97 protein-coding genes are annotated in these 109,778 nt (G+C 69.3%); 37 read left to right on the top strand and 60 right to left on the bottom strand.

Annotated features, from left to right (window positions below):
• Positions 1-296: 296 nt before the first annotated feature.
• The 6 genes from ACFV6V_RS14505 (at position 297) to ACFV6V_RS14480 (ending at position 7,587) form a co-directional block, all read left to right on the top strand.
• The gene (locus tag ACFV6V_RS14505; protein WP_385564000.1) at positions 297-977 is read left to right on the top strand and encodes a LuxR C-terminal-related transcriptional regulator; all 681 of its coding nucleotides are present in this window, start codon (positions 297-299) and stop codon (positions 975-977) included.
• 246 nt (positions 978-1,223) lie between these two features.
• Positions 1,224-3,224 carry a 2-oxoacid:acceptor oxidoreductase subunit alpha gene (locus ACFV6V_RS14500; protein WP_385563997.1) on the top strand — a complete coding sequence of 667 codons (2,001 nt, stop codon included), beginning with the start codon at positions 1,224-1,226 and terminating at the stop codon, positions 3,222-3,224.
• Complete coding sequence (locus ACFV6V_RS14495; RefSeq protein WP_385563994.1) at positions 3,217-4,278, top strand: 2-oxoacid:ferredoxin oxidoreductase subunit beta; 1,062 nt, start codon at positions 3,217-3,219, stop codon at positions 4,276-4,278. The genes ACFV6V_RS14500 and ACFV6V_RS14495 overlap by 8 nt, the downstream gene beginning before the upstream one ends.
• Before the next feature lie 249 nt (positions 4,279-4,527).
• Positions 4,528-5,520, top strand: a complete 993-nt coding sequence (gene rarD / locus ACFV6V_RS14490; protein WP_385564026.1) for an EamA family transporter RarD — start codon at positions 4,528-4,530, stop codon at positions 5,518-5,520.
• A gap of 33 nt (positions 5,521-5,553) precedes the next feature.
• On the top strand, positions 5,554-6,003 hold the full coding sequence (locus ACFV6V_RS14485) for a VOC family protein (RefSeq protein WP_385563991.1): 450 nt from the start codon (positions 5,554-5,556) through the stop codon (positions 6,001-6,003).
• Positions 6,004-6,231: 228 nt separating this feature from the next.
• Positions 6,232-7,587 (top strand): M28 family metallopeptidase, encoded by a 1,356-nt coding sequence (locus ACFV6V_RS14480; protein ID WP_385563988.1) that lies wholly within the window; start codon positions 6,232-6,234, stop codon positions 7,585-7,587.
• 122 nt (positions 7,588-7,709) lie between these two features.
• Here the strand turns inward: ACFV6V_RS14480 and ACFV6V_RS14475 are convergent, their stop codons facing one another.
• Complete coding sequence (locus ACFV6V_RS14475; RefSeq protein ID WP_385563985.1) at positions 7,710-8,987, bottom strand: outer membrane lipoprotein carrier protein LolA; 1,278 nt, start codon at positions 8,985-8,987, stop codon at positions 7,710-7,712.
• Between the two features lie 174 nt (positions 8,988-9,161).
• Entirely contained in the window at positions 9,162-10,172 is a 1,011-nt protein-coding gene (locus ACFV6V_RS14470) for a polyprenyl synthetase family protein (RefSeq protein ID WP_385563982.1), read from the bottom strand.
• A gap of 284 nt (positions 10,173-10,456) precedes the next feature.
• Here ACFV6V_RS14470 and fahA point away from each other — a divergent pair, with 284 nt between their 5' ends.
• Complete coding sequence (fahA, locus tag ACFV6V_RS14465) at positions 10,457-11,686, top strand: fumarylacetoacetase (protein ID WP_385563979.1); 1,230 nt, start codon at positions 10,457-10,459, stop codon at positions 11,684-11,686.
• Positions 11,687-11,750: 64 nt separating this feature from the next.
• Here the strand turns inward: fahA and ACFV6V_RS14460 are convergent, their stop codons facing one another.
• The gene (locus ACFV6V_RS14460; protein ID WP_385563976.1) at positions 11,751-12,080 is read right to left on the bottom strand and encodes a hypothetical protein; all 330 of its coding nucleotides are present in this window, start codon (positions 12,078-12,080) and stop codon (positions 11,751-11,753) included.
• 179 nt (positions 12,081-12,259) lie between these two features.
• On the opposite strand from ACFV6V_RS14460, the gene ACFV6V_RS14455 reads away from it, so the two are divergent.
• Positions 12,260-13,108, top strand: coding sequence for a DUF4190 domain-containing protein (locus ACFV6V_RS14455; RefSeq protein WP_385563973.1), 849 nt, complete (start codon positions 12,260-12,262; stop codon positions 13,106-13,108).
• Between the two features lie 146 nt (positions 13,109-13,254).
• Here the strand turns inward: ACFV6V_RS14455 and nuoN are convergent, their stop codons facing one another.
• Genes nuoN through ACFV6V_RS14385 form a run of 14 tightly spaced genes read right to left on the bottom strand, consistent with a single transcriptional unit; the run spans position 13,255 to position 29,457 of the window.
• Positions 13,255-14,904: an NADH-quinone oxidoreductase subunit NuoN gene (nuoN, locus tag ACFV6V_RS14450; RefSeq protein WP_385563970.1), complete on the bottom strand. Its 1,650-nt coding sequence runs from the start codon at positions 14,902-14,904 to the stop codon at positions 13,255-13,257.
• Positions 14,901-16,499 carry an NADH-quinone oxidoreductase subunit M gene (locus ACFV6V_RS14445; protein WP_385563967.1) on the bottom strand — a complete coding sequence of 533 codons (1,599 nt, stop codon included), beginning with the start codon at positions 16,497-16,499 and terminating at the stop codon, positions 14,901-14,903. Before ACFV6V_RS14445 ends, nuoN begins: the two co-directional genes overlap by 4 nt.
• A 5-nt stretch (positions 16,500-16,504) precedes the next feature.
• The gene (nuoL, locus tag ACFV6V_RS14440; RefSeq protein ID WP_385563964.1) at positions 16,505-18,409 is read right to left on the bottom strand and encodes an NADH-quinone oxidoreductase subunit L; all 1,905 of its coding nucleotides are present in this window, start codon (positions 18,407-18,409) and stop codon (positions 16,505-16,507) included.
• A gap of 14 nt (positions 18,410-18,423) precedes the next feature.
• Positions 18,424-18,723 (bottom strand): NADH-quinone oxidoreductase subunit NuoK, encoded by a 300-nt coding sequence (gene nuoK, locus ACFV6V_RS14435; RefSeq protein WP_361283475.1) that lies wholly within the window; start codon positions 18,721-18,723, stop codon positions 18,424-18,426.
• The gene (locus tag ACFV6V_RS14430) at positions 18,720-19,679 is read right to left on the bottom strand and encodes an NADH-quinone oxidoreductase subunit J (protein WP_385563961.1); all 960 of its coding nucleotides are present in this window, start codon (positions 19,677-19,679) and stop codon (positions 18,720-18,722) included. The genes nuoK and ACFV6V_RS14430 overlap by 4 nt, the downstream gene beginning before the upstream one ends.
• Positions 19,676-20,311, bottom strand: coding sequence for an NADH-quinone oxidoreductase subunit NuoI (gene nuoI / locus ACFV6V_RS14425; RefSeq protein WP_385563958.1), 636 nt, complete (start codon positions 20,309-20,311; stop codon positions 19,676-19,678). The genes ACFV6V_RS14430 and nuoI overlap by 4 nt, the downstream gene beginning before the upstream one ends.
• Positions 20,304-21,647, bottom strand: coding sequence for an NADH-quinone oxidoreductase subunit NuoH (gene nuoH, locus ACFV6V_RS14420; RefSeq protein ID WP_385564024.1), 1,344 nt, complete (start codon positions 21,645-21,647; stop codon positions 20,304-20,306). The genes nuoI and nuoH overlap by 8 nt, the downstream gene beginning before the upstream one ends.
• Positions 21,648-21,679: 32 nt before the next feature.
• On the bottom strand, positions 21,680-24,208 hold the full coding sequence (locus tag ACFV6V_RS14415) for an NADH-quinone oxidoreductase subunit G (RefSeq protein ID WP_385563955.1): 2,529 nt from the start codon (positions 24,206-24,208) through the stop codon (positions 21,680-21,682).
• Complete coding sequence (gene nuoF, locus ACFV6V_RS14410) at positions 24,205-25,569, bottom strand: NADH-quinone oxidoreductase subunit NuoF (RefSeq protein WP_385563952.1); 1,365 nt, start codon at positions 25,567-25,569, stop codon at positions 24,205-24,207. The genes ACFV6V_RS14415 and nuoF overlap by 4 nt, the downstream gene beginning before the upstream one ends.
• A complete protein-coding gene (gene nuoE / locus ACFV6V_RS14405) occupies positions 25,569-26,456 on the bottom strand; it encodes an NADH-quinone oxidoreductase subunit NuoE (protein WP_385564021.1) in 888 nt (295 codons plus the stop codon). Before nuoE ends, nuoF begins: the two co-directional genes overlap by 1 nt.
• A 17-nt stretch (positions 26,457-26,473) precedes the next feature.
• Positions 26,474-27,793, bottom strand: coding sequence for an NADH-quinone oxidoreductase subunit D (locus ACFV6V_RS14400; RefSeq protein WP_385563949.1), 1,320 nt, complete (start codon positions 27,791-27,793; stop codon positions 26,474-26,476).
• Entirely contained in the window at positions 27,790-28,527 is a 738-nt protein-coding gene (locus ACFV6V_RS14395) for an NADH-quinone oxidoreductase subunit C (RefSeq protein WP_385563946.1), read from the bottom strand. Before ACFV6V_RS14395 ends, ACFV6V_RS14400 begins: the two co-directional genes overlap by 4 nt.
• Positions 28,524-29,078 carry a NuoB/complex I 20 kDa subunit family protein gene (locus ACFV6V_RS14390; protein WP_385563943.1) on the bottom strand — a complete coding sequence of 185 codons (555 nt, stop codon included), beginning with the start codon at positions 29,076-29,078 and terminating at the stop codon, positions 28,524-28,526. Before ACFV6V_RS14390 ends, ACFV6V_RS14395 begins: the two co-directional genes overlap by 4 nt.
• Before the next feature lie 19 nt (positions 29,079-29,097).
• The gene (locus ACFV6V_RS14385) at positions 29,098-29,457 is read right to left on the bottom strand and encodes an NADH-quinone oxidoreductase subunit A (protein ID WP_017948722.1); all 360 of its coding nucleotides are present in this window, start codon (positions 29,455-29,457) and stop codon (positions 29,098-29,100) included.
• A gap of 733 nt (positions 29,458-30,190) precedes the next feature.
• Between ACFV6V_RS14385 and ACFV6V_RS14380 the strand changes: the two genes are divergently transcribed.
• Both ACFV6V_RS14380 and ACFV6V_RS14375 read left to right on the top strand, forming a co-directional pair.
• On the top strand, positions 30,191-30,991 hold the full coding sequence (locus tag ACFV6V_RS14380) for a C40 family peptidase (protein WP_385563938.1): 801 nt from the start codon (positions 30,191-30,193) through the stop codon (positions 30,989-30,991).
• A gap of 308 nt (positions 30,992-31,299) precedes the next feature.
• Positions 31,300-31,926, top strand: a complete 627-nt coding sequence (locus ACFV6V_RS14375; RefSeq protein WP_385563935.1) for a hypothetical protein — start codon at positions 31,300-31,302, stop codon at positions 31,924-31,926.
• Here ACFV6V_RS14375 and ACFV6V_RS14370 read toward each other — a convergent pair.
• Both ACFV6V_RS14370 and ACFV6V_RS14365 read right to left on the bottom strand, forming a co-directional pair.
• The gene (locus ACFV6V_RS14370) at positions 31,916-32,752 is read right to left on the bottom strand and encodes an SDR family NAD(P)-dependent oxidoreductase (RefSeq protein ID WP_385563932.1); all 837 of its coding nucleotides are present in this window, start codon (positions 32,750-32,752) and stop codon (positions 31,916-31,918) included. The genes ACFV6V_RS14375 and ACFV6V_RS14370 overlap by 11 nt on opposite strands.
• A gap of 86 nt (positions 32,753-32,838) precedes the next feature.
• Complete coding sequence (locus ACFV6V_RS14365) at positions 32,839-34,125, bottom strand: geranylgeranyl reductase family protein (RefSeq protein ID WP_361283497.1); 1,287 nt, start codon at positions 34,123-34,125, stop codon at positions 32,839-32,841.
• A gap of 96 nt (positions 34,126-34,221) precedes the next feature.
• On the opposite strand from ACFV6V_RS14365, the gene ACFV6V_RS14360 reads away from it, so the two are divergent.
• Positions 34,222-34,752: a GNAT family N-acetyltransferase gene (locus ACFV6V_RS14360; RefSeq protein WP_385563928.1), complete on the top strand. Its 531-nt coding sequence runs from the start codon at positions 34,222-34,224 to the stop codon at positions 34,750-34,752.
• Positions 34,753-34,868: 116 nt separating this feature from the next.
• On the opposite strand, the gene ACFV6V_RS14355 is transcribed toward ACFV6V_RS14360, so the two are convergent.
• The 5 genes from ACFV6V_RS14355 to ACFV6V_RS14335 all read right to left on the bottom strand — a co-directional run bounded on the left by ACFV6V_RS14355 (position 34,869) and on the right by ACFV6V_RS14335 (position 40,396).
• The gene (locus ACFV6V_RS14355; protein ID WP_385563925.1) at positions 34,869-35,813 is read right to left on the bottom strand and encodes a glutaminase; all 945 of its coding nucleotides are present in this window, start codon (positions 35,811-35,813) and stop codon (positions 34,869-34,871) included.
• A gap of 46 nt (positions 35,814-35,859) precedes the next feature.
• The gene (locus ACFV6V_RS14350) at positions 35,860-36,555 is read right to left on the bottom strand and encodes a demethylmenaquinone methyltransferase (protein WP_385563923.1); all 696 of its coding nucleotides are present in this window, start codon (positions 36,553-36,555) and stop codon (positions 35,860-35,862) included.
• Positions 36,556-36,622: 67 nt separating this feature from the next.
• On the bottom strand, positions 36,623-37,297 hold the full coding sequence (locus ACFV6V_RS14345) for a hypothetical protein (RefSeq protein ID WP_385563920.1): 675 nt from the start codon (positions 37,295-37,297) through the stop codon (positions 36,623-36,625).
• A gap of 28 nt (positions 37,298-37,325) precedes the next feature.
• Complete coding sequence (gene mqnC / locus ACFV6V_RS14340; RefSeq protein ID WP_385563917.1) at positions 37,326-38,525, bottom strand: cyclic dehypoxanthinyl futalosine synthase; 1,200 nt, start codon at positions 38,523-38,525, stop codon at positions 37,326-37,328.
• A gap of 170 nt (positions 38,526-38,695) precedes the next feature.
• A complete protein-coding gene (locus ACFV6V_RS14335) occupies positions 38,696-40,396 on the bottom strand; it encodes a serine/threonine-protein kinase (protein WP_385563914.1) in 1,701 nt (566 codons plus the stop codon).
• A 286-nt stretch (positions 40,397-40,682) separates the two neighbouring features.
• On the opposite strand from ACFV6V_RS14335, the gene ACFV6V_RS14330 reads away from it, so the two are divergent.
• Positions 40,683-41,741, top strand: a complete 1,059-nt coding sequence (locus ACFV6V_RS14330) for an alpha/beta hydrolase (protein ID WP_385563911.1) — start codon at positions 40,683-40,685, stop codon at positions 41,739-41,741.
• A 66-nt stretch (positions 41,742-41,807) separates the two neighbouring features.
• Here ACFV6V_RS14330 and ACFV6V_RS14325 read toward each other — a convergent pair whose 3' ends face one another.
• A complete protein-coding gene (locus ACFV6V_RS14325; protein ID WP_385563908.1) occupies positions 41,808-42,734 on the bottom strand; it encodes a menaquinone biosynthetic enzyme MqnA/MqnD family protein in 927 nt (308 codons plus the stop codon).
• Between the two features lie 270 nt (positions 42,735-43,004).
• Between ACFV6V_RS14325 and ACFV6V_RS14320 the strand changes: the two genes are divergently transcribed.
• Positions 43,005-43,208, top strand: coding sequence for a cold-shock protein (locus ACFV6V_RS14320; protein ID WP_017948713.1), 204 nt, complete (start codon positions 43,005-43,007; stop codon positions 43,206-43,208).
• A 166-nt stretch (positions 43,209-43,374) separates the two neighbouring features.
• The gene (locus ACFV6V_RS14315) at positions 43,375-43,788 is read left to right on the top strand and encodes a DUF1992 domain-containing protein (protein ID WP_385563905.1); all 414 of its coding nucleotides are present in this window, start codon (positions 43,375-43,377) and stop codon (positions 43,786-43,788) included.
• A 15-nt stretch (positions 43,789-43,803) separates the two neighbouring features.
• On the opposite strand, the gene ACFV6V_RS14310 is transcribed toward ACFV6V_RS14315, so the two are convergent.
• Together ACFV6V_RS14310 and ACFV6V_RS14305 are read right to left on the bottom strand one after the other, a co-directional pair.
• Complete coding sequence (locus tag ACFV6V_RS14310) at positions 43,804-44,439, bottom strand: TetR/AcrR family transcriptional regulator (protein ID WP_385564019.1); 636 nt, start codon at positions 44,437-44,439, stop codon at positions 43,804-43,806.
• Positions 44,440-44,600: 161 nt separating this feature from the next.
• Positions 44,601-44,675, bottom strand: a complete 75-nt coding sequence (locus ACFV6V_RS14305) for a 50S ribosomal protein bL37 (RefSeq protein WP_106430099.1) — start codon at positions 44,673-44,675, stop codon at positions 44,601-44,603.
• Between the two features lie 247 nt (positions 44,676-44,922).
• On the opposite strand from ACFV6V_RS14305, the gene ACFV6V_RS14300 reads away from it, so the two are divergent.
• From ACFV6V_RS14300 to ACFV6V_RS14290, 3 genes are all read left to right on the top strand, one after another.
• Positions 44,923-48,627: a LamG domain-containing protein gene (locus ACFV6V_RS14300; protein WP_385564015.1), complete on the top strand. Its 3,705-nt coding sequence runs from the start codon at positions 44,923-44,925 to the stop codon at positions 48,625-48,627.
• Positions 48,628-48,785: 158 nt separating this feature from the next.
• Positions 48,786-55,745 (top strand): polymorphic toxin-type HINT domain-containing protein, encoded by a 6,960-nt coding sequence (locus tag ACFV6V_RS14295; RefSeq protein WP_385563902.1) that lies wholly within the window; start codon positions 48,786-48,788, stop codon positions 55,743-55,745.
• Positions 55,746-56,553: 808 nt separating this feature from the next.
• Complete coding sequence (locus ACFV6V_RS14290; RefSeq protein ID WP_385563899.1) at positions 56,554-56,778, top strand: hypothetical protein; 225 nt, start codon at positions 56,554-56,556, stop codon at positions 56,776-56,778.
• A gap of 245 nt (positions 56,779-57,023) precedes the next feature.
• On the opposite strand, the gene ACFV6V_RS14285 is transcribed toward ACFV6V_RS14290, so the two are convergent.
• From ACFV6V_RS14285 to ACFV6V_RS14260, 6 genes are all read right to left on the bottom strand, one after another.
• Positions 57,024-58,220 (bottom strand): helix-turn-helix domain-containing protein, encoded by a 1,197-nt coding sequence (locus ACFV6V_RS14285; RefSeq protein ID WP_385563896.1) that lies wholly within the window; start codon positions 58,218-58,220, stop codon positions 57,024-57,026.
• A gap of 125 nt (positions 58,221-58,345) precedes the next feature.
• Positions 58,346-59,695: a dicarboxylate/amino acid:cation symporter gene (locus ACFV6V_RS14280; RefSeq protein WP_385563894.1), complete on the bottom strand. Its 1,350-nt coding sequence runs from the start codon at positions 59,693-59,695 to the stop codon at positions 58,346-58,348.
• Positions 59,696-60,049: 354 nt separating this feature from the next.
• On the bottom strand, positions 60,050-60,343 hold the full coding sequence (locus ACFV6V_RS14275) for a DUF4229 domain-containing protein (protein WP_385563891.1): 294 nt from the start codon (positions 60,341-60,343) through the stop codon (positions 60,050-60,052).
• Positions 60,344-60,379: 36 nt separating this feature from the next.
• Complete coding sequence (locus tag ACFV6V_RS14270) at positions 60,380-60,904, bottom strand: GNAT family N-acetyltransferase (protein ID WP_385563888.1); 525 nt, start codon at positions 60,902-60,904, stop codon at positions 60,380-60,382.
• 116 nt (positions 60,905-61,020) lie between these two features.
• Positions 61,021-62,184 carry an aminofutalosine synthase MqnE gene (gene mqnE, locus ACFV6V_RS14265; protein ID WP_385563885.1) on the bottom strand — a complete coding sequence of 388 codons (1,164 nt, stop codon included), beginning with the start codon at positions 62,182-62,184 and terminating at the stop codon, positions 61,021-61,023.
• Positions 62,185-62,291: 107 nt separating this feature from the next.
• Positions 62,292-62,747 (bottom strand): Lrp/AsnC family transcriptional regulator, encoded by a 456-nt coding sequence (locus ACFV6V_RS14260; RefSeq protein ID WP_385563882.1) that lies wholly within the window; start codon positions 62,745-62,747, stop codon positions 62,292-62,294.
• Positions 62,748-62,861: 114 nt separating this feature from the next.
• Here ACFV6V_RS14260 and ACFV6V_RS14255 point away from each other — a divergent pair, with 114 nt between their 5' ends.
• The gene (locus ACFV6V_RS14255) at positions 62,862-63,017 is read left to right on the top strand and encodes a hypothetical protein (protein WP_385563881.1); all 156 of its coding nucleotides are present in this window, start codon (positions 62,862-62,864) and stop codon (positions 63,015-63,017) included.
• 15 nt (positions 63,018-63,032) lie between these two features.
• Here the strand turns inward: ACFV6V_RS14255 and ACFV6V_RS14250 are convergent, their stop codons facing one another.
• A complete protein-coding gene (locus ACFV6V_RS14250) occupies positions 63,033-63,713 on the bottom strand; it encodes a UbiX family flavin prenyltransferase (RefSeq protein WP_385563879.1) in 681 nt (226 codons plus the stop codon).
• 174 nt (positions 63,714-63,887) lie between these two features.
• Here ACFV6V_RS14250 and ACFV6V_RS14245 point away from each other — a divergent pair, with 174 nt between their 5' ends.
• Complete coding sequence (locus tag ACFV6V_RS14245; protein WP_385564012.1) at positions 63,888-64,454, top strand: rhomboid family intramembrane serine protease; 567 nt, start codon at positions 63,888-63,890, stop codon at positions 64,452-64,454.
• Here ACFV6V_RS14245 and ACFV6V_RS14240 read toward each other — a convergent pair.
• The 3 genes from ACFV6V_RS14240 to ACFV6V_RS14230 are packed head-to-tail and all read right to left on the bottom strand — an operon-like array spanning position 64,444 to position 67,426.
• Positions 64,444-65,049: a Uma2 family endonuclease gene (locus ACFV6V_RS14240; protein WP_385563877.1), complete on the bottom strand. Its 606-nt coding sequence runs from the start codon at positions 65,047-65,049 to the stop codon at positions 64,444-64,446. The two genes, ACFV6V_RS14245 and ACFV6V_RS14240, sit on opposite strands and share 11 nt — an antisense overlap.
• Positions 65,050-65,075: 26 nt before the next feature.
• A complete protein-coding gene (gene mqnP / locus ACFV6V_RS14235; protein WP_385563874.1) occupies positions 65,076-65,978 on the bottom strand; it encodes a menaquinone biosynthesis prenyltransferase MqnP in 903 nt (300 codons plus the stop codon).
• On the bottom strand, positions 65,975-67,426 hold the full coding sequence (locus ACFV6V_RS14230) for a menaquinone biosynthesis decarboxylase (RefSeq protein ID WP_385563871.1): 1,452 nt from the start codon (positions 67,424-67,426) through the stop codon (positions 65,975-65,977). Before ACFV6V_RS14230 ends, mqnP begins: the two co-directional genes overlap by 4 nt.
• A gap of 86 nt (positions 67,427-67,512) precedes the next feature.
• On the opposite strand from ACFV6V_RS14230, the gene ACFV6V_RS14225 reads away from it, so the two are divergent.
• The 3 genes from ACFV6V_RS14225 (at position 67,513) to ACFV6V_RS14215 (ending at position 69,412) form a co-directional block, all read left to right on the top strand.
• Positions 67,513-67,920, top strand: coding sequence for a PLDc N-terminal domain-containing protein (locus ACFV6V_RS14225; RefSeq protein ID WP_385563868.1), 408 nt, complete (start codon positions 67,513-67,515; stop codon positions 67,918-67,920).
• Positions 67,921-68,018: 98 nt separating this feature from the next.
• Positions 68,019-68,474: a nucleoside deaminase gene (locus ACFV6V_RS14220; protein WP_385563865.1), complete on the top strand. Its 456-nt coding sequence runs from the start codon at positions 68,019-68,021 to the stop codon at positions 68,472-68,474.
• The gene (locus tag ACFV6V_RS14215) at positions 68,471-69,412 is read left to right on the top strand and encodes an isopenicillin N synthase family dioxygenase (RefSeq protein ID WP_385563862.1); all 942 of its coding nucleotides are present in this window, start codon (positions 68,471-68,473) and stop codon (positions 69,410-69,412) included. The genes ACFV6V_RS14220 and ACFV6V_RS14215 overlap by 4 nt, the downstream gene beginning before the upstream one ends.
• Here ACFV6V_RS14215 and ACFV6V_RS14210 read toward each other — a convergent pair.
• The 8 genes from ACFV6V_RS14210 to hemL form a co-directional block, all read right to left on the bottom strand.
• Positions 69,399-69,932 carry an SRPBCC domain-containing protein gene (locus ACFV6V_RS14210; protein ID WP_385563860.1) on the bottom strand — a complete coding sequence of 178 codons (534 nt, stop codon included), beginning with the start codon at positions 69,930-69,932 and terminating at the stop codon, positions 69,399-69,401. The two genes, ACFV6V_RS14215 and ACFV6V_RS14210, sit on opposite strands and share 14 nt — an antisense overlap.
• Before the next feature lie 127 nt (positions 69,933-70,059).
• Positions 70,060-71,142 carry a c-type cytochrome biogenesis protein CcsB gene (gene ccsB, locus ACFV6V_RS14205; protein ID WP_385563857.1) on the bottom strand — a complete coding sequence of 361 codons (1,083 nt, stop codon included), beginning with the start codon at positions 71,140-71,142 and terminating at the stop codon, positions 70,060-70,062.
• Entirely contained in the window at positions 71,139-73,046 is a 1,908-nt protein-coding gene (locus ACFV6V_RS14200) for a cytochrome c biogenesis protein ResB (protein ID WP_385563854.1), read from the bottom strand. The genes ccsB and ACFV6V_RS14200 overlap by 4 nt, the downstream gene beginning before the upstream one ends.
• Before the next feature lie 3 nt (positions 73,047-73,049).
• A complete protein-coding gene (locus ACFV6V_RS14195) occupies positions 73,050-73,787 on the bottom strand; it encodes a cytochrome c biogenesis CcdA family protein (protein WP_385563851.1) in 738 nt (245 codons plus the stop codon).
• Position 73,788: 1 nt separating this feature from the next.
• Entirely contained in the window at positions 73,789-74,397 is a 609-nt protein-coding gene (locus tag ACFV6V_RS14190; protein WP_385563848.1) for a TlpA family protein disulfide reductase, read from the bottom strand.
• 99 nt (positions 74,398-74,496) lie between these two features.
• Positions 74,497-75,759 carry a hypothetical protein gene (locus ACFV6V_RS14185; RefSeq protein WP_385563845.1) on the bottom strand — a complete coding sequence of 421 codons (1,263 nt, stop codon included), beginning with the start codon at positions 75,757-75,759 and terminating at the stop codon, positions 74,497-74,499.
• A 114-nt stretch (positions 75,760-75,873) separates the two neighbouring features.
• The gene (locus tag ACFV6V_RS14180) at positions 75,874-76,566 is read right to left on the bottom strand and encodes a histidine phosphatase family protein (RefSeq protein WP_385563842.1); all 693 of its coding nucleotides are present in this window, start codon (positions 76,564-76,566) and stop codon (positions 75,874-75,876) included.
• Entirely contained in the window at positions 76,563-77,870 is a 1,308-nt protein-coding gene (gene hemL, locus ACFV6V_RS14175) for a glutamate-1-semialdehyde 2,1-aminomutase (protein ID WP_385563840.1), read from the bottom strand. Before hemL ends, ACFV6V_RS14180 begins: the two co-directional genes overlap by 4 nt.
• Positions 77,871-77,997: 127 nt before the next feature.
• On the opposite strand from hemL, the gene ACFV6V_RS14170 reads away from it, so the two are divergent.
• Complete coding sequence (locus ACFV6V_RS14170) at positions 77,998-78,576, top strand: hypothetical protein (RefSeq protein WP_361283581.1); 579 nt, start codon at positions 77,998-78,000, stop codon at positions 78,574-78,576.
• A gap of 35 nt (positions 78,577-78,611) precedes the next feature.
• Here ACFV6V_RS14170 and ACFV6V_RS14165 read toward each other — a convergent pair whose 3' ends face one another.
• Positions 78,612-79,727: a magnesium and cobalt transport protein CorA gene (locus ACFV6V_RS14165; protein WP_385563838.1), complete on the bottom strand. Its 1,116-nt coding sequence runs from the start codon at positions 79,725-79,727 to the stop codon at positions 78,612-78,614.
• Between the two features lie 258 nt (positions 79,728-79,985).
• Between ACFV6V_RS14165 and ACFV6V_RS14160 the strand changes: the two genes are divergently transcribed.
• On the top strand, positions 79,986-80,282 hold the full coding sequence (locus ACFV6V_RS14160) for a hypothetical protein (protein WP_385563835.1): 297 nt from the start codon (positions 79,986-79,988) through the stop codon (positions 80,280-80,282).
• Here ACFV6V_RS14160 and ACFV6V_RS14155 read toward each other — a convergent pair.
• Complete coding sequence (locus ACFV6V_RS14155) at positions 80,245-80,838, bottom strand: TIGR03086 family metal-binding protein (RefSeq protein WP_385563832.1); 594 nt, start codon at positions 80,836-80,838, stop codon at positions 80,245-80,247. The genes ACFV6V_RS14160 and ACFV6V_RS14155 overlap by 38 nt on opposite strands.
• Positions 80,839-80,901: 63 nt before the next feature.
• On the opposite strand from ACFV6V_RS14155, the gene ACFV6V_RS14150 reads away from it, so the two are divergent.
• From ACFV6V_RS14150 to ACFV6V_RS14140, 3 genes are all read left to right on the top strand, one after another.
• Positions 80,902-81,927: a DUF6597 domain-containing transcriptional factor gene (locus tag ACFV6V_RS14150; RefSeq protein WP_385563830.1), complete on the top strand. Its 1,026-nt coding sequence runs from the start codon at positions 80,902-80,904 to the stop codon at positions 81,925-81,927.
• Between the two features lie 52 nt (positions 81,928-81,979).
• Positions 81,980-82,507: a GNAT family N-acetyltransferase gene (locus ACFV6V_RS14145; protein WP_385563827.1), complete on the top strand. Its 528-nt coding sequence runs from the start codon at positions 81,980-81,982 to the stop codon at positions 82,505-82,507.
• A gap of 72 nt (positions 82,508-82,579) precedes the next feature.
• Positions 82,580-83,314: a Mut7-C RNAse domain-containing protein gene (locus tag ACFV6V_RS14140; protein WP_385563824.1), complete on the top strand. Its 735-nt coding sequence runs from the start codon at positions 82,580-82,582 to the stop codon at positions 83,312-83,314.
• 54 nt (positions 83,315-83,368) lie between these two features.
• Here the strand turns inward: ACFV6V_RS14140 and ACFV6V_RS14135 are convergent, their stop codons facing one another.
• Positions 83,369-83,905 carry a hypothetical protein gene (locus ACFV6V_RS14135; protein ID WP_385563821.1) on the bottom strand — a complete coding sequence of 179 codons (537 nt, stop codon included), beginning with the start codon at positions 83,903-83,905 and terminating at the stop codon, positions 83,369-83,371.
• A 155-nt stretch (positions 83,906-84,060) separates the two neighbouring features.
• Here ACFV6V_RS14135 and ACFV6V_RS14130 point away from each other — a divergent pair, with 155 nt between their 5' ends.
• The gene (locus tag ACFV6V_RS14130) at positions 84,061-84,831 is read left to right on the top strand and encodes an SDR family NAD(P)-dependent oxidoreductase (protein ID WP_385563819.1); all 771 of its coding nucleotides are present in this window, start codon (positions 84,061-84,063) and stop codon (positions 84,829-84,831) included.
• A gap of 62 nt (positions 84,832-84,893) precedes the next feature.
• Here ACFV6V_RS14130 and ACFV6V_RS14125 read toward each other — a convergent pair whose 3' ends face one another.
• Positions 84,894-85,172 (bottom strand): WhiB family transcriptional regulator, encoded by a 279-nt coding sequence (locus tag ACFV6V_RS14125; protein WP_385564009.1) that lies wholly within the window; start codon positions 85,170-85,172, stop codon positions 84,894-84,896.
• Positions 85,173-85,355: 183 nt separating this feature from the next.
• The gene (locus tag ACFV6V_RS14120; protein WP_385563816.1) at positions 85,356-85,718 is read right to left on the bottom strand and encodes a hypothetical protein; all 363 of its coding nucleotides are present in this window, start codon (positions 85,716-85,718) and stop codon (positions 85,356-85,358) included.
• On the opposite strand from ACFV6V_RS14120, the gene ACFV6V_RS14115 reads away from it, so the two are divergent.
• A complete protein-coding gene (locus ACFV6V_RS14115; RefSeq protein WP_385563813.1) occupies positions 85,711-87,297 on the top strand; it encodes an alpha/beta hydrolase in 1,587 nt (528 codons plus the stop codon). The two genes, ACFV6V_RS14120 and ACFV6V_RS14115, sit on opposite strands and share 8 nt — an antisense overlap.
• A gap of 24 nt (positions 87,298-87,321) precedes the next feature.
• On the opposite strand, the gene ACFV6V_RS14110 is transcribed toward ACFV6V_RS14115, so the two are convergent.
• Positions 87,322-88,515, bottom strand: coding sequence for an RtcB family protein (locus ACFV6V_RS14110; protein ID WP_385563810.1), 1,194 nt, complete (start codon positions 88,513-88,515; stop codon positions 87,322-87,324).
• Positions 88,516-88,758: 243 nt separating this feature from the next.
• Between ACFV6V_RS14110 and ACFV6V_RS14105 the strand changes: the two genes are divergently transcribed.
• The 3 genes from ACFV6V_RS14105 to ACFV6V_RS14095 all read left to right on the top strand — a co-directional run bounded on the left by ACFV6V_RS14105 (position 88,759) and on the right by ACFV6V_RS14095 (position 92,068).
• A complete protein-coding gene (locus tag ACFV6V_RS14105; RefSeq protein ID WP_385564006.1) occupies positions 88,759-89,601 on the top strand; it encodes a DUF3558 domain-containing protein in 843 nt (280 codons plus the stop codon).
• A gap of 201 nt (positions 89,602-89,802) precedes the next feature.
• A complete protein-coding gene (locus tag ACFV6V_RS14100) occupies positions 89,803-90,537 on the top strand; it encodes a DUF3558 domain-containing protein (RefSeq protein ID WP_385563808.1) in 735 nt (244 codons plus the stop codon).
• 244 nt (positions 90,538-90,781) lie between these two features.
• Positions 90,782-92,068 carry a DUF2637 domain-containing protein gene (locus tag ACFV6V_RS14095; RefSeq protein WP_385563805.1) on the top strand — a complete coding sequence of 429 codons (1,287 nt, stop codon included), beginning with the start codon at positions 90,782-90,784 and terminating at the stop codon, positions 92,066-92,068.
• 121 nt (positions 92,069-92,189) lie between these two features.
• Here ACFV6V_RS14095 and lysS read toward each other — a convergent pair whose 3' ends face one another.
• Entirely contained in the window at positions 92,190-93,929 is a 1,740-nt protein-coding gene (gene lysS / locus ACFV6V_RS14090; protein ID WP_385563802.1) for a lysine--tRNA ligase, read from the bottom strand.
• 302 nt (positions 93,930-94,231) lie between these two features.
• Between lysS and argS the strand changes: the two genes are divergently transcribed.
• The gene (gene argS / locus ACFV6V_RS14085) at positions 94,232-96,001 is read left to right on the top strand and encodes an arginine--tRNA ligase (RefSeq protein ID WP_385563800.1); all 1,770 of its coding nucleotides are present in this window, start codon (positions 94,232-94,234) and stop codon (positions 95,999-96,001) included.
• A 79-nt stretch (positions 96,002-96,080) separates the two neighbouring features.
• Here argS and ACFV6V_RS14080 read toward each other — a convergent pair whose 3' ends face one another.
• Entirely contained in the window at positions 96,081-96,350 is a 270-nt protein-coding gene (locus ACFV6V_RS14080) for a DUF1876 domain-containing protein (protein ID WP_385563797.1), read from the bottom strand.
• Positions 96,351-96,420: 70 nt separating this feature from the next.
• A complete protein-coding gene (locus ACFV6V_RS14075) occupies positions 96,421-97,926 on the bottom strand; it encodes a helix-turn-helix domain-containing protein (protein ID WP_385563794.1) in 1,506 nt (501 codons plus the stop codon).
• 282 nt (positions 97,927-98,208) lie between these two features.
• Between ACFV6V_RS14075 and ACFV6V_RS14070 the strand changes: the two genes are divergently transcribed.
• Positions 98,209-98,934, top strand: a complete 726-nt coding sequence (locus tag ACFV6V_RS14070; RefSeq protein WP_385563792.1) for a DUF4232 domain-containing protein — start codon at positions 98,209-98,211, stop codon at positions 98,932-98,934.
• Between the two features lie 167 nt (positions 98,935-99,101).
• Here ACFV6V_RS14070 and hemB read toward each other — a convergent pair whose 3' ends face one another.
• From hemB to ACFV6V_RS14040, 6 genes are all read right to left on the bottom strand, one after another.
• The gene (hemB, locus tag ACFV6V_RS14065) at positions 99,102-100,100 is read right to left on the bottom strand and encodes a porphobilinogen synthase (RefSeq protein ID WP_385563790.1); all 999 of its coding nucleotides are present in this window, start codon (positions 100,098-100,100) and stop codon (positions 99,102-99,104) included.
• A 152-nt stretch (positions 100,101-100,252) separates the two neighbouring features.
• The gene (locus tag ACFV6V_RS14060) at positions 100,253-101,920 is read right to left on the bottom strand and encodes a uroporphyrinogen-III synthase (protein ID WP_385563788.1); all 1,668 of its coding nucleotides are present in this window, start codon (positions 101,918-101,920) and stop codon (positions 100,253-100,255) included.
• Complete coding sequence (hemC, locus tag ACFV6V_RS14055) at positions 101,917-102,894, bottom strand: hydroxymethylbilane synthase (protein ID WP_385563785.1); 978 nt, start codon at positions 102,892-102,894, stop codon at positions 101,917-101,919. Before hemC ends, ACFV6V_RS14060 begins: the two co-directional genes overlap by 4 nt.
• Positions 102,891-104,261: a glutamyl-tRNA reductase gene (locus tag ACFV6V_RS14050; RefSeq protein ID WP_385563782.1), complete on the bottom strand. Its 1,371-nt coding sequence runs from the start codon at positions 104,259-104,261 to the stop codon at positions 102,891-102,893. The genes hemC and ACFV6V_RS14050 overlap by 4 nt, the downstream gene beginning before the upstream one ends.
• Complete coding sequence (locus ACFV6V_RS14045) at positions 104,258-105,124, bottom strand: redox-sensing transcriptional repressor Rex (RefSeq protein ID WP_385563779.1); 867 nt, start codon at positions 105,122-105,124, stop codon at positions 104,258-104,260. The genes ACFV6V_RS14050 and ACFV6V_RS14045 overlap by 4 nt, the downstream gene beginning before the upstream one ends.
• A 274-nt stretch (positions 105,125-105,398) precedes the next feature.
• Positions 105,399-105,683, bottom strand: coding sequence for a glutaredoxin family protein (locus tag ACFV6V_RS14040; protein ID WP_385563776.1), 285 nt, complete (start codon positions 105,681-105,683; stop codon positions 105,399-105,401).
• A 185-nt stretch (positions 105,684-105,868) separates the two neighbouring features.
• Here ACFV6V_RS14040 and ACFV6V_RS14035 point away from each other — a divergent pair, with 185 nt between their 5' ends.
• The 3 genes from ACFV6V_RS14035 to ACFV6V_RS14025 all read left to right on the top strand — a co-directional run bounded on the left by ACFV6V_RS14035 (position 105,869) and on the right by ACFV6V_RS14025 (position 109,699).
• Positions 105,869-106,798: an HAD family hydrolase gene (locus ACFV6V_RS14035; RefSeq protein WP_385563773.1), complete on the top strand. Its 930-nt coding sequence runs from the start codon at positions 105,869-105,871 to the stop codon at positions 106,796-106,798.
• Positions 106,799-107,321: 523 nt separating this feature from the next.
• Entirely contained in the window at positions 107,322-108,155 is an 834-nt protein-coding gene (locus ACFV6V_RS14030) for an ECF subfamily RNA polymerase sigma factor, BldN family (protein ID WP_361283659.1), read from the top strand.
• Positions 108,156-108,472: 317 nt separating this feature from the next.
• Positions 108,473-109,699, top strand: coding sequence for a DUF5667 domain-containing protein (locus tag ACFV6V_RS14025; RefSeq protein WP_385563769.1), 1,227 nt, complete (start codon positions 108,473-108,475; stop codon positions 109,697-109,699).
• Positions 109,700-109,778: the final 79 nt, after the last annotated feature.

Raw genomic sequence — 109,778 nt, 5'->3', positions numbered from 1 at the left:
GCTCGCCGAGCGCCTGGACGCGGTGGACGGCGTGCTCGCCGTGGACTCCCCGCCCGGCGGCCCCACGGTCGTCACGGCCGAGCTGCCCTGGCGCGCATGACACGGTGCGTACACGACCGCGCACCCCACAACCCGCCCGGCGCGCTGCGGCGCGCCGGGTGGGTTTGTGTCGGCTATGGGCACCCGGGTCCGGATCCTGGAATGCTGGGGGCCGCGCCGACACCGGAACACGTCGGCACACGCGGCACACGTGATACACGCGGCACGCGAGATACGCGGCCAGGGGGAAGCGGGGGATGCAGGTCGTGGAGGACAGAGTGCGGATCGTGATCGCCGAGGATTCCGTGCTGCTGAGGGAGGGCCTGACCCGGCTGCTCACCGACCGGGGACACGAGGTGGTCGCCGGCGTCGGCGACGCGGACGCGCTGCTCAAGACCATCGACGAGCTCGCGGCGCAGGACGCGCTGCCCGATGTCGTCGTCGCCGACGTCCGGATGCCGCCGACCCACACGGACGAGGGGGTCCGCGCGGCCGTGCGGCTGCGCCGCGAGCATCCCGGGATCGGGGTGCTGGTGCTGTCGCAGTACGTCGAGGAGCAGTACGCCACCGAGCTGCTGGCCGGAAACAGCCGGGGCGTGGGCTATCTGCTCAAGGACCGGGTCGCCGAGGTCCGGGAATTCGTGGACGCCGTGGTCCGGGTCGCCGGAGGCGGCACCGCGCTGGACCCGGAGGTCGTGGCACAGCTCCTGGGCCGCAGCCGCCAGCAGGACGTGCTGGCGGGGCTGACCCCCCGGGAGCGTGAGGTCCTCGGGCTGATGGCCGAAGGGCGGACGAATTCGGCGATCGCCAGGCAGCTGGTGGTGAGTGACGGAGCCGTGGAGAAGCACGTGAGCAACATCTTCCAGAAGCTCGGGCTGTCCCCCAGCGACGGGGATCACCGGCGTGTACTGGCCGTGCTGACCTATCTCAACTCCTGAGAATCTGACACCCTATCAGATAACTAGCGGGCGCCCAGCGGGCAACCCCACCATCGACCGGGAGCGTCTGAAGGGAAGGATTCGGGGGGCGAGCAGCACTATGGCAAACCAGGACATCAGGTCGTCTCAAAAAGTCGTCCAGCATATGAGCGGTCCAGGGAAGGCCACCCTTACCGTCGTAGGGTTGGCCTTGGAGCGACCGGTGAGCCGGCCGCGGTCCAGCCGCCTCGAAGGAGGTCCAGTTCAGTGACCAGCCAGGTCAGTAGCCCAGCCGAGCACGCAGACGAGGCAGACGCGGCCGGAGAGACCGTCGTCGGGGGACAGCGCAGATCCCCCGGCGGCAAGGGCAACAGCGAGAGCAACGGCAACGCCGGCAGCAACAGCGACAACGGCAGCAAAGAGGTCCGCCGCCTGGACCGTGTGATCATCCGGTTCGCGGGCGACTCCGGTGACGGTATGCAGCTGACAGGTGACCGCTTCACGTCGGAGACGGCGTCGTTCGGCAATGACCTGTCCACGCTCCCGAACTTCCCGGCCGAGATCCGGGCACCCGCCGGCACCCTGCCGGGCGTCTCCTCGTTCCAGCTCCATTTCGCCGACCACGACATCCTCACCCCGGGCGACGCCCCGAACGTCCTGGTCGCGATGAACCCGGCCGCGCTCAAAGCGAACATCGGCGATGTGCCGCGCGGCGGCGAAATCATCGTCAACACGGATGAGTTCGCCAAGCGCGCCATGGCCAAGGTCGGGTACGAGACCAGCCCGCTCGAGGACGGCTCCCTCGACGCCTACAACGTCCACCCGGTCCCGCTGACGACACTCACCATCGAGGCACTCAAGGAGTTCGGCCTTTCCCGCAAGGAGGCCGAGCGCTCCAAGAACATGTTCGCGTTGGGCCTGCTGAGCTGGATGTACCACCGGCCCACCGAGGGCACCGAGAGGTTCCTGCGGAGCAAGTTCGCCAAGAAGCCCGAGATCGCCGAGGCGAATGTCGCGGCCTTCCGAGCCGGCTGGAACTTCGGCGAGACCACCGAGGACTTCGCCGTCTCCTACGAGGTCGCCCCGGCCACCCAGGCCTTCCCGGCGGGCACGTACCGCAACATCTCGGGCAACCTGGCACTGTCCTACGGACTGATCGCCGCGTCTCAGCAGGCGGACCTGCCGCTCTACCTGGGCTCATACCCCATCACCCCGGCATCGGACATCCTGCACGAGCTGTCCCGGCACAAGAACTTCGGCGTGCGGACCTTCCAGGCCGAGGACGAGATCGCGGGCATCGGCGCCGCGCTCGGCGCGGCCTTCGGCGGCTCGCTGGCCGTGACGACGACCTCGGGCCCCGGTGTGGCGCTGAAGTCCGAGACCATCGGGCTCGCCGTGTCACTGGAGCTACCGCTGCTGATCGTGGACATCCAGCGCGGCGGCCCGTCCACCGGTCTGCCCACGAAGACCGAGCAGGCCGACCTGCTCCAGGCGATGTACGGGCGCAACGGCGAGGCGCCGGTCCCGATCGTGGCCCCGAAGACCCCCGCGGACTGCTTCGACGCGGCGCTGGAGGCGGCCCGTATCGCACTGATGTACCGCACTCCGGTCTTCCTGCTGTCCGACGGCTACCTGGCCAACGGCAGTGAGCCCTGGCGGATCCCGGATCTGGACGAACTCCCCGATCTGCGGGTCCAGTTCGCCACCGGCCCCAACCACACCACCGATGACGGCACCGAGGTCTTCTGGCCGTACAAGCGCGACCCGCGCACACTGGCGCGCCCCTGGGCCGTCCCCGGCACCCCGGGCCTCGAACACCGGATCGGCGGCATCGAGAAGCAGGACGGCACGGGCAACATCTCGTACGACCCGGCCAACCACGACTTCATGGTCCGGATCCGGCAGTCCAAGGTCGACGGCATCGAGGTGCCGGATCTGGAGGTCGACGACCCGGACGGCGCCCGCACCCTGGTGCTCGGCTGGGGGTCGACGTACGGGCCCATCACCGCGGCCGTACGCAGGCTGCGCGGGGCGGGGCTGCCGATCGCACAGGCACATCTGCGCCACCTCAACCCGTTCCCGAGGAATCTGGGGGACACTCTGGCGCGTTACGAGAAGGTAGTGGTGCCGGAGATGAACCTCGGGCAGCTCGCCGGTCTGATCCGGGCGAGGTATCTGGTCGACGCGCACTCCTACAACCAGGTCAACGGCATGCCGTTCAAGGCCGAGCAGCTCGCTGCGGCTCTCAAGGAGGCCATCAATGACTGAGACAGCGTCCACTCTGCTGTCGCTGGTTCCGAAGGCCGAGGCCAAGCAGTCCATGAAGGACTTCAAGTCGGACCAGGAAGTCCGCTGGTGCCCCGGCTGCGGTGACTACGCGATCCTCGCGGCGGTGCAGGGCTTCATGCCCGAGCTCGGGCTCGCGAAGGAGAACATCGTCTTCGTCTCGGGCATCGGCTGCTCCTCCCGCTTCCCGTACTACATGAACACCTACGGGATGCACTCGATCCACGGCCGCGCCCCCGCCATCGCGACCGGGCTCGCCTCCTCACGACGCGACCTCAGCGTGTGGGTCGTCACCGGTGACGGCGACGCCCTGTCCATCGGCGGCAACCACCTGATCCACGCACTGCGCCGGAACGTCAACCTCAAGATCCTGCTCTTCAACAACCGGATCTACGGTCTGACCAAGGGCCAGTACAGCCCCACGTCCGAGGTCGGCAAGATCACCAAGTCGACCCCGATGGGCTCGCTCGACGCGCCCTTCAACCCGGTGTCGCTGGCGATCGGGGCCGAGGCGTCCTTCGTGGCCCGCACGGTCGACTCCGACCGCAGGCACCTCACCGAGGTGCTGCGCGCGGCGGCCGACCACCCGGGCACGGCGCTCGTCGAGATCTACCAGAACTGCAATATCTTCAACGACGGCGCCTTCGAGGTCCTGAAGGACAATCAGCAGGCCGAGGAAGCCGTGATCCGGCTCGTGCACGGGGAGCCCATCCGCTTCGGCAGCGGGCACGAGAAGGGCGTCGTACGGGACCCGGCGACCGGCGATCTCAAGGTCGTCACGGTCACCCCCGGCAACGAGGCCCAGATCCTGGTGCACGACGCGCACAGCGCCAGCCCGACCACGGCCTTCGCGCTGTCGCGGCTGGCCGATCCTGACACGTTGCACCACACCCCGATCGGCGTGTTCCGCAGCGTCGAGCGACCGGTGTACGACGTGCAGATGGCCGACCAGCTCGATGCCGCGATTGAGCAGAACGGCAAGGGTGACCTGGGCGCGCTGCTCGCAGGGAACGACACCTGGACGGTCGTCGGCTGACACCCACGCACGGTCACACGCACACACGCCAGGGGCGCCGGTCCGGGACCGGCGCCCCTGGCGTGTCATCCGGGCAGGCCCGAGACAGGAACGTCATGACCGTATGGCGATACGGACATGACACGCATCCCCCCTCGGCGCTACCTTCGAACGCGCGGGTGGCGCGGATGCACGGATTGCGCGGCGGGAGGTTCGGTGAAGGACGACGAGCAGCGGGCGGGTCTGCTGTACGGGATCGGTGCCTACGGAATGTGGGGCCTGGTCCCGCTCTTCTGGCCGCTACTGAAACCGGCCGGCGCCATCGAGATCCTCGCCCACCGTATGACCTGGTCGCTGGCGGTGGTCGTGATCGCGCTGCTGGCACTGCGGCGCGGGCGCTGGATACGGGGGCTGCTGGCCGATCCGCGCCGGCTCGGGCTGATCACCGTGGCCGCCACGGTGATCACCGTCAACTGGGGCGTCTACATCTGGGGCGTCAACAGCGGCCATGTGGTCGAGACATCGCTGGGCTACTTCATCAATCCACTGGTCACCATCGCGCTGGGCGTACTGCTGCTGAAGGAGCGGCTGCGGCCTGCGCAGTGGGCGGCCGTGGGTGTCGGACTCTCGGCGGTGGTCGTACTGGCCGTCGGTTACGGCCGCCCGCCGTGGATCTCGCTGGTGCTTGCGTTCTCGTTCGCCTGCTACGGGCTGCTGAAGAAGAAGGTCAACATCGGCGGCCTGGAGTCGCTGGCAGCGGAGACCGCCGTGCAGTTCCTGCCCGCGCTCGGCTATCTGGTGTGGCTCGGCTCGCAGGGCACGTCCACCTTCGGCACGGAAGGCACGGGCCACTCCGCACTGCTCGCGGCCACGGGGGTGGTCACAGCCGTGCCGCTGGTCTGCTTCGGGGCGGCGGCGATCCGGGTGCCGCTGTCGACGCTGGGACTGTTGCAGTATCTGGCGCCGCTGTTCCAGTTCCTGCTGGGGGTCGTCTACTTCCACGAGGAGATGCCCGCCGAACGATGGGCCGGCTTCACACTGGTCTGGCTGGCTCTGTCCATCCTCACCTGGGACGCCCTGCGTACGGCCCGCAGCACCAGGGCACGGCTCGCACGGGCCGAGCGACTCGCGGAGGCGGAGGGACTCGCCCAGGCAGGGTTCCTCCCGGGGCCGTCCGTGGCGGATGCCGCCGCGGCTGGAGACGCCGTGCCTGCCGCGGACGCCCCGCAGACTCAGGTGCGGCGCGAGACCACCACGGGCTGACCGGTCCGGGGGCGCGCCACTATAACTGGGTTCATGCCGCTGCACTGGAAACTCGTCATCGACGCGAACGACCCGCTCGCCCTGGCCGACTTCTGGGCCGAAGCCATGGGCTATCTGCCGGAGGACAACAGCGCGCTCATCGAGGGACTCCTCGCCTCGGGGGTGGTACCGCCCGAACTGACCGTCGAATGGCACGGCCATCACGCCTGGCGAGATCTGGCCGCCGTCCGGCATCCGGACGATCCGTGCGACGAGGTGAGCGGTGCCGGTCTCGGCCGGAGGCTGCTGTTCCAGCGGGTCCCCGAGACCAAGACGGCCAAGAACCGTCTCCACATCGACCTGCACTCCGAACCGGGACGACGGGACGAGGAGGTCGCCCGGCTGGAGGGCCTGGGGGCCACCATGGTGCACCACGTACGGGAGCAGGGCGGGGAGTGGTGCATCATGCGGGACCCTGAGGGCAACGAGTTCTGCGTGCAGTAGCGGACAGCAGAGATGCGGCAGCTGCGGCATCTCGCGTACGGGGCCGCCGCCAACCGTTCGCTGACCGAACCCGACTGACCGGTTTCCGCCCTTGACGGTCGGTCAGCATCTCACTGACCATTCCCCACAAACACCGCACCGAGTACAGCTCCAGCACCCTGCGACACCGCCGTCGCAGGGTGTCTCGCACGTTCCGTCCCATCCCCGTACGGAATCCGGAGCCCCCACATGATTCGCTCTGTGCACAGACGCCTCGCCGCAGGCACCGCCATAGCCATCGCCGGACTGCTCGCGGCGGCCGTGCCGACCGCAGCGGCCACCTCCAGCACCACCAGCAGCAGCTCCGGCAGCGCGGCCCCCGCACGCTCCCTCGCGGCCCTCGCCGCGCCGGACATCCCCGTCGCGAACGTCAAGGCGCACCTCAACGACCTCCAGTCGATCGCCACCGCCAACGGCGGAAACCGTGCACACGGCCGCACGGGCTACAAGGCGTCGATCGACTTCGTGAAGGCCAAGCTGGACGCGGCAGGATTCACCACCACCCTCCAGCAGTTCACCTCGTCGGGCTCCACGGGCTACAACCTGATAGCCGACTGGCCCGGCGGCGACGCCAACAAGGTGCTGATGGCCGGCTCCCACCTCGACTCGGTCAGCTCGGGTCCGGGCATCAACGACAACGGCTCCGGATCCGCCGCGATCCTGGAAACCGCGCTCGCCGTCTCCCGCGCCCAGTTCAGCCCGGACAAGCACCTGCGGTTCGCCTGGTGGGGCGCCGAGGAGCTGGGCCTGGTCGGGTCCAAGTACTACGTCAACAGCCTGTCGGCCACGGATCGTTCAAAGATCAGCGGCTATCTCAACTTCGACATGATCGGGTCGCCGAACCCGGGCTACTTCGTCTATGACGACGACCCGACGATCGAGCAGACCTTCAAGACGTACTTCACGGGCATCGGTGTCTCGACCGAGATCGAGACCGAGGGAGACGGCCGCTCCGACCACGCCTCCTTCAAGAACGTGGGCATCCCGGTCGGTGGGCTGTTCACGGGTGCCAGCCGCACCAAGTCCAGTGCGCAGGCCACGAAGTGGGGGGGCACTTCCGGTCAGGCGTTCGACCGCTGCTACCACTCCTCCTGCGACACCACCTCGAACATCAGCGAGACCGCACTCGACCGCAACAGCGACGCGATCGCCTACGCCATCTGGACCCTGTCCGCCGGGACGACCGTCCCGCCGACCGGTGACGTCTACGAGAACACCACCGATGTCGCCATCCCCGACTACGGGACCGCCGTCACCTCGTCCGTGGCGGTCTCCGGCCGCACCGGCAACGCCCCTGCCGCCCTCCAGGTCGGTGTGGACATCAAGCACACCTGGCGCGGTGACCTGGTCATCGACCTGGTGGCCCCGGACGGCAGCACGTACCGGCTGAAGAACTCCAGCGGCAGCGACTCCGCGGACGACGTCGTCGCGACATACACCGTGAACGCCTCCAGCGAGACCGCCAACGGCACCTGGCAGCTCAAGGTCCAGGACGTGGCCCGCTACGACACGGGCTACATCAACAGCTGGAAGCTCACCTTCTGACGGCAACGGCAAGGCAGCGCCGACGGCGGCTGACGCGGGGTGCCCCTCTCCCGGGGCACCCCGCACCCGTCCGCGCTACCTCACCCCGCTGCTCAGTTCCCGCTGCTTCACTTCGCGTTGCTTCACTTCGCGCTGTTCGCGGCCTCGACCAGTGCGTCCGGGGTGACCGCGCCGACAAACACCTTGCCGTCGTCCGTCATCAGGGCGTTGACCAGACGGGTCTTGAAGACCGTGCCGGTACCGAAGTCGCCCTTCACCTTGTCCCCCAGCGCGTCCAGGAACTTCGCGGCCTCCGGCGGCACATCGCCCGGGCCCTTGCCGCCCTTGGACGCGGAGAGGCCCTCGCCGCCGGGAGCCTTCAGCTCCGCGATGGAGGCCCAGCCCTCGCCTACGACATTCAGCCCGTTGAAGTCCTCCATGCCCTCGAACTCCTTGGAGAACTTCGGGGCCGCGGTCTCTCCGGGCTTTCCGGCCTTTCCGTGGTCGCTGAGCTCATCCGCCTCGGTGACCTTCGCACCCTTCGGCGGGGTGAAGTCGAAGGCCGACGCGTCCGGCTTGGAGAAGTCGACCTTGGTGAAGCCGGCGTCGACCGCAGCCTTGCCGCCGTCGCTCGGCAGCAGGGTGAACTTCAGCGGGACGCCGTTCTGCGCATCCACCGCGATCTTGATGGAGTCGATCGTCGAGCCGCTCTGCTTGGGCTTGATGACCAGCTGGTAGGCGTCACGGCCTGCGATACGCGCCGTGCCGTCGACGGTCACGGAGGTCGTGTCGCCCGCCGCCTTCAGCGCCTCTTCGGCGAGCTGCTTGGGCGTGGTCGGCAGCTCATCGGGGCCCTGGTGCCCCTTGCCGCCGTCCTTGCCCGAACCGGGCGCACCCGCCGTGGCGTCCTTGCCGTGCACGACCTCGTTGGCCGCGCCGTCGTACGTCCACACGTCGGCGCCGTTGTGCGTGACGCTGTACTCGTCGCCGCCGGACTCGAACGACATGCGCTGCCGGTCAGGGCCATCGGCGGCGATCTCCACCTTGTGCGTGCCCGAGGCCAGCTCCATCAGCTTGCTCGAGGCGTCCGGCGACGCCGAGGCACCGCCGCTCCCCGAGCCGGCTCCGGAAAGGAAGCCGCTCGCCAGACCGCCCAGGTCCGGAAGACCCAGATCGGTGGTGATCTTCACTGTGCCGGACATCTGCTGGGTGTCAGAAGCGGCGATCTTCTCGATCAGCTGCTGAGCGCTGATCTTCGGCAGATCCGGGTCGCCGACGGCAGCAAGCGCCGGGACGAGCCCGATGGTCGCCGCGGCAACGCCCGCCACCGCGACCGGGACGGCATACCGCGCCGCCTTCCGGCGGGCGGGGCTGACCTCCCCGGGCTGTTCGGTGACTGCTGCGTTCTCGTTCGGTGCCATGGTGTGCCCTACCTCCGTGATAGCGGCGTCGTCCGTCCACACCATCTGACCAAAACGCCGGGCCATAAGCGTCAGCCCCCGGAATCAACTCCGCGTACTGCTGCGGTATGACCCGGGGGCGTCAGAACTCAGCCGACCAGTAGGGGATGCATCAGGGGCCGGCGTCAGGACGCGTCAGCCGGCGCGGTGCACCACCGCGTCGCACAGGTCCTCCAGAGCGGCCCTGGCCGCGCCCTTGGGAAGCGGCGCCAGCATCGCCCGCGCCTCCTCCGCGTACCGCACCGTGTCCCGCCGCGCCTGCTCGAGGGCGGGGTGGACACGCAGCCTGGCCAGCGCCTCCGCATGCCGCGCGTCGTCCGTCAGATCCCCGTCCAGCAGCTGTACGAGCTCCAGGTCCTCGGGGCGCCGGTGCGCGGCGGCCTGCTCCCGCAGCCGGAGCACGGGCAGTGTGGGGATGCCCTCACGCAGATCGGTACCGGGCGTCTTGCCGGACTCGTGGGAGTCCGAGGCGATGTCGAGCACGTCGTCGGCGAGCTGGAAGGCGACACCGAGTCGCTCGCCGTACTGGGTGAGCGTGTCGACGAGGCGCTCGTCGGCGCCCGCCATCATCGCGCCGAGCCGCCCGGACACGGCGACCAGCGAGCCGGTCTTGCCGCCCAGCACGTCGAGGTAGTGCTCGACGGGGTCGCGGTCGTCGCGCGGACCGGCGGTCTCCAGGATCTGCCCCGTGACCAGCCGCTCGAACGCCTCGGCCTGGATCCGTATGGCGTCGGGACCCAGATCGGCCAGGATGTGCGAGGCACGGGCGAAGAGGAAGTCGCCGGTGAGGACGGCCAGCGAGTTGCCCCAACGGGCGTTGGCGCTGGCCACGCCGCGGCGCACATCGGCCTCGTCCATCACATCGTCGTGGTAGAGCGTCGCCAGGTGCGTCAGCTCGACGACCACGGCGGAGGGCACGACGCCCGGTGCGTCCGGATCACCGAACTGAGCGCCCAGCATCACCAGCAGCGGCCTGAATCGCTTGCCCCCGGCGCGCACGAGATGCTGCGCGGCCTCCGTGATGAAGGGCACCTCGCTCTTGGTGGCATCGAGCAGCCCGGCCTCGACTGCCGCCAATCCGGCCTGGACATCGGCCTCAAGAGCCTGGTCCCGCACGTTCAGCCCGAATGGCTCGACGACGGTCACGAGAGGTACTCCTGTCTGCTGACGATCACACGGATTGTCGATGTGTCGTTGTCATCACTCAAGTCAGCGTATCCGGTCCGGTTTCGATCACTGGCGGCGCCTTCCCGCCACCCCGGTATGTTACTGATCTGGTCATATGGCCGTAAACGATAGTTTTGCCCTAAACCATGTACGCGGGCGAGACACGGCCGCACTTTGCCCCGAGGGCCCCTTCGGACACTGACGCCAGGTGCACCGCCCACGTAACGTGTCCCCCACACACGTGGAAAGCGAGGCAAGCACCGATGCCCGAGCAGAGCCCGCTCGACCTGGCCGAGGGCGATCCCTTCGGCCCGCACAACCTCCCGTACGGGGTCTTCACCACCGCGGCAGAGCCCGACCGCCGCCGGCTCGGCGTCCGGATCGGCAACCACGTGCTCGACGCCGGGGCCGCCGCGCACACCCTCGGCTCCCCTTATGCCGCGTTGCTCGCCCAGCCGAGCCTGGGCCCGCTGCTCGCGGCGGGCCGCACGGCCTGGCGCGACGTACGGCGAGCGCTCACCGCCTGGGTGACCGTCCCCGCCCACCGCGAGGACATCGAACCGCTGCTCCACCCGCTCGCGGCGGTGACCCTGCACCTCCCCTACGAGGTCGCCGACTACGTCGACTTCTACGCCAGCGAGCACCACGCCACCAACGTCGGGCACATCTTCCGGCCGGACGGCGAGCCGCTGACCCCCAACTGGAAGCATCTGCCGATCGGCTACCACGGCCGCTCCGGCACCGTCGTCGTCTCCGGCACCGATGTCATCCGCCCCAGCGGCCAGCGCAAGACCCCCGCAGACCCGGCTCCGCTCTTCGGACCCTCCGTCAAACTGGACATCGAGGCGGAGGTCGGCTTCCTCGTCGGCACCCCCAGCGAGCACGGCCGACCCGTGCCTCTGTCCGGTTTCCGCGACCATGTCTTCGGGCTGCATCTCCTCAACGACTGGTCCGCACGCGACATCCAGGCCTGGGAGTACGTCCCGCTCGGCCCGTTCCTCGGCAAGTCCTTCGCCACCTCCGTGTCCGCCTGGGTCACCCCGCTGGAGGCGCTCGACGCCGCCCGGGTCGCCCCGCCCGCACGTGACTTCGACCTGCTGCCCTATCTGGACGACTCGGGCGACGAGGAGCCCGGCGGCTTCGAGCTGCACATCACGGTCGCGATCAACGGAGAGGTGGTCAGCGAGCCGCCGTTCGCGACGATGTACTGGACCGCAGCCCAGCAGCTCGCGCACATGACCGTCAACGGCGCCTCGCTGCGTACCGGTGATCTGTACGGTTCGGGCACGGTCAGCGGCCCCGAGGTGCACCAGCGCGGCTCGCTCCTCGAACTCACCTGGAACGGGCGGGATCCGCTGGACCTGCCGGACGGTAAGCGAACCTTCCTGGAGGACGGCGACGTGGTCACCATGACCGCGTGGGCACCCGGCCCTGACGGTGTGCGGGTCGGCCTCGGCGAGGTCACCGGACGCGTGGTCCCGGCCGTCCGGTAGACCGCGGCGGTGGCTCAGCACGGCGGGCCCGTGCCGGTATGGATCCGGCGCGGGCCCGCCGCCGTCACCACTGCTCGACCAGCCTGATCCCCACCAGCACCACAGCCGGCACCAGGCAGAACAGCACCCAGAACGCGACCAGCGGCCGGCGCCGGTGCGCCAAGTGCCCGACCGCGCCGGTGATCTCGACGGCGGCACCGATCGTGCCCAGCAGGCCGAACACCGCCCCGGTCCAGTAGGCCCAGGAGTGCTCCCCGAGATACCTCAGCAGCAGCATGGCGGGCAGCAGCAGCACCGTGGGCCAGGTGTCGGCGGAACTGGCGACCCGCTGCTGTGCGTCATTGGTCTGACGGTCCTGCCCGTCCTTTTCCGACTGGTCTGCCGGCGCGCTCATCCGCTCTTCCCCCGTGTTCGGTGTGCTCGGTGTCGTTGGGCGCACTCGGTGTGCTCGGTGTGCTCGATGTATCTCGATCAAGTCCCAGTGCCCTGAGAGTGGGACGCCGGACCCAGGGCGCGGGTTGTCATTGTCTGGCTATAAGTTCTGTCTCACCGTCTGTACAAGGAGCTTGCGCAGTGTCCATACCGCCACCACCGCCCTCGTCCCCGCCGCCCGGGCCCTACGGGTCGCCCGGTCAGCCCGGGCAGCCCGCCCCGTACGGAGCTCCCGGTCCGCCGGGAGCACCGGGGCCGTACGGACAGCCCGGCCCGTACGGACAGCCGGGCCCGTACGGCGGCGCGCCGGGCTGGCCGCCCGCGCCGTCGGAGAAGACGAACGCCCTGGCCATCGTGTCCTTCGTGATGTCGATCGTCTGCGGCATCCCGTTCGTCCCGCTGATCCTCGGAATCATCGCCCTCTCCCAGATCCGCAAGAACGGCGAGAAGGGCAAGGGCTTCGCGATCGCCGGTATCGCCATCCACGGCGCGGCGCTCCTGTTCATCGCGATCATGGTGGCCCTCGGGGCCTCCGGAGCGCTCGACGACAGCTCCTCCAAGCCGAAGCGAAGCACCAGTGGCCAGGTCACCGACCCGGGCTCCAGCGATGTCCAGGACATCCGCAAGGGGGACTGCTTCAACACCGAGGACGATCTGGCGGACTACGCGGAAGAGGAAGGCTCCCGGGCCGCGTACAAGGTGGACGTCGTCCCCTGCACCGAGCCCCATGAGGGAGAGGCGTACGCCGTCTTCCAGTTGGAGGCCGGCGCGTACCCCGGTACGGAGAAGGTCGCCTCGCAGGCCGAGGAGAAGTGCAGCGGCGACCTGCTCACCGACTACGTGGGCGACGCCGCCAAGCTCCCCAAGACGATGAGCTTCTACTACTACCACCCGCAGCAGGCCGGGTGGGCCTTCGGCGACCGCGAGGTCACCTGCTTCCTGGGCGACTCCAGCGGCTCCAGCACCGGCTCGCTCCGCAGCGGCTCCTGACCAACGGACCTTCCGGAACGGCGTAGCCCTTACGGAGCGGCCCTGCGCCGCCCGCAGACAGCGAGGCCGGAGGCCCGGCACCCTCTGGGGTGCCGGGCCTCCGGCTGGACGCCGCAACCGCGGCCGGGGCTCACCTGCCCGTCGCCCTACCGCACGAACACACTGGCCTGCCCGGCCAGATCCAGGAAGTACTGGGGCGCCACACCCAGCACCAGGGTCACCGCGACACCGACCGCGATGGTGGTCATCGTGAGCGGCGATGGCACGGCCACGGTCGGCCCCTCGGGCTTCGGCTCGCTGAAGAACATCAGCACGATCACCCGGATGTAGAAGAACGCGGCGATCGCGGAGGAGATCACACCCACCACGACCAACGCGCCCGCGCCACCCTGAGCCGCCGCGCTGAAAACCGCGAACTTCCCGGAGAAGCCGGAGGTCAGCGGGATTCCGGCGAAGGCCAGCAGGAACACCGCGAAGACCGCGGCGACCAGCGGCGAACGCCGTCCGAGCCCGGCCCACTTGGAGAGATGGGTGGCTTCGCCGCCCGCGTCCCGTACCAGCGTGACGACCGCGAAGGCGCCGATCGTCACGAAGGAGTAGGCCACGAGGTAGAAGAGCACGGACGAGACGCCCTCGGGCGTGAACGCGATGACGCCGGCGAGGATGAATCCCGCGTGCGCGATCGACGAGTAGGCCAGCAGCCTCTTGATGTCGGTCTGGGTGATCGCGATGATCGCGCCGCCCAGCATGGTGACGATGGCGACCGCCCACATGACCGGGCGCCAGTCCCAGCGCAGCCCCGGCAGCACCACGTAGAGCAGCCGCAGCAACGCTCCGAACGCCGCGACCTTGGTGGCCGCCGCCATGAAGCCGGTGACCGGGGTCGGTGCGCCCTGGTAGACGTCCGGGGTCCACATGTGGAACGGCACCGCGCCGACCTTGAACAGCAGCCCGACCAGGATCATCGCGCCGCCGATGAGCAACAGTGCGTCATTGCCCATGGTGGCGGCGAGCGCCGGGTCGATGGTCTTGACGGTGCCGTCGACCACGTCGGCGATCCTGGCGTACGACACGGAGCCCGCGTACCCGTACACGAGCGCCACCCCGAACAGCAGGAACGCCGACGAGAACGCCCCGAGCAGGAAGTACTTCATGGCCGCCTCCTGCGACAGGAGCCGCTTGCGGCGGGCCAGGGCGCACAGCAGGTAGAGGGGCAGCGAGAAGACCTCGAGCGCGACGAAAAGGGTCAGCAGGTCGTTCGCCGCAGGGAAGACGAGCATTCCGGAGATGGCGAACAGCGCCAGCGGGTAGACCTCGGTGGTGGTGAACCCGGCCTTGACCGCCGCCTTTTCGCTGTCGCTGCCCGGTACGGAAGCGGCCTGTGCGGCGAAGGAGTCGACATGGCTGCCGTGCGCCCCCGGGTCGAGGCGCCGCTCGGCGAAGGTGAAGATCGCGACGAGCGAGGCCAGCAGGATCGTGCCCTGGAGGAACAGCGCCGGCCCGTCGACCGCGATGGCGCCCATCGCGGCGAGATGCGCCTTGGTACTGCCGAACCCCCCGGCGGCGAGGCCCACCACCGCGGCGAACGCGGCGGCCAGCGCCACGACGGACAGGAACACCTGGGCGGGATAGCGGCCCTTGCGCGGGACGAAGGCCTCGATCAGCACACCCACGATCGCCGCGCCGACCACGATCAGGGTGGGCGCGAGCTGGGCGTACTCGATATGCGGGGCCGGGATCTTGTCCAGCGGCTGGGCTGCCGTCGTCCACAGGCTGTGGACAGCTGTTGGGCTCACTGGGCCGCCTCCACCTCGGGCTGGGGGTCCTTCTGCTGTACGTCGGACATGGTGTGCTCCACGGCCGGGTTGACGATCTTCGTGAGGGGCTGCGGGAAGAAGCCGAGGAAGATCAGCAGCGCGATCAGCGGTGCGACCACCGCCAGCTCACGCGGTCGCAGATCCGGCAGAGTGCGCACCTCCTCCTTCACCGGGCCCGTCATCGTCCGCTGGTAGAGCACCAGGGTGTAGAGCGCGGCGAGCACGATGCCGAAGGTCGCGATGATGCCGACCACCGGATAGCGGGCGAAGGTACCCACCAGGACCAGGAACTCACTGACGAACGGGGCGAGTCCGGGCAGCGACAGGGTGGCGAGACCGCCGATGAGGAAGGTGCCGGCGAGCACCGGTGCCACCTTCTGCACCCCCCCGTAGTCGGCGATGAGCCGGGAGCCGCGCCGCGAGATCAGGAAACCGGCCACCAGCATCAGCGCGGCCGTCGAGATCCCGTGGTTGACCATGTAGAGCGTGGCGCCCGACTGGCCCTGGCTCGTCATCGCGAAGATGCCCATGACGATGAAGCCGAAGTGCGAGATCGACGCATAGGCGACCAGCCGCTTGATGTCGCGCTGGCCCACCGCGAGCAGCGCCCCGTACACGATGCTGATCAGCGCCAGCACGAGGATCACCGGGGTGGCCCACTTCGACGCCTCAGGGAAGAGACCGAGGCAGAAGCGGAGCATCGCGAAGGTGCCGACCTTGTCGACGACCGCCGTGATCAGCACGGCCACCGGAGCGGTCGACTCCCCCATGGCGTTGGGCAGCCAGGTGTGCAGCGGCCACAGCGGCGCCTTCACCGCGAAGGCGAAGAAGAAGCCGAGGAACAGCAGCCGTTCGACGTTCGTGGACATCTCAAGATCCCCGCTGGCCCTCGCCGCGGCGATCTCCGTCAGCGAGAAGTTCCCCGCCACGACATAGAGCCCGATCACCGCGGCCAGCATGATCAGCCCGCCGACCAGGTTGTAGAGCAGGAACTTCACAGCGGCGTACGAGCGCTGCGCCGCCGCGTTCTCCTCGCTGCCCGCGTGGGCGCGGTCCCCGAAGCCGCCGATGAGGAAGTACATCGGGATGAGCATGGCTTCGAAGAGAATGTAGAAGAGGAAGACGTCGGTGGCCTCGAAGGAGAGGATCACCATCGCCTCGACCGCGAGGATCAGGGCGAAGAAGCCCTGAGTGGGCCGCCAGCGATAGTTCTTGGTCTCCACAGGAGTCTCCCCGCCGGAGGCAGGGGAAGGATCGGCGTCGTGCCAGCCGGCCAGGATGATGAACGGGATGAGCACCGCGGTCAGCGCGAGCAGCGCCACCGCGATCCCGTCCACCCCCAGCTCGTACCGCACCCCGAAGTCCGCGATCCAGGCGTGGGATTCGGTCAGCTGGTACCGGTCGCCGCCGGGCTCGAAGCGGGCGGTGATGATCCCCGCCAGGACGAGGGTGCCGAGCGAGACGAGCAGCGCCAGCCATTTGGCCGCGGTCCTGCGCCCGGCCGGGACGGCCGCGGTCGCGATCGCGCCGACTGCCGGCAGGGCCGCTGCTGCGGTAAGGAGCGGGAAGGACATGACAGTTACACCGACCTCATCAGCAGGGTCGCGGCGATCAGCACCGCCGTACCTCCGAACATCGAGACCGCGTAGGTGCGGGCGTAGCCGTTCTGCAGCTTGCGCAGACGGCCCGAGAGTCCTCCGAACGACGCCGCCGTGCCGTTGACCACCCCGTCGACGAGGGTGTGGTCCACGTACACCAGCGACCGGGTGAGGTGCTCCCCGCCGCGGACCAGGACCACATGGTTGAAGTCGTCCTGGAGGAGGTCCCGGCGGGCGGCCCGGGTGAGCAGTGAGCCGCGCGGGGCGGTCACCGGCACCGGACGCCGTCCGTACTGGGCGTACGCGAGCGCCACACCGATGACCATCACCACGACGGTGCAGATGGTCACCGTGCCGGCACTGATCGGCGGATGGCCGTGCTCGAAACTGGTCACCGGCTCAAGCCACTTGACGAACGACTCGTGGAAGGAGAAGAGCCCGCCCGCGAAGACCGACCCGAAGGCCAGCACGATCATGGGCGCGGTCATGGTGCGCGGCGACTCGTGCGGATGGGGGAGTTCGCCGTTCTCGTCGGGCTGCCAGCGCTTCTCGCCGAAGAAGGTCATCAGCATCACGCGCGTCATGTAGTACGCGGTGATCGCCGCGCCCAGCAGGGCCGCGCCGCCGAGGATCCAGCCCTCGGTGCCGCCCTTGGCGAAGGCCGCCTCGATGATCTTGTCCTTGGAGAAGAAGCCGGACAGACCCGGGAAGCCGATGATGGCGAGATAGCCGAGGCCGAAGGTGACGAAGGTGATCGGCATGTACTTCCGCAGGCCGCCGTACTTCCTCATGTCCACCTCGTCGTTCATGCCGTGCATGACCGAACCGGCGCCGAGGAACAGCCCCGCCTTGAAGAAGCCGTGGGTCACCAGGTGCATGATCGCGAAGGCGTAGCCGATCGGGCCGAGGCCTGCCGCGAGGATCATGTAGCCGATCTGCGACATCGTCGAACCGGCCAGGGCCTTCTTGATGTCGTCCTTCGCGCAACCGATGATCGCACCGAAGAGGAGCGTGACCGCGCCGACCGTCACCACCGCGAGCTGGGCGGTGGGTGCCGCGTTGAAGATGGCACCGGAGCGGGTGATCAGATAGACGCCGGCGGTGACCATCGTCGCCGCGTGGATCAGGGCCGAGACGGGGGTCGGGCCCTCCATCGCGTCCCCGAGCCAGGACTGGAGCGGCACCTGGGCGGACTTGCCGCAGGCGGCGAGCAGCAGGAGCAGCCCGAGTGCGGTCAGGACGCCTTCGGACGTCTTCCCCGTGGAGTCCAGCACCGGTCCGAAGGCGAAGCTCCCGAAGGTGGTGAACATCAGCATGATGGCGACGGACAGGCCCATGTCGCCGACCCTGTTGACCAGGAAGGCCTTCTTGGCCGCCGTCGCCGCGCTGGGCTTGTGCTGCCAGAAGCCGATCAGCAGGTACGAGGCGAGACCCACGCCCTCCCAGCCGACGTACAGCAGCAGGTAGTTGTCGGCGAGCACCAGCAGGAGCATCGCCGCGAGGAACAGGTTGAGATAGCCGAAGAACCGGCGGCGGCGCTCGTCGTGCTCCATGTACCCGACCGAGTACAGATGGATGAGCGAGCCGACTCCGGTGATCAGCAGGACGAAGGTCATCGACAGCTGGTCCAGCTGGAAGGCCACGTCCGCCTGGAAGCCCTCGACCGGGATCCAGGTGTACAGATACTGGGTCAGGGTGCGGTCGTCGCCGGGCCGGCCCAGCATGACGGCGAACAGCACCACGCCGATGACGAAGGAGGCGGCGGCGAGTGCCGTGCCGATCCAGTGGCCCGTGCGGTCGAGCCGGCGCCCGCCGAGCAGCAGCACCGCCCCGCCGAGCAGGGGCGCCGCGATCAGCAGCGCGATCAGGTTCTCTGCGTTGTCCACGAGTCTGCGACCCCTTACAGCTTCATCAGGCTGGCGTCGTCGACCGAGGCCGAGTGGCGGGAACGGAACAGCAACACGATGATCGCGAGCCCGACCACGACCTCGGCCGCGGCGACGACCATCGTGAAGAACGCGATGATCTGGCCGTCGAGATTGCCGTGCATCCGGGAGAAGGCGACGAACGTGAGATTGCAGGCGTTGAGCATCAGCTCCACGCACATGAAGACCACGATCGCGTTCCGCCTGATCAGCACGCCCGCGGCACCGATGGTGAACAACAGTGAGGCGAGATAGATGTAGTTGACCGGATTCACCGCTTGGCCTCCTCTCCGTCACGCTGGCTGTCGCGCTTTCCGTCGCGCTCGCCCCCGGGGCGCCGCACATCGCGGTCGTGCTCTTCCCGGTGCCGCTCGTCCAGGGAGCGGCCGAGCCGCTCCTCGGAGCGCTGCTCCAGCACCCTGAGGTCGTTCAGCGCCTCGCCGGACACGTCCCGGATCTGGCCGCGGGCGCGCAGGGTCTTGCTGACGGTCAGCTCGGACGGGGTGCCGTCCGGCAGCAGACCGGCGACGTCCACCGCGTTGTGCCGGGCGTAGACACCAGGGGCGGGCAGCGGCGTAGGAAGCTTCCAGCCGTAGGTCGTCGATGCGGGGTGGCGGTCGGGCGACGGAAGGGCGCTCGCCTCGCGGACCCGCTGCTCGGCCAGCTCCCGCTGGGTCCTGGCTCGTTCGGTGCGCTCGCGGTGGGTGAGCACCATCGCGCCGACCGCCGCCGAGATCAGCAGGGCACCGGTGATCTCGAAGGCGAACACGTACTTGGTGAAGATGAGGGCGGCGATGCCCTGGACATTGCCGCCCGCGTTGGCCTCACCGAGACCGATGAAGGAGTCGGGGCCCAGCGCGGCGTTGGCGATTCCGGCGATGAGCAGCACACCGAACCCGAGGCCGCAGGCCGCGGCCCACCAGCGCTGCCCCTTGATGGTCTCCTTCAGGGAGTCCGCCGCCGTCACACCGACGAGCATGACGACGAAGAGGAACAGCATCATGATCGCGCCGGTGTAGACCACGATCTGGACGATGCCGAGGAAGTACGCCCCGTTGGCGAGGTAGAAGACCGCCAGAATGATCATGGTCCCGGCGAGGCAGAGCGCGCTGTGGACGGCCTTCTTCATCAGGATGGTGCACAGCGCGCCGATCACGGCGACCGTGCCGAGCACCCAGAACTGCACGGCCTCCCCGGTGGAGGTGGCTGCGGCGAGAGTGGCGGCGTTCATACGTCGACCCCCTCTGGCTGCTGCTCGTTGTCCGCACCCTTCTCGCCGCTCTCGGCCTTCTCGCCCTTGGAGACGGCGACCTGGCGCTCGGTGCCGACAGCGGCACCGGTGATCAGGCCCCGGTAGTAGTCCTGCTCGTCGGTACCCGGATAGATCTCGTGCGGGGTCTCGACCATGCCCGGCTCAAGTCCCGCGAGAAGCTGCTCCTTGGTGTAGATGAGGTTCTCGCGGGAGCTGTCGGCGAGCTCGAACTCGTTGGTCATGGTGAGCGCCCGGGTCGGGCAGGCCTCGATGCACAGCCCGCACAGAATGCAGCGCGCGTAGTTGATCTGGTAGACCCTGCCGTACCGCTCGCCCGGTGAGTAGCGCTCCTCGTCCGTGTTGTCCGCGCCCTCCACATAGATGGCGTCGGCGGGACAGGCCCAGGCGCACAGCTCGCAGCCGACGCACTTCTCCAGCCCGTCCGGATGCCGGTTGAGCTGGTGCCGGCCGTGGAAGCGCGGCGCCGTCGTCTTCTGCTGCTCCGGATACTGCTCGGTCAGCCGCTTCTTGAACATGGCCTTGAAGGTCACGCCGAAGCCGGCGACCGGGTTCTGGAACGCGCTCTCGGAATCGTGGGATCGCTCAGACACCGTCAGCCTCCTTTCCGTCACGAGAACCGTCACTGTCAGTATTCGCGCCGCCACTGACAATCAACTCGCGGTCGCGGCGCGAGCGCCTGCGGGGCACCGGCGGCAACTCCTGCCCGGGCAGCGGAGGCACAGGGAATCCGCCCGCCATCGGGTCGAACGCGGTGGCGGCCGCGGCGGTCCCGGCCGTCTCCCGGTCGGACTGCTCCTTCTTGCCCCGGAAGAGGTCGACCACGAAGGACAGCAGCAGCACGGCCAGTACGGCCGCCCCCACGTACAGCACGATCTGCGAGAAGTCCCTGCCGTCGTTGCGCAGCGCACGTACGGTCGCGACGAGCATCAGCCAGACCACCGAGACCGGGATGAGCACCTTCCAGCCGAGCTTCATCAGCTGGTCGTAGCGGACGCGCGGGAGCGTGCCGCGCAGCCAGATGAAGAAGAACAACAGCAGCTGCACCTTGATGACGAACCAGAGCATCGGCCACCAGCCGTGGTTCGCGCCCTCCCAGAACGAGCTGATCGGGTACGGGGCCCGCCAGCCGCCGAGGAAGAGGGTGACCGAGACCGCCGAGACGGTGACCATGTTGACGTACTCGGCGAGCATGAACATCGCGAACTTGATGGACGAGTACTCGGTGTTGAAGCCGCCCACCAGGTCGCCCTCGGACTCCGGCATGTCGAACGGCGCCCGGTTGGTCTCGCCGATCATCGTCACGACGTAGATGAGGAACGAGACCGGCAGCAGCAGGATGTACCAGCGGTCCGTCTGCGACTCCACGATGGTCGAGGTGGACATCGACCCGGAGTAGAGGAAGACGGAGGCGAAGGCCGCACCCATGGCGATCTCGTACGAGATCATCTGCGCGCACGAGCGCAGCCCGCCGAGCAGCGGATACGTCGAGCCGGACGACCAGCCCGCCAGCACGATGCCGTAGATGCCGACCGAGGCCACGGCGAGGATGTACAGCATCGCGATCGGCAGATCGGTGAGCTGCATCGTGGTGCGCTGGCCGAAGATCGAGATCTCGTCGTTGGCGGGCCCGAAGGGGATCACCGCGATCGCCATGAACGCCGGGATGGCGGCGACGACCGGCGCGAGGACGTAGACGACCTTGTCCGCGCGCCGGACGATCAGGTCCTCCTTGAGCATCAGCTTGACGCCGTCCGCGAGGGACTGGAGGAGGCCCCAGGGGCCGTGCCGGTTGGGCCCGATGCGCAGCTGCATCCAGGCAACGACCTTGCGCTCCCAGACGATGGAGAAAAGGACCGTCAGCATCAGGAACGCGAAGCAGAAGACCGCCTTGATGACGACGAGCCACCAGGGGTCCCGTCCGAACATCGAGAGGTCCTCGACCGCGAGGAGGGTCGGGTTCACGCACGCACCTCCGGTACGTCGTCGCCTGCGGCGGCACCGTCCGTGGCGCCGGGGCCGATACGGACCAGCCGGCCGGGCGCCGCGCCCGTGTCACCGAGCACACCGCCGCCGGTCGAGTTGAGCGGGAGCCAGACCACCCGGTCGGGCATCGCGGTCACCTGGAGCGGCAGCCGTACGGACCCGGCGGGTCCGGTGACGGACAGCAGCTCGCCGTCCTTGACCCCGGTCTCGGCCGCGGTGGCGGCGGAGATCCGGGCCACCGCGGCGTGCCGGGTGCCCGCCAGGGCCTCGTCGCCCTGCTGGAGCAGTCCCTGGTCGAGCAGCAACCGGTGGCCGGCAAGGATCGCCTCCCCGTCGCCGGGGCGGGGCAGGGGCTCTGCCGACTCGACGGGCTCGGAGGCCCTGGGGCCGCTCCAGGCGCCGAGCCGGTCCATCTCCCGCCGCACCGAGCGCAGATCGGGCAGCCCGAGGTGCACATCGAGCGCGTCGGCGAGCATGTGAAGCACCCTGGTGTCCGTCGGCGGCAGCGCGCGGGTCATCTGCTCGGGCTTCAGAGCCGCCTCGAAGGGCCGGGCCCTGCCCTCCCAGTTGAGGAAGGTGCCGGACTTCTCCACGACGGCGGCGACCGGAAAGACCACATCGGCCCGCTCCGTCACCTCCGACGGCCGCAGCTCCAGCGAGACCAGGAAGCCCACCGCGTCGAGCGCCTCACGTGCCCGCGCCGGGTCGGGCAGATCCGCTGCCTCCACACCGGCGACGACCAGGGCGCCGAGTGCGCCCGTGGCCGCGGCCTCGATGATCTGGCCGGTATCGCGGCCGTAGCGGTGCGGGAGCTCGCGTACACCCCAGGCCGCCGCGGTCTCCTCACGGGCGCGCGGGTCGGTGGCGGGACGGCCGCCGGGCAGCAGCGAGGGGATCGCACCCGCCTCCACTGCGCCCCGCTCACCGGCCCGGCGCGGGATCCACACCAACTGGGCACCGGTGGCGGTGGCCGCCCTGAGCGCCGCGGTAAGCGCACCGGCCACCCCGGCGAGCCGCTCGCCCACGACGATCACGGCCCCTGGGGCGCGCAGTGCCTCGTGCGCCGCGGACCCCTCCGCGTCGAGACCGGTGCCGGACGCCAGGGCGTTCAGCCACTCGGTCTCGGTGCCGGGTGCGGCGGGGAGCAGTACACCGGACGCCTTCACCAGACCTCGGGTGGCGTGCGTGGCGAGGGCGTAGCTGCGCTGGCCGTGCTTGCGGGCGGCCTTGCGCAGCCGCAGGAAGACGCCGGGCGCCTCCTCCTCGGACTCGAAGCCCACGAGCAGTACCGCGGGCGCCTTCTCCAGGGACGTGTAGGTGACTCCCCTGCGGTCCAGGACCAGGTCCCGTCCCCGCCCGGCCACCGAGGAGGCCAGGAAGTCGGCCTCCTCGGACGAGTGGACCCGCGCCCGGAAGTCGATGTCGTTGGTGTCCAGGGCGACCCGGGCGAACTTGGCGTACGCGTAGGCGTCCTCGACGGTGAGCCGGCCTCCGGTCAGCACGCCAGCCCGTCCGCGTGCCGCCTCGAGCCCCGCGGCGGCGGCCTCCAGGGCCTCGGTCCAGCTCGCGGCCTCCAGCTCGCCGGTCTCCCTGTTGCGTACGAGGGGGGTGGTGAGCCGGTCGCGCTGCTGGGCGTAGCGGAAGGCGAACCGCCCCTTGTCGCAGATCCACTCCTCGTTGACCTCGGGGTCGTCGGCGGCGAGCCGCCGCATGACCTTGCCGCGCCGGTGGTCGGTGCGGGTGGCGCAGCCGCCCGCACAGTGCTCGCAGACCGACGGCGAGGACACCAGGTCGAAGGGCCGGGAGCGGAACCGGTACGCGGCCGAGGTCAGCGCGCCGACCGGGCAGATCTGGATGGTGTTTCCGGAGAAGTACGACTCAAAGGGATCGCCTTCGCCCGTGCCGACCTGCTGGAGCGCGCCGCGTTCGAGCAGTTCGATCATCGGGTCGCCGGCGACCTGGTTGGAGAACCGGGTGCAGCGTGCGCACAGCACACAGCGTTCGCGGTCGAGCAGCACCTGGGTGGAGATGTTGACCGGCTTCTCATAGGTGCGCTTCCTGCCCTCGAACCTGGACTCGGCCTGGCCGTGGGACATGGCCTGGTTCTGGAGAGGGCACTCCCCGCCCTTGTCGCAGACCGGGCAGTCCAGCGGGTGGTTGATCAGCAGCAGCTCCATCACGCCCTGCTGTGCCTTCTCGGCGACGGGCGAGGTGAGCTGGGTCCTGACGACCATGCCGTCGGTGCAGGTGATGGTGCACGAGGCCATCGGCTTGCGCTGGCCCTCGACCTCGACGATGCACTGCCGGCAGGCGCCGGCGGGGTCGAGGAGGGGGTGGTCGCAGAACCGGGGGATCTCGATTCCGAGCAGTTCGGCGGCGCGGATCACCAGGGTGCCCTTGGGCACGCTGATCTCGACACCGTCGATGGTCAGGCTGACCAGGTCCTCGGGCGGGGGTGCGGTGTTGCCGCCGCCTGCGGACGCGGCGGACGTGGTGACGGTCATGCGGGCACCTCCAGGTCCCTGTCGGCCCAGGCCGTGGACTTCGCGGGGTCGAAGGGGCAGCCCCTGCCGCGGATGTGCTGCTCGTACTCGTCGCGGAAGTACTTGAGCGACGAGAAGATCGGCGAGGCGGCGCCGTCGCCGAGCGCGCAGAACGACTTGCCGTTGATGTTGTCGGCGATGTCGGCGAGCTTGTCGATGTCGGCCATGGAGCCCTTGCCTGCCTCGATGTCGCGCAGCAGCTGGACGAGCCAGTACGTGCCCTCGCGGCAGGGCGTGCACTTGCCGCACGACTCATGGGCGTAGAACTCGGTCCAGCGGGTGACGGCACGTACGACACAGGTCGTCTCGTCGAAGCACTGGAGCGCCTTGGTGCCGAGCATCGATCCGGCGGCGCCCACGGCCTCGTAGTCGAGCGGGACGTCGAGGTGCTCGTCGGTGAACATCGGGGTGGACGAGCCGCCCGGGGTCCAGAACTTCAGCCGGTGGCCGGGGCGCATCCCGCCGCTCATGTCGAGCAGCTGGCGCAGGGTGATGCCGAGCGGCGCCTCGTACTGGCCGGGGGAGGCGACATGGCCGCTGAGGGAGTAGAGCGTGAAGCCGGGTGACCTCTCGCTGCCCATCGAACGGAACCAGTCCTTGCCCCTGTTCACGATCGCCGGAACCGACGCGATGGACTCGACGTTGTTCACCACGGTGGGGCACGCGTACAGACCGGCGACCGCGGGGAAGGGCGGACGCAGCCGGGGCTGGCCGCGCCTGCCTTCCAGGGAGTCGAGGAGCGCGGTCTCCTCGCCGCAGATGTAGGCGCCGGCGCCCGCGTGCACGGTGATGTCGAGGTCGAGCCCGCTGCCCAGGATGTTCCTGCCGAGGTAGCCCGCCTCATAGGCCTCGCGCACGGCCTCGTGCAGTCGGCGCAGTACGGGGACGACCTCGCCGCGCAGATAGATGAAGGCGTGTGTCGAGCGGATCGCGTAGCAGGCGATCACCATGCCTTCGATGAGGGAGTGCGGATTGGCGAAGAGCAGCGGGATGTCCTTGCAGGTGCCCGGCTCGGACTCGTCGGCGTTGACGACGAGGTAGTGCGGCTTGCCGTCGCCCTGCGGGATGAACTGCCACTTCATCCCCGTCGGGAAGCCCGCGCCGCCCCGGCCGCGCAGTCCGGAGTCCTTGATGTACGCGATGAGGTCGTCCGGGGTCATCGCAAGGGCCTTGCGCAGGCCCTCGTAGCCCTCGTGGCGCCGGTAGGTGGCCAGGGTCCAGGACTCGGGATCGTCCCAGAAGGCCGAGAGGACGGGTGCGAGCAGCTTCTCGGGGCTCGTCCCGCCACCGGCCTCCGGACCGTACTCGGTGGACACGGTCATCACTCCCCCTCCTTGGAGTCCTTGGAATCCCGGGAGTCCCTGGGATCCCTTGTGTTCTTGGAGTCCTCGGAGTCCCTGGAGCCCTCGGCGACCGGACCTGCGGGGTGCGAGGGGTCCGAAGCGGACGTCTGCTGGGGTGCGTCATGGGAGCTGAGGTGCTCGGCCGGCGCCTCGTCCGCGGGTGCCGCGCCGCGCGGGTGGACCACCCGCGGGTGGGCGGCTTCGCCCTTGGCGAGTCGCAGGCCGACCAGGGACGCCGGGCCCGCGCCGCCGCCGGCCTCGACGGCGCCGGGGCGCTCGTCGGGGAAGCCGGCCAGGATGCGGGCCGTGTCCTTGAAGGTGCACAGCGGGGCGCCCCGGGTGGGTTCGACGGTCCGGCCGGCCCTCAGGTCGTCCACGAGCCTGCGGGCCGACTCGGGCGTCTGGTTGTCGAAGAACTCCCAGTTGACCATCACCACGGGCGCGAAGTCGCAGGCCGCGTTGCACTCGATGTGCTCGAGGGTGATCTTGCCGTCCGCGGTGGTCATGCCGGAGCCATCGCCTCCGACGCCGAGGTGCTCCTTGAGCTCGTCGAAGATGGCGTCGCCGCCCATCACCGCACACAGCGTGTTGGTGCACACCCCGACCTGGTAGTCACCCGAAGGCCCGCGCCGGTACATGGTGTAGAAGGTGGCGACGGCGGTGACCTCCGCCGTGGTCAGATCCAGCATCTCCGCGCAGAACCGCATCCCGGTGCGGGTGACATGGCCCTCCTCCGACTGCACCAGGTGCAGCATCGGGAGCAGCGCGGAGCGGCTGTCCGGGTAGCGGCCGATGATCGCCTTGGCGTCGGTCTCGAGCCTGGCGCGCACGTCGGCCGGATAGTCGGGTGCGGGGAGCTGGGGCATCCCCAAGCTGACGTCTGTCACCGGTCGACGCCTCCCATCACGGGGTCGATGGATGCGACGGCGACGATCACGTCGGCGACCTGGCCGCCCTCGCACATCGCCGCCATGGACTGAAGATTGGTGAACGAGGGGTCGCGGAAGTGGACCCGGTAGGGGCGGGTGCCGCCGTCGGACACCACATGCACGCCGAGCTCGCCCTTGGGCGACTCGACCGCCGCGTACGCCTGCCCGGCCGGGACCCGGAAGCCTTCGGTCACCAGCTTGAAGTGGTGGATCAGGGCCTCCATCGACGTGCCCATGATCTTCTTGATGTGGTCGAGGGAGTTGCCGAGACCGTCGGGTCCTAGTGCGAGCTGCGCGGGCCAGGCGATCTTCTTGTCGGCGACCATGACCGGTCCCGGGGTGAGCCGGTCCAGGCACTGCTCGATGATCCGCAGCGACTGGCGCATCTCCTCCAGGCGGATGAGGAAGCGGCCGTACGAGTCGCAGGTGTCGGCGGTCGGCACGTCGAACTCGTAGTTCTCGTAGCCGCAGTAGGGGTCGGACTTGCGCAGGTCGTGCGGCAGGCCGGTGGAGCGCAGGATCGGGCCGGTCGCGCCGAGCGCCATGCAGCCGGTGAGGTCGAGATAGCCGATGCCCTGCATCCGGCCCTTGAAGATCGGGTTTCCGGTGGCGAGCTTGTCGTACTCCGGGAGGTTCTTCTTCATCTTCTTCACGAACTCGCGGATCTGGTCCACGGCGCCCGGTGGCAGGTCCTGGGCGAGTCCGCCGGGGCGGATGTACGCGTGGTTCATCCGCAGGCCGGTGATGAGTTCGAAGATGTCGAGAATGAGTTCACGATCACGGAATCCGTAGATCATGACCGTGGTGGCGCCCAGCTCCATGCCTCCGGTGGCGATGCACACCAGGTGGGAGGAGAGCCGGTTGAGCTCCATGAGGAGCACCCGGATGACCGAGGCGCGGTCCGGGATCTGGTCCTCGATGCCGAGCAGCTTCTCGACCGCCAGGCAGTACGCCGTTTCGTTGAAGAACGGCGTCAGATAGTCCATGCGCGTGACGAAGGTGGTGCCCTGTGTCCAGGTGCGGTATTCGAGGTTCTTCTCGATGCCGGTGTGGAGGTAGCCGATGCCGCAGCGGGCCTCGGTGACGGTCTCGCCGTCGATCTCCAGGATGAGGCGGAGCACTCCGTGGGTGGACGGGTGCTGGGGGCCCATGTTGACGACGATGCGCTCGTCGTCGGCCTTGGCCGCGCTCTGGGCGATCTCGTCCCAGTCGCCACCGGTGACCGTGTACACGGTCCCCTCGGTGGTCTCGCGTGCAGAGGATGGGGTGGTCACGAGTACGACCTCCGCTGGTCCGGAGCCGGGATCTGGGCGCCCTTGTACTCGACGGGGATACCGCCGAGTGGGTAGTCCTTGCGCTGCGGGAAGCCCTGCCAGTCGTCCGGCATCATGATCCGGGTGAGGGCCGGGTGGCCGTCGAAGACCAGACCGAAGAAGTCGTAGGTCTCGCGCTCGTGCCAGTCGTTGGTCGGATAGACCTCGACCAGGGACGGGACGTGCGGGTCCGCGTCCGGGGCGCTGACCTCCAGCCGGATCAGCCGGCCGTGGGTGAGCGAGCGCAGGTGGTAGACGGCGTGCAGCTCGCGGCCCTTGTCGCCGGGGTAGTGCACCCCGCTCACGCCGGTGCAGAGCTCGAAGCGCAGGGCCGGGTCGTCGCGCAGGGTCCTGGCGACGCGGGCGAGGTGCTCACGGGCGACGTGGAAGGTGAGCTCGGCCCGGTCGACCACGGTCTTCTCGATCGCGTTCTCGGGCAAGAGGCCCTGTTCCTCCAGGGCACCCTCGAGCTCGTCGGCCACCTCGTCGAACCAGCCGCCGTACGGGCGGGTCGCCGCGCCCGGCAGCCGTACAGAGCGTACGAGCCCGCCGTAGCCGGAGGTGTCTCCGCCGTTGTCGGCGCCGAACATCCCGCGCTGGACGCGGATCTCCTCGCCGTGCTCACCACGCTGCCCGGGCAGGTTCTGCTCGGAGAGCTCCTTCTCCGGGTTGGGCTGGTCGTGTGCGTCACTCACTGGAGCAGCCCCTTCATCTCGATCATGGGCAGCGCCTTGAGGGCCGCTTCCTCCGCCTCCCGGGCCGCCTCCTGGGCGTTCACCCCGAGCTTGGAGTTCTGGATCTTGTGGTGGAGCTTGAGGATCGCGTCCATCAGCATCTCCGGTCGCGGAGGACAACCGGGCAAATAGATGTCAACCGGAACAATATGATCAACGCCCTGCACAATCGCGTAATTGTTGAACATTCCGCCCGAAGATGCGCAAACCCCCATGGAGATCACCCACTTGGGATTGGGCATCTGGTCGTAGACCTGGCGCAGGACCGGGGCCATCTTCTGGCTCACCCGCCCGGCGACGATCATCAGATCGGCCTGCCGGGGTGAGCCGCGGAAGACCTCCATACCGAAGCGGGCCAGGTCGTACCGGCCGGCACCGGTGGTCATCATCTCGATGGCGCAGCATGCGAGGCCGAAGGTGGCGGGGAAGACGGACGCCTTGCGCACCCAGCCCGCGGCCTGTTCGACGGTGGTGAGCAGAAAGCCGCTCGGAAGCTTCTCTTCGAGTCCCATGAGTGTGCCCCTCAGCCCCTCAGTCCCATTCCAGGCCGCCGCGCCGCCATACGTACGCGTAGGCGACGAAGACGGTGAGCACGAAGAGCAGCATCTCCACGAGCCCGAAGATCCCCAGCGCGTCGAAGCTGACCGCCCAGGGATAGAGGAAGACGATCTCGATATCGAAGATGATGAAGAGCATCGCCGTCAGGTAGTACTTGATCGGGAAGCGGCCCCCTCCGGCCGGTGTCGGCGTCGGCTCGATCCCGCATTCGTACGCCTCGAGCTTCGCCCGGTTGTAGCGCTTTGGGCCGACGAGCGTGGCCATGACCACGGAGAAGATCGCAAAGCCTGCCCCTAGGGCGCCGAGCACAAGGATGGGCGCGTAGGCATTCACGCTCCTCGCTCCTTCCAGTCGTCTTTGACCGTTGGACCGCACCGGGCTCCGCGTCGCCGCCTCAGAAGATCGTGCTCATGTGAGGCAGTTCACAAGCCCGACTGCTCCGCATCTTATGCCCGTAGGTCTGTGATCTGCGACACGGGGTACGACAACGACTTTGTGATCTCCACCACCTGACGAAGGATCATGAACATGGATGAGCGGTGATCTTGCACATGAAGCGCACGAGTGACTACAAGAGGTCACCTTCTACCGAGTTACCGCTGGTCAGGGGCTCGCAGCCAATACCAGGAGTGGTAGGTACAGGCAAATTCGCGGGCCACCGGAGTGGGTGATAGAGGGACGCGTCACCCACGTGAGGGATCGAGCGGACGGAAGTGGACGTGTGCGTCCGTTCACGAGCCGCGAGCCCTTCAGGGGAGGCGGCGAAGCGGTGGGCGCGCGGAGGGTGCGCAGCCACGGGGACGGTGACCATCCTGTGACCTGCGCCACTCGCGATCACCCACCGGAATTCGGGGCTTGGCCATCGGTGTGAAGGGGTGGTAAGCGCGGGGCAATCCGGACCTTTTACCGAAAGCCAATGATCACAGCCCTGATCATGGCTGCCCGTTTTGCCCGTTACGGCGTCAATAAGGGGCCACAGAAAGCGGATTGCGAGATTCCGAACGTAACTGTGGCGCAACACACGTTTCTTGAAGGGAACCGTCGGTCACTGATACCGGTTGTCCCTATGTCCCACACCGCTCACATACGAAGCCACCGGAAGCCCCGTCCGAAGAGCGCCTCCAAGCTCGCGCTGCGGGCCGGAGTTGCCGGTGGCGTCCTCAGCACCATCGCGGTGGCCGGTAGTGCCGGGCCGGCGAACGCCGAGCCGGTGACCGAGACCATCGAGATGCCCGCGCTCACTCTGGAGACCCCGGCGCTCGCGACCGCGGTCGCCCGCTCCGCCGAGGCCAGCCAGCTCGCCGCCCTCGACGCCGAGTTGCAGACCCAGGAAGACGCGGCCGCCGCCAAGGCCGCCAAGGCCGCCAAGACGGCGAAGGCCGAAGCGGTCCGCAAGGCCGAGGCCGAGAAGAAGGCCGAGGAGGCCGCCCGCTCCGAGGCCCGCGCTTCCCGCAGCTCCGAGCGCACCACTCTCTCCGCCTCCGCGTCGAAGAGCGACATCTCCGCTCCGGCCGGTTCGGTCGGGACCGTCATCTCCTTCCTGAAGGCCCAGCTCGGCGACGCCTACGTCATGGGCGCCAGCGGCCCCAACGCCTGGGACTGCTCCAGTCTCGTCCAGGCCGCCTACCGCCAGGTCGGCGTGGACCTCCCCCGCGTCTCCCAGGACCAGTCCGTCGCCGGCACCCCGGTCTCCCTGGACAACGTCCAGGTCGGCGACATCCTCTACTGGGGCGGCGCCGGCTCCGCGTACCACGTCGGCGTCTACATCGGCGACGGCCAGTACCTCGACGCCGCGAACCCCAGCAAGGGCGTCGTCGTCCAGGACCTCTCCGGCTACCCGGCGAGCGGCGCGGTGCGCGTGCTCTGAGGCCTGCGGCCTGAGCTCTGACCGCCTGGCGCCTGGCGCCTGGCGCAAACATGCCGGATCGGGCAATCCGGCACATAGTGCAACAGCCGGGGCTGTGACTCCTTTTCGGGAGCCGCAGCCCCGGCTTTCGTGTGCGGTCCGCGGCGCTGAAACGCAACGGTCTCGGAGCGACCGTCCGGGCACGGTGACGGCTGTGTCCCGGGTCGGTGACACCGGACCTTCCCCTGCTGCGTCGCGACGAGGCCGTTGCTACGTTCCCGGTCCTGGGTGCGGCCGTGGGGCCGCCCGGCACAGGGGGGAAGTCTCAGATGAACGTCAACGGCAACCGCTTCAGACCCGTCGTCCTCGCGCTCACGGCAGTCGCCGTGGCCGCCGTGCTCACGGGGTGCCAGAACGACGACTCCGCCGCCGGGGCCGGCGTGCCGAGCGCCGGTGCGACGGCCGTCTCGTCGCCCGGGGCTGCGGGCGGCGCCAAGCCCGGCGGGAAGCACAGTGCCAAGCCCGCCGGTAAGCCCGCGAAGAAGCCCGGTACCAAGCCTGCCGGTCCGGTCACGCCCGCCGCCGACTGCGCCAGTGAGCCGCCGGACCCGGACCATGTCGACCCCGATGAGCTGGCCGTCTACCGTGCCGAGGAGCTCCCCGCCTCGACCGGGAAGGTCAACCTCGTCATCCAGCACGGGGCCTGGGGATGCCCCGGCAAGGACACCGACGGCGCGCCCTTCGTCGTCGACGGCGAGGACAGCCGCTGGGCGCTCGACCAGGCCGCGTACGTCACCGCCACCACGCCCATCACCGACAGCACCGAGAACCAGCGGATCGGCGTGCAGGAGCTGATCGACTGGATCGACGCGAACCCCGACTCCGGTCTGGTGTTCCGCTACGAGCTCGGTGACGACGGCGCCATCCACCGTCTGGAACAGGTCTTCACCCCGTAGGGCCGAGGCCCTGTCCGAGCAGGCCGTGCGTCAGCTCCATCAGTCGCCTGCGGGCCTCCGGGTCGTACGCCTGCGCATGGGCGCGCATGTCCGCGTACTGGTCGAAGTAGCGGCCCGTGGTGGCGGCGAGCTCCGGGTCGAGGAGCAGGCGCACGGTCGGCCCGACGCCCTCGTCCGTGGTGACGGCGGGAGTGAGGCCGTAGGCGCGGACACCTTCGGTGTCCATCAGATGGGCGGGGTGGAGGGTGTTCACCGTGACCCCGGTCCCCCGCAGTTCGGCTGCCAGCTCGAAGGTCGCCATGATCAGGGCCAGCTTGCTGCGGCAGTAGGCGCGCAGGCCCTCGTAGTCGCGCTCCAGCATGACGTTGTCGAAGTCGATGGCCTCCTGGCCGATAGAGGCGACGTTGATCACGCGGGCGGGAGCGGAGGCGGTGAGGAGCGGCAGCAGGTCGCGGGTGAGGGCGTAGGGGGCGAGGTGGTTCACCGCGAAGCGGAGTTCATGGCCCTGGCCGCTCAGTTCGCGCCTGAGCGGTTCGGCGCCGCCCCCCGCCACCGCGTTGTTGATCAGGCCGTCGAGGCGCGGCTCGGCGGTACGGATGCGGTCCGCCATCGCGTGCACCTGCTCCAGGTCGGACAGGTCGGCGAGGTAGGTGCGGATCGTGGTGCCGGGGGCGGCGGCGGCCCGTGCTTCGGTGGCCGCTGCCTCCAGTCGGCCGGGATCACGGCCGTGCAGCAGGACGGTGCCGCCGCGCCGGACGAGGTCGAGAGCGAGAGCGCGGCCCATGCCCTGGGTGGCGCCGGTGATCAACGTGGTGCGCTGGGTCATGGCGGCAACCCTGGCTGCGCCGGCGGACGGGCGGGTAGAGCGTGCCGGTCCTGGTGTCGGCACCACCAGGCCCCGGCACGTCCCCCTCAGGCCTTCGGCGCCACCTTCGAGAGGCCGTTGATGATCCGGTCCATCGCGTCGCCGCCCGTCGGGTCGGTCAGGTTGGCGAGCATCTTCAGCGTGAACTTCATCAGCACCGGGTGGCTCAGCCCGCGCTGGGTCGCGATCTTCATGATCTTCGGGTTGCCGATGAGCTTCACGAAGGCGCGGCCCAGGTTGTAGTAGCCGCCGTAGGTGTCCTTGAGGACCTTCGGGTAGTTGCGCAGGGCGAGTTCGCGCTGCGCCGGGGTGGCACGGGCGTGGGCCTGGACGATGACGTCGGCGGCGATGCGCCCGGACTCCATCGCATAGGCGATGCCCTCGCCGTTGAACGGGTTGACGAGCCCGCCCGCGTCCCCGACCAGCAGCAGGCCGCGGGTGTAGTGGGGCTGGCGGTTGAAGGCCATGGGGAGAGCGGCGCCGCGGATGGGGCCGGTCATGTTGTCGGGGACGTAGCCCCACTCCTCGGGCATCGAGGCGCACCACGCCTTGAGCACCTCGCGCCAGTCCAGGTCCTTGAAGGCGGCGGAGGTGTTGAGCACGCCCAGGCCCACGTTGGAGGTGCCGTCGCCCATGCCGAAGATCCAGCCGTAGCCGGGCAGCAGCCGGTCCTCGCCGGGACCGCGGCGGTCCCACAGCTCCAGCCAGGACTCCAGGTAGTCGTCGTCGTGCCGGGGGCTGGTGAAGTAGGTGCGGACCGCGACGCCCATCGGGCGGTCCTCACGGCGGTGCAGGCCCATCGCCAGGGACAGCCGGGAGGAGTTGCCGTCGGCCGCGACCACCAGCGGGGCGCGGAAGACGACCGGGGTCTTCTCCTCGCCGAGCTTGGCGTGCACACCGGTGATACGGCCGGTGCGGTCGTCCACGACCGGCTCCCCGACGTTGCAGCGCTCGTACAGCCGCGCCCCGGCCTTCTGCGCCTGCCGGGCGAGCTGCTCGTCGAAGTCGTCGCGCTTGCGCACGAGTCCGTAGTCCGGGTAGCTGGCGAGCTCCGGCCAGTCCAGCTGGAGGCGCACACCGCCGCCGATGATGCGCAGGCCCTTGTTGCGCAGCCAGCCCGCCTCTTCGGAGATGTCGATGCCCATGGCGACGAGCTGCTTGGTGGCACGCGGGGTGAGCCCGTCACCGCACACCTTCTCGCGCGGGAACGCGGTCTTCTCCAGCAGGAGTACGTCGAGTCCGGACTTGGCCAGGTAGTACGCGGTCGTGGAACCGGCCGGGCCCGCGCCGACGACGATCACATCTGCGGTGTGCTCGGAGAGAGGCTCGGTCACGGCGGGATCTCCCGAAACTCGATTTCGCGTGCTTAAAAGCACTGGACGTGTGCAGTCTATGGGGGCGTACCGATCCTCCGACCGAAGGGCTGTCCCATGAGCGAAACGCTTCCCGCCGCTCCCGCCGCGCCGATGGTGCGGCTGCGCGTGCCCACCGACGAGGACGCCCTGGTCTGGCACCGGATCTTCGCCGATCCGGAGGTCATGGAGTTCCACGGCGGGGCACCCGCCGAGCTTTCGGAGTACGAGGAGTTGACGGCCCGACAGCGCAGACATGACGCGGAGCACGGCTTCTGCCTCTGGACGGCTGTGGACGAGGAGGGCGAGGTGCTGGGCTTCACGGGCGCGCAGCCCTGGCCGCATGCCTGGGGGCCGGTGGGCGAGATCGAGATCGGCTGGCGGCTGGCCCGGGCCGCCTGGGGGCGGGGTTACGCGACCACCGCGGCCCGCACCACGCTGGAGCGGCTGAGGGCGGCGGGGGTGCCGAGCGTGGTCGCCATGGTGGCGGCGGAGAACGAGCGGTCGATCGCGGTGACCCGGCGGCTCGGTATGGAGCTCGCGGAGACGTTCACGACACCGGTCGGGAAGCGGACCGGGTACTGCTTCCGGCTCGACCTGCTGCCGTGAAGGGAAAGCTCGACCGGCGCCGGTGACCGTGACTGTGACCGGAAAGATCCACCGGCTCCGGTGACCGTGACAGGATCAGGCCCCGGCTCCCCGCCTGTCACGAACGGGTCCGGCGCTCAGAAGACCGAGAGGCCCGTCAGGGTGGTGAAGCGGTCCAGCGCCGCCACGCCCGCCACCGAGTTGCCCCGGCTGTCGAGCCCCGGGCTCCAGACGCAGAGCGTGCAGCGGCCGGGCACGATGGCGACGATCCCACCGCCCACCCCGCTCTTGCCCGGCAGTCCGACGCGGTAGGCGAACTCGCCCGCCGCGTCATACGTCCCACAGGTCATCATCACCGCGTTGACCTGCTTGGCCTCGCTTCGGGTCAGCAGCCGGCTGCCGTCGGCACGCAGTCCGTGGCGGGCCAGGAAGCGGGCCGCCAGGGCGAGATCGGCACAGCTGGTCATGATCGAGCACTGCCAGAAGTAGTGGTCGAGCAGTATCGGCACCGGGTTGGCGATATTGCCGTACGAGGCCATGAAGTGGGCCAGCGCTGCGTTGCGGTCCCCGTGCTCGCCCTCCGACGCGGCGACGTCCTGGTCGAAGGCGAGGTCGGGGTTGCCGCTCTCGGCCCGCAGGAACTCGAGGAGTTCGCTGCTGGCGTCCCCGGTCAGGGTCTGGAGCCGGTCGGTGACGACGAGGGCTCCCGCGTTGATGAACGGATTGCGCGGGATGCCGTTCTCGTACTCGAGCTGCACCAGCGAGTTGAACGGATTGCCCGACGGCTCGCGGCCCACCCGCTCCCACAGCGCGTTCCCGTCGAGTGAGAGGGCGAGCGCCAGGGCGAAGACCTTGGTGACGGACTGCGCGGAGAAGGGCTGCCGCCAGTCGCCGACCCCGTACACCGTGCCGTCGAGGTCCGCCACGGCCATGCCGAAACGGCGCGGGTCGACGGAGGCGAGCGCCGGGATGTACTCGGCCGGCGTGCCGCTGCCGATGAGCGGCGCCACATCCGCGGCGATGCGCTCGAGCAGTCCCTGGTAGTCCGCCTCGTCATCCGGCTGGTAGTCCGCCTGGTCCACGATGCCCCGGTTCCGGTCGTACTTACTGCGGCTTGGTGACGCGGTCTTACTGCGGCTTGGTGCCCCGGTGCAGGGCGACGATCCCGCCGCTCAGGTTGCGCCAGGCCACCTTCGTCCAGCCGGCCTTCTGGAGCAGCCCGCCGAGCTCCGCCTGCTCGGGCCACGACTGGATCGACTCGGCGAGATAGACGTACGCGTCCGGGTTGGACGACACCGCGCGGGCGACGGGCGGCAGCGCCCGCATCAGGTACTCCTCGTACACCGTGCGGAAGGGCGCCCAGGTCGGGTGGGAGAACTCGCAGATCACGACCCGTCCGCCCGGCTTGGTCACCCGGTACAGCTCGCGCAGCGCCTGGTCGGTGTCCTGGACGTTGCGCAGCCCGAAGGAGATCGTCACGGCGTCGAAGGCACCGTCCCTGAAGGGCAGCTTCGTGGCGTCGCCGGCGGTGAGGGGCAGCCAGGGGTGCCGCTTCTTGCCTTCGCGCAGCATGCCGAGGGAGAAGTCGCACGGCACGACGTAGGCGCCGGTGCGGGTGAACGGCAGCGAGGAGGTGCCGGTGCCCGCGGCCAGGTCGAGGATCCGCTCGGCGGGGCCCGCGGCGACGGCTCTGGAGACCTCCTTGCGCCAGCGCCGGTCCTGGCCGAGCGAAAGCACGTCATTGGTGAGGTCGTAGTTCGCCGCCACGTCGTCGAACATGGAGGCGACTTCGTGCGGCTGCTTGTCCAGGGAGGCTCGGGTCACGCACCCATTGTGCCGCTCGGCCCCTGGCTGACCGCGGGCAGGGCACGCGGAGGACGTCAGGGAGATGTCAGCGAGCCCGGTACACGAGCCTGCCGCCGAGGACCGTCGCCACGCAGGTACCGGCCCCGTGTACGCGCAGGGCCCGCGCGGGCAGCTCGTCCACCGGCACGTCGAAGACCGCGAAGTCCGCGGGCGCGCCAGGGGTCAGCTCGCCGTCGAGCACGGCGTTCAGCGGCCGGGCGGCGAGCGGGTCGAGCGAGGGCGTCGGCAGCGGTCCTGCGGCATTCGGCTCCCGGTCCCTGCCGGGGGCCCGCTCCCGCACCCGGAGCCCTGATCTGGCGACGGCGCTGCGCAATTCGGGCAGGGTGAAGGGGCCGGCCACCGCCGTAGTGCCGTGGGCCAGCATGCGCTGCAACCCGCGCCGCGCGCTTGCGCCCCGGCGTACGTCGTCGAGGGCGAGTCCCGCGAGGTCCTCGCCGGTCAGCGGCTCGGTGCCGAGTGCGTCCGCCTCGCGCGGGTCCGGGTGGTACGCGGCCTCCAGCAACGCCGCGGCGTCGGCGTTCAGCAGCCCCGGGAGGAGCAGCCCGGGCCAGCGGCGCACCCGGGCACCGGGGTAGGCGGCGGTGACACCACCGGAGGTGCCGACGGCGGCGATCAGACCGCCGTCGACCACGACAGCGTCGACGGGCTCGTGCCCGCCGGTGGCGCCGAACACCCGGTCGGCGACATGGATCGTCAGCACGGCAGCGGTATCCGCGTTGTCCGGCGGCTCAGTTGGCGTTCAGCAGCTTCAGCTCGGGGTGTGCCGTGCCGCCCTCGATCGCCGTCGACGAGATGTGCGAGGCCACACGGTCGTCGACCGGGTCGTCCGCCGGGTCGTCGTGCACGGCGATGTGCTCGTACGTGGTCGTCCGCTGCGCGGGCACCCGGTCCGCCTTGCGGATCAGGTCGATGATCTCCTGCCGGTTGGAGCGGTGCTTGGCACCGGCCGACGAGACGACGTTCTCCTCCAGCATGATCGAGCCGAGGTCGTCCGCGCCGTAGTGCAGCGAGAGCTGGCCGATCTCCTTGCCCGTGGTCAGCCAGGAGCCCTGGATATGGGCGACGTTGTCGAAGAACAGCCGGGCGATCGCGATCATCCGCAGATACTCGAAGATCGTCGCCTGGGTGCGGCCCTTGAGGTGGTTGTTCTCCGGCTGGTACGTGTACGGGATGAAGGCGCGGAAGCCGCCCGTACGGTCCTGGACATCACGGATCATCCGCATGTGCTCGATACGCTCGGCGTTGGTCTCGCCGGTGCCCATCAGCATCGTGGACGTCGACTCGACCCCCATCCGGTGCGCGGTCTCCATGATCTCCAGCCAGCGCTCGCCGGACTCCTTCAACGGCGCGATCGCCTTGCGCGGACGCTCCGGAAGCAGCTCGGCACCGGCACCCGCGAAGGAGTCCAGACCGGCCGCGTGGATCCGGGAGATCGCCTCCTCGACCGACACACCGGAGATCCGCGCCATGTGCTCGACCTCGGAGGCGCCGAGGGAGTGGATCACGAGCTGCGGGAAGTCCTTCTTGATCGCGGCGAAGTGCTTCTCGTAGTACTCGACGCCGAAGTCCGGGTGGTGCCCACCCTGGAACATGATCTGCGTCCCGCCCAGCTCGACGGTCTCCGCGCAGCGCCGCAGGATGTCGTCGAGGTCACGGGTCCAGCCCTTGGCGGTGTCCTTGGGCGGCGCGTAGAAGGCGCAGAAGCGGCAGGCCGTGACGCAGACGTTGGTGTAGTTGATGTTCCGCTCGATGATGTACGTCGCGATGTGCTCCGTACCGGCGTAACGGCGGCGGCGCACCGCGTCGGCGGCGGCGCCCAGTGCGTGCAGCGGCGCGGACCGGTAGAGGTCGAGCGCCTCCTCCGGGGTGATCCGGCCACCCTCGGCGGCACGGTCCAGGACGGACTGACGGTCGGCCTTCTCGGTCACCGGGAGTCACCTTTCGGCGGTGTTTCTGGGCGTTCTACGGCGTTCTGGTGCTGTGCGCGTTCTGGGCGTTCAGGTCTTCGTACGGCCGGTCCAGCCTACGACAGGGCATCCGGGCAGTCGGTATGTACCCTCCGCCTTCGCGCGGACCGGCCGGCAGGGACGCGACAGCCTCAGCGTGATTTCGTCAGCGTCGCCTCGGGGTTGCCCGCCGCGTCCTCCTGGGACCTGTAGCGGAGTGTGCCGTCGGCGTTCAGGACGTACGTCACCGTGGTCGTGCCGCTCGTGCACACGCCACCGCTCGACGAGTGGTCGGGGTCGGAGCGTTCGGCGACACGGATCTCCTTCGCGGTCGCCGAGGTCAGCTTGCCCACGCCGCGGCAGGCGAACGGGCCGAGGGTCGACGCGGTGCGCACCACGTCCTGACCTTGGCGGCCCTCGGTGATGACGGCGCTGAAGCTGCCGCCCGAGAGGCCGCTGTCCTGCGTGAGTTGGCCCTTCCAGGTGCCGGTGAACGCCTTCGGAACCTCCTGCACTTCCTGCGGGTCAGGAGGAGTGCCGGAAGCCGACGACCTCGGCGGTGCGGCTGCCGAGTCGTTCGCGTCGGTGCCGCCACCCTGGGTGCCGGGGAACAGGTCGAGGAGGAATCCGGCGCCGACGGTGACCGCCGCCAGGGCACCCGCCACGGCCAGCGCGACCGTGCAGCTGACCTTTCGGCCGCCTCCGGGCCGGTCGCCTTCCGCCCTTTCCGCGCTTGTGGTCACCGAGAGGGACAGACGCCCGGGAGAAGCCGGCACGGGCGGCGGCGTGGACGGCATCGGAGGCGGGGATGCGAACGAAGGGTCCATGGGTGGTCCGAACACCCCCAGTGCCTCGTGCGTGAACGGCACCGGGCCCGAAGCCGCCGGGTCCTGCGGGGACGGTTCCAGGTCCAGCAGACGCACCGCGGTCCTGCTGACCTGTTCCACGACCGGGCCCGGCAGCCAGCCCGCTGCCACGAGTGCCGCCGCACCGCCCGGGGCGAGCCGACGGGTCACGTCCTGCGGGGCCGGCCGGGCCGCCGGGTCCTTGGCCAGGCACGCGGCGACCACCTCCCGCAACTCCCCGCTCAGTGCGCCGAGTTCGGGCTCCTCGTGCACCACCTTGTAGAGCAGTGCCGCCGACGAGTCGCCGGGGAAGGGCGCGGTTCCCGTCGCCGCGTAGGCCAGTACGGCACCGAGCGAGAACACGTCGGCCGCACCCGTGACTCCGCCTGCGCCGCCCATACCCGCGCCGGCGCTCGACCCTCTAGCCGCACTCGTGCTCGTGCTCGTGCCGACTATCTGCTCGGGCGCCATGTAGCCGGGCGAGCCGACCGAGACACCGGTCGTGGTGAGCGAGGCGGTGGCGTCGGTGGCGCGGGCGATGCCGAAGTCGATCAGCCGGGGCCCGTCGAGCGCGAGCAGGACGTTCGACGGCTTCACGTCCCGGTGGACAAGGCCCAGGGCGTGCACCGCCGCAAGCGCCTCGGCGAGGCCCGCGCCCAGCGTCCGTACGGTGCGCTCCGGCAGCGGGCCGTGCTCGGCGACGGCCTGCCCCAGCGCGGGCCCGGCGACGTACCCGGTCGCGACCCAGGGCACCGGCGCCTCCGGATCCGCGTCCAGCACGGGGGCCGTCCATGCGCCGCCCACCCGCCGCGACGCGGCGACCTCGCGCCGGAAGCGGGCACGGAACTGCTCGTCGAGCGCGAAGTGCGGATGGACGACCTTCACGGCGACTGTCCTGCCGCCCTCGGTACGGGCCAGATACACCCGTCCCATGCCCCCGGCACCCAGCCTGCCGAGCAGCCGGTACGCACCGATGGTCCGCGGCTCGCCCGCATCCAGCGGTTGCATACGCTCCCCCGTCTCCCCGCTCCGCGTTTCCCTGCTCCGGGTTGCGCGCGTGGCCGCGTTTCCCGCGTCGGCGAGCCCGCGTCACCGCGGCTCCGCACCGCTCCCCTGCGCCCGTCCGGGGACAGCGTAGAGGGCCGCGCGGACCGGATCACCGGTGATTGCCCCTTGTCCGCGGCCAACCGATCGGCCTCCGGTTCCATCTCTCTGTGCGTATGTCGCGCGCCTCACCCCCGAGCACCCCAAAGCGCTGCGTAGTACGCACGGTACGCATCGACTCGGAGACCACATGTATCGCCACCGCTCCCGCCTGCCCAAGGCCCTGATGGCCATCGCCGTCACCGGCTCCCTCGCACTGGTGTCGGGCTGCTCGGACGAAGGGGAGCCGCTCACCTTCGACGCTCCGTCACCCCAGGCCGCCGCCACGGGCGGGCAGTCGACGGGAGGGGCCCGGAAGGGCTCCCAGGAGGCGCAGTTGGCCGCGGGGACCCTGATGCCGACCGGCCCCAAGGCCGAGTTCACCACCCAGAACACCATCGACGACGGCACCAGGATCGGCGTCACGACCCTGCACGGCGAGAAGTCCGGCTTCACGGGCAAGGTCTGGGTCTGGGCACCCAAGCAGTACTTCGACGCGAAGTACGCGAACAGCGGGTTCCCTGTGCTCATCGCCCTCCCGGGCGGCAACGGCTACCCGAACAATTACTGGATGGGCACGGACCTGAAGCTGCAGAGCAGCATCAGCAAGTGGTCGGAAGAGGGAAAGAGCCTTCCGTTCATCGTGGTGATGCCCGTTCTCAATCCGGACGACAAGTACTACTACGACGGCAGCGATATACCGGGGCAGCCGAAAATGGGCACCTGGATGACCGAGGACGTCCCGGATTTCGTCAAGGCGAATTTCCGCACCTTCAAATCCCGCGACGGCTGGGCCTTCATGGGTTCGTCTTCCGGCGCCTTCGTCGGCCTCAAATCCGTCCTCAAGCACCCCGACAAGTTCAAGGCGGTCATCGCCTCGGGCCCCGACATCGTGCCGGACTCCCCGCTGTGGGCGGGGCACGAGGCCGAACAGCGGGCGAACGACCCCGAGCGGCTCGCCCGGGCGCTGGGCGCCAAGCCGGACAGCAAGGACAACGCCGTCTACCTGGCGATGCAGGTCGGCTCCAAGGAATCAGGACTGAAGAAGGCGAAGGCCTTCGTCCGGGACTACACCAAGGGCCCGGTCAAGACCCGGCTCCAGGTCATCCAGGACGGCGAGCACAATGCCAAGACCTATGTGAAGGGCATGGGGGACGGGTCCATCCAGTGGATCAGCAAGCACATGCAGGCGCCCGTCCCCAGCTCCTGAGCCCGTGAACCCCTGAGCTCCGGGACCCGGGGACCCGGGGACCCTGAGCTCCGGGGACCCCGGGCTTCAGGACGCTGCTGAGCGCTGTCGGACGTCGAGCAGCTCGACCCGCACATCCGCCGGGAACCCGGTCGTCGGCCCCGTACGACGGGCGAACTCCCGCACCCCCGCGAGCTGCTCGGCGCCGAAGCGGAAGTCGAGCGTGGTGAAGTACCGCTTCAGCAGCTCCGCGTCGAAGGACTCCCAGCGGGCCGCCTGCTCGGCGACCTTCTCCACCTCTTCGAGCGAGAGGTCGCGGGAGGCCAGGAAAGCCTCGTGGACCTTCCGCACGAGACCGGGCTCGCGCGCCAGGTAGTCCTTGCGCACCGCCCACACCGCGAAGACGAACGGCAGCCCGGTCCAGTCCTTCCACATCTGACCCAGGTCATGGACCCGCAGGCCGAGCCGCGGCGCATCGTGCAGCGAGGCGCGCAGCGCCGCGTCCCCGATCAGCACGGCCGCGTCGGCCTCCTGCATCATCACGCCCAGGTCAGGGGGGCAGGTGTAGTAGTCGGGCGACACGCCGTACTGCTCGGCGAGCAGCAGTTGGGCGAGGCGCACCGAGGTGCGGGAGGTGGAGCCCAGGGCTACACGTGCGCCGTCCAGCTGGTCCAGCGGCAGCTGGGACACGATCACACAGGACATGACGGGGCCGTCGCAGCCCACCGCGATATCGGGGAACGCCACGAGATCGTCGGCGTTGCGCAGAAATTCCACCAGGGTGACGGGGCCGATATGAAGATCGCCCCGCACCAGCTGCTCCGAGAGCTTCTCCGGGGTGTCCTTGGTCAGCTCCAGGTCGAGCAGGGTCCCTGTGCGGGCCAGGCCCCAGTAGAGGGGAAGGCAGTTCAGGAACTGGATGTGCCCGACACGCGGCCGGCTGCGACGGTCGTCGGCTGCGGCGGCGTTCACGGCGTGTTCCGCGGGGTGTGCGGGTGCTGCATGACTGTCCACAGCGTGAGGCTAGACCTTGGCCCGGCCGATCCATTGGGCGGGGCGCGCCGACATGAACGTCAGCTCGTCAAGTGTGGATCAAACATCCGGGTGAAGTGATCTTTCCCTCTACCGCGGCGAACACCCTGCATGCTAGGCTCGCCGCAAGTTGCAGTTTGGTTTCCCTTGCAGTACAGAGCCTGCGGAGCATGTAACCCGCAGGCTTTTGTAGGTTTTCAGACTTGTTTGCAGGTTCTGGAGCAGGGCAACCCTTTGGCCCAAGGAGGGCTTATGGCTACCGGAACCGTGAAGTGGTTCAACGCTGAAAAGGGCTTCGGCTTCATCGCCCAGGACGGCGGCGGCCCGGATGTCTTCGTTCATTACTCCGCGATCAATGCGACCGGCTTCCGCTCCCTCGAGGAGAACCAGGTCGTGAACTTCGACGTCACGCAGGGTCCGAAGGGCCCGCAGGCGGAGAACGTCACCCCGGCCTAAGTAGCCAGGGTCTGCGATCGCGCACGACTTAGCAGTACCAAGGAGCCCCGTTCTCGTACCCTGACCCGGTACGGGTCCGGGGCTCCTGCCCGTTTTCCCGTGCCTCTCTCGCAGGTGCCCCTCCGCGCCTCTCGCTGATCACCTCTTCGCCCGTACGCTGGAACGCGTGACGGAGCGCAAGCCACCTGGTGTCAGTTTCGAGTCCTGGGTCGACAAGCAGATCCGCGAGGCGACCGAACGCGGCGACTTCAAGGATCTGCCGGGCTTCGGCGAACCCCTGCCCGACAGCGGCGCCGAGCCCTACGACGAGATGTGGTGGATCAAAGGCAAGATGCACCGCGAGGGCCTCTCGTGTCTGCCGCCTTCGCTCGCCCTGCGCAAGGAGGCCGAGGACGCCCTGGAGGCCGCCACCCGCGCTCCGTCGGAGGCCGCGGTGCGCCGCATCATCGAAAGCGTCAACGAAAAGATCGCCGCGGCCATCCGCAGACCACCCCCGGGCCCGCTGCTCGGGCTCACGCCCTATGACGTCGACGCGGTGCTACGGGACTGGCGGCAGGCGCGAGGCGAACAGCAGGCCTGACACTCAGGCACCTGCTCACTGCACGACGTCGGCGGCCGGGGGAACCGCCCAGCGCTCCCCCGCCATGAGGTTGCTCAGGCCTGCCCAGGCGAAGTTCATCAGCGTCACCGCGGCCTCCCGCGCGGACACCCCCGGCGTGTCGTTCGCCCACCCGGCGAGCGACTCCGCCGCACCCACCAGCGCCTGCGCGAGGCCGGCGACATCGCGGTCGGTGAGCTCCCCCGCCCCCTCCGCCTCCCGCGCGGCGGCACCGATCAGCATGGTCACGAAGGCGACGAGCTCGTCCCGCATCACGGCCACCTCGGCCGCGAACGGCTCCCCGTGCGTCCGCGCCTGCCGGTGCAGCACCGCCCAGGCGTCGGGATGGTCGATGGTGTGACGGAAGAACGCGGTCGCCCCCTCCCACAGCTGCCGCTCGGCCGGCAGCCCCGGGTCCACGGCGGCCCGCACAGCGGCGACCAGCGCCGCCGCCTCGCGCCGGATACAGGCCGTGAACAGGTCTTCCTTGGAGTTGAGATACAGATAGACCAGCGGCTTGGAGACCCCGGCGAGCTCCGCTATCTCATCCATCGACGCCGCGCGGTACCCGAGCCGGCCGAACGACTGCACGGCGGCGTCCAGCATCTGCTTCTCCCGCACCTCGCGCGGCATCCGCTTGCTGCTGCCCCTGTCCGTACCACCCACGCCCGACGCCCTCCCACCCACCGATGTACTCCGCGGTAAGCCTAAGGCCGGCCTCCCCCCGTGGAAGACCGGCCCGGACGGCATTCACCGCACATACCGCACGGCGAACACCGCAGAACCGATGCGGCTCAGGCGTTGGGCCGCTTGCCGTGGTTCGCCTTCCTCTTCTTACGGGCACGCCGCTTGTTGCCTCGCTTGGACATGTGCGCCTCCTCGTTCCGGACTTCACCACGTCCTGGAAAGTTTATGTTCAGCCCTATTTGTCGGCATTCCCTGACGCTCCGACAGACACGGAAAGTAATTGAGCTTGACGCATCTGCAACATGCGTACAAGATTTCGAACTTCGTGCACACGTCATGCACATCAGGGGGGAACCTGTGAACATCCAGGTGCGCCGTCATGCGCGCCGGAGAACCGTCGCTCTGACCACAGCGGCGGTCGTGGCCTCAATGATCCAGCCACTGACCGGAACGGCTTCGGCGCAACCCGCGTCAGCAGCCGCAACCGCGGCGCCTGCCGCACCGACCTCGGCGCAGGGCGCGTCGGCTCTGGCCGTCCGCTCGGGCCAGCCCGTCGAGGTGGTCTCGGAACGCTCCGAGTACACCAGGACCGAGGCCAACCCGGACGGCACGTTCACCATCACGCAGTCCACGGCCCCGCAGCGGGCCAAGGACGGCAACGGCAACTGGCGTGATGTGGACGTGACGCTCGTACGCCGCCCGGACGGGACGATCGGGCCGAAGGCCTCCGTCGTGGACCTGTCCTTCTCGGGCGGCAGCGACGGCAAGGACATGATCCGGCTCGCGGGAGACCAGGGATCGGTGACCCTGGGGTGGCCCGAGCGGCTGCCCCGACCGACGCTGGACGGGCCGACCGCCACGTATCCGGAGGTCTTCGACGGCGTCGACCTCCAGCTGACCGCGACGGCCGAGGGCTACCGCGAGGTCCTGGTCGTCAAGTCCGCGCAGGCGGCGGCGAACCCGGAACTGAACACGGTGGAACTCACCGCCACCGGCGACGGCCTACGGGTCGCACCGGCACCCGGCGGCGGTCTGCGCGCGCTCGACGAGAACGGCAACACGGTGTTCCACGGCCCGGCCGGCCTGATGTGGGACTCGGCGGGCGGCAGCGACGGCACGGGGGACAGCGGAGTCCAGCCCCAGATGCTGCGTCGCGCCGTCACCGCTGCCGGCCCGGCAGCAACCACCCAAGGTCCCTCTCCGGAGGCCGGAGCTGGACCGGCCGATGCCGCTTCATCCCCTGAGGCCGCCTCCCCGGACAAGGGTGACACCACCGCGGTCCTCCCGGTGCAGGTCAGCTCCGGGCAGGTGGCCGTGACGCCGGACATGGACGTGCTGCGCGGCGAGGACACCGTGTACCCCGTCTACATCGACCCCTCGATGGGCCTGGGCGTGTCCGAACGGACGGTGCTCTCGTCGGACGGCGACACGTTCTGGAACTTCAACGGCGACTACGGGGTCGGCAACTGCAACCGTGTCGGCCCCTGGTACTGCGGCTCGAACTACACGAACCGCATGTACTTCGAGTTCGCACCGACCAAGCTCGCCGGGAAGTACGTCATCGACGCGACCTTCCGGGCCTACGAGACCTGGTCGTTCTCCTGCACCCCCCAGTGGGTGGACCTGTGGCGGACCGACAACATCTCCAGCTCCACCGACTGGCCGGGGCCCGACCAGCTGGATCTGATGGTCGACCGGCAGATCTCCGCTGGCCGAGGTGACGCCTGCGACCCCGATCAGCCCGACTCCTGGATCGACTTTCACGACGCCGGCAGCGAGTCGGACGAGAACCTCACCAAGACGGTGCGCTCCTTCGCCGACGGCAACTTCTCCCGCCTCACCCTCATGCTGCGGGCGAAGGACGAGGGCAACCCGGATGCCTGGAAGCGGTTCGAGGACAACGCCGAGCTGAAGGTCGTCTACGCCCTGAAGCCCGGGGTGCCGACGTACATCGGGGTCATCCCCGGCAGCGGAACGGTCCCGGGCTGCGGAACGACGGAGGCGACCGCCGAGACCGCCACCCGCGAGGACCCCTACCTCCAAGCCATGGCTCAGACCGCGGTGACTCCCGCCAGCTGGGACGAACGCGGCTCTCTGCGGGTGTACCACCACGCGGAGAAGAAGCAGAACAACGGCACCTGGGCCACGGCGTGGGAAGCGGAGGACCCGCCGACGGGGTACCAGATCGACAACTACCTGTCGAAGCGACGGATGAACCCCGCCGTGGACGGCTCGATGTACCGGGTGAAGTTCTGGACCAAGTCGTTCTGGACGTACAACGGCAAACTGAACGGCCTCAGTTCGTCCCCTACCGTCTGGTGCTACTTCACGTTCGACACCGCTGCCCCCAAGGAGCCGCGGATCACCTCGAACGGCCCCTACGAGGAGTGCACCACGAACGACTGCCCCAGCGGGGGCGGGCCGGGGATCAAGGGCTCGTTCACCCTCAAGCCCCATACCGCCGACAAGGACATCACGGGCTACCGCTGGCGTCTGCTGACCGAGCGCGCTGACGACACGCACCGCGAGGACAAGGTCGGCAGCGACGGATCCGTGACGATCAGACCCGTACCCACCACGTCGGGCACCCAGGTGCTGCGGGTGGAGGCCATCGACGTGCGGGATCGGACGAGCGCCCCGGCGGAGTTCCATTTCAAGGTCAAGTCCGGTGAGAAGGCAGTGGGCCGCTGGCACTTCGGGGAGAACACGGGAACCACGGCGGCGGACAGCGCCGACGCGGGCAGCGCCAGGCACCCGATCACCCTGCACCAGCGAAGTGGCAAGGCCGCGAGCTGGTCGGTACGGGGGCGCCTGGGACCCGGTGACCACTCACTGCGGTTGAACGAGGACGTGGACGACGATCCGGACAAGCAGACCGGCTACGCATCCACGACGACCGCGCCCGTCAACACCAAGGACTCCTTCACTGTCTCCGCGTGGGTGTCACTGACGGACGGTGCCGGGACCAGAGTGGTCGCCTCCGCACCGGGAGAGCACAAGGCAGCAGCGTTCAACCTGTTCTACTCGGGCTCGACGAAGAAGTGGGTGTTCAACCGGGCTGTCGCCGACTCGGACAAGCCCGAGTACGTCAGCTCGGTGTCCGACGCCCCCGGCGCGCCACTGAACGTCTGGACGCATCTGACGGGCGTCTTCGACACCAAGAAGGACACCGACGAGAGCAACGACACCATCCAGCTCTTCGTGAACGGCCGTCCACAGGGCTCGCCCGTGCGGCTGAAAGCGGCAAACGCCGACTACGAGCCGTGGACGTCCGGGGCCGGAATGACGATCGGCGCGTCCGCCGCCGGCGAGTACTTCAAGGGCAATGTCGACGAACTCGCCGTATGGCAGCGGGGGCTGGACGCCGGCGAGGTGCGCGGGGAGCACGTGGTCAAGGACACCAACGGCGTCACCGCCACCGAACTGGTCGCCCACTGGGACACCGCAGCGACGGCGAACGGCACGATCGCGGATGCCACTCCCTATGCCCCGGACATGAAGATCTCGGGCACGGGGGCTGTCGCCGCGCCCACGAAGGGCGAGGTACGCCTGGACGGCGCGTCCGGCTACCTGTTCGCCGACGGCCCGGTCGTCGATGAGACCGGTTCGTTCACCGTGTCAGCGAGCGTCAAGCTCGACAAGGCGAAGTTCGAGGCTCTGCCGGTCGGCACGAAGGCGTATGTCTTCGGTCAGGCCACGCCTGAGGGGAAGCAGGCTTCCTGGGCACTGTGGGTGGAGAAGCCCTCCACGAGCCGCTACACGTGGCACTTCGGCCGTACTGCGACGGATGCGACCGGCAAGGTCATCGCCACCGGTTCGGTGACTTCTGAAGCGCCAGCCGACCTGGGCACCTGGGTACAGGTCACAGGCGTATTCGACGCCGCCGAGGAGGTGGCAGCCGGCTACGGCAGCACGCATCTGTACGTCGGCGCAGCGCAGCAGATGTCCGATTCAGACGCGGACTTCCCACGAGCGCAGCAGGGCCGGGGCCAGATCACCGCCGGCCGTGCTCCAACAGCCGGTGCCACGGACACCTACCTGCCAGGAGCACTCCAGGAGACACGGGTCTGGGTCGGCGCGATCCCGGAGGACGAGATCAGCGCAAAGGTCATGGGCGACACCAGCGTCGGATGAAGCCGTCCTTCCTGGTGGGCGCTCGCAACGGGCGCCCACCAGGGCTCATGTCCGCCTCGTCTCCGTCATCACTGCCATTTCCGCCCACCTCGATGTCGTGGGCACATCCGCTCTTGCCGCCCCGTGCGGAGCGGCACTCAGCGAAAGTGAAAACACCAATGAATCGGTTCCCACCGGCGGTCGGCAGTCGCGGCCGCCGCAGATGGCCCGTGCGCTCTCTGGGCACGGTCGCCGCACTGACCATGCTGCCGGGCCTCCTCGGCCCGGTGGCGTACGCCGCCGACGGCACGTCGGAGCCCCGCCCGCTGGGCCGGCCCCTCCTGGGGAAGCCCCGGTCGGCCGACGTCTCACCGTTCGTTCCCCGGCGGGACAAGAAGGCCGCAAGCCTCGAACTCAAGCGCGCGGCGACCATGCAGGCCGATGCGGCCCGCGCCCACGCCGTCCAGAACCGGAAGGTCACCTGGCCCAAGAACGGGACAGCGACCCTCACGCTCCCTGCGAAGGGCACGGCGAAGGCGGCCCCCGGTTCGCTGCCCGTCACCGTCGCACTCCCGAAGGCGGACAAGGGCACGAAGGCGTCGCCAGCCGCCAGTTCGGTGACTGTCAACGTCCTGGACCAGAAGAAGGCAGCGGAGCTCGGCGTCAAGGGTGTCGTCCTGACCGTCGCCGGTCCGGCTGAGGGCGGTCAGACCGATTTCAGTGTCGGCTACGGGGCCTTCGCCGCCGCCTATGGCGGCGACTGGGCAGGCCGGCTCCAGGTGCTGCGGCTGCCCGACTGCGCACTGACCTCGCCCGCCGCCGCGAAGTGCCGCAAGCGCACCCCCGCCGAGTTCATCAACCGCCGCAAGAAGCAGACGCTCGATACCCGTCTGTCCTTCACCGCTTCGGGCTCAGCCGCCCGGTCGGCCGGCGCGACTGCCGCCAACGGCCGGACCATGGTCCTGGCACTCGCGGCAGGCACCAAGTCCGGCGGAGGCGACTACAAGGCCACCCCGCTCTCCTCGTCCTCCACCTGGGAGGCAGGCGGTTCCTCCGGCAGCTTCACTTGGTCGTATCCGCTGCGCGTACCGCCCTCCGCGGCCGGCCCCAAGCCTGATCTGGCCATCTCCTACGACTCGGGCAGCGTGGACGGCCGTATCGCATCCACGAACAACCAGGGCACGGTGATCGCCGAGGGCTTCGACATCACCTCCTCGTACATCGAGCGCAAGTACGGCTCGTGCGACGACGACGGGCAGTCGGACAAGCACGACCTGTGCTGGAAGTACGAGAACGCCTCCCTCGTCCTCAATGGCAGGGCCTCCGAGCTCGTCAAGGACGACACCACGGGCAAGTGGCGGCTGAAGAACGACGATGCCTCGACCGTCACCCGGTCCACCGGAGGGGACAACGGTGACGACGACGGCGAGCGCTGGACCGTCGTCACCGGTGACGGCACCAGGTACGAGTTCGGCCTGAACAAGCTTCCGGGAGCGGGCGACAGCGACCGCACCAACTCCGTTTGGACCGTGCCGGTCTTCGGCGACGACGCGGACGAGCCCGGCTACTCCTCGGGCGACCGGTTCTCCGAGCGCTCCAAGAAGCAGGCATGGCGGTGGAACCTCGACTACGTCGAGGACACCCGCGGCAATGCCATGTCGTACTGGTACACCGCCGAGACCAACCACTACGACACCCTCGGCGACGACAACAACGGCACCGCCTACACCCGAGGCGGCTACCTCGAAGAGATCCGCTACGGCCAGCGAGCCGGCGCGCTGTTCTCCGCCAAGCCGGCCGCGTCGAACAAGGTCGTCTTCTCGTACAGCGAGCGTTGCCTGGAGGACTGCGGGTCGCTGACCGACGACACCCGCAACAACTGGCCTGACGTACCCTTCGACGCTGAGTGCAAGGAAGACCGCAAGTGCACGGGCAGCGTCAGCCCCACCTTCTACACCCGCAAGCGGATGACCGGCATAGCGACCCAGGCATGGGACGCGGCCGCCACCACGCCCGGCTACGCGTCGGTGGGCTCCTGGGCTCTTGTGCAGGACTACTACGACCCGGGCGACACGGGCGACTCACACGATCAGGCCCTGTGGCTCAAGCAGATCCGGTACACCGGCAAGCACGGCACCGATCTGACCCTGCCCCCGGTCACGTTCGACTACGAGGCGCGGCCGAACCGCGTCGACGGCAAGAACGACGACATCATCACCCTGGACAAGCCCCGCCTCAGGAACATCACCTCCGAGACGGGCGCCAAGACGACCGTCACGTACATGGCGGCCGACTGCCTCGCCGCACAGTCCAAGCCGAGGCCCGACGAGAACACCCGTCGGTGCTACCCCGTCTACTGGTCGCCGAACGGTGCCAAGGAACCGATCCTCGACTGGTTCCACAAGTACCCCGTCCTGAGCGTCTCCACGAGTGACCCCCAGGGCGGCTCGGCCGCGGTCGAGCACACCTACTCCTACTCCGGTCCCGCCTGGCACTACAACGAGGACCCGCTGACCAAGGAGAAGGAGCGCACCTGGTCGGTCTGGCGCGGCTTCAAGAAGGTCACCCACCTCACCGGTCTCCCCGGCAAGACCCAGTCCAAGACGGTCGGCGTCTACATGCAGGGCATGAACGGCGACCGTGTCCTCGATTCCACGGGCAAGAAGCTCGACCCGGACGCGCGCAAGAGCGCGACGGTCACCGGCATCAAGGCCCCGCAGATCACCGACTCCGGCCAGTACGCCGGCTTCACCCGCGAGTCCGTCACGTACAACGGTTCCCAGGAAGTCGGCGGCACCGTCAACGACCCCTGGTCCCGGCGCACCGCCACTCAGCACAAGTCGTACGCCGACACCGAGGCCTACTACGTCCGCACCGGCGCCAGCCATGCCCGTACCAGCATCACCACCAGTGGCACGGCCGTCGACCGCGTCCGCTCCGTGGTGACCACTTACGACGACCACGGCATGGCCGAGACCGTCCTGGACAAGGGTGACAACGCAACGCTCGGCGACGAGACCTGCACTCACACCTGGTACGCCCGCAATCAAGCGGCCGGGATCAACAGCCTTGTCGCACGCACCAGGGTCACCGCCAACCCCAAGTCGAACCCGGTGGCGAATCCCTGCACGCTGACCGATGACAAGCTGGACCTTCCGGCGGACTCCAAGTCTGCGGGCGATGTCATTTCCGACACCGCCGCGGCATACGACACGACCACCTGGAGCGAGTCCCAGAAGCCCACCAAGGGCGAACCGCTCTGGACAGGACGCGCCTCGGGCTACGGCACCGACGGCAAGCCGATCTGGCAGACCGTCGCCACCACGAGCTTCGACGCTCTCGGACGTCCCCTCACGGTCAAGGACACCAACGGCACCACCACCGCGAAGACCACCTACTCCCCCACGGCCAGCGGCCCGTTGACCAGCTCGACGGTCACCAACGCCAAGGGGCACACCGGCACGACGCTGCTGGACTTCGCCACTGGCTCCTCCCTCAAGACAACTGACCCCAACGGCGAGGAGTCCCAGAGCGAGTACGACAGCCTCGGCCGTGTCACCAAGGTCTGGCTGCCCAACCGTCTCAGGGAGGTCTACGACACCCCCAGCTACAGCTACGCCTACCACGTCACGGCCAAGGAGAACGACTGGTCCTGGGTCTCCACGACCAGCGTCAGCCCTCAGGCGTACATCACGACGTACGAGATCTACGACTCGCTGCTCCGCCTCCGTCAGGTCCAGGCGCCGTCACCCATCGGCGGCCGGGTGATCTTCCAGACGCTCTATGACGAGCGAGGACTCGCCGCTACCGCGGAGTCCGACATCTGGGACGAGAAGAACGAGCCCAACGGTGATGTCCAGGCCACCGACGGCGGCCAGGCACCGATGCAGGTCGACACGACCTATGACGGCGCGGGGCGGCCCGTCAAGGCCGAGACCAAGACCAAGAACGTGGCGCTCTGGACGGTCGAGACGACCTACACCGGCGACACCGTCAGCGCGACGGCCCCGACCGGTGGCCAGGCGACCGCTGTGGTCACCGACGCCCTGGGCAGGACGACCGAGCGCCGTGAGTACGGCGGCACCAAGCCGACCGGCAGCGACTACACCAGCACCAAGTACACCTACACCGCGGACGGGAAGCAGAGCACCGTCACCGGCCCCGACAAGGCCAAGTGGTCCTACACATACGACCTGTTCGGCCGTCAGGTCAGCTCCGACGACCCCGACACGGGCACGTCGACGACGACGTACAACGTGCTCGACCAGATGATCAGCAACCGGGATGCCCGCGGCAAGACGCTGCTCTCCGAGTACGACGTGCTCGGTCGCAAGACAGGTCTGTGGGACGGCACCAAGTCTGACGCGACCAAACTCGCCGCCTGGACCTTCGACACCCTCGCCAAGGGCCAGCAGGACTCGGCCGTCCGCTACGAGAACGGCGTCAACCAGACCAACAGCAAGGCGTACACCCAGACGGTCACAGACTACGACGCGCTCTACAGGGTCAAGGAGAACGAGCTGACTCTGCCTTCGGACGACCCGCTGGTCACCGCAGGCGTCCCCCAGAAGCTCGCGTTCTCCGAGTCGTACAACTTCGACGGCACGCTCTTGCAGACGGGCAGCCCCGCTGTCGCCGGACTGCCGGCGGAGCGGGTCGGCAACAAGTACAACTCGGTAGGCCAGCAGGTTCAGTTGCAGGGCAAGAGCCACTACCTCCAGGGAGCCCTGTACTCCGAGCTCGGCGACCTGCGCCAGCTCACCACCGGCCGTGGCCCCGACGACCAGGCGTTCCTCAGCTTCGACTACGAGTCGGGGACCCGTCGGCTCACCAGGTCCTATGTGACCGACACCGTCCACGACTACATGCTGCAAGAGCTCAAGATCAACCAGGACGACGCCGGAAACGTCACCTCGATCTTCGACGCGACCACGCTGGGCGGCACAACGAAGCCCGACTACCAGTGCTTCAGGTACGACGACCACCGCCGCCTGACCGAATCCTGGACCCCCAAGCTCCGCAACTGCGGCGCCGACGGCCGCACCACGGCCAACCTCTCCGGCGCGGCGCCCTACTGGCACAGCTACACGTACACGGACTCGGGGCAGCGCAAGACCGAGACCCAGCACACGTCATCGGGTGACAAGACCACCACGTACGCCTACGGCACCACCGACGGCCAGCCCCACCCTCTGGCCTCGACCACGGGCGCGAGGGCGGCGACCTACACCTACGACAGTTCCGGCAACACCACCAAGCGCCCCGGCGCCCAGGCGACGCAGACACTGACCTGGAACAGCGAGGGCGACCTCGTCTCCACGAAGGAATCCGCAGCGGGGAGCAAGCCGGCTACCGGCACCAGCTACCTCTACGACGCGAGTGGCGAGCTGCTCATCCGCCGCAACACGACGGGTGACGGCGACACGGTCCTCTACCTCCCCGGAGGCAACGAGGTCCGCCTCACCACCAAGGGCTCGACCAAGACCCTCACCGGTGCCCGCTACTACACGGCGGCGGGCCAGACCATCGCCCTGCGCACCGGAACCAAGGGCAGCACCGAAACCGAACTGACCCTCCTCGCCGGGGACCACCACGGCACCTCCAGCCTCGCTATTGATGCCACCACCTTCGCGGTGACCAAGCGCTACACCACACCGTTCGGCTCCCCCCGGGGCACCACCCCGAAGTCCTGGCCGGACGACAAGGCCTTCCTCGGCAAGCCGGCCGACGACAACACGGGCCTCACTCACATCGGCGCCCGCGAATACGACCCGTCCATCGGCCAGTTCATTAGCGTCGACCCGGTCCTGGCCCTCGACCAGCACCAGTCCCTGAACGGCTACGCCTACGCCAACAACACCCCCGTCACGGCCTCTGACCCGACTGGTCTCATGCCCGACCACGGCGGCGGCACAAGCTCCTGCACCTACCCGTGCAAGGGCAAAGAGGTTGACGAGATCATGGCAGCGGGCCCCACCCGCCCCAGCAACGCATCCAGTACCGGTGCAACTGGCGGGACCGCACCCACTGACAGCTCCAGCGGCCCGATTACCGACCTTGGCAATGGCCAGCCTGGAATGCCGCCAGCTGAGGGCATAAAACTCTTCTGGGGAAAGAATGGCGAGAACCCGACCATCTCGCAAATGGAGTACTGGGGAACATACAACGAGTCGCTGAGCTATCAACTCAACGCCGAGCTGTACTTCCGCGACCGTTGCAGCTACAGCTTCGACCCCGGCTGCGAGGTTTTCAGCAAGCACTACGACAAGTGGAAGCATGTCGAAGGGATCGAGTCAGCCAACAAGTGCTTGGTGTGCTCGAATGCTGGCTTTGAACTGGTCCTGGCGGCGGCCATGCGGGGCAGACTTCCCTGCGCCAAGTGTTTCCTCGCCGGAACCGACGTCCTCATGGCCGACGGCACCACCAAAGACATCGAGGACATCCGACCTGGTGACGAAGTCAAGGCCACCGACCCCGAGACAGGTGAATCGGGGCCGCGCGAGGTAACCCGGCTCATCGTCACCGAAGACGACAAGCACTTCAACGAGCTCACCGTCACAACAGCTCAAGGTCGCGAGAAGCTCACAGCCACACACGAGCACCCGTTCTGGTCCCCCTCCGAGAAGCGCTGGGTCGAAGCACGCGACCTCAAGCCCGGAATGACCCTCCTCACGGATGCCGGCACCACCATCCCTGTGACGGGAAACCACGCCTACACCAAGCACGCACGCACGTACAACCTCACCGTGGACGACCTGCACACGTACTATGTGCTGGCGGGGGCCGCGCCGGTACTCGTTCACAACAGCAACTGTGGTCCTGCGTTTTCCATCGATGAGGGGCAGTTCGGAAAGAAGTGGGGCAAGCACGCTCAGGACTATGGCCTCAATCCGGGTGACGCCTCTGCTCGCCAGGGCTTCCGTGACAAAATCGCAGAGGTTCGCGGGTCGCATGACGAGGTGCGGCAAGGTCCGTGGAATCCGAAGAATGGCGGCGGGAGCGACTACTTCTTCTACCGCAGAGGGAACGATCTTCTAGTGACGAAGGGTGATGGCCAGTTCGTCACTATGTTCCCTATGAGTAAGCCAAACGGCTGGTTCGAGCAAGCGAGTCCCTACTCATGCGGGTGTAAGAAATGACCGAGCGAAAAGTAGCGAATCTGCGAGCAGGGCAGCGCGTGCGAGCTGCGCTTGGCGTTAAGTACCTTGCGGATGACCCTCAGGATTCCGCATCAGTCGAGGCTGTGGAATTCCTATTTCACGCAGGTCCTTCCATTCTCTTGTCTTGCGACACAGACTGGACCCTCAAGGTCACTGACGGTCGGTGGCCGGCGCTGCCCGCATGGTGCTGGCCCATTGAGTCATGGGCTTTCGAGGAGATAGAAGAGATCGGGAGTCCTGGTCTCGACATCATTATCTCAACCTCGGATATCCGTAATTCCATACGTGAGGTCTGTGGTGTCCTGCTGGAGTTCCCCGCAGCGTGGGTAACCGTCAGATCAGGCGAAGCGCTGACATGGGATATCTCTCGCAAGGAGAGCTGATCGCGTCAGCAAAAATGAAGCCCCGTCAGGTGCGTCCTGGCGGGGCTTCTGCGTGTCGTGACGGCAGTAGTTGACGCTGAGGTTGAAAGGGTGGGGCCGGGGCAAGGCGGCGGTTCGCTGCCTTAGCTGTTGTCCGTCCCGCTGATCTCCAAGATGCCTAGCGCGGTCCGCGGGCATTGATGGCACCTTTTGACGGAGTCGGACGTGAGCACAAGTAGTGGTGGTGGCGTCGCTGTGGACGCAGGCACGCAGCACCGGCTGAAGTGCGCCGCGCTCGGGGTGCCGTGCGGCAGGGCGCAGATTAGGCGAGCCGTGTGCGTTCCGGAGCATCCAGCTCGTCGATGGCGTCGAGGTCTTCGTAGGGGCGCTGGAGCCAAGCGGCCGCCCCGGCTCGTAGCGATCCGGTGCACATTGGTCAGCGCCTCGGTCAGCTGGACCGCCAGCAGGTGGAGTTCTCCTGGGGTCCACTGACGGGTGTCCAGGACGTGCTGGGCTTCCTGGAGGAGTTCACCGGCCAGGCCGAGCTGGGCCGACTCCATGTTGTCCGCGAGCCGGGACAGGTACCCCGCGCCATCACCCGCGAGATAGCACGGCTTGCCGTCCCGCCCTGCCCAGGGAAGCAGTCGTAGCTGAGTCGTCGGGTTCACCATGCCCGGACCTCTGCTGCGTTGACGCCGTGAAACGGTCCGGTATAACGGCACGGGGGCTCGAAAACGTGGGCGATGCAGTTCGGCATGTCGACGCTCCTTGTCAGCGTTGGCCATGCCCCCGGACCGTAGCCCCGGTCGCGGGGGTCCTAACGAGGCCTCAGCCTGTCGACCGCGGGCAGAAGGGAGTTGCACCTCTCGGTGCAACTCCCTTCGCGCTCAACCTGCTATATCCCGACCCACTCCGCGTATCGCGCCAGCGCGTTGCCGCGCGTCTTCTCCTGCCGCTTCAGGGCAAGCACGGTGTCTCGCACTGTCGGGTGGTAGCGCGTCTGCTGCGGGGCGGTGAGCCGGGCCCTGTGCAGACAGTCCAGTGCCTGCGCCGGGTGGCCTGCCCAGGCGTGGGCCCTGCCCAGGTCCATCCAGTGGTGGCCGGCCCGGGAGCGGGTCCAGCCGCGCGGGATGAGTACGTCCTCGGCGAGTTCGATCGCGCGCCCGAAGTCATCCATCTCGGAGGCGATGGCCACCGCGTGTACACCGACATTGACCGGACCCCATGTAACACCGAAGTCCGGTAGCTCACCCGTGGTCCGCGCGAGGGTACGGGCTTCGGCCAGCCGGGCGTCCGCATGGTCCCGGTCCTTCATCCGGCCCGCGATCACCGCAGCCCGCAGCTGCATCACGCCCCGCATCGCATCAACGCCTGCCGGTCGGCGCGATTCCTGGCCGTCGAGGTCGCGCAGCGCGCGGTCGATCACACGGATACCCACATCATAGCGGCCGGACGACATAGTCGTCTGGGCACGCAAGTACGCGTGCATGGCAGCCAGTCCCGGCTCATCAGCGCGCGGTGCGGTCCATGCCAGACGGTCCAACGCGACGGTCGCCAGATCGATGTAGCCGAAGTTCCAAGCGACCGTGAACACACAACGGAACGTCCCCGCCAGGCACTCATAGGCCAAACGCTGCTCTTCCCCTCCGCTGGCATGTGTGGCCTGCACTGACTCTTCGATCAGCGAAGACAGGTCGCGCACCATGTCCGTGTACTGCGCCTGCCGCCGTTGTACCAAGGCTCGCTGGACATCAGCCCGGATCAGAACAGCCGGACGGGGAGCCGTCTCCCAGTCAAGCGGGATGTCCCAGTTCTCCAGCCCCTCACGGATCGGCTGGATCAGCGCGTCCATCCGGTCCCGGCGCAGTTCCTCGGCGTACGGCTGCCCGAGCAGCTCGGACGTGGAGACGCCCAGCGCACGGGCACACGCTGCCACAAGAGCCGGAGAGGCGGGCTTCTGCCCGCATTCCGCCTTCGAGAGCAGCGACTTGGACACATGGGCCCTCATCGCCAGCCCCTGTTGCGTCAGACCGCGCTGCTTCCGGACACGGGCGATCCGGGCGCCGGTGTGCTCCTCGATGCTCTGCGACACGGCGAACTCCGTTCTGCGGCAACACCATGAAGCTACCCAAACCGCGTGGCCCAAGCGCCCCATGCAAGAGAGCGCCCCCGAGTCGGTCGACTCGGGGGCGCTCCCGTCATGCAAGCGGTGCGGTCTTACGCCACCGCCGGTACCGCACCCGGCTCGTCGGTGGCGCGCGGCTCCGGCTCGGGCTCGTCGACCGGGGAGGCCGACGCGGAGTTGTACGCGTCCAGGTCGAGGATCTTCTCGCGGGCCGCGACGATGACCGGGACCAGGGCCTGGCCCGCGACGTTCGTGGCGGTGCGCATCATGTCGAGGACCGGGTCGATGGCCAGGAGGAGGCCGACGCCCTCAAGGGGCAGGCCCAGGGTGGAGAGGGTCAGGGTCAGCATGACCGTGGCGCCGGTGAGGCCGGCGGTGGCGGCGGAGCCGACGACGGAGACGAAGGCGATCAGGAGGTAGTCCTGGATACCGAGCTGCACGTCGAAGATCTGGGCGATGAAGATCGCGGCCAGAGCCGGGTAGATCGCGGCGCAGCCGTCCATCTTGGTGGTCGCGCCGAAGGGGACCGCGAAGGAGGTGTACTCCTTCGGGACGCCGAGGCGCTCGGTGGACTTCTGGGTGACCGGCATGGTGCCGACCGAGGAGCGGGACACGAAGGCCAGCTGGATGGCGGGCCAGGCGCCCTTGTAGAACTGGAGCGGGTTGAGCTTGGCGACCGTCGCGAGGAGCAGCGGGTAGACGCCGAACAGCACGATGGCGCAGCCGATGTAGACGTCGGCGGTGAAGGTGGCGTACTTGCCGATGAGGTCCCAGCCGTAGTCGGCGATCGCGTAGCCGATGAGGCCGACGGTGCCGAGCGGGGCGAGGCGGATGACCCACCACAGGGCCTTCTGGAGCAGCTCCAGCACGGCTTCGCTGAGGGCGAGCACGGGCTTGGCGCGGTCGCCGAGCTTGAGGGCCGCGATACCGGCGACGGCGGCCATGAAGACGATCTGGAGGACGTTCAGCTCGGTGAAGGGGGTCACGACGTCGGTCGGGACGATGCCGGTCAGGAAGTCGATCCAGGAGCCGGCGTGGTCGGGCTTCGCGCCGTCCTTGGGGGTGAGGCCGGTGCCCGCGCCGGGGTCGGTGAGCAGGCCGATGGCGAGGCCGATCGCGACGGCGATCAGCGAGGTGATCATGAACCAGAGCAGGGTGCGGCCGGCCAGCCGGGCGGCGTTGTTGACCTTGCGGAGGTTGGTGATCGAGACCAGGATCGCGAAGAAGACGAGCGGGGCGACGGCCAGCTTCAGCAGCTGGACGAAGATGTCGCCGATCTGGCCGAGCGTGGTGTGCAGCCAGCTGATGTCCTGGCTGCGGGCGAGCCAGCCGAGCAGGGCCCCGAGGACGAGACCGGTGACGATCTGCGCCCAGAACGGGACCGAGGGTATGCCGGGTATGCGGCGGCGGGCAGGGGTGGGCGTCGCGGGGTTCGCGGACACGGACACACTCCGGTGAGGCGTATCGGGTGAATACGGGGGACTGGGGTGCGGCGCACGTGCCTGGGGAACAGGGCTGCGCCGCTGTGATGCCGGGTCAGATGGAGCGGCAACAGACCGCGGACATACAGCGGCAGAGATCGACATGCAGGCGCGCCACGAGCGGGGTGCTCATGGCTGCGTGAAGGCGCACTGCTGTCGTCATGCGATGACGTTAACACTTGAACTTTGAGGAGCTCAAAGCATCTCTTTGAGACAGTGCCCGCTGGTTCGGGGCCCAACACGCCTGTGCCCTGCGGCAGGAGCGAACGCTCCTGCCGCAGGGCACAGGACTTGGGTGTGAGGAAGCTTACGCGGCTACACGGCGCCGTCCTCCTGGGAACGGTTCGACTCGAGGCGCGACTTCGCCCGGTCGACCTTCACCGCGATCTGCTCCGCCATCGCTTCGCGCTGCTTGCGCAGCAGCACGAAGCTCAGCGGCGCCGAGATCACCACGGCGAGTACGAGCACCCACAGCAGGTTGGAGTCGCCGAGTCCGCGCGGCAGGACCCTCAGGTACACGAGGCCCCACAGGGCGAGGAAGCAGCCGGCGAAGATGCCGAGACGCATCAGCGTGTACCGGAGTGCGGGGCTGATCTTGCTGTCGGACACGGCGGTGGGGCCTTTCTGTGTGATCAGTGGTGATGATCAGTTCAGGGGGAGCAGCATCGTGATCTCGTCGCGGTCGTCGCCGTCGGCGACCCGAATCGCACCCGGCACCCGTCCGACCTCCTTGTAGCCGCAGGAGGCGTAGAAGTTCTCCAGTCCCATCCCACCGCGGCAGCTGAGGCGTACGGCCTCGATGCCATCGAGGGTACGGGCAGCGTCGGCCGCCGCGTCGAGGAGGTCGCGGCCGTATCCCCTGCCCTGGTGACGCGGGTGGACCATCACGGTGTACAGCCAGACCCAGTGCCGCATCAGGCGGTGCGTGTTGTGGGTGAGGAACACGGCGGCGGCGAGCCGCCCGTCCTCGTCGTACCCGACGAGGAGCCGCTTCTGCCCTTCGGCCAGTCCGGTCAGGTGCTTGAGCCACTCGTACCTGATGTCCTCCACCGTCACCGGCGCCACGAATCCGACCGCGCCGCCCGCGTTGGACACGTCGGTCCAGAGCGCGAGCACACCGTCCCGCAGGGCGGGGTCGATGGGCGGGTCGAGCCGGAAGGAGAGGGCCATGCGGTCGACGGTAACAACCGGCCCTGAGTGTCCCGCTTGTGGGGGTGTGTGACCCTGCTCGCAGCGCCGCGAGGGGCGGGCGCCGGTCCCCGGGGGAGTCCGGCGCCCGACAGGATTCAGACCCGCATCGGCTGCGGCGACTCGCGGCGGCCCTCGTCCGGGCCCGGGTACTCGCGGATGATCTCGTAGCGCGTGTTCCGCTCCACCGGCCGGAAACCGGCGTCCCGGATCAGATCCAGCAGATCGTCACGGGTGAGCTTGTTCGGCGTGCCGTAGTTGTCGGCGTCATGGGTGATCTTGTACTCGACCACCGAGCCGTCCATGTCGTCCGCACCGTGCTGGAGCGCGAGCTGGGCGGTCTGCACACCGTGCATCACCCAGAACACCTTGACGTGCTGGACGTTGTCGAACAGCAGCCGGGAGACGGCGAAGGTCTTCAGCGCCTCGGCGCCGGTCGCCATGGTCGTGCGCGCCTGGAGGGTGTTGCGGACCTTGCCGTCCTTCACGTCCACGAAGTCGTGCTGGTAGCGCAGGGGGATGAAGACCTGGAAGCCGCCGGTCTCGTCCTGGAGTTCCCGCAGCCGCAGCACGTGGTCCACGCGGTGGCGGGACTCCTCGATGTGCCCGTACAGCATCGTGCACGGGGTCTTGAGGCCCTTCTCGTGCGCGAGGCGGTGGATGCGGGACCAGTCCTCCCAGTGGGTGCGGTGGTCCACGATGTGCTGGCGGACCTCCCAGTCGAAGATCTCCGCGCCGCCGCCGGTCAGCGACTCCAGACCGGCGTCGATCAGCTCGTCCAGGATCTCGCTCGCACTCAGGCCCGAGATCGTCTCGAAGTGGTGGATCTCGGTGGCCGTGAAGGCCTTCAGCGAGACGTTCGGCAGCGCCTTCTTCAGCTCGCTGAGCGAGCGGGGGTAGTAGCGCCACGGCAGGTTGGGGTGGAGGCCGTTGACGATGTGGAGCTCGGTGAGGTTCTCGCTCTCCATCGTCCTGGCGAGGCGCACGGCCTCCTCGATGCGCATGGTGTACGCGTCCTTCTCGCCCGGCTTGCGCTGGAACGAGCAGTAGGCGCACGACGCGGTGCACACGTTGGTCATGTTGAGGTGGCGGTTGACGTTGAAGTGGACCACGTCACCGTTCTTGCGCGTGCGCACCTCGTGGGCGAGGCCACCGAGCCAGGCCAGGTCGTCCGACTCGTAGAGGGCGATACCGTCCTCGCGGCTCAGCCGCTCGCCGGTCCGGACCTTCTCCTCCAGCTCGCGCTTGAGCCCCGCATCCATGCGGCCGCCTCCCACTTGTCCTGGCCTCGTCGCCGAGTCCTGAGTCCTGATGCGTCCCCTGAAGGACGCCCCCCGGACCACCCCCGGAGGCCTCACCCACGTTACGCCTAGGGCTGCTCGGGCAGCTCCCCGACCCGGTTCTCCCACTTCGTGGAGAGCACGATCGTGGTACGCGTACGCGAGACGCCCTTCGTTCCGGACAGCCGGCGGATGGTCTTCTCCAGACCGTCGACGTCGCCGGCACGGACCTTGAGCATGTACGAGTCGTCGCCCGCGATGAACCAGCAGTCCTCGATCTCCGCGAGGTCGCGCAGCCGGCGCGCCACGTCCTCGTGGTCGGCGGCGTCCGAGAGCGAGATACCGACGAGCGCGGTGACGCCGAGGCCGAGCAGTGCGGCGTCGACGGTCGCCCGGTAGCCGGTGATGACTCCGGCCGCCTCCAGGCGGTTGATGCGGTCGGTGACGGAGGGACCGGAGAGTCCCACGAGCCGGCCGAGCTCGGCGTACGAAGCCCTGCCGTTCTCGCGCAGAGCCTGGATGAGCTGCCTATCCACGGCGTCCATATGCCTGAGCCTTCCATTATTCAGCGATACCGCAAGTTTACGTGTAGAATCTAAGGCACACAGGGCCGACACCCTGTGAATCTTTCAAACGATCAAAAACGATCTATACAGGAGATGACACACACCGTGTACACGATCGAGATGGCCCACGCCCACATGAGGCAGCTTCAGGAGCTGGCCAACCGCTCGCGTGCCCACCAGCCTGCCGCTGCGTACCGCATCGACCGGGACTCGGTCCGCCTCGCCCGCCGCGCGGCCAAGAAGCGCTAGTCCTCAGCCGGCCGGCTAGTCACTTCGGGACTGGGCACCCCCCAGTTCCCCTTCCCAACGGCGGTACAGCCGGTGCGGCACCCCTGCCGCGTCCAGCACCCGCCCCGCGACGAAGTCCACGAGATCCTGGATGTGCGTCGCGCCCGCGTAGAACGCCGGAGAGGCGGGCAGCACCACTGCGCCCGCCTCGTCCAGCGTCACCAGATGCCTGAGGGTCTGCCCGTTCAGCGGGGTCTCCCGCAGCGCGACCACCAGCTTGCGGCGCTCCTTCAGCGTCACGCTCGCCGTGCGCTGGAGCAGGTCCTTCGAGAGCCCGAGCGCCACGCCCGCGACGCACGCCGTGGACGCTGGCACGATCAGCATTCCCTTGACCGGGTACGACCCGGAGGACGGCCCGGCCGCGAGGTCCCCGGCCGCCCAGTGGCGTACGTCCGCCACGGCCGCGTCGTCCACCGTGAACGTGCCGGGCTTGCCGTCCGCCCCACGGGTCAGCCACTCGCGCAGATCGTCCTGCCAGTGCGCGTCACGGAAGGCGATCCCCGTCTCGTCCAGGAGGGTGAGCCGCGACGCGCGCGACACCACCAGATCCACGCTCTCGCCCGCGTCGAGCAGCCCTCGCAGCACGGCTGCCGCGTACGGGGTGCCCGAGGCTCCGGAGACCCCGACGACCCACGGGATGCGGTTGGCGTCATTCATGGGATCGAGCCTATCCGGCCACGTGGTGGCGGAACTGAGTAAGGTGCCCCGGACGTTTCCGAGGGGAGACACAGGAAGCGCAGGGGGGCCGTTATGGCAGTAATGCCCACCGGAACGCCGGGATCCGCGGGGTCCGCAGGATCCACGCGACCGGCCTGGACCGGCCGCGCCGCCATGGCCGCCGTGCTGATGCTCTGCTGGGTGGCCCTGTTGTGGGTGCTCGAGCTCGCCGACTTCGCGACGGGCCATGCGCTCGACAGCTACGGGGTGACCCCACGCGAACCGTCGGAGCTGGCCGACATCGTCCCCGCCGCGTTCCTCCACGTCGGCTTCGGCCATGTCGCCGCCAACAGCCTGCCGCTGCTCGTGCTCGGGTTCCTCGCCGCGCTGGGGGCCGGCGCGGGCCGCTTCGCCGGGATCGTCCTCACCGTCGTCGTGGCCTCGGGCCTCGGCGTCTGGCTGACCTCCCCGCCCGACTCGGTCACCCTGGGCGCCTCGGGCGTCGTCTTCGGGCTCTTCGGCTACGTGCTGGCGCGAGGCTTCGTGGACCGCAGCGTGCGTGATGTGCTGATCGGTCTTGCGGTGGCCGCTCTCTACGGCTCGATCCTGTGGGGCGTGCTCCCCGTCGACAGCGGGGTCAGCTGGCAGGCGCACCTGTTCGGGCTGCTGGGCGGGGTGACGGCGGCGTTCCTCTTCCGCAGGCGGCGGACGAGGGCAGGGGCCGCGGAGCTCACGGCGTAGGCGACGATCCCGGAGCACCCGGGTCCACCGGGAGTCCGCCCGTGTCCAGGGAGAGCTTGCCGATGCCCGTCTCCACGACGACGGTCTTGCCGTACGGCAGTGTGTCCCGGCCCAGATAGCCGTCCGGGCCCGGGTTCCAGTGGGTCACGCAGTGCGCCTTGTACGGGTCGAAGATCAAGTAGTGCGGGATACCGCGCCGGGCGTACGCCCGGTCCTTGATCTCGTAGTCGTTGCGGATGCTGCCCGGGGAGACCACCTCGATGGCCAGCTCGATCAGATCGGGCGAGTAGGCGCTGAGGTTCTTCGCCGACTCGGCCTTCGGGATGACGGCGAGGTCCGGGCAGAACTCGTTCTCGTCATCGAAGGGAACCGCGACATCCATGATGCAGCCCCACTCTTCTGAGAGCTGGGCCTTCAACGCGTTCCGCACCTCACAGACTGTCTCGTTATGGTGCGGTTTCACCGGACTCATCACGATGGCGCCCTCGACAATCTCCGTCCGGTAGCCCGGGAACATGTCCTCAAGCCGGCTGAGCTGCGAGTGCAGACGGTCGATCTCCGAGACGGTGACGGTCACATCGGCCTCCCTGTCCATGCACTCGATGGTAGGCCGCACGGTAGCTACAGCGTGAGACCTCGAACGACCAGATCGATCAGCGCACACACGAACAGGGCAATCCCGATGAACCCGTTGACGGTGAAGAACGCCCGGTTCAGCCGTGACAGGTCGTGCGGCGTCACGATCGTGTGCTCGTAGACGAACGCCACCGCGACGACCACCAGTCCGGCCCAGAAGAACAGCCCGGCGCCGGTCGCCAGCGCGTACCAGACCAGCAGACCCGTGGTCACGGCGTGGCAGACCCGCGCCCCCCACAGCGCCGCCGGGATGCCGAAGCGGGCCGGGAACGACTTCACGCCGTGGGCGCGGTCGGCCTGGACGTCCTGGCAGGCGAAGATCAGGTCGAAGCCGCCGATCCAGACACCGACCGCGAGGCCGAGGATCACCGGGTCCCAGGACCAGGAGCCGGTGACCGCGAGCCACGCCCCGACCGGCCCTATGGCCTGGGCGAGGCCGAGGATGGCGTGCGGGAAGTTCGTGAACCGCTTCCCGTACGGGTAGACCACCATCGGGATCACCGCGAGCGGCGCGAGCGCCAGGCAGAGCGGGTTGAGCAGGGCGGCGGCGCCCAGGAACACCACCAGGGCGATGCCCGCGCCGGTCCAGGCGGACCGCACCGACACGGCGCCCGTGACCAGTTCACGGTTCGCCGTGCGGGGGTTACGGGCGTCGATCTCACGGTCGATGATCCGGTTGCAGGCCATCGCGAAGGTCCGCAGGCCCACCATGCACACGGTGACCAGCAGCAGCGTCACCCAGTCGATGCGCCCGTCGAGCTGGAACATCGCCGTCAGCGCGGCGATGTACGCGAAGGGCAGTGCGAAGACGGAGTGCTCGATCATCACCAGGCGCAGGAACGCCTTGGTGCGGCCAGGACCCGGAACCGCCGCGGCCGAAGCGCTCACAGGCCGTACTCCTTCCAGCGGCGGTCGACCAGCGCCGCCGTGTCCGGGTCGGAGAGCACCATCTCAGGCCAGCCCCCGTCCCGGGTGTAGCCCTCCTCGGGCCACTTCCTCGTCGCGTCGATGCCCGCCTTGCCGCCCCAGAACTGCTGGTACGAGGAGTGGTCCAGATGGTCCACCGGGCCCTCCACGACCGTCAGGTCGCGGGCGTAGTCCGTGTTGCCGAGGGCCCGCCAGGACACCTCGTGCAGGTCGTGGACGTCGCAGTCGGAGTCCACGACCACGATCAGCTTGGTCAGCGACATCATGTGCGCGCCCCAGATGGCGTGCATCACCTTCTGGGCGTGCTTCGGGTACTTCTTGTCGATCGAGACGATCGCGCAGTTGTGGAAGCCGCCCGATTCGGGCAGGTGGTAGTCCACGATGTCCGGCACGATGATCTTCAGGAGCGGCAGGAAGAAGCGCTCGGTCGCCCGGCCCAGCGGGCCGTCCTCGGTCGGCGGGCGGCCGACCACGATCGACTGGAGCAGCGGGCGCCGCCGCATCGTCACACAGTCGATGGTCAGCGCCGGGAAGGGCTCCTGCGGGGTGTAGAAGCCGGTGTGGTCGCCGAACGGGCCCTCGGGAAGCATCTCCCCGGGTTCGAGCCAGCCCTCGATGACGACCTCGGCGTTGGCCGGGACCTGGAGCGGGACCGTCTTGCAGTCGACCATCTCGATCCGCTTGCCCTGGAGGAAGCCCGCGAAGAGGTACTCGTCGATGTCGCCGGGCAGCGGGGCCGTCGAGGCGTAGGTCACGGCGGGCGGGCAGCCGAAGGCGATCGCGACCGGCAGCTTCTCGCCGCGCCGTGCCGCCACCTGGTAGTGGTTGCGGCTGTCCTTGTGGATCTGCCAGTGCATGCCGATGGTGCGCTTGTCGTGGCGCTGGAGGCGGTAGAGCCCGAGATTGCGGATCCCGGTCTCGGGGTCCTTGGTGTGGGTCAGGCCCAGGTTGAAGAAGGAGCCGCCGTCCTCGGGCCAGGTGAACAGCGCGGGCAGCTGCTCCAGATCGACCTCGTCACCGCGCAGCACGACCTCCTGCACCGGCGCGTCCTTGACCTTCTTCGGCGGTACGTGGGTCATGGCGCCGAGCTTCCCGAACGCCTCGCGCACCCCCATGAACCCGTGCGGCAGCTCGGGCTTCAGCAGCCCGCCGATCTTCCCGCTGATGTCGTCGTACGACTTCAGGCCCAGCGCCTTGAGGAGGCGGCGGTCCGTCCCGTACACGTTCATCGCCAGCGGCATGGCGGAGCCGCGCACGTTCTCGAAGAGCAGGGCGGGGCCGCCGGACTTCTGGACCCGGTCGACGATCTCCCCGACTTCCAGATAGGGGTCGACTTCGGCCTTGATGCGCTTGAGGTCGCCCTCGCGCTCGAGTGCGCGCAGCAGCGAGCGAAGATCGTCGTAAGCCATGCCGTCCAGTATCTGCCACTCGCTAGGCTGGAACCGTCACGGGGGCCGCTCGTACGGCCCCGATCTCCGCACGCAGGGGGCTGCCAATGCTTCGGGTGCTGATGTTCTTGGTGCCGCTGGCGCTCAGCGTCTACGCCTTCATCGACTGCATCTCCACGGACGAGAAGGAGATCAGGTACATCCCCAAACCGCTCTGGGCGATCCTCGTGCTGCTCTTCCCGCTCGTCGGTTCGATCTCGTGGCTGATCGCGGGCAAGGACCGGTCGGCGCGTCGGCCCGCACAGCGCGGTGGTTGGGTGGCTCCGGACGACAACCCGGAGTTCCTGAAGTCGCTCGGCGACGAGAACCGCGAGGCGAAGGACCGCGAGCAGGACCAGGAGCGGGACCGGGGGCGCGATGATGATGAGGAGCAGGACCGGGAACGGGGCGAGGAGAGCGCTCACGAGCAGGAGCGCAGGCGGGACGGCGGCGAGTCCGGCGGTGGCCAGGCCTGACCGCCGGATCCCAGTGACCGCTGGATCGCCTGACCACCTGACCACCTGAATCCGCGTCGCTCTCGCGCCCGGCGCGCCCCGCACGGGACAGTGGGGGCATGGACCCGGAGCAGGCACGGCACTGGCTGGCCACCGCGCTCGGCGAGGCCCGTACGGGGCTCGCCGAAGGCGGCATCCCGATCGGCGCGGCCCTCTACGGCCCGGACGGCGACCTCCTCGGGCGCGGGCGCAACCGCCGCGTCCAGGACGGTGATCCCTCGCTGCACGCGGAGACCGCCGCGTTCCGCGCGGCGGGGCGGCGGCGCTCGTACCGCGGCACGACGATGGTCACCACGCTCTCCCCCTGCTGGTACTGCGCGGGCCTCGTCCGGCAGTTCGGGATCTCGCGGGTCGTGGTCGGCGAGGCGGAGACCTTCCCCGGTGCCCAGGGCTGGCTCGCCGCGCACGGGGTAGAGGTGACGGTGCTGAACGATCCGGCCTGTACGGCCCTGATGCGCGAGTTCATCGGCACGCACCCCGAGCTGTGGAGCGAGGACATCGGCGATGACGCATGACAGCTGACCGCACCGATGAAGTGATCCCGGTCATCGACCTGGAGCCATGGCTCTCCGGGGACCCGGCGGCCCGCGCCAGGACCGCCGCCGCCGTCGACGCCGCCCTGCGCACCGCGGGCTTCCTGCTCGTCACCCACCACGGTGTGGACGCGGCGCTGGCCGGTCGGATCCGGGAGCTGGCGCGCGGCTTCTTCCGGCTGCCGCCGGCGGCGAAGGAGCCGTACGCGGTGAAGGTCGGCGCTCGCGGCTGGCTCGGTCCTGGTGCGGAGGCCAACGCCTATGCCGAGGGCACGGAGACGCCGCCCGACCTCAAGGAATCGCTGTCCTTCGCGGCGGACGAGCCGACCGGGGTGCCCGCGGTGGACGCCGAGTGGTTCCTGCCCAACACCTGGCCGCGCGAGGTACCCGCGCTCAGGCCGGCCGTGGAGGCGTATCTGCGGCAGATGCGGGAGCTGTCGGACCGGCTGCTCGGACTGCTCGGTGCCGCGCTCGGCGGTCCCGGGGACTTCTTCACCCGGCACACCGGCCATCCGACCTATGGCTTCAACATCAACTGGTATCCGGGCCGGGACACCGTCGGGGAGCCGGAAGCGGGCCAGTTCCGAATCGGTCCGCACACCGACTTCGGCACGGTCACCGTGCTCGACCGGCAGGCCGGCAAGGGCGGGCTCCAGGTGTTCACGGACGGGGGCGGGTGGCAGGACGCCCCCTGGGTGCCCGGTTCGCTGACCGTCAACATCGGGGATCTGATGGCCCGCTGGACGGACGGCCGCTGGTGTTCGGGACGCCACCGGGTGCTGCCTCCGCCCGCCGACGTACCCGCGGAGGAGCTGATGTCGCTCGTGTACTTCTACGAGTGCGACCCGGGCACGGATGTCCGTGGCATCGACTCCCACGCCTATCTGCGGGCCCAGCTGGACGCGATCACGGCCGGCTGACGTACTCGGCGCGCAGCTCGCCGAAGCGGTCCGGGGTCCAGCTGCCCCAGTCGGCGGGATGGCCGTCGAGCGCCCGCTCGAGGTACTCGAAGTGCTGGTGCCAGCCGGCCAGGTTGTCGAGGCGCTGCTCGTCGGGCCCGGTGAACTCGTTGGTGAAGCGCAGCACGGTCGCCAGGGAGTCCGCGGGCGCCGGTTCCATGTGGAAGCGGATCCGGCCGTGCGGTTCGACGGTGTACTCGGCGACGGACTCCATGTCCCAGGCGGTCACGCGTCCCGTGGCGACCGTACCCTTCGCGCCCTCGGGGGCGTTCAGCCAGCGGAGCGTCACCCCGCCACCCAGGTGCGTCTCCAGCGGATCGGCGGCCGCCAGCCACTGCGGCAGGCCCTCCGGGGTCGCCACGGCCGCCCAGACCCGTACGACGGGGTGGGGCAGCCGCAGCACGAAGTGCAGGATGTGTGTCGTGGTGCCGTCGTCGCCTTCGCGGGTGTCGCTGGTGCCATGAGGGATCGGTTCGCTCATGGCACCAGCGTCGCCCGCGCGGCCCGTGGCCGCTACCGCGTGTCGCCCACCCGGCCGACCGCCGGACCCGACAGGACCGCCGGGATCGACGGGATCCGAGCGCCGCGCACCCGGCCCCGGGGGGTCGTCAGACGCCCGCGTAGCCGTGGAGGCTGTTCACGAACAGGTTGACGCCGTAGTAGTTGAAGAGGAAGCAGGCGAAGGCGATCAGCGCGACGTACGCGGCCTTGCGGCCCTTCCAGCCGGCGGTGGCACGGGCGTGCAGATACGCCGCGTACGCCACCCAGGTGATGAACGACCAGACCTCCTTGGCGTCCCAGCCCCAGTAGCGGCCCCAGGCGTCGCCGGCCCAGATCGCCCCGGCGATGATCGTGAAGGTCCACAGCGGGAAGACCGCCGCGTTCACGCGGTACGCGAACTTGTCCAGGCTCGCCGCCGACGGCAGCCGCTCCAGCACCGAGCGGGCGAAGGAGCCCGGGTTGCCGCCGGTCGCCAGCTTGTTCTCGTAGGTGTCGCGGAAGAGGTAGAGCAGCGTCGCGACGAAGCCCAGGTAGAAGACCGCGCCGCAGAAGATCGCGGTCGAGACGTGGATCCACAGCCAGTACGAGTGGAGCGCCGGGACGAGCTGGTCGCTCTCGGTGTAGAGCCAGGTGACGGCGATGCCGAGGTCGAGCAGGACCGTGGTCACCAGCGGAAGCCCGATCCAGCGGACGTTCTTCCTCGCGAGCAGGAAGCCGAGGTACGCGGCCACCGCCACCGTGGAGAAGGTGGTGGAGAACTCGTACATGTTGCCCCAGGGGGCCCGCTGCACCGACAGCGCGCGGGTGGTCACACCGACCGCTTCGACCAGGAAGGCGAGGACCGTCAGCGAGACCGCGATCCGTCCGTAGAGGTCGCCCTGGACGGTGCCGCCGGCGGCGCCGGGGCCGTCCGGGACGTCGCGCTGTCCGGCCGTCGTACGGGTGACGACCTTGGGGCGCTCCAGGACGGTGGTGCCGCCGCCCTGCTGGGCGACGTGGACCGCGGGTGCGGCGGCTGCCGCCCGGGGGGCGGTCAGCGCGGCGGCGGTACGGCCGACCTTGCTGCGGCTGCCGAAGACCCACTCGGCGATGTGCGCGAGGAAGGCCAGTGTGTAGACGGCCATCGAGGAGTAGATCAGCCCGTTGCTGAACTCCGCGAGGCTCTCGTTGGTCGCGGCGGCAAGCGTCACTTGTCAGCCCCTTCGGCAGGCTTGGCTTCGGCTTCGGCTTGGGGTTCGGCCTCGGGCTCGGCGTCGGCCTCGGCAGGCGGAGGCCCGGCGTCGGTCGCAGCGGGCCCGGGTTCGGCGGGCCCGGCTGCGGTCGGCGCCTGAGTGTGTAGCAACGCGGCGAGCTCCGCCAGCTCCTCCGGCAGCTTCGCCGACTCGGTGCGGCCGAGTCCCGCCATCTCGATGACGGTCAGCCCCGTGCCGGAGTCGTCCCGCACGGCACGCACCCACACCCGGCGCCGCTGGATGAACAGCGAGCCGACGAGTCCGGCGATCGCGGCGACGGCGCCCGCGAGGGCGAGGCCGTTGCCGGGCTGCTGGGAGATCTGGAAGCTGGCCCACTCCTTGATCTCCTTCTCGAAGGTGATCGAGCCGGCTCCGTTCGGCAGCTTCATCGTCTCGCCGGGCAGCAGCGTCTGCTTGAACACATCGCCCTGGGCGTTCTTGAAGGGCGTCATGCGGTTGGTGTCCAGCTGGTACACGTTCTGCGGCGCTCCGCCGTTGCCGCCCAGATCACCGTGGTACGCGCCCAGGTTCAGCGCCGGGAACACCAGCGCCGGGAACTGGGAGAACATCTGGCCCTTGCCCTTGCCCGCGTACGTCGGCACGAAGAACGCCGGGAACCCCAGCTGCTCCTTCTTGCCCTTGGCGTCCCGGTAGCCGTCCCGCACCTTGATGACGCCGGTGGACGTGACATTGCTGTCGACCGGCAGCAGGGGTACGGCGCCCCGGTACACCTGCTTGCCCTTGCCGTCCCGGACGGTCACCACGGGGGCGTAGCCGTGGGACAGCAGATAGACCTTGGCGCCGTCGATCTCCAGGGGCTCGTTGACCCGGATGATGCGCTTGCGCTCCTCGTCACCGACACCCTCGGTGTAGGTCACGGCCGCCTCGAAGGTGCGCGGCGTGCCCCGCTGCGGCCCCTTGGGCTCGTACGTGCCCGTGAACCGGTCCAGGGTGAAGCTGAACGGGACCAGCTCGTCCACGTCGAACAGCGTGCCGGACCGGAAGTCGTCGTACTGGGTGAGGGTGTTGGAGAAGCCCCTGCCCTCGGTGATCAGTTTGCCGCCCTCGGACTTGAACAGCTGTCCGACGGCGAAGGCCACCAGCATGACGATCAGCGACACATGGAAGATGAGGTTGCCGACCTCGCGCAGATAGCCCTTCTCCGCGGCGACCGCGTCACCCGCGATGTGGGCGCGGAAGCGGCGCTTCTTCAGCAGCGTGAGCGCGGCCTCGCGGACCGCCTCCGGGTCGGCGTCGGTGCGCCAGGTCGTGTGGGCCGGGAGCCGGGTGAGCCGCTTGGGGGCACCCGGCGGGCGGCTGCGGAGCTGACCGACGAACTGCCAGGTGCGCGGCACGATGCAGCCGATGAGCGACACGAACAGCAGGATGTAGATCGCGGAGAACCACACCGAGCTGTACACGTCGAAGAGCTGGAGCCTGTCGAAGACCGGCGCCCAGAACTCGTGGGCTTCCTTCCAGGTGCGGACCTTCAGCTCGTTCGCGTTGCTCTGCGGGATGAGGGAGCCGGGGATGGCGCCGAGCGAGAGCAGGAAGAGCAGGATCAGCGCGATCCTCATCGAGGTGAGCTGCCGCCAGAACCAGCGCACCCACCCGAAGGTCTCGCGGCAGGTCCAGGCGATGGCACCGGCGGCGCCCGGCGTGCGCGGGCCGCCGAAGGAGCCGGGCACGGCACGTTCCTGGGGGGCTGTGGAGAGCTGCTCAGCGGCCTTGCCGAGATCGCCGGGGTCACCCTGCTCGGCCGCCCCCTGCTCGCGAGCCTCCTGCTCGGGCACGTCGGGCGCCCCCTGCTCGGGGACCTGCGGACCGGTGGTGCTCTCGCCGGTCGTGTCGGTCTTGCTCATCGATCAGATCCCCACCTGGAAGCCTTCGGACCAGCCCTGCATTTCCTGCACCAGGGTGTCCCACGCACCTGTCAGCAGCAGCAGACCGGTCACGATCATCATCCCGCCGCCGATCCGCATCACCCAGGCATAGTGCCGCTTCACCCAGGCGAACGCACCGAGCGCCTTGCGGAAGGCGACCGCGGCGAGGATGAACGGCAGCCCCAGCCCGAGGCAGTACGCGACCGTCAGCAGCGCCCCGCGGCCCGCGCTGCCTTGTTCCGCCGCGAGCGCGGTCACCGAGGCGAGGGTGGGGCCGATGCACGGGGCCCAGCCGACGCCGAACAGCACACCCAGGAGCGGCGCCCCGACCAGGCCCGTCGCGGGACGCCTGTGGAAGCGGAACTCGCGCTGGGTGATGAAGGGCATCAGACCCATGAAGAAGATCCCCATGAGGATCATCAGCACACCGAGGACGGTGGTGAGGGTCTGACGGTATGACTGAAGGGTGTGGCCGAAGTAGCCGAACAGCGCCCCACCGGAGACGAAGACTGCGGTGAAGCCGAGCACGAACAGCAACGCGCCGGCGGCCATCCGGCCCTTCCTGGCCTCCCCGAGGTCGGCGCCCGTGACTCCGGTCACGTAGGAGAGGTAGCCGGGAACGAGCGGCAGCACGCAGGGGGAGAAGAAGGAGACCAGCCCTCCCAGTACGGCGATGGGCAGCGCGAGCAGCAGGGCACCGCTGTAGACCGTCTCGTTCACGCTACTTCTCCGAGACCAGCGGGTCGATCATGGAGCGCAGCATCTCGTCGTCCAGGGGACGCAGGGCGCGCGCGGCGATCTTCCCCTCCCTGTCGAGGACGATCGTGGTCGGAATGGCCTGCGGACTGAGCGTGCCCTTGGGGAATTCCAGGATCAGCCTGCCGTCGGGGTCGTGGAAGCTGGGGTAGGTGACCCCGAATTCCTCTTCGAAGGCGCGTGCGGGGCCGGTCTCGTCGTCCCGGGTGTTGATGCCGACGAACTCGACGCCTTGGCCCTTGGTCTCCTTGGCGACCTTCTCCAGGTACTCCGCCTCGCCGCGGCAGGGCGAGCACCAGGATCCCCAGGTGTTGATCACGGTGATCTTGCCCTTGTAGTCCTCCAGGGCGAGCGGCTCTCCGGCGAGGTCCTCGCCGGTCAGCGCGGGCGCCGCCGTCCGCTTGCCCTTCGGGACGGTGGAGATCCCGCCGGTGCCGGTCACGAAGTTCGTGTCGTCACCGCCACCGGACTTTCCGTTCAGGTCGCCGCTGCACGCCGACAGCGTGAGCACGGCGGCGAGGGCGCCTGCTCCGGCGGCGAGAAGGGTGCGTCGAGGGGCGCGGACAAGGCTCATGTGAAAAGTTTCGCATGGGCGTTCAGGGGATCTTCCGCGCCCCCCTCGGTGCCCGCAACGCCCCTTGTCAAGGGCGCTTAAGCACACTCCCGCAGGCTCTTACGCGGTGGCTTTCAGGAAGGTCTTCCAGCCCCCTGCCGGGGCTTGGCCGACTTCCAGGCTCCGCAGCCTGGTGAGGATCTTCGGGTCCTGGACGTCCAGCCAGTCGCAGAACTGCCGGAACGACACCAGACGCACGTCCTTCTTTCCCGCCATCGCCTTGAGCGCCTCTTCGACGGCGTCCATGTAGATGCCGCCGTTCCACTGTTCGAAGTGGTTTCCGATGAAGAACGGCGCGCGATTCGACTCGTAGGCGCGCTTGAATCCGTTGACGTAGGCCTCGGTGGCCTGCTTGCGCCAGCCCGGATAGCGTTCCGGATTCCCCTTGGTGGAATTCTGCGACTGGTTGGCGAGGATGTTGTAGTCCATCGAGAGCACCTCGAAGGTGTGCCCTGGGAAGGGCACTGCCTGGAGCGGCAGGTCCCAGACCCCGCCCCGCTTCTCCGGCCACTGCTGACGCCCGCCGGGCGAGCTGGCGTCGTATCGCCAACCGAGTTTCTTCGCGGTGGGCAGCAGATTGTCCTGGCCGAGGAGGCAGGGGGTGCGAGCGCCGACGAGTTCCTTGCGGTAGTCGAAGGGCAGGGGGTCGATGTCCTTCCAGCCGCTGTTCGTCCTCCATTCGGTGACGAAGGACACGGCCTGGTCGATCTCGTTCTGCCACTGCGCGGGCGTCCAGTTCCCGACCGAGCCGGAGCCGCCGCAGAAGTGCCCGTTGAAGTGCGTGCCTATCTCGTGCCCGTCGAGCCAGGCCTGTCGGACGTACTTCAGGGTCTCCTTGACGTGGTCGTCGCTGAGATAGCCGATATCGGACGCGCCGACCGGGTTGTTCGGCGGCCTGTAGAGGGTTTTCTTCGACTCGGGCAGCAGATAGATCCCCGAGAGGAAGAAGGTCATCGCCGCGTCGTGGTCCTGCGCGAGCTTCAGGAAACGTGGGAACAGGCCGTTACCGACCTCACCCGCACCGTCCCAGGAGAACACCACGAACTGCGGCGGGGTCTGGCCCGGCTGGAGCGGTACGGGCTTGTCGGGCTGGTTCGGCTGCTTCCCGGTGTCGGCGGTCGAGCCGTCGCCTATAGGGCGGGCGGACTTGTCGGGGGACGGGGATGACGTGCCGTCACCCCCTGCTCCCCCGGGCTGTCCCGCGCCGCCCTTCCCGTCGTTCCCGTCACCGGACCCGGAGCCCAGTCCGCAGCCGGCGATCCCCATCGCCGCCGCGGTCCCGAGCCCGGCCCCGAGCAGGCCCCTTCGGCTGATCTCGCGCATGCTGTCCCCGTCCCGTGTGCGGTGCCGTGCAACCCCCGTACAAAAGGGTTAGATGACGTGCCGCCCCGGAGGGTTCCCTGGACCCCCGCGCGAATGCGTCAGGTGACCGGATCGCTACGCACCAAAGGCTTTTGACTTTCCCTTCACGGGTTTGGCACCGGCGAGCAGATGGGCCGGTACGAGATCACGGGCAGGCTCGGAGTAGCCCACGGAAACGATCGCGTCGCCGTGGAAGGTGAAACTGGTGAGCGAGGCGAGCGTGCACTGCCTGCGGCGCGGGTCGTGCCAGAGGCGGCGGCGCTCCACATGGCTGCGCACCGTCCAGATCGGCAGCTGATGGCTGACGAGGACCGCCTCATGGCCGCGGGCTGCGTCGCGGGCCGACTCCAGCGCCGCCATCATCCGGTCCACCTGCTCCAGGTAGGGCTCGCCCCAGGACGGCCGGAACGGATTGGTGAGGTGCTTCCAGTTGCCCGGCTTGCGCAGCGCGCCGTCGCCGACGCCGAAGGTCTTGCCCTCGAAGACGTTCGCGGCCTCGATCAGCCGCTCGTCGGTGTCCAGGGTCAGACCGTGCGACTTGGCGACCGGCGCCGCGGTCTCCTGCGCCCGCTCCAGCGGGGAGGCGACCACATGGGTGATGTCCCGGTCCGCCAGGTGCTCGGCCACCCGGTCGGCCATCTGCCGGCCCAGTTCGGAGAGGTGGTAGCCCGGCTTGCGGCCGTAGAGCACACCGTCCGGGTTGTGGACTTCTCCGTGGCGCATGAGATGAACCACGGTCATATCCGTATGGATGTCCATGCTGCTCATGCGGCGGCCTCCGCGGCGGCGCGGGCGGCGGCCGGGAGCGCCGCGGCGATCCGCTCGATCGCGGCGTCGTCATGGGCGGCCGAAACGAACCAGGACTCGAAGGCGGACGGCGGGAGGTACACGCCCTGCGACAGCATCGAATGGAAGAAGGCGTTGAAGCGGAACGCTTCCTGCTTCCGGGCATCGTCGTAATCACGCACCTCGTGCGCGGTGAAGAAGACCGAGAACATGTTGCTCGCGGTCTGGAGCCGGTGCGCCACGCCCTCCTTGGTGAGCGCCTCGGTGACGAGGGCCTGGATCCGCCGGGAGGCCGTGTCGACCTTCTCGTACGCCGCGTCGTCGAGGAGCCGCAGCTGGGCGAGGCCGGCGGCGGTGGCGACCGGGTTCCCGGAGAGGGTGCCCGCCTGGTAGACCGGCCCGGCCGGGGCGAGATGGCCCATCACATCGGCACGGCCGCCGAACGCGGCGGCCGGGAAGCCGCCGCCCATGACCTTGCCGAAGGTCATCAGGTCCGGCACGACCCCGTCGACGCCGTACCATCCGGCCTTCGAGGTGCGGAAGCCGGTCATGACCTCGTCGGAGATGTACAGGGCGCCGTTCTCGGCGGACAGGTCCTTCAGCCCCTGGTTGAAGCCGGGCAGCGGCGGGACCACGCCCATGTTGCCCGGCGACGCCTCGGTGATCACGCAGGCGATCTCGCCCGGGTGCGCGGCGAAGGCCGCGCGAACCGATTCCAGATCGTTGTACGGGAGCACGATGGTGTCCCCGGCCTGCGCGCCGGGGGTGTCCGGCAGCGCGAAGGTGGCGACCCCGGAACCCGCCGCGGCCAGCAGCGCGTCCACATGGCCGTGGTAGCACCCGCCGAACTTGACCACCTTGGCGCGCCCGGTGAAACCGCGGGCGAGGCGGATCGCCGACATCGTCGCCTCGGTACCGGACGAGACGAGCCGCACCTGCTCGACCGGTGCGACCCGGGCCACGATCTCCTCGGCGAGGGCGACCTCGCCCTCCCCCGGTGTACCGAACGAGGTACCACGGGCCACAGCCGCCTGAACTGCGGCGATGACCTCCGGGTGGGCATGGCCGAGGATCATCGGCCCCCAGGAGCAGACAAGATCGACATATTCACGACCGTCCGCGTCGGTCAGATAAGGACCGGTACCGGACACCATGAACCGGGGCGTACCGCCCACGGCTCGGAAGGCGCGGACCGGAGAGTTCACGCCGCCGGGCGTCACGAGGGACGCGCGGTCGAAAAGCGTCTGCGAAACTGGGGCGTCATAGGGAAAGCTCACGGAATCCATGGTGTCAGAGGCCCCCGGCGTTCTTGCGGACAGGTGTTTCACCACACGTCCGTGGGGGAGGTCACTGTCACGATGATCGGGTTGCGCGGCCTGCGCTGTGCGTCATAAAAAGCAGTCGGGTGGAGATATGCATCGCGGTGGCGGACTGGGCGAGGGAACCGACGACCTGGGTCCCGAGCCTGCCCGGCGGGGGAAGCACCGGCGGCACGGGGCACCCGAGCCCGTCGAGAGCACGCGCGAGCCCGTACAGAGCAGGAGTGGCCGAGGCATGGGGGTGACATACAGATATTTCGGCGCCCCCGACGGCGCCACGGCCGCCCGTGTGCCCATTTCCATGCGCCCGGAGGAGCTCGGCGGCGATGAGCTCGGCATGGGCGGGATGTTCAGCAAGATCAAGCCCGAGACGATAGCCGCGATGGTACTCACGGGTATCCAGGGAATGCCCCTGAACAAGGTGCCGCCCCTCGAGCTGGTGGTCCTGCACCCCGATTACGCGGTGGTCAAGCTCCCCATGACGGTCGTCGACCCCCTGCGCGACATCGGCGAGGAGACCGTGGGCGCTGCCGCCTTCATCTGGTCGACGGTCCCGGATCGCGGGGGTCCGCGGGACGCGTTCAACGTGTACCAGCTGCTGCACGAATGGCAGGATTTCAGCCATCGTCTGCATGAGGCCGGGCATCAGCCGTACTGCCTGGTGTGGCCCTGACCACGCCGGGCTGAGTCCGGCACTGCGACGCAAGGTCAGAGCCAGCCGTTGCGGCGGAAGCCGCGGTAGATCACGAAGCAGGCGACGGCGATGACGCCGAGGACGACCGGGTAGCTGTAGGTCCAGCGCAGCTCGGGCATGTGGTCGAAGTTCATCCCGTAGATCCCGCAGACCATCGTCGGCACCGCCACGATCGCCGCCCATGCGGTGATCTTGCGCATGTCCTCGTTCTGGGCGACGGTCATCTGCGCCAGGTGCGCCTGGAGGATCGAGTCGAGCAGCGAGTCGAAGCCGTTGATCTGCTCGACGGCGCGGGCCAGGTGATCGGCCACGTCGCGGAAGTAGGGGCGGATCTCCGGGGCGATGATCGAGGCCGGCTGGGTGGCGAGGCTTTCCAGCGGGCGGTTCAGGGGGCTCATCGCCCGCTTGAACTCCAGCAGTTCGCGCTTGAGCTGGTAGATGCGCCCCGCCTCGCCGCGGCCGGTCTCGCCGCGGCCCGCGTGTTCGGCGAAGACGGCCAGCTCGACCGCTTCTATGTCGTCCTGCACGGCGTCGGCGACGACGACGTACTCGTCCACGACGAAGTCGGCCACCGCGTGCAGTACGGACGAGGGGCCCTTGGCCACTTGGTCGGGCATGGTCTCCAGGGCCTCGCGCAGCGGGCCCAGGGAGCCATGGCGTCCGTAGCGGATGGTGATGACGAAATCCCGTCCGGTGATCACCGTGATCTCGCCCGTCTCCACGACCTGGCTGGTGGCGGTCAACTGGTCGTGCTCCGCGTACGAGACGGTCTTGAACACGGCGAGCAGCGTGTCGTCGTACGGGACGACCTTGGCGCGGCGGTGCGGGTTGACGGCGTCCTCGACGGTGAGCGGGTGCAGGCCGAACAGCTCGGCGATCGAGGCGAATTCGTCGTGTGTGGGCTCGTGGAGCCCGATCCAGACGAAGCTGTTGCTGCCGGGTGCGGCGCTGTTCTCCTTGCGTACACGGCGCAGAGCCTCCTCGGCAGGGCAGCTGCCGGCCTGCCGTACCCCGTCCGAGTACCCCACGCAGTTGACGACGGAGCTGCCGAGCGGCGAGCGGGCCGGGTGGCTGAGGTCGACGGTCTTTCGGTACGCACGGCGTACGGCTCGCCGGAGGTTGCGCATCATCGACAAGGTTGGCTCCACGCGGACTGGGGGTCTTTCCCCAGCCACCCTCGCTGACAGGCGGCGCCTTGTCCACGACGGAGGTCGCGGAGGGGGTCGCCGCGGCGCTGCGGACTGACGCCCGACCGCTGATCGCACCATCCGGACATGTTTTTGGGCGGTGAACCTATTTGAGCCAGGCGCCATCTCTGCCGATGGCCCGGATGTAGGGCACGCGCAAGCGCGCGAAGGCAAGAGCGCAAAGACACGAGGAGGTCCGGCATGAGCGATCTGCTGCTGGTCCTGTGCATTCCGCTGACGGTGTGCGCCAGCGGAATCTACGCGGTGTGCGACAGCTGGTGGCGGCGCCGGCATCCGGCGCCGCCCTCGCCGTACACGCATGCCGCCGCACGGCTGGCGGAGCGGGAGATGCTCGTCGACGCCGAGGAGATCGTGACCGACGCGTACACACGGCTCGCGCCGCTGTACGCGGGCTCGCAGGCGGAGGCGGCAAGCTCCCGTGCCGCCTCCGAGGACGTCGTCAGCGGGCGGGGCTCCACCGCGGGTCACGCCCCGTAGTCGCGAGCAGCCGCTCGAACGGGGGCGCGTCGTCCGGCACATCGGCCGGTTCTCCGAACGCCTCCCACTTCCGTGCCATCGGCGCCATGTCGTCGAGCGCCGGCCCGAGTTCGGCGACCACATCCGGATCGGGCTCGTACGCCTGGCCGGTCGCCCGCGCCAGATCCCAGATGTGCACGGTCAGATCACCGAGCACCATGTGCCCGACGGTCCTGGCAGGAAGTCCCAGCGTGCCCGTGGAGCCCTCCTCCGCCCCGGGCGCCGCCCAGGCCGCCACCAGGCGGTCGGACTCCCGGGTGAACAGCTCCTTCCAGCCGGTGTCCTCACCTGCGGCGGAGACCCGGTCGGGGGTGGCGGAGAAGTCGGAGTCCTGCTTGGCGGCCAGCGCCTGGAAGTTGACGATCACATGGAGCAGGTGGTTCACCAGGTCGCGCACGTCGTAGTCGGCGCAGGGGGTCGGGGCGGCGAGGTCGTCGGCCTCCACTCCCCGCACCACGGGCATGGCGCGGGCGGTGGTGGCGGCAAGCAGGTCACTGATGGTTTTCACGGGCTTCATGACCTTGACGCTGGCAGCCGCGCACGCCCCGCGTCTTGAACAAACGCGACATAGGATCCGGCCATGGGGCGCAGCAGCGAGCCACGGGACCGGCCGGGTGCGAGAGCGCATCCTGGCCAGGGAGCACGGACCGGTCCGGGACCGCAGACGGGACCGGAAGCACAAGCAGGCCCGGAAGCACAGGCAGGCGCCGCTGCCGGCCCGCGGCGCGACACCCGGGGCATCCTGGACGCCCCGGAACTCTTCGCGCGGGTGCGGTTCCGGCGCCGCGAGCCCGCCGCTCCCCTGCGGCCCTATCTGGAGCACTACTGGCTCATCGACTGGGACCTCGCCGAGCCCTACGCCTCCCATGTGGTGCCGCATCCGTCGGTGAACGTCGTGTTCCAGCGCTATGGGGACGAGGAGCCGTGGGGCGAGGTCGCGGGGGTCGGCCTTGAGCTCTTCACCAAGAAGCTGGCGGGGTGCGGGCGGGTGTGCGGAGTGCAGTTCCGGCCCGGGGGCTTCCGGCCGTTCGCGCCGGGGCGGCCGGTCTCGGACTGGACGGGGCGCCGGGTGCCGGTGGACGAGGTGTTCACGGCGCCTGAGGCCCCGGGGCGGGAGCCCGCCGTGTCCGGACCCGCTCACGCCGTGTCCTGGTCCGCGCACGCCGCCGCCCTGGCCGTCGTCGGCCCCGACGACGAGGACGAGCGGGTCGCGGCGCTGGACACGTTCCTGCTGGCGCACGGGCCGGTGCCGGAGCCGGGGGCCGAGCGCGCGATGGCGCTGGTCAAGCTGGCCCGCACCGACCGCAGGGTCCGGCGGGTCTCCCAGCTCGCCGCCGCGGAAGGGGTGTCACCGCGCACCCTCCAGCGGCTCTTCGCCGCCTATGTCGGCGTCGGACCGAAGTGGGTCATCCTGCGCTACCGCATCCACGAAGCGCTCGAACGCGCCGAAGCGGAGGGCGGCGGAGCCGGTGCCGAGCCGGACTGGGCCGCGCTGGCGGCCGAGCTCGGCTACAGCGACCAGGCCCATCTCGTACGGGACTTCACGGCCACGGTCGGGGTGCCGCCGACGGCGTACTCGGCACACGCGGCGCAGCCACCGACGTGAGGGCCCGTTCGACGCCCCGCCGGATGTCGGACCCGGGGCGTACGGTCGTGACATGGTGAGCGAAACAGCCGTGGTACGCCTCGAGCTCTGGTCGGACGGGGACTTCGCCCTGCTCCAGGCGGCGAACGCACCGGAGTCGACGGCCCATCTCGGCGGCCCGGAATCGGACGAGAAGCTGGCCGACCGGCATCGGCGCTATCTGGCCCTGAGCGCGGACGGGAGCGGTGCCGGACACATGTTCCGGGTGGTGCTGGCCGAGACCGGCGAGGCCGTCGGCGTGATCGGCTTCTGGGAGTCGCACTGGGACGGAGCGGACGTCTACGAGACGGGCTGGACCGTCCTGCCGGGCTTCCAGGGGCGGGGCATAGCCACGGCGGCGACCCTCGCGGTCGCCGGGCACGCCAGGGCTGGCGCGCGTCACCGCTATCTGCACGCGTTCCCCTCGGTGGAGAACGGTCCGTCGAACGGCGTGTGCCGGAAGGCCGGCTTCGAGCTGCTGGGCGAGTGCTCCTTCGAGTACCCGCCGGGGCGGCCCATGCGCGGTAACAACTGGCGCCTCGACCTCATGGAGGCCGCGTAAGGCCGCGTGGGCGTCGCTCATGCGCTCGGAAAGCCGTGGAACGGCCCGCGCGTCCAGTGGCATCCTGACGGCGTGAACGGACCGGAGATCCACATCAGCTTCGCCCCCGAGCTGCGGCTGTTCGTCGCGGCGGAGCGCCGTGACGGGCGGACCACGCTCGCCACGGACGGCTCCTCCACGCTGGGCCATGTCGTCGAGTCACTCGGTGTGCCGCTCACCGAGGCCGGGCGACTGCTCGTGGACGGCGCCCAGGTCCAGGTCTCGCACATCCCGGCCACCGGCGAGCGCGTCGAGGTGCTCGGCGTCGAGCGACCTCAGCGCGTCCCCGGGGCGCCGCTGCGCTTCCTGCTCGATGTGCATCTCGGCACGCTCGCACGGCGACTGCGGCTGCTCGGTGTCGACGCGGCCTACGAGAGCGAGGACCTCGGTGATCCTGCGCTGGCCGCGCTGTCGGCACGGGAGCAGCGCGTGCTGCTGTCCCGGGACCGCGGGCTGCTGCGCCGGAGGGAGCTGTGGGCCGGTGCGTACGTCTACAGCGACCGCCCCGATGACCAGCTCCGGGACGTCCTGCAACGCTTCGCGCCCGCTCTCGCGCCGTGGACCCGCTGCACGGCCTGCAACGGCGAGCTCGCGGACACCGACAAGGAGACCGTCGAGCACCAGCTCGAACAGGGCACGCAGCGCTCGTACGACGTCTTCGCCCAGTGCAGGACCTGCGAGCGCGTGTACTGGCGCGGGGCGCACCACTCACGGCTGGAGGCGATCGTCGAGAGTGCCCTGCGGGAGTTCGGCGACCCGGTCGCGTAGCCGTCGGCGCAGGGGGTCGCGACGGACCGTGTGTGCTCGGGCCCGAAGGCGGCCTCAGAAGGCGTAGGCGTCGCCGGTCGCCGGCACCAGCACGGTGTGCCGGTCGTTCGGGTGGTTGCGGTCCGCCGCCCCGCCGTTCCACGCCGTGGCCACGACGATGACGACCTCCGCCGGTTTCCCCGCGAACCGCAGCCGCAGCGCACGTCCCTGTCCCGTACTGGCGGCTCTCAGCTCCCCCGCACGGCAGAGGATCGTCCGGTGGCCACCTCGCAGGCAGTCGTCCGGCAGCGACGCGTCGGGCTGCGGCGGCGCCGAGAAGGTCAGCTCCACGGTCGCGTCGGACACCGCGTCCGGGCCGTGGTTCTCGCTCTCCAGCCAGATGTCGAGCAGGCCGTCCCACAGCACGGCATGCCCGTGGTGCGCCGTATCGGCCTCCAGAGCCGCCTCGGTGTCCGCCGCCTCCACCAGCGGCGTCGGTGCTCCGTCCACCGCACCCGCGCTGACGCTCCCGGCCGGGATCACCGCCGCCACCGCGACGGATGCCACGACCAGGCTCCTGCGTACCACCCGCACGACCTGCATGACCTGCATGACCGAAAGATACCGATCAGTCCTGCTTCAAGCTGATCATCCAGCAATCCGGCGCGTCCCCGGCGACCGAGGTGATCCAGCACGGGCCGCGGTTCCCGTGGTCCGCCTATCCTGACCTTTGGCCACTGGTTCGATCACCTGCCCGAGGAGCCGTCATGACCGCCGCGCCCATCGCCGTCGTCACCGGAGCGAGCAGCGGCATCGGCGCCGCCACCGCGCGAGCGCTGGCCGCTGAGGGGTATCACGTGTACCTCACCGCCCGGCGCAAGGACCGGATCGAGGCCCTCGCCGCAGAGCTCACCGAGGCCGGCCACCAGGCCACGCCCTACGCCCTGGACGTCACCGACCGCACCGCCGTCGACGCGTTCGCCGCGTCCCTCGACGGCGCGGGCCACCCGGTCAAGGTGCTGGTGAACAACGCGGGCGGAGCACTCGGCGCCGATCCGGTGGCGACCGGCGACCCCGCTGACTGGCGGCGGATGTACGACACGAACGTGCTGGGCACGCTCCATGTCACCCAGGCCCTGCTCCCGGCCCTCACCGCCAGCGGCGACGGCACCGTCGTCGTGCTGTCCTCCACCGCCGGCCATGGCACCTACGAGGGAGGCGGCGGTTACGTCGCCGCCAAGCACGGCGCCCATGTACTCGCCGAGACGCTCCGCCTGGAGATCGTCGGCACTCCGGTCCGCGTCATCGAGATCGCCCCCGGGCTGGTGAAGACCGAGGAATTCGCCACGACCCGCTTCGGGGGCGACACCGACAAGGCCGCGAAGGTCTACGCGGGAGTGGCCGCGCCCCTCACCGCCGAGGATGTGGCCGACACCATCGGCTGGGCCGTCAGCCGGCCCTCCCACGTCAACATCGACCTGCTGATCGTCCGTCCCCGCGCCCAGGCGTCGAACACCAAGATCCACCGGGAGCCGTAGGTCCCGTCCGGGCGAGCTTGCGCCACGGGGACCCGGAGGGCCCGCAGCGCAGCCGGGCCTGCTCAATGCCCGCTGCGCGCCGCGCCCGCCCTCGACTTCTGCCTGGCCATACGGCGCTTGAGGGCACGGCGCTCGTCCTCGGTGAGGCCACCCCACACCCCGGAGTCCTGGCCGTACTCCATGGCCCACGCCAGACACTCCTCCCGCACCGGGCAGCCGCGGCAGACGGTCTTGGCCTCCTCGGCCTGGAGCAGCGCCGGGCCGCTGTTGCCGATCGGGAAGAACAGGTCGGGGTCCTCATCGAGACATGCGGCGTCATGTCGCCAGTTCTCGCGCTCCACGGGAAATGCCTCCTCCACGTCGCTGTCGTCCGCGAGGCGGTCGCGATCGTTCACTGTCGTTCGCGGCCTCTTCGCTGTTCTCCTTCGGCTCGCCGACATGCGGGCGCTGAAACTCCCCTGCCCCCACGCATCACAGATCTGGCCGAAATACAGGTCCCAGCACGGGCGGCCAGGCTCCACCCGTCAGTGCTTGGAGGCGCTCACATCCCCCGGCTCCGTCTCCAGCGCCTCCCGGTTGAAAGCGATCAGGATCAGGAAGAACAGCCCGCCCCCGAGCAGCAGGCCGACCACGATCACCACGGAGACCAGCGCCTCTCGCGGCGCCACCAGCACGAGCAGCGCCACGAGCGTCCACACCAGCGCCCCGACCGCGACCGGCAGCTCGAACCGCCCGAGGTCGAACGCGCCCTTCCGCCGGTCCAGCCGGGAGCGCTGTCCGCGCGGCCATTCGGCCGTACCCGGCTCGCGCCCCTCGCCGGACCACGGTGTCGTTGACGGGCAGCCACGACCAGCAGCGAGGGGACGAGGTAGACGAGGTATGCACATATCCGGGCCGATAGCCGCCCTCACCGCCGCACTCCTCACCTGCTCGATGACCACAGGAGGCGGCGGTACGCCGACGCCCCCGCCGTCCGCTCCGAAGCTGGACTGGCAGCCCTGTGCCCAGGACAGCCCGTACGACTGCGCCACCGTGGAACTGCCGCTGGACTACGGCGACCCCAGCGGGCGCACCATCGAGCTGGCAGTCGTGAGACGGAAGGCGACCGGTCCCGGGGGGCGGCGTATCGGCGCCCTGTTCTTCAACCCCGGCGGCCCGGGCGGCCCCGGCACCGTGCAGATGCCACAGATGTACGACACCTTCCCGCGCGAGGTGCGGGAGCGGTTCGACATCGTCAGCTGGGACCCCCGCGGGATCGGCAGCAGCACCGCCGTCAACTGCTTCGCGCGTCCCGCGGACGCCAAGGCGTGGGTGGCGGACAAACCGGCGGGATTCCCGGTGGGCGAACAGCAGCGCAAGGCCTGGATCGCCGCATACGAGGATCTGTCCCGCCGCTGCCGCCAGCGCGACCCCGAACTGCTGCGCCATGTGTCGACCGCCGACACGGCCCACGACCTCGACCGGCTCCGCCAGGCGGTGGGTGAGCCGCGGCTCAGCTACCTCGGGATCTCCTACGGCACGTACCTGGGCGCGACCTACGCCAACCTCTACCCGGGAAGGGTCCGCGCGATGGTCCTCGACAGCAACGTGGACCCGCGGGCCTGGACGGACGACGCGAGCGACTCCCCCCGGCTCACGACCTTCCTGCGCATGGGCTCGGACCGCAGCGCGGCAGCGGTCCTGGACCGGTTCCTCGCCCTGTGCGGATCCACCACCACCGCGCACTGCGCCTTCTCCGCGGGCGAGCCCCAGGCGACGCGCGACAAGTTCGACCGGCTGATGCGACGACTGCGGGAGCGCCCCGTCGGCACCTGGAACTACGGCCGCACGGCCGGTGACGTGGTCAGCAGTCTCTATGTCGTCCACCCCGGGTGGGCGGACCTCGCCGGACGGCTCCAGGAGCTGTGGCTCGGGCGCGCCCCGCAGCCCGCCGAGCCCCCACCCGCGCCACCGGTCCGCGATCCGGCTCCGTATCTGGGTGACGAACAGGCGGCTGCGGTGCTCTGCTCCGACAGCCCCAACCCACGTGACCCGGGGGTCTACCACGCACTGGAGGAGGCCAGCGCCCTGCGCACGGGCGACGCGGGACGCTTCTGGACCTGGGCTGCGGAGCCGTGTGCCAGCTGGCCGGCGGTAGCCGCCGACGGATACCGCGGGCCGTGGAACAAGCGGACCGCCCACCCGGTCCTGGTCGTCGGCACCGCCTACGACCCCGCGACCACCTACTGGGGCGCGCAGGCGATGGCCACGGCACTGGCCGACGCCCGCCTGCTCACCCTCGACGGTTACGGCCACACCGCCCTGCTCAACCCCAGCGGCTGCGTCAACGCGCACGTGAGCCGCTACCTCGTCGACGGCACCCTCCCGCCGGCCGGGACGAGATGCCGCCAGGACACGCCCCCGTTCTCCGAGTCCAGGCCGAACGGCGGCGTGGCCACGGGCGGTGGTGGGACGGCGGGCGGCTGAGGCCGCACCGAACCTCCTGGGCCCTCAGCCCTTCACACAGATGAGCTGCTTCAGCTTGGCCACGACCTCCACCAGGTCCCGCTGCTGGTCGATGACCTTCTCGATGGGCTTGTACGCCCCCGGGATCTCATCGACCACACCCGAGTCCTTACGGCACTCCACACCCTGCGTCTGCTCCTCCAGGTCCCGGGTCGAGAAGCGCCGCTTCGCCGCGTTGCGGCTCATCCTGCGACCGGCGCCGTGGGAGGCGGAGTTGAAGGACTGCTCGTTCCCGAGGCCCTTCACGATGTACGAGCCCGTGCCCATGGAGCCCGGGATGATCCCGAAGTCCCCGGACCCGGCCCGGATCGCGCCCTTACGGGTCACCAGCAGGTCCATGCCCTCGTACCGCTCCTCCGCCACGTAGTTGTGGTGGCAGGAGATGACCGGCTCGAAGGTCACCCGTGCCTTCCGGAACTCCCTGCGGACGACCTCCTGGAACAGGCCCATCATGACCGCGCGGTTGTAGCGCGCGTACTCCTGCGCCCAGAAGAGGTCGTTGCGGTAGGCCGCCATCTGCGGGGTGTCCGCGACGAACACCGCGAGGTCGCGGTCGATCAGACCCTGGTTGTGCGGGAGCTTCTGGGCCTCGCCGATGTGGTACTCGGCCAGCTCCTTGCCGATGTTGCGCGAGCCGGAGTGCAGCATCAGCCACACGGACCCGCTCTCGTCGACACAGAACTCCACGAAGTGGTTTCCCGCGCCGAGCGTGCCCATCTGCTTGGTCGCCCGCTCCCGGCGGAACTTCACGGCGTCGGCCACGTAGTCGAAGCGGGACCAGAAGTCGCCGAAACCGCTCGTGGGGAACCCGTACACCCGGCCCGGGTCCACGGGCTCGTCGTGCATTCCGCGGCCGACCGGGATGGCCTGCTCGATCTTGGAGCGCAGCCGGGACAGGTCGCCGGGCAGGTCGTTCGCGGTCAGCGAGGTCTTCACCGCCGACATACCGCAGCCGATGTCGACACCGACCGCCGCGGGGCAGACGGCGCCGTGCATCGCGATCACCGAGCCGACCGTGGCCCCCTTGCCGTAGTGGACGTCGGGCATGACCGCGAGGCCCTTGATCCAGGGCAGCGTGGCGACATTGCGAAGCTGCTGCATCGCGACGTCCTCGACCGTGGCCGGGTCCGTCCACATCCGGATCGGGACCTTCGCTCCGGGTACCTCTACATACGACATAACTACTCAATTCCCCCGAAAAGCCTGAAAACGCAAATCCGTCGCCAAGGTCGGCAAAGGGGATGGACGACCGGCGTTCACGGCTGCGCGTGCGATACACATTGTGTCCACCGGCCCGCAGTGGGCGGCAAACAGTTTTCCCACGGCGGGCCCTGCGACAGACACGACAGGCCCTGCGGCAAGAAGAGGCAGAAGAGGAGCGGCACCGTGCAGCGCAAGGCGGCAAAGGCGTACGTACCCGCCATGGCGGCGCTGCTCGCCGTGCTCGTCGCCGGCTGTTCCTCGGGTTCCGGCGACGGCGGCTCGGGCGACGACACCAAGCCGGGCGGCTCCGCCGGCTCCGCCGCACCCCCCGGCAAGTACCGCACGCTGTACGAGCCCTGCGGTGCGGTCCCCCCGGCCACCCTCAAGGACATGCTCCCCGGCGCCGCCGAGCTGCCGGAGGACCAGCAAGAGAAGGTCTTCCAGGGCACGGCCGCCGTCACCTACGACACGGACCGCCGTGCCGGATGCAGCTGGAAGGCCGACGGAGCGAACGCCTCGCACCGGCTGCGGATCGATGTCGAGCGCGTCGTGTCGTACGACCCGGCCGTCAGCGACGACGACCAGGCGCAGGCGGTCTACGCCCGCAAGCAGGAGGCCGCGCAGCTCCCGGCGCCCGCCGCCGACCCGCACGACGAGAAGGCCCAGCAGTCCGGGACCCCGAGCGGCTCTCCGAGCCCCGCGGGCAGCACGACCCCGGGCACCCCCGGCGCCGGCGCGAGCTCCACGGGCACGCCCGGCTCGCCCTCGACCTCGGCCTCCGGCACCCGGAGCAGCCCCTCCACCGCGGTCACGCCTGACGGACTCGAGCCCCGCCAGCTCGACGGGCTCGGCGACGCGGCGTTCATCGACGACGCCCTCGCACGATCCGGTTCCACCGCCCAGCGCCGCACGGTGAACGTGGTGTTCCGCACATCCAATGTGATCGTCACCGTCGAATACGCCGAGCAGCCCGGCCTCATCACCGAGGTGCCGGACAGCAGGGAACTCCAGGAAAAGGCGCAGGCCCTGGCCCAGAATCTGGCCGAGCGCTTCAACGACTGACCCGCCGGTACACCCCCCGTGCGGGGTGCGGCACGAGGCGGTCGGCACCAGGTGCCGATCCTCCCGGACAGCCCCGCCCACGTAACGTGTTCGGCGTACCGTGGCCGACCGAAGACCGTAAGGACCGAAGAACGAAGGCTCCGGAGCGGCCGACCCGCCGGCCCGCACCGGCGGACCGTACGACTCACGACTGAAGGAACCATGCACCGATCAGCCCCGCGACTCACCCGCATACTCGCCTGCGCCGCCGTCCCGGTGATGCTCGTCGTCGCCGGCTGCTCGTCAGACTCGGACACCCAGGACAAGGCCGGCAAGCCGGGTAATTCCACCGGTAGCTCGCCGCAGGAGTCCTCCGCCTCCCAGAAGTCCACCGCGCCCGTCGCACCGGCGAAGTACGCCAAGCTGCCCGAGCCCTGCAAGGCGCTCAGCGCCAAGACGGTCCAGGAGCTGGTGCCCAAGGTCAAGAACAAGGCCGGCACGGCGGGCAACTCCAGCGACACCGGCGTCCGCGGCGGCTGCTCGTGGAACGGCCTGGAGGACAAGGGGGTCAAGGGCTCGAACTACCGCTGGCTCGACGTCTCCTTCCTCCGCTACGAATCCGACGCGAGCCTCGGCAGCGGTGAGCAGCGCGCCCGGGAGGCCTTCCAGAAGGAGGTCACCAAGACCGCGGCCACAGAGGGCGCCAAGAAGGTCAGGAAGTCGCCCGCCTCGGGGGTCGGCGACGAAGCGACCGCGATCGCCTTCGACCTGAAGAAGACGGACGAGACCTTCAAGTACGCGACCATCGTGGCCCGCACCGGAAACGTCGTGGTCACGGTCGGGTACAACGGGGCCGGTTACGCCGGGGCCAAGACCCCCGACGCCACCGCACTCATGAAGGACGCGGTGACGGCGGCCAAGGAGGCCACCACCGCGATCGCCACGGCCAACAAGTAGCCACACCGCGTATGACGCCGTAATCGCGCCCCGGTCGCTGTGACCCGGATCACCTCCCCGGAGGCCCGGGTTCCGCAAACGTGTGCCAGGCTTGGCGCGCGTCTGCGGCGCACCGGGGCCCGGTCGGCCTGGCCGGCCCAGGCTCGGCCGGAATCAGGCTCAGCCCGGGGTCAGGCGTCGGCACGGACTGCGGTCCGGAACTGGAAATCGGGCTGGATACGGGAGGGGATCGCGGGTGGCCGCGATGCAGCTGACACGCACGCACCGGATACTGATCGGCGTCGTCGTGGCCGGTGCGGTGATCATCGCCGGGATCGGCTTCGCGGGGTCGTACGCCGCGGTACGCGAGCTCGCCGAGAAAAAAGGGTTCGGCGACTTCTCCCTGGTCTTCCCGATCGGCATCGACGCGGGCATCTGCGTGCTGCTCGCGCTCGACCTGCTGCTGACCTGGATCCGCATCCCCTTCCCGCTGCTGCGCCAGACGGCGTGGCTGCTGACGGCCGCCACGATCGCCTTCAACGGCGCCGCTGCATGGCCCGACCCGCTGGGCGTCGGTATGCATGCCGTCATCCCGGTGCTGTTCGTGGTCTCGGTGGAGGCCGCCCGGCACGCGGTCGGCCGGATCGCGGACATCACGGCAGACAAGCACATGGAGGGCGTGCGGCTCACCCGCTGGCTGCTCTCGCCGGTGCCCACGTTCCGGCTGTGGCGGCGGATGAAGCTGTGGGAGCTGCGCTCGTACGAACAGGTCATCAAGCTGGAGCAGGAGCGGCTGATCTACCAGGCGCGACTCCAGGCCCGGTTCGGGCGCGCCTGGCGGCGCAAGGCCCCGGTCGAGGCACTGATGCCGCTGCGGCTCGCCCGCTACGGTGTGCCGCTGGCCGAGACGGCTCCGTCCGGGCTGGCGGCGGCCGGGATCGAGCCCGTGCTGCTGCCGCCGAGCCCGGCTCCCGCGGCGGAGCTGGAGCCCACCCGGGCTCCGCAGGCGCAGGCCCAGGGCCCGTTGCAGGCGCAGGCCCAGGCCCAGCAGCAGCAGCAGCAGACGATGTCGCCCGCCGAGCAGGGGCAGAGCCAGTGGTTCGCCACTCCGCAGAACGTGGAGTACCAGGGCGGCTACGACCCGACCTACGAAGCGCCCACCTACGTCCCGGGCCCGGAGTACGAAGCCTGGTACGAGAAGCAGCCGCAGCAGATCCCCGTTCCCCAGCAGCGCGCTGCGGAGCCCGAGCCCGTACCCGAGCCGGTGCAGGCTCTGGTCGGGGAGCAGGAGCCGCGGTTCCAGGTGCCGAACGGGGCAGGCGGGATGCGGCCCCTGGGTGAGGGCGTGCAGGAGGCGCTGCCTTCGGAGGAGAACCTGTACCAGGTCTTCCGGCAGTCGATAGAGGGTGAGGGCATGCCGACGCCCGGCGCCTTCGGGTCGAACGTCGAGGCCGCGTACGGGCTGCGCCTCCCGGCCCGCGAGCTGAACCAGTACCACGAGCGGTTCACCGCCCGTCTCAACAACGAGCTGATGGAAGACCACATCGCGTAGACCCCCGACCGAGCCCGCTGGTGGGCTGGTCGGTCACCGATCAGGGCAGCGACAGCGAAGGGCCCTCACCCGCGCCACGTTCCGGCGCTGGTGAGGGCCCTTCCGCGTCGTGCGCCGGGCGTCAGGCTCCGAGCAGCTTGCGCACCCCGTCGGCGCCCACGGCGAGCAGCAGCGTCGGCAGCCGGGGGCCGGTCTCGCGGCTGACGAGCAGGCGGTAGAGCAGGGCGAAGAAGGAGCGCTGTGCGACCTTCAGCTCCGGGGTGGGCTTGGCGTCCGGCTCCAGGCCTGCCATGACCTTCGGGACGCCGTAGACCAGCGTGGTGAGGCCGTCGAGAGACCAGTGCGTGTCCAGGCCCTCCAGCAGCAGCCGCAGTGACTCCCGTCCCTCGTCGTCCAGCGAGCCCAGCAGCTCGGTGTCGGGCTCGGAGCGGACGATGGTGCGGGCGTCGGCCGGGACCTGGGTGGTGATCCAGTTCTCGGCGCGGTCGAGGCGGGGCCGGACGGTGTCCAGGGAGCTCAGCGGGTTCGCCGGGTCGAGTTCGCTGAGGATCCGCAGGGTCTGCTCGTCATGGCCGGCCGTGACGTCGACGACCGAGGCGAGCGTGCGGTACGGCAGCGGGCGCGGGGTGCGCGGCAGCTCGCCTGCGGCGGTTCGGACCGCGCGGGAATGCGCCGCGGCGTCGGCAGGAAGCACCGAGCCGTCCGCGACCTTGCTCTCCAGCTTGTCCCACTCGTCGTAGAGACGCTGGATCTCCTGGTCGAAGGCGATCTTGAAGGACTGGTTGGGCCTGCGGCGCGCGTACAGCCAGCGCAGCAGCGGCGCCTCCATGATCTTCAGCGCGTCGGCGGGCGTCGGCACCCCACCGCGGGACGACGACATCTTCGCCATCCCGGAGATGCCCACGAAGGCGTACATGGGGCCGATCGGCTGGACTCCGTCGAAGATCTCACGGACGATCTGGCCACCCACGACGAAGGACGACCCGGGCGAGGAGTGGTCGACACCGCTGGGCTCGAAGATCACCCCTTCGTAGGCCCAGCGCATCGGCCAGTCGACCTTCCAGACCAGCTTGCCGCGGTTGAACTCGCTCAGCCGGACCGTCTCGGAGAAGCCGCAGGCCGTGCAGGAGTACGTCAGCTCGGTCGACGCGTCGATGTACGAGGTGACCGCGGTCAGGTCCTTCTCGCAGTTGCCGCAGTACGGCTTGTACGGGAAGTAGCCGCCGGAGCCGCCGCTGCCGTCGTCCTCGCTGGCCGCTCCGGAGCCCTCGGCGGCCTCCAGCTCGGCCTCGTCCACCGGCTTCTGCTGCTGCTTCTTCCCGGGGGCCTTGCCCTTGGTGCGGTACTGGTCGAGGATCCCGTCGATCACGCCGCGCTGCTTCATCGCGTGCAGGATCTGTTCACGGTAGGCACCGGAGGTGTACTGCTCGGTCTGGCTGATCGGGACGTACTCCACGCCCAGCTCGGCGAGCGACTCGACCAATGCGGCCTTGAAATGCTCGGCCCAGTTCGCGTACGGCGAGCCCTTGGGGGCGGGCACCGAGGTCAGCGGCTTGCCGATGTGCTCGGCCCAGGAATCGTCGACGCCCGGGACACCGGCCGGGACCTTGCGGAAGCGGTCGTAGTCGTCCCAGGAGATGAGATGGCGGACCTCGTACCCACGCCGACGGACTTCGTCCGCGACCAGGTGCGGGGTCATGACCTCACGCAGATTGCCCAGGTGGACGGGGCCCGAGGGGGACAGGCCAGAGGCAACGACGACCGGTTTCCCGGGCGCACGCCGTTCCGACTCGGCGATGACATCGTCCGCGAAACGGGAGACCCAGTCGGTCTCGGTGCTGCTCTGAGCCACGATCGGCACGTCCTTGAATGCTCGGGCGAATGCTTGGTGGGGCTGGTGCGGGTCTGTACTTGATCTGTTCTTGATCTTGAGCCGGATTCCGTCGAGGGGCCGGCGCCAGCCATTCTCCCAGACGAAACAGTGGACCCCTTGGTTGTCCACAGGCCCTGATCACCGCGCCTGATCTCCGCCCGTCGGTTGTCCACAGGCATCGTGAGGGCGGGAGAAACAGGTTGCTCCCCCGTGGGACACTTGACTACCCATTTAGTCACCGGCCCGATACCGCCGGCGCCCCCATCGACAACCGACAGGAACGGAAGCTCATGGCCTCGGTCCCTTCCCTCGCTTCGACCGTGCAGCAGCGCCTCGCGGACGCCCTTTCGGCAGCCCTGCCGGAAGCCGGCTCCGTCGACCCCCTGCTGCGACGAAGCGACCGGGCCGATTTCCAGGCCAACGGCATCCTGGCGCTCGCCAAGAAGCTGAAGGGCAATCCGCGCGAGCTGGCGGCCAAGGTCGTCGACGCGATCCCGGCCGGCGACATGCTGAAGGACATCGAGGTCTCCGGACCCGGCTTCCTGAACATCACGATCTCCGACGGGGCGATCGTGAAGACCCTCGCCGCACGGGCCGCGGACGACCGCCTCGGTGTGCCGTTCGCGCCCGGCGCCGGCACCACGGTGATCGACTACGCCCAGCCCAACGTGGCCAAGGAGATGCACGTAGGCCATCTGCGTTCGGCGGTGATCGGCGACGCCATGGTGCAGATCCTGGAGTTCACGGGCGAGAAGGTGATCCGGCGCCATCACATCGGTGACTGGGGCACCCAGTTCGGCATGCTCATCCAGTATCTGATCGAGCACCCGCACGAGCTGGACCACAAGGACGGGGCCGCCGTCTCCGGCGCAGAGGCCATGTCCAATCTGAACCGCCTCTACAAGGCGTCGCGGGCCCTGTTCGACTCCGACGAGGAGTTCAAGGAGCGTGCACGGCGCCGGGTGGTCGAGCTTCAGTCCGGCGACGAGCAGACGCTCGCCCTGTGGCAGAAGTTCGTGGACGAGTCGAAGATCTATTTCTACTCGGTCTTCAACAAGCTCGACATGGAGATCCGCGATCCCGACGTCGTGGGCGAGTCGGGTTACAACGACATGCTCGACGAGACCTGCCGGATCCTCGAGGAGTCGGGGGTCGCCGTGCGCTCCGAGGGCGCGCTGTGCGTGTTCTTCGACGATGTGAAGGGCCCGGACGGCAATCCGGTCCCGCTGATCGTCCAGAAGTCCAACGGCGGCTACGGCTACGCGGCCACGGACCTGTCCGCGATCCGTGACCGGGTGCGGAAGCTCGGCGCGGACACCCTGCTGTACGTGGTGGACGCCCGGCAGTCGCTGCACTTCAAGATGGTCTTTGAGACCGCCCGCCGGGCCGGCTGGCTGAACGACGAGGTCAAGGCCGTCCAGCTGGCCTTCGGCACGGTCCTCGGCAAGGACGGCAAGCCGTTCAAGACCCGTGAGGGTGAGACGGTGCGGCTGGTCGACCTGCTGGACGAGGCGATCGAGCGGGCCACGTCCGTGGTGCGCGAGAAGGCCGGGAAGGTCGGTCTCGCCGAGCAGGAGATCGTGGAGAACGGCGCGCAGGTCGGCATCGGCGCGGTGAAGTACGCCGACCTGTCGACCTCGGCGGTGCGGGACTACAAGTTCGACCTGGACCAGATGGTGTCGCTCAACGGCGACACGTCCGTGTACCTCCAGTACGCGTACGCCCGTATCCGGTCGATCCTGCGCAAGGCGGGTGACGCCAAGCCCGCCGCCCACCCGGAGCTGGAGCTCGCCCCGGCTGAGCGTGCGCTCGGGCTGCACCTGGACCAGTTCGGCGAGGTGCTGGCCGAGGTGGCCTCGTCGTACGAGCCGCACAAGCTGGCTGCGTATCTGTTCCAGCTCGCCACGCACCTGACGACGTTCTACGACCAGTGCCAGGTGATCAGCGCGGACAACACGGTGGAGGTCTTCGAGAACCGTCTGTTCCTGATCGACCTGACCGCACGCACGCTCCACCAGGGAATGGGCCTGCTGGGCATCCGGACCCCCGAGCGCCTCTGACACATCGGGCAGGGACAGGCACAGGCGGCCCCGGCGAGCTCGATCGCCGGGGCCGCCGCCTTGTCGAGGGCCCGTCCGGTCACCTCAGAGGGTGTGCCGGACGGCCTGTGGCCTCCTCTATCTCGTCGTGCGCCTTGCCGAGCAGCTGGCTCGCTATGTCCTTCAGCGCCCGGCCACCCGCGATCTCCTCACCGACCCTGAGCTGTCCCGGGTCGGCCGGGTGACGGCTGGCGCTGCCATGGCCCCTTACCTCCGTGCCATCGGAGAGACGGAGCATCGCGGCGGCCTTGGTCTTGTCGCCGTCCTCGCGGAATTCCATGTCGACATGCCATCCGGTGAGCGTCTCCATGAGAGATCACCTCCAGCGGTTTACTCACCACCAGTTCTCAGGGTGCGCCGCCCGGCCGATGATCACCACGTCACTGGGCGATCCACTCCTGCTTGTCGGGCCAGTACTCGTACACCTTGCGCCCTGAGATGGCGTTGGTACGGAAGGGCCTGCCGCCCTCGTCCTTGATGATCAGCTTCTCCTTCTGGGCGCCTCTGTTCCAGCCGAGCTCCAGATACCACTCGACATCGTTTTCCTCGGTGTGCACATCGAGGTTCAGGACCTGGGGGTCGCTGGTGGAGACCTTGTAGGGGAAGGCCTTGGCGGGCACGACCTTGTCGCCGTCCTGCCCGGCCACGGGCGCTGCCACCGGCCCGCGGTCGTCCAGGTCGATGTCGAAGGTCTGCGGGGTGATACCGCTGCCGCAGCCGAACGCCATGGAGTAGACCTTCGAGTCCACGGGTGGTGTCTTCCGCCCGACGACACGCACGTTCAGGGAGTCGATCACGACCGACTTGTCCGAGTTGCCGGTGACGCTCAGCTGGAGCCGCAGGTGGCCGGCGGGTGCGGCCTTCTGGGAGCGCGCCCAGGTCTGGAATTCCTGGGGAGCGGGCGGCGGAGCGACATACTTCGGATCCTCGTCCAGGACGTAGATCTCGTCGCACGGGGCGGCCCAGTTGTACGAGCTGATGCCGACGCTCGGTGCGTAGCCGCCACTCTCCTTGCCGGACGTCGGCCCGCTACCCGTGCCCGCGTCCGCGCCTTGGCGGCCGGACGGGGAGGAGCCCCGCTTCTTCGCCCCCGGCGACGCACTGCCGCTCGGTGCGGCGGAGGCCGACCGGGACGCGGACGGCTTTCCGGCGGGGGATTCCGCCACGGCCCCGGCGGGCTGCCGCTTCGCGGCGCTGTCCTGCTCCTTGCCGCCCTCGTCCTGCAACTGGCCGGCCGCGACGGCGCCGGAGACGGCCAAGGCACAGGCGGCGGCCGTGGCGATGGCAATACGCCTGGCACGTTTCCGTGTGACGGCCGTACGCCCGACAACCACCAGCCCCGAATGAGCAGTTCCGGCTGCCTTGCCCGTGTCCTCGGCGTCGGCCGCGCCGGCTGTCCCGTCCGCGGCTCGTGCCCTGCCGGCGGGCAGCGCAGCGAACTCGCTCGCGTCCACGGCCTCGTGGGGCGCGGGGGCCTGGTCGGACGTGGCGGTTGCAGCGGGCTCTGCGGACCCAGCGCACCCAGCGGACTCAACGGGCTCTGCGGATCCGGCGGGCTCCATCGGCTCAGTCGACGCTGCGGATCCGGCGGACCCGGCGGCGACTGCCTTGCCCCGCCCTCGCGCCGCGTCGGCCAGGATCCACTGCCGGTGCAGTTCGACCAGCTCGTCGGGGGTCGCTCGGCAGAGCCGGGCCAGCCGCTCCACGGGTGCGTAATCCGTCGGCACGGCATCGCCGTTGCAGTAGCGGTGCAACGTGGACGTGCTCATGTGCAGCTGTCTCGCGAGAGCCCCGTAACTGCGCCCCGAGCGCTCCTTCAACCCGCTCAGCTGCTCTGCGAAACCGCTGGACACTGTCCCACCCCGACTTTCCTGGTCGCTCACCATCCCGGGAACGCGTTCCAGGGGATGGGTATTTCACCTGGTCATCGCCCGTTTCGGCATTTCAACGTCCCCCATTGTCCTTGGTCCGTTGTCCCATCCGCCAACCGCTCAGCATGGTGTGTCCAGCACCAGCCGAACCGGGAGCACCTCATGCGAATCCGAGTCAGCATCACCGATGTTGTCGCGACCTGCGTGTTGATCCTCTGCACCGCAGTCGTGATCACGCTGGTCAACCACCGCTGAAACACCGCTGAAACCACCAGACCAACGGGGAGCCGATCCACGATGACCACCTTCCGTACCCGCACCGCCATCGCCACCGCCGCCCTTGTCGCGGGCCTGTCCCTGACCGCCTGCCAGAACGACGACGCGGTCGGCGCGGCCGTCCCCGCGGGCAGCGCGGCGAACGCCGGCTCGTCCAGCACGGCCGGCTCCGGGGGCGCCAAGGCGTCCGCGGGCACCGCGGGCACCGCAGGTACGGGCGGCTCGACCGCCTCGGCCGGCAACAGCGGCAGCTCGGCCGCCGGCAAGACCACCGGCGGAGGCGGCAGCAGCCAGAACGCCGGTGGCGGCAACGGCGGCGCCGACTCCTCCGCCTGCACCACCGCCAACACCCGGGTCGTGGTGAGCAAGGTGGCCCGCCCGGTCAACCACATGCTGCTCACGATCACCAACACGGGCACCAAGGACTGCTCCGCCTACAACGCCCCCCTGCTCGGCTTCGACGACGCGCAGGCCGCCACGCAGATCAACGAGGACAGCAAGCCGCAGGCCGTGGTCACCCTCGCCCCCGGCGAGTCCGCCTACGCCTCGATCCTCCTGAGCAGCGCGGCCGGGGACGGCGAGGGCGGCGGCGACGCGAAGAAGCTGTCGGTGCACTTCGCCCAGCGCGACGGCGGCGGCTCGGCCGGCAACCCCGTCACCCTGAACCTCCCCGCGGGCACCTACACGGACTCCACCGCGTCCGTCTCCTACTGGCAGAGCGACATGCAGGACGCGCTGACCTTCTGAGCCCGGTTCCGAGGGGGTGTCGTCCGAGCGTGGGGACGACCTGACGGCATCACCCGGAACCGGCGGCGGCGGTGGGCATCCCCCAGCCCACCGCCGCCCTTCTGCCTGCACCAGGCCGTGCCGCGGAACTCCCGCCTGCGTCCGGCCTCCGCTCGACCTGCGCGCTCTCAGGCGCGGTCGAGCTTCTGCGCGACCTCCGTCGCCCAGTACGTCAGGATCATCTGCGCACCCGCCCGCCTGATCCCCGTCAGGGTTTCCAGGATCGCCCTGTCCCGGTCGATCCAGCCCTTCTCGGCCGCGGCCTCGACCATCGCGTACTCACCGGAGATCTGGTACGCGGCCACCGGCACGTCCACCGTGTCCGCCACGCGCGCCAGCACATCCAGATACGGTCCCGCGGGCTTGACCATCACCATGTCTGCGCCCTCCTCCAGGTCGAGCGCCAGCTCGCGCAGGGACTCACGCAGATTCGCCGGGTCCTGCTGGTACGTCTTGCGGTCGCCCTTCAGGGACGACGCGACCGCCTCGCGGAACGGGCCGTAGAACGCCGAGGAGTACTTGGCGGTATAGGCGAGGATCGACACGTCCTCCTTGCCGATGGTGTCCAGCGCGTCGCGGACGACACCGATCTGGCCGTCCATCATCCCGCTGGGCCCCACGACATGGACGCCCGCGTCGGCCTGCACCTGCGCCATCTCGGCGTAGCGCTCCAGCGTGGCGTCGTTGTCCACCCGCCCCTCGGTGTCGAGCACACCGCAGTGGCCGTGGTCGGTGTACTCGTCCAGGCACAGATCCGACATGATCACCAGATCGTCGCCGACCTCGTCCTTCACGGCACGGATGGCGACCTGGAGGATCCCGTCCGGATCGGTGCCCGCGGTCCCCGCGGCGTCCTTCTTGGCATCCTCCGGCACACCGAAGAGCATGATCCCGGAGACACCGGACTCCCGTGCCTCCACGGCGGCCTTGCGCAGGGTGTCCAGCGAGTGCTGGACCACCCCGGGCATCGCGGCGATCGGCACCGGTGCGTTCACGCCCTCCCGTACGAACGCGGGAAGGATCAGGTCCGCGGGATGCAGCCGGGTCTCGGCGACCATACGGCGCATCGCGGGGGTGGTACGCAGCCGTCGCGGCCGCGAGCCGGGGAAGGATCCGTACGCAGTCATACGCCCCACGCTACGCCGTCCGAGAGGCGCACTTACCGACAGGGCGCCGGTGCGGCGCCCGCGCCTCCGCGCACCGCACGAACGCCGAAAGGGGTCACGGGGACCGCTCCCCGTGACCCCTCAGGTCACTCAACTCACGTCGTACGGCGCACTCACGTCGTACGGCGCCGCCGCGCACCCGGCCGCCGCTCGCTCGGCCGGGTCACCGGGTCACCGGCCTCCAGGGCGGCCTCCCGTCGCCGCGCGCCGAACTGAGCCAGCGCCTCTGCGAGCTTGTGCACCGAAGGTTCCGGCGACAGCACGTCCACCCGCAGCCCGTGCTCCTCCGCGGTCTTCGCGGTCGCCGGGCCGATACACGCGATCACGGTCACGTTGTGCGGCTTCCCGGCGATGCCCACCAGGTTGCGCACCGTCGAGGAGGACGTGAAGAGCACGGCGTCGAAACCGCCGCCCTTGATCGCCTCGCGGGTCTCCGCCGGCGGCGGAGACGCACGCACGGTGCGGTAGGCCGTGACGTCGTCGACCTCCCAGCCGAGCTCGATCAGACCGGCGACCAGCGTCTCCGTGGCGATGTCCGCCCGCGGCAGGAACACCCGGTCGATCGGGTCGAAGACCGGGTCGTACGGCGGCCAGTCCTCGAGCAGTCCGGCGGCCGACTGCTCACCGCTGGGCACCAGGTCGGGCTTGACACCGAATTCGACCAGGGAGCGGGCGGTCTGCTCGCCAACCGCGGCCACCTTGATCCCGGCGAAGGCGCGGGCGTCGAGCCCGTACTCCTCGAACTTCTCGCGCACCGCCTTGACGGCGTTGACACTGGTGAAGGCGATCCACTCGTAGCGCCCGGTCACCAGGCCCTTGACGGCGCGCTCCATCTGCTGGGGCGTACGCGGCGGCTCGACGGCGATCGTCGGCACCTCGTGCGGCACGGCGCCGTACGAACGCAGCTGGTCGGAGAGCGAGGCCGCCTGCTCTTTGGTGCGCGGCACGAGGACTCGCCAGCCGAACAGCGGCTTGGACTCGAACCACGAGAGCTGCTCACGCTGAGCCGGGGCACTGCGCTCGCCGACCACGGCTATGACCGGCCGGTGCCCCTCGGGCGACGGGAGCACCTTGCCCTGCTTGAACACCTGGGCGATGGTCCCGAGCGTCGCGGTCCACGTCCGCTGGCGCGTGGTCGTACCGGCCACGGTCACCGTCAGCGGGGTGTCGGGCTTGCGCCCGGCGGCGACCAGCTCACCGGCGGCGGCGGCCACCGCGTCCAGCGAGGTGGACACGACCACGGTCCCGTCCGACGCGCCGACCTCGGTCCAGCAGCGCTCGTCGGCCGTGCGCGCGTCGATGAAGCGCACATCGGCGCCCTGCCCGTCGCGCAGCGGCACACCCGCGTAGGCGGGCACGCCCACGGCGGTGGCGACACCGGGCACGACCTCGAACGGGATGCCCTCGGCGGCGCAGGCGAGCATCTCCGCGCCGGCGTTTCCGTCCAGCCCGGGGTCACCGCCCACCGCACGCACGACCCGCTTGCCGCCCCGTGCGGCCTCCATGACAAGATTGGCCGCATCCCTCAACACAGGGACGTCGACGGCTGTTGACGCTTCGTCAACAATCGTCAGCTCCGGCGTGCTCACGCCTGCCCGCGCATGGCCGCGAACGACCTCGAGGACATCGGGCTCGGCGATCAGCACGTCCGCGCCCGCCAGCGCCTCGACGGCGCGCAGCGTCAGCAGCCCCGGGTCACCGGGACCGGCGCCGAGGAAGGTGACATGCCCCCGTGCGAAGAACGCCGACGAGGCGGATGTGGCAGTGGTGGTGGGGCTCAAAGTGCTCGCTCCCCCATAAGACCGGCCGCACCCTTGGCAAGCATCTCGTCCGCGAGTTCGCGGCCGAGGGCAACTGCCGCATCATGCGACGTAGGTACGGGACCGGTGGTGGACAACTGCACCAGCGTCGAGCCGTCGGTGGTACCGACGACACCGCGCAGGCGCAGTTCATGAACATCCGCTGCGTCGGCCGGCAGGTCGGCGAGCGCCCCCACGGGTGCGCTGCAGCCGGCCTCCAGGGCGGCGAGCAGGGAACGCTCGGCGGTCACGGCGACCCGGGTGTGCGGGTCGTCGAGTCCGGCGAGCGCGGCGATCAGATCGGAGTTCCCCGAAAGGCACTCGACCGCCAGAGCCCCCTGGCCGGGGGCGGGCAACACCGCGTCGACCGACAGGAAGTCGGTCACCTCGTCGATCCTGCCGATACGGTTCAGCCCGGCCGCGGCAAGCACCACGGCGTCGAGTTCCCCGTTGCGTACGTATCCGATACGGGTGTCGACGTTCCCCCGGATCGGCACGGTCTCGATCTCCAGCCCGAGCGCCCGCGCATGGGCGTTGAGCTGGGCCATCCGCCGCGGCGAGCCGGTGCCGACCCGTGCGCCGTTCGGCAGCCGGTCGAACGTCAGCCCGTCGCGTGCGACCAGCACATCACGCGGGTCCTCGCGGAGCGGGATCGCGGCCAGCGTCAGCTCCTCGGGCTGCGCGGTCGGCAGATCCTTCAGCGAGTGCACCGCGAAGTCCACCTCGCCCGCGAGCAACGCGTCACGCAGCGCGGTGACGAACACACCGGTGCCGCCGATCTGTGCGAGGTGCTCACGGGACGTGTCGCCGAACGTGGTGATCTCCACGAGCTCCACCGGGCGTCCGGTCAGCCGGGTCACCGCCTCCGCCACATGCCCGGACTGGGCCATGGCGAGCTTGCTTCGCCTGGTCCCCAGCCTCAGAGCCTTGCCGGCCCTCTCGGCCTTCTCGGTCATACTCGCCCTCGGTTCTTGACGTTGGCGTCGTTCAGGTCGGCCCGGCTGACGGCGGCGACCGTCTCCGGGTCGAGGTCGAAGAGTGTGCGCAGTGCGTCCGCGTACCCGGCGCCGCCGGGCTCGGCGGCGAGCTCCTTGATCCGCACGGTGGGTGCGTGCAGCAGCTTGTCGACGACGCGGCGCACGGTCTGGGCGACCTCGGCGCGCTGCCGCTCGTCCAGGTCCGGCAGCCTGCCCTCGAGCCGGGCGACCTCGCCCGCGACCACATCGGCCGCCATGGCGCGCAGCGCGACGACGGTCGGGGTGATGTGGGCCGCACGCTGGGCCGCGCCGAACGCGGCGACCTCGTCGGAGACGATCGTGCGCACCTGGTCGACATCGGCGGCCATCGGGGCGTCCGCCGATGCCTCGGCGAGCGACTCGATGTCCACGAGCCGGACGCCGTCGAGGCGGTGCACAGCAGCGTCGATGTCACGGGGCATGGCGAGGTCGAGCAGTGCGAGGGGTGCCTCGGCACCGTCTGCCTCGCGGCTCTTCAGCGCGGTCTCGACCGCGCCCACACCCAGCACCAGACCGGTGGCCCCGGTGCAGGAGACGACGACATCGGCACGTGTCAGCTCGTCACCGGCCGCTTCCATGCCGACGGCACGGGCGCGTACGCCGGTGCCGCCCGGCTCGGTCAGGATCTGCACCAGCCGCTCGGCGCGCTCAGGCGTGCGGTTGCACACGACCACCTCGGAGACACCGACCCGCGCGAGTGTGGCGGCGGCCAGCGAGGACATCGAACCGGCACCGATGACCAGGGCGCGCTTGCCCCTGGCCCAGGTGTCGACCGGGGCGCCCTGGGCGAGCTGTTCGAGCCCGAAGGTGACGAGCGACTGGCCTGCCTGGTCGATCCCGGTCTCGCTGTGGGCGCGCTTGCCGACCCGCAGCGACTGCTGGAACAGGTCGTTCAGCAGGCGGCCCGCGGTGTGCAGCTCCTGGCCCAGTGCGAGGGCGTCCTTGATCTGGCCGAGGATCTGTCCCTCGCCGATCACCATCGAGTCGAGCCCGCAGGCCACCGAGAAGAGGTGGTGGACGGCCCGGTCCTCGTAGTGCACGTACAGATAAGGGGTCAGCTCTTCCAGGCCGACGCCGCTGTGCCGGGCGAGCAGGGTGGACAGCTCGGCGACGCCGGCGTGGAACTTGTCGACGTCCGCGTAGAGCTCGATGCGGTTGCACGTGGCGAGCACGGACGCCTCGGCCGCGGGCTCCGCGGCGAGGGTGTCCTGAAGCAGCTTGGCCTGTGTGTCCGCGGCCAGCGAGGCGCGCTCCAGCACGCTGACCGGAGCGCTGCGGTGACTGAGTCCGACGACCAGGAGGCTCATGCCTGCATCACGGCGGGGACATCCCCGTCGGGCCCTTTCCGGCCTGAGCCGGTGCCGGAGGCGGTGGCCGGCGCGGCGGTTTCGGTGTCCGCTGCCTCGGCCTCGGCCTCAGGGGCATCCGCGGCAGCCGTTGTCGCCGTCGCTGTCGTCTCGCGAGCGGCCGTCTGCGGTACGGCGGCGGGAGTCTCGCCGTCCGTCTCCTCACCGGCCTTGCGCTGCTCGTGGAAGGCGAGGATCTGGAGCTCGATCGAGAGGTCGACCTTGCGTACGTCGACTCCGTCCGGCACCGAGAGCACCGTGGGCGCGAAGTTGAGGATGGACGTGACGCCCGCGGCGACCAGCCGGTCGCACACCGGCTGGGCGGCACCGGCGGGGGTCGCGATGACCCCGATGGAGACGCCGTTGTCCGAGATGATCTTCTCCAGCTCGTCCGAGTGCTGGACGGGGATCCCGGCGACCGGCTTCCCGGCCATCGCCGGGTCCGCGTCGATCAGCGCGGCCACCCGGAAGCCACGGGAGGCGAAGCCGCCGTAGTTGGCGAGGGCGGCGCCGAGGTTACCGATACCGACGATCACGACCGGCCAGTCCTGCGTGAGGCCGAGCTCACGGGAGATCTGGTAGACGAGGTACTCCACGTCATAGCCGACACCGCGGGTCCCGTACGAGCCCAGGTACGAGAAGTCCTTCCGCAGCTTCGCGGAGTTCACCCCGGCCGCGGCCGCGAGCTCCTCCGAGGAGACCGTGGGCACGGAGCGCTCCGACAGCGCGGTCAGTGCGCGCAGGTACAGCGGAAGCCGGGCGACGGTGGCCTCGGGAATTCCTCGGCTACGAGTCGCCGGTCGGTGAGTTCGGCCAGTTGCCACGGTGCTCCTGCGGGATGAGCGAGGCTGTAGGCGGCCGTATGTCCCAGGACCGCCCCGTCGAATGCAGGCTATGTCTTTGTGAACGCGTGCACAAAGATGGTGTCCGCTTTGTCCGACCAAAGTGACCGGGGTCACGCGGGCTGATCGCGGGATTCCGGAACCACTCGGCGAGCCCGGTCGTGGAAAACCCGAAGGGGGCACTGCGCTCCACACTCCTTACGCCCACGCCCCCGAGACACCGGCAAAACGCCCACGATGGTAACCGCCTTTCGGGTCATCCCCCCAGCTCACGGCGGAGCCGGTCCGGGTCCACGCGCCAGAACGTGTGCTGCTCGCCGTCCACCAGCACCACCGGGATCTGCTCCCAGTACGCCCGGTGCAGCTCCTCGTCACGCGTGATGTCCTTCTCCTCCCACGCGGCGCCGGTCTCCGCACAGACCTGCTCGACCACGGCCCGGGCGTCATCACAGAGGTGGCACCCGGGCTTGCCGATCAGGGTCACGACCCTTTCGCCGGGCTTCTTCTTCGTGTGCTTGGTGCGCCGCAGCAGAGGACTCATGCCCCCCATTCTCCGCCCCGGCCCTCTACTCCCGGTCGCGCTCGCGGCCGTGGTTCCGGTCACGCTCCCCGCCGCGTGCCCCGGATCGTCACGGTGATCGCGCTTAACAATCCGGCTACCGAGAGTTCACGCCATGGCATCCCCGCGAGTCGGGAAGTACCGGACCGACTGGCTATGCTCACGCCATGGCCGCACTGGGATGGCTCACCCCCCGTAGGCGCTCCGCCACCGCGCGAAGCGTCCTCGCAGGCGAGGCCGCCGCCGAGGCTGCCCGCAAGACCTCGCAGCAGCTCGCCACGGACGCCGAGACCAATCAGCGGGAGCCGGACTTCCCGGTCGCCGGAGACGCCCTCGCCGCGGCGTTCTTCGATCTGGACAACACCGTCATGCAGGGCGCCGCGATCTTCCACTTCGGCAGGGGCCTCTACAAGCGGAAGTTCTTCCAGCGCCGCGAGCTGGCCAGGTTCGCCTGGCAGCAGGCATGGTTCCGGATCGCCGGGGTCGAGGACCCGGAGCACATGCAGGACGTGCGCGAGTCCGCGCTGTCGATCGTCAAGGGACACCGGGTCTCGGAGCTGATGTCGATCGGCGAGGAGATCTACGACGAGTACATGGCCGACCGCATCTGGCCCGGCACCCGTGCACTCGCCCAGGCGCACCTCGACGCCGGCCAGAAGGTGTGGCTGGTCACCGCGGCGCCCGTCGAGACCGCGACGATCATCGCCCGGCGACTCGGGCTGACCGGCGCGCTCGGCACGGTCGCCGAGTCCGTCGCGGGCGTCTACACCGGCAAGCTGGTCGGCGAGCCGCTGCACGGCCCCGCGAAGGCCGAGGCGGTACGCGCGCTGGCCGCGGCCGAGGGCCTGGACCTGGCCCGCTGCGCGGCGTACAGCGACTCGCACAACGACATCCCGATGCTCTCGCTGGTCGGCCATCCGTACGCGATCAACCCCGACACCAAACTGCGCAAGTACGCGCGCGAGCGCGACTGGCGGCTGCGTGACTACCGCACGGGCCGCAAGGCGGCGAAGGTCGGCATTCCGGCGGCGGCCGGCGTGGGTGCGCTGGCGGGCGGCACGGCGGCGGCCGTCGCACTGCACCGCCGACGCCGCTGAGGCGCCCGACCGCCACATACCCGCGCCCATCCGCGCTCGTACCCGAACAGTTCCGAACGGATCCACGCAGGCCTGAGCCATCTGCTGCCCGCTTGCGTCCGCACCCGCTTACCTGTGCGCACATGTGCGCGAATTTCCTGCGAGTTCGCCCGCATCCCCGGGACACGGCGGTTCGCACGGACACCACGCCGAACGCGACCGCCGCCCGGTGCCTCGGCGCGCCACTTTCCGCCACACGCCCCACCCCCGCCCGTGGCCAGTCGCGTTGCGGGCACATGAACACAACCCGTGACGCATGGAAGCAGACCCCGAAGCATTTCGATCAGCAACCGATCACAATCTGCTACTTCATCCGTCGCTTTGCGGTAACAGAAGCGACGGAATCGATGATTTGAGCAACTGGGTGTAATGCCACCTGTACGAAGCGTTATTCTCCTCAGACGCATTAAGGACCTCACACGTCGTCATGACGAGTGAACGGTCCCGTACTGCACGTGATGGAAGCTCTGCCTCTGGGAGTCCCGTGTACCCACACGTCGGGGTTGACGCCTCGGGCCTGGCTACGCTGCGCGCAACGGTCGCCGACCACCTGCGCGGCTTCGTCCCCACCGCGTACGCCGTCCCCGCCTTCGCCACGCCGAGCTCGGCCGCCCTCGGCCCTGCCGGCCCCTGCCACGCCCTCACAGGCGGCATCGAGAAGGGTCTGACGCGCAGCGGTGTCGTCGACGGGTCTGGCGACGGACGGGAGCTCGCCAGAAGGAGCGGTCGCGGCGCCTCGGCCACCGCCCGCCGCCCGAGTGCGGACAGCGACAGCGCCCGCATGATGGATCTCGTCGAGCGCGCCCAGGCGGGCGAGGCGGAAGCCTTCGGCCGGCTCTACGACCAGTACAGCGACACGGTCTACCGCTACATCTACTACCGCGTCGGCGGTAAGGCGACCGCGGAGGACCTCACCAGCGAGACGTTCCTGCGCGCCCTGCGCCGCATCTCCACCTTCACCTGGCAGGGCCGGGACTTCGGCGCCTGGCTGGTCACCATCGCTCGCAATCTGGTCGCCGATCACTTCAAGTCGAGCCGCTTCCGACTGGAAGTGACCACCGGAGAGATGCTCGACGCCAACGAAGTGGAGCGCAGCCCCGAGGACTCGGTGCTCGAGTCACTCTCGAACGCCGCACTGCTCGAGGCCGTGCGCAAGCTCAACCCGCAGCAGCAGGAGTGCGTCACTCTGCGCTTCCTCCAGGGCCTCTCGGTGGCCGAGACCGCGCGGGTGATGGGCAAGAACGAAGGTGCGATCAAGACGCTCCAGTACCGGGCCGTCCGCACCCTGGCCCGGCTGCTCCCCGAAGATGCCCGCTGACCTCCCGCTCGTGGAGTTCGTGGAGATCGCACCGGCTCGCCCCGCCCCGCACCTCCCCCCATGCACGGCGCACATGCACCAGCCCCCCACGCCATCCCGTCCCTTCAACTCACCACCCGTGAGCGGCTGATGACGCACTGGTCCGATCATCCTTCGCGCGTAACCCAACTGCCGAACCGCTCGTTGTGCGGAATGCAGACTCCCTGCGGTCACGTCACGCCCGCGGCCACTCACTCTTTCGTGTGGATGCGCTCAAGGTGTGCAACCTTCCAGACCCCCCGGGGAGTCGACCGTCATGACGAGAGGAGGTGCCGCCAGTGATCGCGAACGTTTCGGCACACCGGCGGGCGAACGCCTTCGCCCAGACCCTGGAGGATCAGACACTCCTGGGCACGGCGGCCGAACAGCCCGATGATCCGGCCGAACCGGCCGAGGCGACAAGGCTGTTGGCCCTGGCGAACGGCCTCGGCGAACTGCCGAAGCCGGAGTTGGATCCCGAGGTCAAGGTGGTGCAGCGAGCCCAGCTCGTCGCCGCCATGGAGGCCATGCTCCTGGAGGGCACGGCCCGTGAAGGAGGTGTGCCCGGAAGCCCTGCCTTCCCGGGTCAGCGAAGCTCCGGCCGCGGCGCCCACCGGGCATCCCCGCTCCGGAAGCTGAAGCCACGCTCGCGCTGGTCCAAGGGCCTGGCGGCGGGCGGTCTCACCGTCGGAGTCGCCGCAGGCGCCTTCAGCGGGGTGGCCGCGGCCAGCTCCGACGCCCTCCCCGGAGACTCGCTCTACGGGCTGAAGCGGGGCATGGAGGACTTCAAGCTGGGGATGGCCGACGAGGACGCCGATCGCGGCAGCATCTACCTCGACCAGGCATCCACCCGGCTCAGCGAGGCCCGTCGGCTGATGGAGCGCGGTCGGGCCGGAGACCTGGACCACGAGTCGTTGGGCGAGGTCAGGCGTGCCCTGACCGGGATGCGTCACGACGCCACGGAAGGCCACCGCCTGCTCCACCAGGCATACGAGCGGGATGGCGCACTCGGCCCGATTGCGACCCTGTCCTCGTTCTCCCGCTCCCACCGTGAGGCGTGGAACGGACTGCGCGAGCGCCTCCCGGTCCAGCTCTATGACGTCGGCGACGAGGTGAACTCGGTCTTCGACGCCATAGACCAAGAGGTCGGACCACTCCAGTCGCTGCTGCCACGCTCTCCCGAGCAGGAGACCACGGGGCCGCAGCGCAGCGGAGCGAGTCCAGAGCACTCAGGGGGCTCTACGGGTTCGTCCGGCACGGGCCAGTCCTCGCCCTCCTCGCCCACCATGGGTCAGGGGCAGGACGACAAGCAGCCCCTTCCCTCGGGTCCGAGCTCCTCGCAGGACGACGGCGGGCTGCTCGACGGCGGCACGGGCGATCTGCTCGACCCGCCACAGGACGGCATGACCCCGTCCTTCCCCTCTGGTGCCAATCCGACGCCACCCATGCCGGATGTCACCATCCCGCCGCTGCTGCCCGGTCTGCTGCCGGACCTCGGCCTCGACGCCGAAGACGACATCGGCTGACGAGTGAGGGGGGGGGGGGCCGGGGGGGGCCCCCCCCCCACGGCTTGGTGTAGGGCGCGGTGGGGTTTTAAAAAAAAAA

The organism is Streptomyces sp. NPDC059828 (assembly GCF_042731955.1).
Taxonomy (GTDB): Bacteria; Actinomycetota; Actinomycetes; order Streptomycetales; family Streptomycetaceae; genus Streptomyces.
Note: the sequence above shows the minus strand (reverse complement) of the source record. Positions and strands in the feature narration are given on the sequence as shown.

What these genes read in the sequence shown, in the direction of transcription:
- ACFV6V_RS14505 (WP_385564000.1), top strand. Translation starts at nt 297, where the DNA reads ATGCAGGTCGTGGAGGACAGAGTGCGGATCGTGATCGCCGAGGATTCC.
- ACFV6V_RS14495 (WP_385563994.1), top strand. Translation starts at nt 3,217, where the DNA reads ATGACTGAGACAGCGTCCACTCTGCTGTCGCTGGTTCCGAAGGCCGAG.
- rarD (WP_385564026.1), top strand. Translation starts at nt 4,528, where the DNA reads ATGTGGGGCCTGGTCCCGCTCTTCTGGCCGCTACTGAAACCGGCCGGC.
- ACFV6V_RS14485 (WP_385563991.1), top strand. Translation starts at nt 5,554, where the DNA reads ATGCCGCTGCACTGGAAACTCGTCATCGACGCGAACGACCCGCTCGCC.
- ACFV6V_RS14480 (WP_385563988.1), top strand. Translation starts at nt 6,232, where the DNA reads ATGATTCGCTCTGTGCACAGACGCCTCGCCGCAGGCACCGCCATAGCC.
- ACFV6V_RS14475 (WP_385563985.1), bottom strand. Translation starts at nt 8,987, where the DNA reads ATGGCACCGAACGAGAACGCAGCAGTCACCGAACAGCCCGGGGAGGTC.
- fahA (WP_385563979.1), top strand. Translation starts at nt 10,457, where the DNA reads ATGCCCGAGCAGAGCCCGCTCGACCTGGCCGAGGGCGATCCCTTCGGC.
- ACFV6V_RS14460 (WP_385563976.1), bottom strand. Translation starts at nt 12,080, where the DNA reads ATGAGCGCGCCGGCAGACCAGTCGGAAAAGGACGGGCAGGACCGTCAG.
- ACFV6V_RS14445 (WP_385563967.1), bottom strand. Translation starts at nt 16,499, where the DNA reads ATGTCCTTCCCGCTCCTTACCGCAGCAGCGGCCCTGCCGGCAGTCGGC.
- ACFV6V_RS14430 (WP_385563961.1), bottom strand. Translation starts at nt 19,679, where the DNA reads ATGAACGCCGCCACTCTCGCCGCAGCCACCTCCACCGGGGAGGCCGTG.
- nuoH (WP_385564024.1), bottom strand. Translation starts at nt 21,647, where the DNA reads ATGTTCGGACGGGACCCCTGGTGGCTCGTCGTCATCAAGGCGGTCTTC.
- ACFV6V_RS14415 (WP_385563955.1), bottom strand. Translation starts at nt 24,208, where the DNA reads ATGACCGTCACCACGTCCGCCGCGTCCGCAGGCGGCGGCAACACCGCA.
- nuoF (WP_385563952.1), bottom strand. Translation starts at nt 25,569, where the DNA reads ATGACCGTGTCCACCGAGTACGGTCCGGAGGCCGGTGGCGGGACGAGC.
- nuoE (WP_385564021.1), bottom strand. Translation starts at nt 26,456, where the DNA reads ATGCCCCAGCTCCCCGCACCCGACTATCCGGCCGACGTGCGCGCCAGG.
- ACFV6V_RS14390 (WP_385563943.1), bottom strand. Translation starts at nt 29,078, where the DNA reads ATGGGACTCGAAGAGAAGCTTCCGAGCGGCTTTCTGCTCACCACCGTC.
- ACFV6V_RS14380 (WP_385563938.1), top strand. Translation starts at nt 30,191, where the DNA reads ATGTCCCACACCGCTCACATACGAAGCCACCGGAAGCCCCGTCCGAAG.
- ACFV6V_RS14375 (WP_385563935.1), top strand. Translation starts at nt 31,300, where the DNA reads ATGAACGTCAACGGCAACCGCTTCAGACCCGTCGTCCTCGCGCTCACG.
- ACFV6V_RS14370 (WP_385563932.1), bottom strand. Translation starts at nt 32,752, where the DNA reads ATGACCCAGCGCACCACGTTGATCACCGGCGCCACCCAGGGCATGGGC.
- ACFV6V_RS14360 (WP_385563928.1), top strand. Translation starts at nt 34,222, where the DNA reads ATGAGCGAAACGCTTCCCGCCGCTCCCGCCGCGCCGATGGTGCGGCTG.
- ACFV6V_RS14335 (WP_385563914.1), bottom strand. Translation starts at nt 40,396, where the DNA reads ATGCAACCGCTGGATGCGGGCGAGCCGCGGACCATCGGTGCGTACCGG.
- ACFV6V_RS14330 (WP_385563911.1), top strand. Translation starts at nt 40,683, where the DNA reads ATGTATCGCCACCGCTCCCGCCTGCCCAAGGCCCTGATGGCCATCGCC.
- ACFV6V_RS14320 (WP_017948713.1), top strand. Translation starts at nt 43,005, where the DNA reads ATGGCTACCGGAACCGTGAAGTGGTTCAACGCTGAAAAGGGCTTCGGC.
- ACFV6V_RS14310 (WP_385564019.1), bottom strand. Translation starts at nt 44,439, where the DNA reads ATGCCGCGCGAGGTGCGGGAGAAGCAGATGCTGGACGCCGCCGTGCAG.
- ACFV6V_RS14300 (WP_385564015.1), top strand. Translation starts at nt 44,923, where the DNA reads ATGATCCAGCCACTGACCGGAACGGCTTCGGCGCAACCCGCGTCAGCA.
- ACFV6V_RS14295 (WP_385563902.1), top strand. Translation starts at nt 48,786, where the DNA reads ATGAATCGGTTCCCACCGGCGGTCGGCAGTCGCGGCCGCCGCAGATGG.
- ACFV6V_RS14270 (WP_385563888.1), bottom strand. Translation starts at nt 60,904, where the DNA reads ATGGCCCTCTCCTTCCGGCTCGACCCGCCCATCGACCCCGCCCTGCGG.
- mqnE (WP_385563885.1), bottom strand. Translation starts at nt 62,184, where the DNA reads ATGGATGCGGGGCTCAAGCGCGAGCTGGAGGAGAAGGTCCGGACCGGC.
- ACFV6V_RS14260 (WP_385563882.1), bottom strand. Translation starts at nt 62,747, where the DNA reads ATGGACGCCGTGGATAGGCAGCTCATCCAGGCTCTGCGCGAGAACGGC.
- ACFV6V_RS14255 (WP_385563881.1), top strand. Translation starts at nt 62,862, where the DNA reads ATGACACACACCGTGTACACGATCGAGATGGCCCACGCCCACATGAGG.
- ACFV6V_RS14250 (WP_385563879.1), bottom strand. Translation starts at nt 63,713, where the DNA reads ATGAATGACGCCAACCGCATCCCGTGGGTCGTCGGGGTCTCCGGAGCC.
- ACFV6V_RS14245 (WP_385564012.1), top strand. Translation starts at nt 63,888, where the DNA reads ATGGCCGCCGTGCTGATGCTCTGCTGGGTGGCCCTGTTGTGGGTGCTC.
- ACFV6V_RS14240 (WP_385563877.1), bottom strand. Translation starts at nt 65,049, where the DNA reads ATGGACAGGGAGGCCGATGTGACCGTCACCGTCTCGGAGATCGACCGT.
- ACFV6V_RS14230 (WP_385563871.1), bottom strand. Translation starts at nt 67,426, where the DNA reads ATGGCTTACGACGATCTTCGCTCGCTGCTGCGCGCACTCGAGCGCGAG.
- ACFV6V_RS14225 (WP_385563868.1), top strand. Translation starts at nt 67,513, where the DNA reads ATGCTTCGGGTGCTGATGTTCTTGGTGCCGCTGGCGCTCAGCGTCTAC.
- ACFV6V_RS14220 (WP_385563865.1), top strand. Translation starts at nt 68,019, where the DNA reads ATGGACCCGGAGCAGGCACGGCACTGGCTGGCCACCGCGCTCGGCGAG.
- ACFV6V_RS14215 (WP_385563862.1), top strand. Translation starts at nt 68,471, where the DNA reads ATGACAGCTGACCGCACCGATGAAGTGATCCCGGTCATCGACCTGGAG.
- ACFV6V_RS14210 (WP_385563860.1), bottom strand. Translation starts at nt 69,932, where the DNA reads ATGAGCGAACCGATCCCTCATGGCACCAGCGACACCCGCGAAGGCGAC.
- ACFV6V_RS14200 (WP_385563854.1), bottom strand. Translation starts at nt 73,046, where the DNA reads ATGAGCAAGACCGACACGACCGGCGAGAGCACCACCGGTCCGCAGGTC.
- ACFV6V_RS14190 (WP_385563848.1), bottom strand. Translation starts at nt 74,397, where the DNA reads ATGAGCCTTGTCCGCGCCCCTCGACGCACCCTTCTCGCCGCCGGAGCA.
- ACFV6V_RS14185 (WP_385563845.1), bottom strand. Translation starts at nt 75,759, where the DNA reads ATGCGCGAGATCAGCCGAAGGGGCCTGCTCGGGGCCGGGCTCGGGACC.
- ACFV6V_RS14180 (WP_385563842.1), bottom strand. Translation starts at nt 76,566, where the DNA reads ATGAGCAGCATGGACATCCATACGGATATGACCGTGGTTCATCTCATG.
- hemL (WP_385563840.1), bottom strand. Translation starts at nt 77,870, where the DNA reads ATGGATTCCGTGAGCTTTCCCTATGACGCCCCAGTTTCGCAGACGCTT.
- ACFV6V_RS14170 (WP_361283581.1), top strand. Translation starts at nt 77,998, where the DNA reads ATGCATCGCGGTGGCGGACTGGGCGAGGGAACCGACGACCTGGGTCCC.
- ACFV6V_RS14165 (WP_385563838.1), bottom strand. Translation starts at nt 79,727, where the DNA reads ATGATGCGCAACCTCCGGCGAGCCGTACGCCGTGCGTACCGAAAGACC.
- ACFV6V_RS14160 (WP_385563835.1), top strand. Translation starts at nt 79,986, where the DNA reads ATGAGCGATCTGCTGCTGGTCCTGTGCATTCCGCTGACGGTGTGCGCC.
- ACFV6V_RS14155 (WP_385563832.1), bottom strand. Translation starts at nt 80,838, where the DNA reads ATGAAGCCCGTGAAAACCATCAGTGACCTGCTTGCCGCCACCACCGCC.
- ACFV6V_RS14150 (WP_385563830.1), top strand. Translation starts at nt 80,902, where the DNA reads ATGGGGCGCAGCAGCGAGCCACGGGACCGGCCGGGTGCGAGAGCGCAT.
- ACFV6V_RS14145 (WP_385563827.1), top strand. Translation starts at nt 81,980, where the DNA reads ATGGTGAGCGAAACAGCCGTGGTACGCCTCGAGCTCTGGTCGGACGGG.
- ACFV6V_RS14135 (WP_385563821.1), bottom strand. Translation starts at nt 83,905, where the DNA reads ATGCAGGTCATGCAGGTCGTGCGGGTGGTACGCAGGAGCCTGGTCGTG.
- ACFV6V_RS14130 (WP_385563819.1), top strand. Translation starts at nt 84,061, where the DNA reads ATGACCGCCGCGCCCATCGCCGTCGTCACCGGAGCGAGCAGCGGCATC.
- ACFV6V_RS14115 (WP_385563813.1), top strand. Translation starts at nt 85,711, where the DNA reads ATGCACATATCCGGGCCGATAGCCGCCCTCACCGCCGCACTCCTCACC.
- ACFV6V_RS14120 (WP_385563816.1), bottom strand. Translation starts at nt 85,718, where the DNA reads ATGTGCATACCTCGTCTACCTCGTCCCCTCGCTGCTGGTCGTGGCTGC.
- ACFV6V_RS14110 (WP_385563810.1), bottom strand. Translation starts at nt 88,515, where the DNA reads ATGTCGTATGTAGAGGTACCCGGAGCGAAGGTCCCGATCCGGATGTGG.
- ACFV6V_RS14105 (WP_385564006.1), top strand. Translation starts at nt 88,759, where the DNA reads ATGGCGGCGCTGCTCGCCGTGCTCGTCGCCGGCTGTTCCTCGGGTTCC.
- ACFV6V_RS14100 (WP_385563808.1), top strand. Translation starts at nt 89,803, where the DNA reads ATGCACCGATCAGCCCCGCGACTCACCCGCATACTCGCCTGCGCCGCC.
- ACFV6V_RS14095 (WP_385563805.1), top strand. Translation starts at nt 90,782, where the DNA reads ATGCAGCTGACACGCACGCACCGGATACTGATCGGCGTCGTCGTGGCC.
- argS (WP_385563800.1), top strand. Translation starts at nt 94,232, where the DNA reads ATGGCCTCGGTCCCTTCCCTCGCTTCGACCGTGCAGCAGCGCCTCGCG.
- ACFV6V_RS14080 (WP_385563797.1), bottom strand. Translation starts at nt 96,350, where the DNA reads ATGGAGACGCTCACCGGATGGCATGTCGACATGGAATTCCGCGAGGAC.
- ACFV6V_RS14075 (WP_385563794.1), bottom strand. Translation starts at nt 97,926, where the DNA reads ATGGTGAGCGACCAGGAAAGTCGGGGTGGGACAGTGTCCAGCGGTTTC.
- ACFV6V_RS14070 (WP_385563792.1), top strand. Translation starts at nt 98,209, where the DNA reads ATGACCACCTTCCGTACCCGCACCGCCATCGCCACCGCCGCCCTTGTC.
- hemB (WP_385563790.1), bottom strand. Translation starts at nt 100,100, where the DNA reads ATGACTGCGTACGGATCCTTCCCCGGCTCGCGGCCGCGACGGCTGCGT.
- hemC (WP_385563785.1), bottom strand. Translation starts at nt 102,894, where the DNA reads ATGACCGAGAAGGCCGAGAGGGCCGGCAAGGCTCTGAGGCTGGGGACC.
- ACFV6V_RS14050 (WP_385563782.1), bottom strand. Translation starts at nt 104,261, where the DNA reads ATGAGCCTCCTGGTCGTCGGACTCAGTCACCGCAGCGCTCCGGTCAGC.
- ACFV6V_RS14040 (WP_385563776.1), bottom strand. Translation starts at nt 105,683, where the DNA reads ATGAGTCCTCTGCTGCGGCGCACCAAGCACACGAAGAAGAAGCCCGGC.
- ACFV6V_RS14035 (WP_385563773.1), top strand. Translation starts at nt 105,869, where the DNA reads ATGGCCGCACTGGGATGGCTCACCCCCCGTAGGCGCTCCGCCACCGCG.